General features: G+C 71.1%; 85 protein-coding genes, 1 tRNA gene and 2 pseudogenes (1 of these 88 only partly in view). 45 read left to right on the plus strand and 43 right to left on the minus strand.

Annotated elements, in window-relative coordinates; genetic code table 11:
* Positions 1-131, minus strand: the 5' end (the start) of a protein-coding gene (locus tag ACFPA8_RS09460) for an alcohol dehydrogenase catalytic domain-containing protein (protein ID WP_386445256.1). It extends 955 nt beyond the left edge of the window; only the first 131 of its 1,086 coding nucleotides appear in the window; the start codon lies at positions 129-131; its stop codon lies off the left edge, out of view.
* Positions 132-579: 448 nt separating this feature from the next.
* On the opposite strand from ACFPA8_RS09460, the gene ACFPA8_RS09465 reads away from it, so the two are divergent.
* The 8 genes from ACFPA8_RS09465 (at position 580) to ACFPA8_RS09500 (ending at position 10,196) form a co-directional block, all read left to right on the plus strand.
* Positions 580-1,524, plus strand: a complete 945-nt coding sequence (locus ACFPA8_RS09465; RefSeq protein WP_386445259.1) for a universal stress protein — start codon at positions 580-582, stop codon at positions 1,522-1,524.
* Between the two features lie 23 nt (positions 1,525-1,547).
* Positions 1,548-2,888 carry a nicotinate phosphoribosyltransferase gene (locus tag ACFPA8_RS09470; protein WP_386445262.1) on the plus strand — a complete coding sequence of 447 codons (1,341 nt, stop codon included), beginning with the start codon at positions 1,548-1,550 and terminating at the stop codon, positions 2,886-2,888.
* Positions 2,889-2,982: 94 nt separating this feature from the next.
* On the plus strand, positions 2,983-3,282 hold the full coding sequence (locus ACFPA8_RS09475; RefSeq protein WP_386445265.1) for a DUF1876 domain-containing protein: 300 nt from the start codon (positions 2,983-2,985) through the stop codon (positions 3,280-3,282).
* A gap of 221 nt (positions 3,283-3,503) precedes the next feature.
* Positions 3,504-5,411, plus strand: coding sequence for a methylmalonyl-CoA mutase family protein (locus tag ACFPA8_RS09480; protein WP_386445268.1), 1,908 nt, complete (start codon positions 3,504-3,506; stop codon positions 5,409-5,411).
* Positions 5,411-7,684 (plus strand): methylmalonyl-CoA mutase, encoded by a 2,274-nt coding sequence (gene scpA, locus ACFPA8_RS09485; protein WP_386445270.1) that lies wholly within the window; start codon positions 5,411-5,413, stop codon positions 7,682-7,684. Before ACFPA8_RS09480 ends, scpA begins: the two co-directional genes overlap by 1 nt.
* A gap of 13 nt (positions 7,685-7,697) precedes the next feature.
* Complete coding sequence (gene meaB, locus ACFPA8_RS09490; protein WP_386445273.1) at positions 7,698-8,717, plus strand: methylmalonyl Co-A mutase-associated GTPase MeaB; 1,020 nt, start codon at positions 7,698-7,700, stop codon at positions 8,715-8,717.
* Between the two features lie 222 nt (positions 8,718-8,939).
* The gene (locus ACFPA8_RS09495; RefSeq protein ID WP_386445276.1) at positions 8,940-9,857 is read left to right on the plus strand and encodes a cobalamin-binding protein; all 918 of its coding nucleotides are present in this window, start codon (positions 8,940-8,942) and stop codon (positions 9,855-9,857) included.
* 266 nt (positions 9,858-10,123) lie between these two features.
* Positions 10,124-10,196 (plus strand) — tRNA-Arg (locus tag ACFPA8_RS09500).
* Positions 10,197-10,390: 194 nt separating this feature from the next.
* Here ACFPA8_RS09500 and ACFPA8_RS09505 read toward each other — a convergent pair.
* Together ACFPA8_RS09505 and ACFPA8_RS09510 are read right to left on the minus strand one after the other, a co-directional pair.
* Positions 10,391-11,410: a hypothetical protein gene (locus tag ACFPA8_RS09505; RefSeq protein WP_386445279.1), complete on the minus strand. Its 1,020-nt coding sequence runs from the start codon at positions 11,408-11,410 to the stop codon at positions 10,391-10,393.
* A 262-nt stretch (positions 11,411-11,672) separates the two neighbouring features.
* Positions 11,673-12,941, minus strand: a complete 1,269-nt coding sequence (locus tag ACFPA8_RS09510; protein ID WP_386445282.1) for a PucR family transcriptional regulator — start codon at positions 12,939-12,941, stop codon at positions 11,673-11,675.
* 736 nt (positions 12,942-13,677) lie between these two features.
* Between ACFPA8_RS09510 and ACFPA8_RS09515 the strand changes: the two genes are divergently transcribed.
* From ACFPA8_RS09515 to ACFPA8_RS09525, 3 genes are read left to right on the plus strand one after another with little or no spacing between them, the layout of a single operon-like run.
* Entirely contained in the window at positions 13,678-14,571 is an 894-nt protein-coding gene (locus tag ACFPA8_RS09515; protein WP_386445285.1) for a glycosyltransferase, read from the plus strand.
* Positions 14,568-16,943, plus strand: a complete 2,376-nt coding sequence (locus tag ACFPA8_RS09520) for a glycosyltransferase family 4 protein (protein ID WP_386445288.1) — start codon at positions 14,568-14,570, stop codon at positions 16,941-16,943. Before ACFPA8_RS09515 ends, ACFPA8_RS09520 begins: the two co-directional genes overlap by 4 nt.
* Positions 16,944-16,945: 2 nt before the next feature.
* Positions 16,946-19,654 (plus strand): glycosyltransferase family 4 protein, encoded by a 2,709-nt coding sequence (locus ACFPA8_RS09525; protein ID WP_386445291.1) that lies wholly within the window; start codon positions 16,946-16,948, stop codon positions 19,652-19,654.
* Positions 19,655-19,996: 342 nt separating this feature from the next.
* Here the strand turns inward: ACFPA8_RS09525 and ACFPA8_RS09530 are convergent, their stop codons facing one another.
* Together ACFPA8_RS09530 and ACFPA8_RS09535 are read right to left on the minus strand one after the other, a co-directional pair.
* Positions 19,997-22,369 (minus strand): ArnT family glycosyltransferase, encoded by a 2,373-nt coding sequence (locus tag ACFPA8_RS09530; RefSeq protein ID WP_386445294.1) that lies wholly within the window; start codon positions 22,367-22,369, stop codon positions 19,997-19,999.
* Between the two features lie 327 nt (positions 22,370-22,696).
* The gene (locus ACFPA8_RS09535; protein WP_386445296.1) at positions 22,697-23,263 is read right to left on the minus strand and encodes a hypothetical protein; all 567 of its coding nucleotides are present in this window, start codon (positions 23,261-23,263) and stop codon (positions 22,697-22,699) included.
* A gap of 391 nt (positions 23,264-23,654) precedes the next feature.
* Here ACFPA8_RS09535 and ACFPA8_RS09540 point away from each other — a divergent pair, with 391 nt between their 5' ends.
* Complete coding sequence (locus ACFPA8_RS09540; RefSeq protein ID WP_386445299.1) at positions 23,655-24,770, plus strand: PucR family transcriptional regulator; 1,116 nt, start codon at positions 23,655-23,657, stop codon at positions 24,768-24,770.
* Positions 24,771-24,839: 69 nt separating this feature from the next.
* Here the strand turns inward: ACFPA8_RS09540 and ACFPA8_RS09545 are convergent.
* Together ACFPA8_RS09545 and ACFPA8_RS09550 are read right to left on the minus strand one after the other, a co-directional pair.
* Positions 24,840-25,065 (minus strand): annotated as a pseudogene (locus tag ACFPA8_RS09545) (site-specific integrase); the annotation flags it as partial.
* A gap of 69 nt (positions 25,066-25,134) precedes the next feature.
* The gene (locus tag ACFPA8_RS09550) at positions 25,135-26,118 is read right to left on the minus strand and encodes an alpha/beta hydrolase (protein WP_386445302.1); all 984 of its coding nucleotides are present in this window, start codon (positions 26,116-26,118) and stop codon (positions 25,135-25,137) included.
* 388 nt (positions 26,119-26,506) lie between these two features.
* On the opposite strand from ACFPA8_RS09550, the gene ACFPA8_RS09555 reads away from it, so the two are divergent.
* Entirely contained in the window at positions 26,507-27,547 is a 1,041-nt protein-coding gene (locus ACFPA8_RS09555) for an ArsR/SmtB family transcription factor (RefSeq protein ID WP_386445305.1), read from the plus strand.
* Between the two features lie 490 nt (positions 27,548-28,037).
* Positions 28,038-29,870, plus strand: coding sequence for a GmrSD restriction endonuclease domain-containing protein (locus ACFPA8_RS09560; RefSeq protein WP_386445308.1), 1,833 nt, complete (start codon positions 28,038-28,040; stop codon positions 29,868-29,870).
* A 185-nt stretch (positions 29,871-30,055) separates the two neighbouring features.
* On the opposite strand, the gene ACFPA8_RS09565 is transcribed toward ACFPA8_RS09560, so the two are convergent.
* Positions 30,056-31,042: an alpha/beta fold hydrolase gene (locus ACFPA8_RS09565; RefSeq protein ID WP_386445311.1), complete on the minus strand. Its 987-nt coding sequence runs from the start codon at positions 31,040-31,042 to the stop codon at positions 30,056-30,058.
* Between the two features lie 537 nt (positions 31,043-31,579).
* Positions 31,580-34,027, minus strand: a complete 2,448-nt coding sequence (locus ACFPA8_RS09570; RefSeq protein WP_386445314.1) for a SpoIIE family protein phosphatase — start codon at positions 34,025-34,027, stop codon at positions 31,580-31,582.
* A 425-nt stretch (positions 34,028-34,452) separates the two neighbouring features.
* Here ACFPA8_RS09570 and ACFPA8_RS09575 point away from each other — a divergent pair, with 425 nt between their 5' ends.
* Positions 34,453-34,884 (plus strand): Hsp20/alpha crystallin family protein, encoded by a 432-nt coding sequence (locus ACFPA8_RS09575; RefSeq protein ID WP_386445317.1) that lies wholly within the window; start codon positions 34,453-34,455, stop codon positions 34,882-34,884.
* Between the two features lie 229 nt (positions 34,885-35,113).
* Here ACFPA8_RS09575 and ACFPA8_RS09580 read toward each other — a convergent pair whose 3' ends face one another.
* The 6 genes from ACFPA8_RS09580 to ACFPA8_RS09605 form a co-directional block, all read right to left on the minus strand.
* Positions 35,114-35,998, minus strand: coding sequence for a universal stress protein (locus ACFPA8_RS09580; RefSeq protein ID WP_386445320.1), 885 nt, complete (start codon positions 35,996-35,998; stop codon positions 35,114-35,116).
* 288 nt (positions 35,999-36,286) lie between these two features.
* Complete coding sequence (locus tag ACFPA8_RS09585) at positions 36,287-37,009, minus strand: MBL fold metallo-hydrolase (RefSeq protein ID WP_386445323.1); 723 nt, start codon at positions 37,007-37,009, stop codon at positions 36,287-36,289.
* Positions 37,006-37,446 (minus strand): CBS domain-containing protein, encoded by a 441-nt coding sequence (locus ACFPA8_RS09590; protein ID WP_386445326.1) that lies wholly within the window; start codon positions 37,444-37,446, stop codon positions 37,006-37,008. Before ACFPA8_RS09590 ends, ACFPA8_RS09585 begins: the two co-directional genes overlap by 4 nt.
* 82 nt (positions 37,447-37,528) lie before the next feature.
* On the minus strand, positions 37,529-37,744 hold the full coding sequence (locus ACFPA8_RS09595) for a hypothetical protein (RefSeq protein ID WP_386445329.1): 216 nt from the start codon (positions 37,742-37,744) through the stop codon (positions 37,529-37,531).
* Between the two features lie 265 nt (positions 37,745-38,009).
* Entirely contained in the window at positions 38,010-38,600 is a 591-nt protein-coding gene (locus ACFPA8_RS09600) for a dihydrofolate reductase family protein (protein ID WP_386445331.1), read from the minus strand.
* Positions 38,601-38,698: 98 nt separating this feature from the next.
* Positions 38,699-39,304, minus strand: a complete 606-nt coding sequence (locus ACFPA8_RS09605) for a dihydrofolate reductase family protein (RefSeq protein WP_386445334.1) — start codon at positions 39,302-39,304, stop codon at positions 38,699-38,701.
* 342 nt (positions 39,305-39,646) lie between these two features.
* Between ACFPA8_RS09605 and ACFPA8_RS09610 the strand changes: the two genes are divergently transcribed.
* Positions 39,647-40,327 carry a DUF899 family protein gene (locus ACFPA8_RS09610; RefSeq protein ID WP_386445337.1) on the plus strand — a complete coding sequence of 227 codons (681 nt, stop codon included), beginning with the start codon at positions 39,647-39,649 and terminating at the stop codon, positions 40,325-40,327.
* A gap of 30 nt (positions 40,328-40,357) precedes the next feature.
* Here ACFPA8_RS09610 and ACFPA8_RS09615 read toward each other — a convergent pair whose 3' ends face one another.
* The gene (locus ACFPA8_RS09615; RefSeq protein ID WP_386445340.1) at positions 40,358-41,857 is read right to left on the minus strand and encodes an FG-GAP repeat protein; all 1,500 of its coding nucleotides are present in this window, start codon (positions 41,855-41,857) and stop codon (positions 40,358-40,360) included.
* A 526-nt stretch (positions 41,858-42,383) separates the two neighbouring features.
* Between ACFPA8_RS09615 and ACFPA8_RS09620 the strand changes: the two genes are divergently transcribed.
* Both ACFPA8_RS09620 and ACFPA8_RS09625 read left to right on the plus strand, forming a co-directional pair.
* Complete coding sequence (locus ACFPA8_RS09620; RefSeq protein WP_386445343.1) at positions 42,384-43,226, plus strand: ABC transporter ATP-binding protein; 843 nt, start codon at positions 42,384-42,386, stop codon at positions 43,224-43,226.
* The gene (locus ACFPA8_RS09625; protein ID WP_386445346.1) at positions 43,223-44,830 is read left to right on the plus strand and encodes a transporter; all 1,608 of its coding nucleotides are present in this window, start codon (positions 43,223-43,225) and stop codon (positions 44,828-44,830) included. Before ACFPA8_RS09620 ends, ACFPA8_RS09625 begins: the two co-directional genes overlap by 4 nt.
* 66 nt (positions 44,831-44,896) lie before the next feature.
* On the opposite strand, the gene ACFPA8_RS09630 is transcribed toward ACFPA8_RS09625, so the two are convergent.
* On the minus strand, positions 44,897-45,883 hold the full coding sequence (locus ACFPA8_RS09630) for a cellulose binding domain-containing protein (RefSeq protein ID WP_386445349.1): 987 nt from the start codon (positions 45,881-45,883) through the stop codon (positions 44,897-44,899).
* Between the two features lie 214 nt (positions 45,884-46,097).
* Here ACFPA8_RS09630 and ACFPA8_RS09635 point away from each other — a divergent pair, with 214 nt between their 5' ends.
* The 3 genes and pseudogenes from ACFPA8_RS09635 to ACFPA8_RS09645 all read left to right on the plus strand — a co-directional run bounded on the left by ACFPA8_RS09635 (position 46,098) and on the right by ACFPA8_RS09645 (position 47,815).
* Entirely contained in the window at positions 46,098-46,937 is an 840-nt protein-coding gene (locus ACFPA8_RS09635; RefSeq protein ID WP_386445352.1) for an endonuclease/exonuclease/phosphatase family protein, read from the plus strand.
* Between the two features lie 84 nt (positions 46,938-47,021).
* Positions 47,022-47,111: pseudogene (locus ACFPA8_RS09640) on the plus strand (IS5/IS1182 family transposase); the annotation flags it as partial.
* A 62-nt stretch (positions 47,112-47,173) separates the two neighbouring features.
* Positions 47,174-47,815 (plus strand): hypothetical protein, encoded by a 642-nt coding sequence (locus tag ACFPA8_RS09645; RefSeq protein WP_386445355.1) that lies wholly within the window; start codon positions 47,174-47,176, stop codon positions 47,813-47,815.
* A 54-nt stretch (positions 47,816-47,869) separates the two neighbouring features.
* Here ACFPA8_RS09645 and ACFPA8_RS09650 read toward each other — a convergent pair whose 3' ends face one another.
* From ACFPA8_RS09650 to ACFPA8_RS09710, 13 genes are all read right to left on the minus strand, one after another.
* Positions 47,870-48,637 carry a maleylpyruvate isomerase family mycothiol-dependent enzyme gene (locus tag ACFPA8_RS09650; RefSeq protein WP_386445358.1) on the minus strand — a complete coding sequence of 256 codons (768 nt, stop codon included), beginning with the start codon at positions 48,635-48,637 and terminating at the stop codon, positions 47,870-47,872.
* A gap of 155 nt (positions 48,638-48,792) precedes the next feature.
* Entirely contained in the window at positions 48,793-49,167 is a 375-nt protein-coding gene (locus ACFPA8_RS09655) for a DUF3140 domain-containing protein (RefSeq protein ID WP_386445361.1), read from the minus strand.
* Positions 49,168-49,427: 260 nt separating this feature from the next.
* Complete coding sequence (locus tag ACFPA8_RS09660) at positions 49,428-50,390, minus strand: oxygenase MpaB family protein (RefSeq protein WP_386445364.1); 963 nt, start codon at positions 50,388-50,390, stop codon at positions 49,428-49,430.
* A 22-nt stretch (positions 50,391-50,412) separates the two neighbouring features.
* Positions 50,413-51,300 carry a UbiA family prenyltransferase gene (locus ACFPA8_RS09665; RefSeq protein WP_386445367.1) on the minus strand — a complete coding sequence of 296 codons (888 nt, stop codon included), beginning with the start codon at positions 51,298-51,300 and terminating at the stop codon, positions 50,413-50,415.
* Positions 51,297-52,349 (minus strand): polyprenyl synthetase family protein, encoded by a 1,053-nt coding sequence (locus ACFPA8_RS09670; RefSeq protein WP_386445370.1) that lies wholly within the window; start codon positions 52,347-52,349, stop codon positions 51,297-51,299. The genes ACFPA8_RS09665 and ACFPA8_RS09670 overlap by 4 nt, the downstream gene beginning before the upstream one ends.
* A gap of 218 nt (positions 52,350-52,567) precedes the next feature.
* Positions 52,568-53,818, minus strand: a complete 1,251-nt coding sequence (locus ACFPA8_RS09675; RefSeq protein WP_386445373.1) for a cytochrome P450 family protein — start codon at positions 53,816-53,818, stop codon at positions 52,568-52,570.
* Complete coding sequence (locus tag ACFPA8_RS09680; RefSeq protein WP_386445376.1) at positions 53,815-55,092, minus strand: cytochrome P450 family protein; 1,278 nt, start codon at positions 55,090-55,092, stop codon at positions 53,815-53,817. The genes ACFPA8_RS09675 and ACFPA8_RS09680 overlap by 4 nt, the downstream gene beginning before the upstream one ends.
* A complete protein-coding gene (locus ACFPA8_RS09685) occupies positions 55,089-55,697 on the minus strand; it encodes a GTP-binding protein (protein WP_386445379.1) in 609 nt (202 codons plus the stop codon). Before ACFPA8_RS09685 ends, ACFPA8_RS09680 begins: the two co-directional genes overlap by 4 nt.
* Positions 55,669-55,950: a DUF742 domain-containing protein gene (locus tag ACFPA8_RS09690; protein ID WP_386445382.1), complete on the minus strand. Its 282-nt coding sequence runs from the start codon at positions 55,948-55,950 to the stop codon at positions 55,669-55,671. The genes ACFPA8_RS09685 and ACFPA8_RS09690 overlap by 29 nt, the downstream gene beginning before the upstream one ends.
* 74 nt (positions 55,951-56,024) lie before the next feature.
* Positions 56,025-56,429: a roadblock/LC7 domain-containing protein gene (locus tag ACFPA8_RS09695; RefSeq protein ID WP_386445385.1), complete on the minus strand. Its 405-nt coding sequence runs from the start codon at positions 56,427-56,429 to the stop codon at positions 56,025-56,027.
* Positions 56,429-57,976: an ATP-binding protein gene (locus ACFPA8_RS09700; protein ID WP_386445388.1), complete on the minus strand. Its 1,548-nt coding sequence runs from the start codon at positions 57,974-57,976 to the stop codon at positions 56,429-56,431. Before ACFPA8_RS09700 ends, ACFPA8_RS09695 begins: the two co-directional genes overlap by 1 nt.
* 1,232 nt (positions 57,977-59,208) lie before the next feature.
* Positions 59,209-60,504 (minus strand): CapA family protein, encoded by a 1,296-nt coding sequence (locus ACFPA8_RS09705; protein WP_386445391.1) that lies wholly within the window; start codon positions 60,502-60,504, stop codon positions 59,209-59,211.
* Between the two features lie 287 nt (positions 60,505-60,791).
* Positions 60,792-61,622 (minus strand): SAM-dependent methyltransferase, encoded by an 831-nt coding sequence (locus tag ACFPA8_RS09710; RefSeq protein WP_386445394.1) that lies wholly within the window; start codon positions 61,620-61,622, stop codon positions 60,792-60,794.
* Positions 61,623-61,901: 279 nt separating this feature from the next.
* Here ACFPA8_RS09710 and ACFPA8_RS09715 point away from each other — a divergent pair, with 279 nt between their 5' ends.
* The 3 genes from ACFPA8_RS09715 (at position 61,902) to ACFPA8_RS09725 (ending at position 64,798) form a co-directional block, all read left to right on the plus strand.
* The gene (locus ACFPA8_RS09715) at positions 61,902-63,722 is read left to right on the plus strand and encodes a bifunctional metallophosphatase/5'-nucleotidase (protein ID WP_386445397.1); all 1,821 of its coding nucleotides are present in this window, start codon (positions 61,902-61,904) and stop codon (positions 63,720-63,722) included.
* 259 nt (positions 63,723-63,981) lie between these two features.
* Positions 63,982-64,398 carry a CBS domain-containing protein gene (locus tag ACFPA8_RS09720; protein ID WP_386445400.1) on the plus strand — a complete coding sequence of 139 codons (417 nt, stop codon included), beginning with the start codon at positions 63,982-63,984 and terminating at the stop codon, positions 64,396-64,398.
* Between the two features lie 166 nt (positions 64,399-64,564).
* The gene (locus ACFPA8_RS09725) at positions 64,565-64,798 is read left to right on the plus strand and encodes a hypothetical protein (protein ID WP_386445402.1); all 234 of its coding nucleotides are present in this window, start codon (positions 64,565-64,567) and stop codon (positions 64,796-64,798) included.
* Between the two features lie 149 nt (positions 64,799-64,947).
* Here the strand turns inward: ACFPA8_RS09725 and ACFPA8_RS09730 are convergent, their stop codons facing one another.
* Together ACFPA8_RS09730 and ACFPA8_RS09735 are read right to left on the minus strand one after the other, a co-directional pair.
* Complete coding sequence (locus ACFPA8_RS09730; RefSeq protein WP_386445405.1) at positions 64,948-66,279, minus strand: MFS transporter; 1,332 nt, start codon at positions 66,277-66,279, stop codon at positions 64,948-64,950.
* Between the two features lie 250 nt (positions 66,280-66,529).
* Entirely contained in the window at positions 66,530-67,006 is a 477-nt protein-coding gene (locus ACFPA8_RS09735; protein ID WP_386445408.1) for a phospholipase, read from the minus strand.
* Positions 67,007-68,167: 1,161 nt separating this feature from the next.
* Here ACFPA8_RS09735 and ACFPA8_RS09740 point away from each other — a divergent pair.
* The 7 genes from ACFPA8_RS09740 to ACFPA8_RS09770 all read left to right on the plus strand — a co-directional run bounded on the left by ACFPA8_RS09740 (position 68,168) and on the right by ACFPA8_RS09770 (position 77,062).
* Positions 68,168-68,380: a type A2 lantipeptide gene (locus tag ACFPA8_RS09740; protein WP_386445411.1), complete on the plus strand. Its 213-nt coding sequence runs from the start codon at positions 68,168-68,170 to the stop codon at positions 68,378-68,380.
* A 358-nt stretch (positions 68,381-68,738) separates the two neighbouring features.
* Positions 68,739-69,545, plus strand: coding sequence for an HlyD family efflux transporter periplasmic adaptor subunit (locus tag ACFPA8_RS09745; RefSeq protein WP_386445414.1), 807 nt, complete (start codon positions 68,739-68,741; stop codon positions 69,543-69,545).
* Positions 69,542-71,842, plus strand: coding sequence for an NHLP family bacteriocin export ABC transporter peptidase/permease/ATPase subunit (locus ACFPA8_RS09750; RefSeq protein ID WP_386445417.1), 2,301 nt, complete (start codon positions 69,542-69,544; stop codon positions 71,840-71,842). The genes ACFPA8_RS09745 and ACFPA8_RS09750 overlap by 4 nt, the downstream gene beginning before the upstream one ends.
* A gap of 325 nt (positions 71,843-72,167) precedes the next feature.
* The gene (locus ACFPA8_RS09755) at positions 72,168-75,005 is read left to right on the plus strand and encodes an NHLP bacteriocin export ABC transporter permease/ATPase subunit (protein ID WP_386446281.1); all 2,838 of its coding nucleotides are present in this window, start codon (positions 72,168-72,170) and stop codon (positions 75,003-75,005) included.
* 238 nt (positions 75,006-75,243) lie between these two features.
* Positions 75,244-75,672 carry a hypothetical protein gene (locus tag ACFPA8_RS09760; protein ID WP_386445419.1) on the plus strand — a complete coding sequence of 143 codons (429 nt, stop codon included), beginning with the start codon at positions 75,244-75,246 and terminating at the stop codon, positions 75,670-75,672.
* A gap of 228 nt (positions 75,673-75,900) precedes the next feature.
* The gene (locus ACFPA8_RS09765) at positions 75,901-76,350 is read left to right on the plus strand and encodes an SSI family serine proteinase inhibitor (protein ID WP_386445422.1); all 450 of its coding nucleotides are present in this window, start codon (positions 75,901-75,903) and stop codon (positions 76,348-76,350) included.
* 325 nt (positions 76,351-76,675) lie between these two features.
* A complete protein-coding gene (locus tag ACFPA8_RS09770; protein WP_386445425.1) occupies positions 76,676-77,062 on the plus strand; it encodes a VOC family protein in 387 nt (128 codons plus the stop codon).
* A gap of 6 nt (positions 77,063-77,068) precedes the next feature.
* On the opposite strand, the gene ACFPA8_RS09775 is transcribed toward ACFPA8_RS09770, so the two are convergent.
* On the minus strand, positions 77,069-79,261 hold the full coding sequence (locus ACFPA8_RS09775) for an MFS transporter (protein ID WP_386445428.1): 2,193 nt from the start codon (positions 79,259-79,261) through the stop codon (positions 77,069-77,071).
* Between the two features lie 81 nt (positions 79,262-79,342).
* On the minus strand, positions 79,343-82,597 hold the full coding sequence (locus ACFPA8_RS09780; RefSeq protein WP_386445431.1) for a D-alanyl-D-alanine carboxypeptidase: 3,255 nt from the start codon (positions 82,595-82,597) through the stop codon (positions 79,343-79,345).
* A 229-nt stretch (positions 82,598-82,826) separates the two neighbouring features.
* Between ACFPA8_RS09780 and ACFPA8_RS09785 the strand changes: the two genes are divergently transcribed.
* The 3 genes from ACFPA8_RS09785 to ACFPA8_RS09795 all read left to right on the plus strand — a co-directional run bounded on the left by ACFPA8_RS09785 (position 82,827) and on the right by ACFPA8_RS09795 (position 85,214).
* Positions 82,827-83,621, plus strand: a complete 795-nt coding sequence (locus tag ACFPA8_RS09785; protein ID WP_386445434.1) for a GOLPH3/VPS74 family protein — start codon at positions 82,827-82,829, stop codon at positions 83,619-83,621.
* Positions 83,622-84,009: 388 nt separating this feature from the next.
* Positions 84,010-84,870, plus strand: coding sequence for a helix-turn-helix domain-containing protein (locus ACFPA8_RS09790; RefSeq protein ID WP_386445437.1), 861 nt, complete (start codon positions 84,010-84,012; stop codon positions 84,868-84,870).
* Positions 84,871-85,007: 137 nt separating this feature from the next.
* Complete coding sequence (locus tag ACFPA8_RS09795; protein ID WP_386445440.1) at positions 85,008-85,214, plus strand: DUF397 domain-containing protein; 207 nt, start codon at positions 85,008-85,010, stop codon at positions 85,212-85,214.
* 307 nt (positions 85,215-85,521) lie between these two features.
* Here the strand turns inward: ACFPA8_RS09795 and ACFPA8_RS09800 are convergent, their stop codons facing one another.
* The 6 genes from ACFPA8_RS09800 to ACFPA8_RS09825 form a co-directional block, all read right to left on the minus strand.
* Positions 85,522-86,640 carry an ADP-ribosylglycohydrolase family protein gene (locus ACFPA8_RS09800; RefSeq protein WP_386445442.1) on the minus strand — a complete coding sequence of 373 codons (1,119 nt, stop codon included), beginning with the start codon at positions 86,638-86,640 and terminating at the stop codon, positions 85,522-85,524.
* A 276-nt stretch (positions 86,641-86,916) separates the two neighbouring features.
* Complete coding sequence (locus ACFPA8_RS09805; RefSeq protein WP_386445443.1) at positions 86,917-89,517, minus strand: bifunctional FO biosynthesis protein CofGH; 2,601 nt, start codon at positions 89,515-89,517, stop codon at positions 86,917-86,919.
* Positions 89,518-89,574: 57 nt separating this feature from the next.
* Entirely contained in the window at positions 89,575-90,438 is an 864-nt protein-coding gene (locus ACFPA8_RS09810) for a hypothetical protein (protein WP_386445446.1), read from the minus strand.
* A gap of 98 nt (positions 90,439-90,536) precedes the next feature.
* Complete coding sequence (locus ACFPA8_RS09815; RefSeq protein WP_386445448.1) at positions 90,537-91,394, minus strand: geranyl diphosphate 2-C-methyltransferase; 858 nt, start codon at positions 91,392-91,394, stop codon at positions 90,537-90,539.
* Positions 91,395-91,467: 73 nt separating this feature from the next.
* On the minus strand, positions 91,468-92,751 hold the full coding sequence (locus ACFPA8_RS09820; protein ID WP_386445450.1) for a family 2 encapsulin nanocompartment cargo protein terpene cyclase: 1,284 nt from the start codon (positions 92,749-92,751) through the stop codon (positions 91,468-91,470).
* Positions 92,752-92,950: 199 nt separating this feature from the next.
* The gene (locus tag ACFPA8_RS09825; protein WP_386445453.1) at positions 92,951-94,363 is read right to left on the minus strand and encodes a family 2B encapsulin nanocompartment shell protein; all 1,413 of its coding nucleotides are present in this window, start codon (positions 94,361-94,363) and stop codon (positions 92,951-92,953) included.
* Positions 94,364-94,759: 396 nt separating this feature from the next.
* On the opposite strand from ACFPA8_RS09825, the gene ACFPA8_RS09830 reads away from it, so the two are divergent.
* From ACFPA8_RS09830 to ACFPA8_RS09875, 10 genes are all read left to right on the plus strand, one after another.
* Positions 94,760-96,238, plus strand: coding sequence for a CehA/McbA family metallohydrolase (locus ACFPA8_RS09830; protein ID WP_386446284.1), 1,479 nt, complete (start codon positions 94,760-94,762; stop codon positions 96,236-96,238).
* A gap of 263 nt (positions 96,239-96,501) precedes the next feature.
* A complete protein-coding gene (locus ACFPA8_RS09835) occupies positions 96,502-98,181 on the plus strand; it encodes a sensor histidine kinase (protein ID WP_386445456.1) in 1,680 nt (559 codons plus the stop codon).
* On the plus strand, positions 98,178-98,603 hold the full coding sequence (locus ACFPA8_RS09840; protein ID WP_386445458.1) for a roadblock/LC7 domain-containing protein: 426 nt from the start codon (positions 98,178-98,180) through the stop codon (positions 98,601-98,603). The genes ACFPA8_RS09835 and ACFPA8_RS09840 overlap by 4 nt, the downstream gene beginning before the upstream one ends.
* Positions 98,600-98,968, plus strand: a complete 369-nt coding sequence (locus tag ACFPA8_RS09845) for a DUF742 domain-containing protein (RefSeq protein WP_386445460.1) — start codon at positions 98,600-98,602, stop codon at positions 98,966-98,968. Before ACFPA8_RS09840 ends, ACFPA8_RS09845 begins: the two co-directional genes overlap by 4 nt.
* 73 nt (positions 98,969-99,041) lie before the next feature.
* A complete protein-coding gene (locus tag ACFPA8_RS09850; protein ID WP_386446287.1) occupies positions 99,042-99,704 on the plus strand; it encodes a GTP-binding protein in 663 nt (220 codons plus the stop codon).
* On the plus strand, positions 99,701-101,086 hold the full coding sequence (locus ACFPA8_RS09855; protein ID WP_386445463.1) for a cytochrome P450: 1,386 nt from the start codon (positions 99,701-99,703) through the stop codon (positions 101,084-101,086). The genes ACFPA8_RS09850 and ACFPA8_RS09855 overlap by 4 nt, the downstream gene beginning before the upstream one ends.
* On the plus strand, positions 101,026-102,306 hold the full coding sequence (locus ACFPA8_RS09860; protein WP_386445465.1) for a cytochrome P450 family protein: 1,281 nt from the start codon (positions 101,026-101,028) through the stop codon (positions 102,304-102,306). The genes ACFPA8_RS09855 and ACFPA8_RS09860 overlap by 61 nt, the downstream gene beginning before the upstream one ends.
* Before the next feature lie 315 nt (positions 102,307-102,621).
* A complete protein-coding gene (locus ACFPA8_RS09865; protein WP_386445468.1) occupies positions 102,622-105,573 on the plus strand; it encodes an SARP-family global regulator AfsR in 2,952 nt (983 codons plus the stop codon).
* Positions 105,574-105,791: 218 nt separating this feature from the next.
* Positions 105,792-106,097 carry a hypothetical protein gene (locus ACFPA8_RS09870; protein WP_386445471.1) on the plus strand — a complete coding sequence of 102 codons (306 nt, stop codon included), beginning with the start codon at positions 105,792-105,794 and terminating at the stop codon, positions 106,095-106,097.
* A 201-nt stretch (positions 106,098-106,298) separates the two neighbouring features.
* Complete coding sequence (locus ACFPA8_RS09875; RefSeq protein ID WP_386445473.1) at positions 106,299-106,448, plus strand: hypothetical protein; 150 nt, start codon at positions 106,299-106,301, stop codon at positions 106,446-106,448.
* A 67-nt stretch (positions 106,449-106,515) separates the two neighbouring features.
* On the opposite strand, the gene ACFPA8_RS09880 is transcribed toward ACFPA8_RS09875, so the two are convergent.
* Complete coding sequence (locus ACFPA8_RS09880; RefSeq protein ID WP_386445476.1) at positions 106,516-107,073, minus strand: hypothetical protein; 558 nt, start codon at positions 107,071-107,073, stop codon at positions 106,516-106,518.
* A 325-nt stretch (positions 107,074-107,398) separates the two neighbouring features.
* Here ACFPA8_RS09880 and ACFPA8_RS09885 point away from each other — a divergent pair, with 325 nt between their 5' ends.
* Complete coding sequence (locus tag ACFPA8_RS09885) at positions 107,399-108,187, plus strand: hypothetical protein (protein ID WP_386445479.1); 789 nt, start codon at positions 107,399-107,401, stop codon at positions 108,185-108,187.
* A 46-nt stretch (positions 108,188-108,233) separates the two neighbouring features.
* Here the strand turns inward: ACFPA8_RS09885 and ACFPA8_RS09890 are convergent, their stop codons facing one another.
* Both ACFPA8_RS09890 and ACFPA8_RS09895 read right to left on the minus strand, forming a co-directional pair.
* Positions 108,234-108,617 (minus strand): VOC family protein, encoded by a 384-nt coding sequence (locus ACFPA8_RS09890; protein WP_386445481.1) that lies wholly within the window; start codon positions 108,615-108,617, stop codon positions 108,234-108,236.
* Between the two features lie 27 nt (positions 108,618-108,644).
* The coding region (locus tag ACFPA8_RS09895) for an outer membrane protein assembly factor BamB family protein (RefSeq protein WP_386445484.1) at positions 108,645-110,195 on the minus strand (1,551 nt) is incomplete at its 5' end.

A 110,195-nucleotide genomic window follows, 5' to 3' on the forward strand; every position in this document is an offset into this window, starting at 1 on the left:
ATGTGCAGGTCGGTACCGCAGATGCTGGTGGTCTCCACCCGGACGACGACATCCGCGGGATCCTTCAGGTCGGGCTCGGCGACGTCCTCCCACGCGGACGTGCCGGGGCCATGGAAGACGAACCCCTTCATGGCTCTCTCCTCCCGTAGTGTGCCGCTTGCTGCTTCCCGGTCGACGCTTGCCGGTTGCTGCTTGCCGGTTCGCCGATTGCCGGTTTCCGATTGCCGCTTGCCGGTTCGCCGGTCGCCGTTCCCCCGCCTGCTCGCTGGCCTCACCCACTCCGCCGCTCAGGCCGTGCGCCCGGGCCGTGCACTCCGGCCGACGGTGCACTCGGACGCCCTGGCTCCAGCGTGGACGTGCGAACCCCACGCGTGCATGGGCCACTCGGCCCCCGCCTGCGGCCTGCGGGGCCCGTCCGCCGGAAGCCCCCGCGTACCGGGGACGTTCGGCCCGCCTCCGGGCCCTTGCGGCCCTGGTCGGCGCAGCGCTGCGGCGGCCATGCTGACAGTGAGACATCTGGGGACGCGCAGCGCTTGCCGTGACGCTTGCGACGGCTGCGGGAAGCCGGAGGGAGGCGCGATGTCCGAGTCCGTGACTGTCGGAGTGGACGGCACACGCGAGAGCCACAGCGCCGTCGACTGGGCCGCCCGCGAAGCGCTGGTACGCGGCGTGACGCTGCAGCTGCTCCAGGTCCGGGAGACCGGCGTCTATCCCTACTCCCCCATCGCCGACGACGAGGTCGAGCGCGAGTGGGCGCAGCACCTCGTCAACGAGCTGCTCGACGAACTCCACCGCCGCCACCCGGAGTTGAACGTGACGGTCGAGACGGCCAGCGGGCGGCCCTCCCATGTGCTCGCCGACGTCTCCGCCGAGACCGACCTGCTCGTCCTCGGTTCCAGTGGCCTGAGTTCCCTGCTGGGCTTCATCGTCGGGTCCGCCGCGCTGCCGACCGTCGCACACTCCGCGTGCCCCGTCGTACTGGTACGTGCCCGGCCCGGTGACGACCACGGCGCCGGTGACCACGACGGCAGCCATGGCAGGACTTCCGCAGAAGCCTTCGCCTCGGCGTTCCCTCCGCCGGAGACGGAGGCAGAGACGGGCGAGATCGTGCTGGGCGTGGATCTGCAGCGTCCGTGCGACGAACTCCTCGCCTTCGCCTTCGGGTCCGCTGCCCGGCGCTCCGTCCCCCTGCGGGTGCTGAACGCGTGGAACCTGGGCGGACGCCGCTCCATGCGGCCCACTCCGATACCCCCCGGCATGCACGGCGAACTGCTCACCGCGCAGAACGACGCGCTGGCAGCCGCCCTCCGCCCGTGGACGGAGCGGCATCCCGACATCAAGGTGCACGCCGAGGCCCTGGTCGAGCAGCCCGCACACCTGCTCGTGGAGGCGGCCACACAGGCGTCGATGCTGATCGTCGGACGGCGCAACCGGCGCTCGCGGATCGGTACGCACCTGGGCCCCGTCACGCACGCCGTCATGCACCACGCCCGCGCTCCTCTCGCCATCGTCCCGTACGACTGACCCGCCCCCGGAGGTGCCTGGAGATGTCCGATGCCAGGACCACTGACCTGTACGAGCTGACGATGGCCATGTCGTACGTGCGCGAGGGAATGACCGGGCCCGCCACCTTCAGCCTCTTCGCCCGCGACCTGCCCCCGGAGCGCGGCTTCCTGGTGGCAGCGGGACTCGAATCCGTCCTGGACCACCTCGCCGGCTTCCGCATCGGCCCCGACGACATCGGCGCGTTCGCAGCCGCGCTGGACCGGCCGACCCGCGACCTGGTGCCGCTGCTCGGCACCGCCTTCCGCGGGGAGGTACGGGCGGTCCCGGAGGGCAGCCTGGTCTTCGCGGGCGAACCGCTGCTGGAGGTCACCGCGCCCCTGCCGGTCGCCCAGCTCGTCGAGACGTACGTGCTGAACCTGGTCAGTCACCAGACGGCGGTCGCGTCGAAATCGGCGCGCTGCGTGATCGCCGCAGCCGGACACCCCCTCGTCGACTTCTCCCTCCGCCGTACGCACGGGCCGGCCGCCGGCTACGAGGCCGCCCGGCTGGGGGCTCTCGTGGGCTTCGCCGGGACGAGCAACGTGGCGGCGGCGACCTCGCTCGGTCTGCCCGCCGTCGGCACGATGGCCCACTCGTACATCGAGGCGTTCGGTTCCGAGGAGACGGCCTTCCGTGCCTTCTCCCGTACGCACCCCGGGCCCGTCACCTATCTGGTGGACACCTACGACACGGAGCAGGGCGTGCGTACGGCGGCGCGGGTGCTCAAGTCCCTCGGCCTGGGCCCCGGTTCGGCGATACGGCTGGACAGCGGCGATCTGGGCGCGCTGGCTGTCACGGCGCGCGCCGTCCTGGACGCCGCCGGGCTGCCCGAGGTGCAGATCGTCGCCAGCGGCGGCCTCGACGAGGTGCGTGTGGAGCGTCTCGTACGGGACGGCGCACCCGTCGACGTCTATGCCGTCGGCACGAAGGTCGGCGTCTCCGCGGACGCCCCCTACCTGGACTCGGCCTACAAGATGGTCGCCTACGACGGGCGTCCCGTGATGAAGCTGTCCGCGAAGAAGGCCACCGCCCCGGGCGCCAAACAGATCTTCCGGCGGCACGGCTTCGCCGACACGATCGCGCTCAAGGACGAACCGGCGCCTGCGGGGACACGTCCGCTGCTGCGCCCCGTGATGCGGGACGGAGCGCGCGTCGGTGAGGCGCCCCCGCTGCGCGAGGCCCAGGACCGGTTCGCCGCGGATCTCGCGGAACTGCCGCCGGAGGCACGGCGGATCGACGGTCCCGTGGCGCCGCGGCCCGTGGAGTCGGAGGAGTTGAGGAACCTGAGCGAACGGGTCCGTCACCGCATCGAGAGTGAATACCTGGCGCCGCAGAGCGCCTAGGCAGGCCCGGGGCCGCAAGGCCCGGGGCCCCGGAACCGGCGGGCTCCCGGACCGAGGGCCCGGCGGAACAACGGAATCAGCCGAGGAGGACACCATGGCCACCACCCGGGAGTGGAACGTACGGATATTCATCTTCGAGGAGGAGGGCACCACCACGGCGCGCGCGGTACTGGACACCGGCGAGACGACGCTCACCGGCCGTGGAGTCGCCCGCTGCAACCCCGAGGACGTCGACATCCCCGAGATCGGCGACGAACTCGCGGCGAGCCGGGCGATGGCGGAACTGGGACGGCAGTTGATGAGAGTGGCCGACCGCGACCTGCAGGGAGTGGGCGCGGGCCCGCTGCCCGCGAGGACGCAGGCTTCCTTCGGCTGGCCCGACCCGGACCTCTGAGTCCCGGCCGTCTTCGGCCGAACCCCCTTTTCCCGCCCCGCCGTCAGTGCCCTCCCGGCCGGAGGGCGAAAGGGGCGGGAAAGGGGCCCCTGAATGGGGCCGCGCCCCCTCGCGGGCGGTCCCCGCCGACGCGCCCGCGCGCGTCCCGTTTCACATCCGAGCGTCCAAGGTCACATCCGTACCCGCTCCCGGCTGAGCGGGCGCTCGCCTAGCCTTGCGCCATGACGGTCCTGCCTGACGACGAGTTCTCCCTCGCCGCCGAATTCCCCGACGCGAGCCGCGACGAGTGGCAGCGCCTCGTGGAAGGCGTGCTGCGCAAGACAGGTGCCGCGGAGGTTTCCGGCCCGGCGGTCGAGGACGTACTCGCCACCGCACTGGAGGACGGGCTCACCGCCCGCCCGCTGTACACCGCCTCCGACTTCTCCGGCGACACCGGCTGCCCGGGTGCACCTCCGTTCGTACGCGGTGGCAGGCCGGAGGGCAACGCGCTCACGGGGTGGGACGTACGTCAGCACCACCGGCAGCCGGACGCCCGCCGGTGCAACGAGGAGGTGCTCGCCGACCTCGAGAACGGCGTGACGTCGCTGTGGCTCTCGGCCGGTGCCGCGGGCGTACCCGTCGAGCAGCTGCCGGAGGCCCTCGACGGCGTCCACCTCGACCTGGCCCCGGTCGTTCTCGACGCGGGCGCCGAATTCGACGCGGCAGCACGGGAGTTGCTGCGGCTCTACGAGAAGCGCTCGATCCCGCCCCGCGCCGCGCTCGGCAACCTCGGCGCCGATCCGCTGGCCCTGCTGGCGCGTACCGGCGACGAGTCGGACCTCGACGGGCAGTCCGCACGCGCCGCCCGGCTGGCCGTCACCTGCCACGGCGAGTACCCGGGGCTGCGTGCACTGACCGTCGACGCTCTGCCGTACCACGAGGCGGGCGCCTCCGCCGCACAGGAGCTGGGCGCCTCGATCGCCACCGGTGTGGCCTATCTCCGCGAGATGACCGCCGCCGGACTCACGGCCGAAGCGGCGTGCGGACAGCTGGAGTTCAGGTACGCGGCCACCGCGGACCAGTTCCTGACGATCGCGAAGCTGCGTGCCGCCCGCCGCCTCTGGGCCCGCGTCGCCCAGGTCTGCTCGGCCGGTTCCGGCGGCGGGGACGGCTCCCGCACGGCCGCCCAACGCCAGCACGCCGTGACGTCGCCGGTGATGATGGCCCGCCGCGACCCGTGGGTGAACATGCTGCGTACGACGGTCGCCTGTCTGGCCGCGGGTGTCGGCGGGGCAGACGCCGTGACCGTCCTCCCCTTCGACTCGGCGCTCGGCCTGCCCGACGCCTTCGCGCGGCGCATCGCACGCAACACCTCCTCGATCCTGCTCGAGGAATCACACCTGGCGCAGGTGATCGACCCCGCCGGCGGCTCCTGGTACGTGGAGCGGATGACGGACGAACTCGCCCACGCGGCTTGGGAGTTCTTCCAGGAGATCGAGAACGCCGGCGGCCAGGCCGCCGCTTGGCGGTCCGGTCTGCTCGCAGAGCGGCTCGCCCAGTCGTGGGAGCGGCGCAGTGCCGATCTGGCGCACCGCCGCGAACCGGTCACCGGCGTCAGCGAGTTCCCCCACCTCGCGGAGGAGCCGGTCGAGCGCGCCCCCGCACCCCGGGAACCCGGCGGCGGGCTGCCGAAGGTACGCCGCGACGAGGCCTTCGAGACGCTCCGGGCCCGCTCCGACGCGCACTCGGCCGCCACCGGCGCACGTCCCCGCGTGTTCATCGCCGCACTCGGGCCGGCGGCCGCGCACACGGCACGCGTGGGCTTCGTCTCCAACCTCCTCCAGGCCGGCGGCATCGAGCCCGTGCACGATCCCGAGACGGTCGACGAGGCCTCCGCAGCCGAGGCGTTCAGGCGCAGCGGGGCGAAGGCGGCCTGTCTGTGCTCCAGCGACCGGCTCTACTCCGAGCAGGCCGAAGGTGTGGCCGCCGCACTGGTCTCGGCGGGCGCGGACCCGGTGCTGCTCGCGGGACGGCCGTCCGGACCGGAACGTGAGACGTATCTGCGGGCCGGAGTCGGCGAGTTCGTCTTCTCGGGCGGCGACGCCGTCGCCCTACTCTCCTCCGTCCTCGACCGATTGGGAGTGGCGTGATGCAGGGCGCGGCACAGCAGCCGGGTGCGGGAGACATCGTCCCCGACTTCTCCGGCATCGCTCTGGACGGGCCGGGCGCGGACGCCCCGGCCCGCTCCGGGACAGGTGAACTGCCGTACGAACAGTGGCAGTCGGCCGTCCAGGAGAGCACCGGCAAGAGCGAGAGCGACCTCGTGTGGGAGACCCCCGAGGGCATCGCCGTCAAACCGCTCTACACCCGGCGAGACCTCGCCGGGCTCGACTTCCTTCGGACCTACCCCGGCATCGCGCCGTACCTGCGGGGCCCGTACCCCACGATGTACGTCAACCAGCCGTGGACCATCCGCCAGTACGCGGGCTTCTCCACCGCCGAGGAGTCGAACGCCTTCTACCGGCGCAACCTGGCAGCCGGGCAGAAGGGCCTGTCCGTCGCGTTCGACCTGCCCACCCACCGCGGCTACGACAGCGACCACCCGCGTGTGACCGGCGACGTCGGCATGGCGGGCGTCGCCATCGACTCCATCTACGACATGCGGCAGCTCTTCGACGGCATCCCGCTGGACCGGATGAGCGTGTCGATGACGATGAACGGCGCCGTGCTGCCCGTCCTGGCGCTGTACATCGTGGCCGCCGAGGAACAGGGCGTGCCGCCCGAGAAGCTGGCCGGGACCATCCAGAACGACATCCTCAAGGAGTTCATGGTCCGCAACACCTACATCTATCCGCCGCAGCCCTCCATGCGGATCATCTCCGACATCTTCGCGTACACCTCGCAGAAGATGCCGCGCTACAACTCCATCTCCATCTCCGGCTACCACATCCAGGAGGCCGGAGCCACGGCCGACCTGGAGCTCGCCTACACCCTCGCCGACGGAGTCGAGTACCTGCGGGCCGGCATGGACGCCGGACTGGACGTCGACGCCTTCGCACCGCGTCTGTCGTTCTTCTGGGCGATCGGCATGAACTTCTTCATGGAGATCGCGAAGCTGCGCGCGGGCAGGCTGCTGTGGGCCAAGCTGGTCAGGAAGTTCGGCCCGCAGAATCCCAAGTCGCTCTCGCTGCGCACCCATTGCCAGACGTCCGGATGGTCGCTCACCGCGCAGGACGTCTACAACAACGTCGCCCGCACCTGCGTCGAGGCGATGGCCGCCACCCAGGGCCACACCCAGTCACTGCACACCAACGCACTCGACGAAGCCCTCGCCCTGCCCACGGACTTCTCCGCGCGCATCGCCCGCAACACGCAGCTGCTGCTCCAGCAGGAGTCGGGCACGGGACGCGTCATCGACCCGTGGGGCGGCAGCGCGTACGTCGAACGCCTCACCCACGACCTCGCGCGCCGCGCCTGGCAGCACATCGAGGAGGTCGAGGCGGCGGGCGGCATGGCGAAGGCCATCGACGCCGGCATCCCCAAGCTCCGCGTGGAGGAGGCCGCCGCCCGCACCCAGGCCCGTATCGACTCCGGACGGCAGGCGCTCATCGGCGTCAACAAGTACCGGGTGGAGAGCGACGAGAAGATCGACGTCCTCAAGGTCGACAACTCCTCCGTCCGCGCCCAGCAGGTCGACAAGCTCCGCCGGCTGCGCGAGGAGCGCGACGAGGACGCCTGCCAGGACGCGCTGCGCGCCCTGACCGCGGCGGCGGCCGACGGCCACCGGTCCGGCGGCGGATCCGCCGGACCGGAGAACAACCTCCTCGCGCTCGCGGTGAACGCCGCCCGCGCGAAGGCCACCGTCGGCGAGATCTCGGACGCCCTGGAGAAGGAGTACGGGCGCCACGCGGGGCAGATCCGTACGATCTCCGGCGTGTACCGCGACGAAGCAGGGAGCTCACCGGGCGTGGAACGCACCCGCGCTCTGGTGGAGTTGTTCGAGGAGGCCGAGGGACGGCGTCCGCGGATCCTCGTGGCCAAGATGGGCCAGGACGGGCACGACCGCGGCCAGAAAGTCATCGCCACCGCCTTCGCCGACCTCGGCTTCGACGTCGACGTCGGCGCCCTCTTCCAGACACCCGCCGAAGTGGCGCGCCAGGCCGTCGAGGCCGACGTGCACATCGTCGGCGTGTCCTCGCTGGCCGCCGGACACCTCACGCTCGTACCGGCGCTGCGCGAGCAACTGGCCGAAGCGGGACGGGAGGACATCATGATCGTCGTCGGCGGGGTGATTCCGCCCCAGGACGTGGACGCCCTCCACGAGATGGGCGCCACGGCCGTCTTCCCGCCCGGCACCGTGATCCCCGACGCCGCACACGACCTGCTCGAGAGCCTCGCCGGTTCGCTCGGCCACGAGCTGTGATCCGGTGCGGCCCATGCCACCGAAAGCACCCACGATCGACATCGAGGGCTACACCGAGGGCGTTCTCGACGGCTCACGCGCGCACATCGCACGCGCCATCACGCTCGTGGAGTCCACCAAGGCGGCTCACCGCGCACTCGCACAGCAGCTGCTGACCGGTCTGCTGCCGCATTCCGGAAACGCCGTACGGGTCGGCATCAGCGGCGTGCCCGGCGTCGGCAAGTCCACTTTCATCGACGCGCTGGGCAGCATGCTCACCGGCCTCGGTCACCGCGTCGCCGTCCTCGCCGTCGACCCCTCCTCCAGCCGCACGGGCGGCTCCATCCTGGGCGACAAGACCCGCATGGAACGGCTGGCCGTCGACCCGTCGGCCTTCGTACGGCCCTCACCGACCTCGGGGACGCTGGGCGGCGTGGCGCGGGCGACGCGCGAGACGATGGTCGTCATGGAGGCGGCCGGGTACGACGTGGTGCTCGTGGAGACCGTGGGAGTCGGCCAGTCGGAGACCGCGGTCGCCGGAATGGTCGACTCCTTCCTGCTCCTCACCCTCGCCCGTACCGGCGACCAGCTGCAGGGCATCAAGAAGGGCGTGCTGGAACTCGCGGACGTCGTCGCCGTCAACAAGGCCGACGGCCCGCACGAACGCGACGCCCGCTCCGCCGCCCGGGAACTCTCCGGCGCCCTGCGGATGCTCCAGCCTCCGGAGGCGGCCTGGACCCCGCCCGTACTGACCTGCAGCGCGCGCGAGGGCAAGGGGCTTGACACCGTATGGGAGCGGCTCCGGGCCCACCGCGAACTCCTCGACGCCGACGGCGGGTTGGAGCGGAAACGGCGGGACCAGCAGGTGGACTGGACATGGACCATGGTCCGCGACCAGCTCCTGTCGGACCTGCGCGAGGACCCCGGCGTCCGGGCACTCGCCCCCGAGCTCGAACAGCAGGTGCGGGAGGGGAAGTTGACGGCTTCGCTCGCCGCGGAGCGACTGCTGCGGACCTTCCGGGGGACCCCGGACGACGGCGGTACGCCCGCTTGACGGTGGTCCGGGAGAAGCCGAACAGCCCGTCGACGGCGGCCGGTTCTTCCCCCGGCACCTCGACGACACCGCCTCAGGGACAAGGGCGATCGAGGAGGCGGCCGAGGAAGCGGTCGAGCAGGCGGTCGAAGAGCCGCGCAAGGTCGCCGACTGCACAGGCGGAGACGTAGCCGCGCCACTGCCACCTCACGGGATCGTCGCGGTGAGCAGTACGGTTCCGGCATGCGCATCGTCTCGCTGCTCCCCGCCGCCACGGACATCGTGGCCGAACTCGGCCTGACCGGGGCCCTGGTGGGCCGTACGCACGAGTGCGACTGGCCGCCCGGCGCCGTCGAGGGCACGCCCGTCGTCACATCGGCCGGCTTCGACGCCGACCGCATGAGCAGCAGAGAGATCTCCGAGGCCGTCGGCGGCGCCGAGCACGCGGGCTCCTCCCTCTACGCCCTCGACACGGCGAAGCTGGCCGACCTCGCTCCGGACGTCGTACTGACGCAGGAGCTGTGCGAGGTCTGTGCCGTCTCCTACAGCACCGTCGCCGGCGCGGTCCGTTCCCTGGAGAGCGGGCCGACGGTGCTGAGCCTGGAGCCCCGCACGCTCACGGACGTACTCGACTGCGTGGAGCGCGTGGGTGCCGAGCTCGGAGTGCCGCTGGAAGGCTCGCGCCGCACGGCGGCACTGCGTGCACGGCTGGAACGGGTGAGGAAGTCCGTCGCCGGTCTGCCCCGTCCCAGGGTGGCCGCGATCGAGTGGCTGGACCCGCTCTGGCCCGCCGGCCACTGGGTTCCGGAACAGATCCGGGCGGCGGGCGGCGAGCCGCTGCTGGCCGAGCCCGGGGAGCACACGGAACCGGTCGACTGGGAGACGGTCCGCTCCGCGCAGCCGGAAGTGGTACTGCTCATGCCGTGCGGCCTCAGCCCAGAACGTACAGAGGAAGAACGGGAGTTGCTGACACGTCTGCCCGGCTGGGCGGAGCTGCCGGCGGTCCGTACAGGTCAGGTGTGGGTGCTGGACGGCCCCGCCCACTTCAACCGTCCCGGCCCCCGCGTCGTCCGCGGCGCGGAGATCCTCGCCCACGTCCTGCACGGTGTCACCGCCGGCGACGAGATCAACCCCGCCGAGGCCCGGCGCCTCGCGCCGTGAGCTCCGCGGGACCGGGCGGCGCTCGTTTCCCCACCCGGTGCGCTGCCGCGTACGGCGGCGGGGCCGGGTGGCCCGGCCTCGCCGGGCGCCGGCCCCGCGCGCCCTCGCCTCGCCGGAGCGGTCGGTGACGCCCTGCGCCCACCACCGCTTGCCTCGCCACCCCGCTGCATCAGCTAACCTGTCCTGGGCCGCCCTCATGGGGGCGACCCAGGAGCTTGCCGGTCCGATGCGTTCCCTCGGGGGCCATCGAACGTCCGCCAGGCCCCGCCTCCGTAGCTCAGGGGATAGAGCACCGCTCTCCTAAAGCGGGTGTCGCAGGTTCGAATCCTGCCGGGGGCACGTACAGCATCCACACGGGCGCCCGTGGCCTGATCGCAGGCCACGGGCTTTCGTGTGTGCTTGCGCATGGCGTTGCTGAGCCTTTCTGCCCGTGCACGGCGGTACGGAGTTCACACGCGGCAGACGGCGGGCGGGGGCGGCTGCTCGCCGCCCCCGCCCTGTGCGCCCCAGGTCCGCCCGGTGCTGCCTGAGGGCTATTCCGTCATCATGAAGTCGACCTTGACGGGATCGGCGCCGCCGACGGTGAACCGCATGCTCGGGATCTCACCCGCGCTGAGGCCCTCGGTGTAGATGGGGGCCTCGATCCGCGCCGACTCGCCCTGGCCGAGGTCGAGATCGACCTCGCACTCCGCCGTGTCGGAGACCTGCTTGACCACGCAGGAGTATGGCACCTTCGATCCGTTCTCGCGCTGCACGAGGACCTCCTGGTCCCTGTAGAACTTCACGCCCTTCGGACCCGGCTTGAGAGTGACCGTCAGCTTCCCGACGTGCCCGCTGGTGTCGTTGACGACGTTGACAGCGGGATGCGCGGGCCCGTTGACCTTCGCCGAGTACGGGCTCACGGGCCTCACGACGGGCTTGGCCACCGGGGCCGGAGGCGGCGGCGTGGGCGTGAGCCGGCCGGAGAAGTCCCAGCGGGAGCTTGAGTCGTTGGAGGACGTCAGGCCCAGCCTCGCCCACGACGGCTGCGGGGTGACCGGCGCGAGATGCCTGCTCGGGTCGTTGCGGGGGCTGATGGTCACACCCTTGCCGCCGTCGGTGGCGGGCTCGACGATCCAGTCCTGGACGGTGGAGTCGTCACAGCTTCGGAAACTCGTCGGGAAGGTGTTGTTGTACGGGCTCGGGACGTTGCTCAGGCACCAGTCATGGCCTTGGGCGTCGGTGAGCCTGAGATGGCGGTACTTGCCGCCTTCCTGGGGTTCGAGGGTCCAGTCGAGGTTCGTGTAATGGGGCCAGATCGCCGGGTCTACCGTGTTTGCGGGTTGGCCGGCGCGGAGCACGTTGTCCCAGGCAGCCATCTTCTGGCCGTTCCTCTGGTTGGTGAGCGTGCCGGTCGGCGACGAGGATTCGTCCGCTGCCGCCGGGGTGCTTCCGACCGCCAGTGCTCCGAGCATGCTCGTGGCCACGGTGAGGGTGGCCACTGCCGTACGGGCGAGTCCCGTGGGCCGTGCTGCTCTGTTCTTCGTCCGCCGACGCTGGTCGATGGTTTCCATGTGTCCGCCTTTCCTGGCGAGTTCGGTGTCTTTCACGGCGCGGTGCCGGGGTCCGGCCCCGCGCTCTTCAAGGGGATTCACCTGCGGCGGGCGGCCGATGTGTGACGGCTCGGTTCTTTGGCCAGGTCGGCCTGTGTCCGGGAGGTACGGGAGCGTCGACGCCATGGCGCGCTGAACGCACGGCCGCCGGACCCGGCGCTCTCCTCGCGCCGGGTCCGGCGGCCGTTCTTTCGCCGCGTCTTCTTCGGACGGGCCCCGGGCCTCAGGCGCCGCGCCTCCTGGGAGCCGTCCAGGGAGAATCAGCGCGGCTGAGGATGAGCGCGAACTCCGCACGCATCCGGTCGAAGGGCTTGTACGGGTCGAGTCCCGTGAGCTTCCGGATGGCGCGCAGCCGGTAGGTGCAGGTGTGCCGGTGCACGTACATGCTGCGGGCGGTCGCGGTGACGCAGAGGTTGTGTGCCAGGAAGGCCGCCAGGGTGTCCAGCAGGTGGCGACAGGCGCTGTCGGTCACCAGGGGGCCCAGACAGGCTTTGACGAAGGCGCTCCGGTCCTCGGGGGGCATGTCGAGGGCGGCGACCAGCGGGAGTCCCTGGCGGGTGTCGAAGGGCAGCCCGTAGTGGCGTGCGACGACGGCGGCGAGGGCGGCCCGCCGTGCGGCGCGGGAGGTGTCGCCGTTCTCCACCACGACCAGTGCGTACGTACCCAGGACCTCGGGTGAGCAGGGACGTTCCTGTGTGAAGGCGCAGACATGGGTTCCGGTCACGGTGATCAGCGCGTCGGGGTTCGCCGCGCGGAACCGCCGCAGGGATTCCCGCTCCCCGTCCGCGGCCAGGATCACGGCCAGGCACCACCGTGGTGCCGGGCGCCGGTCGCCGGACGACAGCGGCGGTGGTGCCGAAGGCAAGGGCGGCTGCGGCAGCGGCTGTTCGACGGCGGGGACGGGTGAACGCTCGGGTGAGCGGCCGTGAGTCCGCTCAGCGGCGCGGTCGTGGGCGCGCGGGTCGGCGCGGTCGTGGACCGTGCCGTGGGCCCGTGCCCCGGGGTAAGTCCCGTCGTGGACAAGCTCGTCGGACGTGGACGTCCCCGGCGCCTCACCACCCGTGGCGACCGCGCCTCCGTGCGCCGCGACGCTCGCCGCCGCCGCGGCCTCCATGCCGCGGCGCAGCGCATGTTCCGTGGGCTGCGACGAGTCGGAGGGGGATCTGTCCCGGGTCAGCGCGCGGACGTAAGCCCGGTGCAGCAGCAGGCTCTCCTCCGGTGACAGGCCCGCGGCCCGGTGAACGTCGAAGCGTTCGTCGAACCTTGGGCGCAGGGCCGTCGCCGGTACGCGGCCGCGAGCCACGGTGAGCCACAGCGTCATGTCGTCCACGGCCACCGCGAGGCTCAGCCGGTCCGCGAAGTGCCGCTGGACGAGGGGCTCGGCCAGAAGCCGGCGGGCCAGCGGCTCGGCCCGGCGGTCGCGTCCGTCGTCCACGGCACGGCGCGGCGCGGGCGCGGGGAAACGGGCGGGGAGGCCGGAGATCTCAGGCAAGGAAGGATGGTGCACGAACACTCCTGGCGATGGGTAATGCCTCGGTTCAGCGCGCTCGTTGCGCTGGCGCTGCCGGGCTTTCGCTCAAGCCTGGGAGTGGCGCGTTCTCGCCGACAATCGACAACGTGCATAAAGTCGGCGGCGATTTCCCGGAAGCGGGCGCCATGTTGGACAAAGTCCGCCTTCCGGGTGCGGCGAACCGGGAATCGATGATTGCGGACACAGGGGTCCGGGAATCCTTGGCGGCCACCGTGGTACGGACCGTGCTCCGGCGTTGTCCGCAGGCCAAAGCCCCAACTCACCCTGCAGGGAGACGTTTCCCGGGTCGAACATCACCTTGTGCAGTAGTCCGACCGCCTTACGCGGAAATTGGGGCAGGGGCTTGTACAGGGTGGCCTTGAATACGCCTGCGGCCTTTCGGGGAACTTCGATTCCGGGGTCTTCTGTACGGCAGCGGGGCGACGAATCGCCTCCGCCGGTATCCGATTCGTGCCGGACCGTCAGGTGCTCATTGTGCCGAGCACTTTCCCCGTCCCAGCTGGACAGGTCTTCGGAGCCGTCCCGTCCCGATTACGCCCGTACACACCGCACACCGACACCGCATGCCGACGGCACTCCCGGCACGCTTCGCGTGAGGTCGGCGGAAGTGTCCGCGTACACGGGGCGCGGGCGGCGGACGACCGACCGCCCTGCGGCCGGGGCCGGTTGGGCCGCCTACCAAGGAGCAACGCCCGACATGTCACTGCCGTGTCCCCCCGGCGCGAGCGAGTCCCCTGCCCTGGCGGGCGGGCTCGCCGGCCCGCTCGACCTCGAAGTCATCGTCCCCGCCTACAACGAGGAACACCGCATCGAGGCGACGATACGGGCCCTGACCGGCCACCTTCGGCGGCTTCCGCTGACCGGCCGGGTCCGCGTGGTCGACAACGGCAGTAGCGACCGCACGGCCGAATGCGTCGACCGGCTGGCCGCTTCGGGGCTGCCGGTCATGGTCACCGGCTGTGCGAGTCCCGGCAAGGGAGCGGCGGTGGCACGTGGAGTGCTCACCTCCCGTGCCCGCTGGACGGGCTTCTGCGACGCCGATCTCGCCACTCCTGCCCATGCACTGGACGACGCGCTGACGCTGCTGCGCGAGGGCTGGGAGGTGGTCGTCGGCTCCCGCCGCTGTGCGGGGGCGCGCATGGTCGTGCGCCAGCCGCTGTCCCGGCGGCTGGGCGGCTGCGGATTCCGCTTCCTGGCACGGGGGTTGTCGGGGCCGGTGGCGGACACGCAGTGCGGGTTCAAGTTCTTCGCTACAGCCGCGGCGCTGCCGCTGTTCGCCGACGTGACGTGCACGCGCTTCGCGTTCGACCTCGAGGTGCTGGCCCGTGCGCGTGCGCTGGGGCTGAGCACCGTGGAGTTCCCGGTGGCGTGGAGCGACCGGCAGGGGTCGACGTTCCGGCTGGTGAGCGACGGCTGCCGCGCCGCCGCGGACCTGTGGCGGCTGCGACGCCGCCTCGCCCACCTCTCCGGCGGGCAGCGGCCCGACGCCGCGACGCGGACCGCTGCTGCGGCGGTCCGCGGAACGGACACCGCCGCTACGCGGACCGCTGCTGCGGGGACTGCCGCTACGGAGAAGGGGCGTGCGTCGTGAGCGGGCTGCGGGAGTCCTTCCCGGGAACGGACCGCTGGCGCGGTCGGCACGTGGTGATCGCCAACTGGCGTGACGGCCGCCATCCGCAGGCGGGCGGCGCGGAGTCGTACTGCGAGCGGGTCGCCCGCGAACTCCACGACGCCGGAGTCCTCGTCACCTTCCTCACGGCCAGACCCCGCGGCAGCGCGCGACGTGAACGCACGCCGTACGGCACGGTCGTCCGCGGCGGCGGGCGCTACACGGTCTATCCGTTCGTGCTGCTGTGGCTGCTGCTGCACCGCCGCGGAGTGCACGGCGTCGTCGACTCCCAGAACGGCATCCCCTTCTTCGCGCCCCTGGTGGTGCGGCGCCGCACGCCTGTACTGCTGCTCATCCACCACGTCCACCAGCAGCAGTTCGCGGTGCTCCCCCGCCCCCTCGCCATGCTGGGCAGATGGCTGGAGGCTGCCGGAAGCCGCCTCGTCTACGGGCGGGGGACGGTCTGCGCGGTGTCCCCTTCGTCACGGGCGGAGATCCGCTCGCAGTTGGGCCTGCGCGGCCCGGTGTATCTCGCGCCGCCGGGGCTTACGCCCGCGGCCCCCGGCCCGCGAGCGGCGAGGCCTCGCATCGTGTGTGTGAGCAGGCTGGCCCGTCAGAAGCGGCTCGACCGTCTGATCCGTGCCATGCCGCCGCTGCTGCGGCTTCAGCCCGGTACGGAGCTGCACATCGTCGGGGACGGGGCGGCGCGGTCCGAACTCCAGCGCCTGGTTACCGAGTTCGGCGTGGGGCGGGCGGTGGTCCTCCATGGGCGGCTGCCCGCGCGTGCCCGGGACGCCCTGGTGGCGTCGGCGTGGCTGACGGCGCTCCCCTCGTCGCGCGAAGGCTGGGGCCTGTCGGTCATGGAGGCGGCGGCCCTGGGGGTGCCGGCGGTGGCCTATGACGTACCGGGTCTGCGGGACACCGTACGGCCCGGCCGCACCGGCTGGCTGGCCGAGGAGGATCCGCCCGATGTGCGCGGCGAGGAAGTCGGCAGCGGCGAGGACGGCGCGTGCGGCCGCGAAGCCCCGGGGCAGCTCGTGCGGGCGCTCGATCAGGCACTGCGAACGCTGCGCGACCCGGACCAGTACGCGCTCTTCTCCGGGGCCTGCCGCGAGTGGAGCGCCAGGTTCACCTGGACGGCCACCGCCGCGCACCTGCTGTCCGCGCTGACCGCCGAACGTCTGCGCCTGCGCGGGGACTTCGGCCAACAGCCCGTGAGCGACAGCTGCACCGTGGTGACCTTGCCCCGCGAACTGTTCGACGCGGCGGACCCGAGTGTGCTGCGGCCGACCGATCTGGCGGAGACGGGCGACAGTCGGGCCGCGCTGCTTCTCACCGGCGCCGACGAGCAGGATGCGCGCGCGGCGCTCGTACGGATGGGACTGGACCCGTACGACGACCGGATCGAGGTGCGGCTGGCCCGCCACCGGGATCTGCTGGGCTGGCGCGCGCATCCGTCGGCGGGCGACGGGCGGGGCCGCCGCGGCGCGGACCGCCGGGTCCCGAAGCCCCGGACGCGAGACCACCGCGCCCCGGACTGCACTTCTGCCGACGGCCGGTCCGCCGGGGCCCGTTCGGCGCTGCCGCGCTTGGCGGCCGCCGTGCCGGGGATGCTGCCGCGTCCGGTCGTGGCCGCGCGTCCGGTCGTGGCCGTGGCCGCGTTCGCGGGCGTGCTGTTCGCCCTCGCCGTCGCCGCCGGGGAGCCATACGCGGTGACCGGCGTGCTCCCGGTGGCGGTTCTCTCGTGCCGCCGCGCCGGGGGGCGGGAGCAGGCCGTGTGCCTCATCGCCGCCGTGGCCGCCGCGTACGGCGTGTACGTCGCGGTGGCGGCGGGCGGCAGGACCCGCGAACCGTGGGGGCTGTGGGGCCCGCACCAACCGGCGGGTGTTTTCCCGCAGTTCGTCATCGGCTGCACCGTGATCACGCTGGGGACGTCGACGGTCCTCTGGCTGCTGTGGCGATGCGTACGCCGTCCGGCGACGGAAGCGGCGCTCTTGGCACACCGGCCGGCACCGGATCGCCGGACGCCGTTCCTCATCACCGCGTGGTGCGCGGGGGGACTGGTCCATCTCTGCTACGCCGAGGCCCGCGGCGCCTTCGAAGTACGGCTGTGCCACCCGCAGTTGATCGCCGCGCTGGCCTGTCTGGCCCTGGCCGCGGCGCACGCCGTGCGCGGGATCCACGGCGACGGCCCCTGCGCGACCGACGCGACCACCCCTGCCGCCAGGCCCACCAGGACCACCAGGACCACCAGGACCACCACGACCGGTGGGTCCGGCGGCCAGCTCGCCCGCGCCCGCACCGGTCCCGGTTCACCGGCGCTCTCCAACCGCCGTGAAGAGCAGGCGGGTTGACCATGTCCGCAACGAAGACGACGGGCACCCGCTCCCGTACGATCGCCGCCGGTTCCCCACCGCGGCACCGGACTTCACGTGCGGCCGCCGCACTCACCGGCGCCACCCTGCTTGCCGGTGCCGGGAACTACAGCCTCTCCCTGCTCATGGTCCACATGCTGGCTCCCGCCGAGTACGTCCGCTACTCCACCGCCTCCAACGTTCTGCTCGCCGTAGGGACGTTCGCAGGCGCCACGATGCCCGCTCTGGTGACCCGGGAGCTGGCCGACCGGCCCCCGGGGCCCGTCCAGCGGGCGCGCGGCGTAAGGCTCTGCCTGCGCACGGCCGGGATCTACGCACTGGTCTGCGGCGCCGGGGCCTGCGCCGCGTGTGCCACGTATGCCGGTCCCGCGCTGATGGCCGCGGTCGCCGCCGCCGCCGTGCTGCTGTGGGCCAACGCCACGGGCGCCGGATGTCTGCAAAGCCGCCAGGACTTCGGGCGGTTGGCGGTGCTGTGGCCCGCCGAGGCGGCCGTTCGCGCGGTCGCCTCGCTCTCGTTCCTCCTCGTGGGCCGCAGCAGTGCGGGTGCCGTCGCCGGTATCGCCGCCGGCGCGGCGGCCACCGCCGGTGCGGCCTTCCTGTCCGACCGGCGTCCCCTGCCTGCCCGGCGAACCGCGAGGGCGCACCGGCCGCCCCCGAGAGCGGCAGGCGGCGGCCCGGCGCCCTGGCGGCGGGCCGCGTCCGTCGGCGTCGCTCAGGCCCTGATGTGCCTGCTGCCGTCCCTGGACGTCGTCGTAGCGGCCGCCGTACGTTCCGGCAGCACAGAACTCGCCCCGTACCAAGGGCTGTTGGTGCTGGCCCGTGTCCCGCTGTACGCGGCGACCGCGCTGGCGGCCGTACTGCTCCCGCAGTTGACCGCCTCACCGGTCGTCCCGGCGGCTGAAGCACCCTCCACTCCGCCGACGGCCGCACCGGACGCCGCACCCGCCGCCCGTGGACGCATCGACCACGCTCCCGTACACAGAGCGCTCCGGCTCCACTGGGCGGCGGCCCTCACCGTCACCGTCACCGTCGTCACCTGCCCCCGGCCGCTGCTTGCCCTGGCCGTGCCCCCTTCCTACGCCGGCTCCGCCGCGCTGCTGCTGCCGCTGGCCATCGCGGGCCTGGCCGCCGCCACCCTCACCATGACCGCGACCGTCTTCCTCGCCCGGGGCCCGCTGCGGCAGCAGATGCGGCTGCTCGCCGCCGCCTGCCCGGCCGGTGCCCTGCTGTACGCGGCCACCGCGGGCCATCCCGCTCGCCTCGCCTGGAGCGCCGCCCTGCTCACCACCGCGACGGCCGCCGTCTCGCTCGTCCTGGCCGGACGCCGGATCGCATCGCCGCTGTGGCGGACCGCCGCCGCGTCCTGCGTCACGGCGGCGGCGGTGGCCTGCGTCCTGTACGCGCTGCGCGGGCACACCGCGCTGTGGTGCCTGGCCGTCGTGGTGTTGGCCGCCACCGTTGCGGCCGCCGTACGGGACCGTCAACGCATCCGTACGCAAGGGCCGTTGAGGGTGCTGCACCTCGCCTTCGAGGACCCCAGGCGCCCCGGTGCCGGTGGTGGTTCCGTACGCACGCACGAGATCGACCGCCGCCTCGCCGCCCGGGGCGTGGAGGTGACCGCCGTCTGCGCACCGTGGCCGGGGCCGGGCTGCACCCCCACGGTCCGCGACGGCGTCCGCTACCTGCCGCTGCCCCGGCGGCCCGGTCCCCTCGCCGGCAGCGGGAAGCTGTGCCAACTCGCCTATTTCTGCGCCGTCTTGACGGGCCTGTGGCGGCTGATCCGCCGCATGGACCCCGACCTGGTCGTAGAGGACTTCGCCGCGCCCTTCTCATCGGTGTGCGTCCCATGGCTGACGCGGCGGCCCGTCGTCGGCGTGGTGCAGTGGCTCGCCGCCGCCGAGAAGAGCAAGCAGTACCGGCTGCCCTTCCACCTCGTGGAACGCCTGGGCCTGCGCTCCCACAGCACGCTCGTCGCCGTCAGCGAGGGCCTCGCCGCCGAACTGCGGCGGCGTCGCCCCGGTGCCCAGGTCACCGCGCTGCCCAACGGGATCGACCGCGCGGCGTTCACCGCTCCGGCGGGCGCCGCACGCGAACACGTCTTGTACCTCGGGCGCCTGGAGACCAGCTCCAAGGGGCTCGATCTGCTGCTGCGCGCCTACGCGTCGGCCGCGCCGCGCACCACCTGCGATCTGCTGATCGCGGGCGACGGGCCGGACGCCGGGGCCGCCCGCGCGCTCGCCCGAGTACTCGGCGTGGAGGGGCGGATCCGCTGGCTCGGACGCGTCGAAGGGGAGGCCCGCTATGCGCTCATGGCCGATGCCCGGCTGGTCTGCGTACCCAGCCGCTACGAGACCTTCGGACTCGTGGCCGCGGAGGCTCTCGCCACGCGCACGCCCGTCCTGGCCTTCGACATCCCGAATGTGCGCGATCTCGTCACCGACGCGGTGGGAGTACGCGTACCGCCCGAGGACGTCCGTGCGTACGGCGACGCCCTGGCGGAGCTCGCCGCCGACCCGGCCCGCTGCCGCCGCCTCGGCAGCGCGGGTCCCGCGAGCGTCGTCCACCTGGACTGGGACGCGGTGGCCCGCTCCCAACTCGCCCTCTACGAACGGGCCGTGGGCCGGGAGCGCAGTGAGGACGGGCACTGGCCGGGGCGCGGTGAGGGCACCGGTCGTGGAGCCGTGACGTGACATGCCGCCGGGGCCGCCGGGGGCGCGGCGGCTGCGGGGGAAGGCCGCACGTCGACGCCTTCGCCGGCGCGCCCTCAACGCCGCTGGGCGCTCGGTGAGTTCGGCCCGGAGCCGAACCGAGGCCGAACGCGGAGGGCGGGGAAGCGTATCCGCGTCACGCGTGCTTCCTGTGCTTCCTGGCGGCACACGGAGCGCCTGACCACGTGAACAGCACCCCGCAATGGCACCGGCCCCCGCACCCCAACCGGCGTCCCGGCCTTCCGGCCTCCCGGACAAGGCAGCGCACAGCGGCTCCCGTACGGCCGCCGGCCGCGCAGCCGCCCGCTGCTCAGCAGACGCCGCTCAGCGCCGCTTCCCGCGCGCCTGTGCGTCGGCGGAGCGGCGTACCTCGTAGATCTCCAACGCCTTCGCGGTGGCGCCCGGTTCGCGGTGTACGAGGCGGGCGTAGCGGTCGAGTTCGGCGTACAGGCCCGGGGTGATGGTGGTGTAACCCTGGGCGACCAGCTCCCTTGAGACCACCAGATAGCCGGGACGCAGCCGGACCAGGTCCTCCGGGCCGGTGAAGTCGCGCTGGTGGGCGCGGGGGATGGCCTGGGGCACGGTGTCGTCGGTGGCGGCGATCGTGGCGTCACGGGGAATGTGGCCGTCGACCCAGACGCGGGTGCGCCGGTGGGCGTCGTCGGGAGTGGTGTGGACCCGGGTCCAGGCGCGGGCGTCCAGGGTGAGCGCGAGCGCGGTGAGCAGCAGCGGCAGCGCGGCGACGATGCGGCCCCTCCGGCCACGGCTACGGCGCTCGGTACGGCTGCGGCCTCCGTCACGGTCCCCGCTCCCGCCACGGCTGGGGACACGGCCGTGAGAGGTGCCGCGCAGCGTCCGGACCTGTCGGCACCGCAAGAGGTGCACGGCCAGCCCGACGGCGAGGGCGCTGAGGACGACCGTCGGATAGAACATCTGCTCCTCGGTGGTGCCCCATACGCCGGCATAGGCGTTGGCCGGGTACGAGCAGGCCGCCGCGGCCGTGATCAGCGAGCGTGCCGGAGAGCCGGCGAAGAGTCCGGGATGCCGTCGGCGGCACCACAGCAGCCACCCGGTGGCACACGCGCCGAGCGCGATCAGGCCGTACGGAACGAGATAGAGGTCGAGGTGGGCCAGCAGCCGCCCGCGCAGATCGGTGGTGTTGTGCGGGCTGCCGAATCCGGTGATCTGCCTGACGCCCAACGCCCGGAGGAGTCCGTCGAGTTTCTGCTCCCGCCACGCGGGCCAGCCCCCGGTCGCGGCGGTCGCGGCGACATAGCTCCCGTAGCCCGCGACGGTGACCGCGGCGGCCGTCAGTCTCATCCGCCGCACCGCGCCCGTGGAGAGCAGTCCGAGCGCGGCGACGGGCAGAAAGGTGATCAGGGAGTACCAGTCCTTGGTCGTGACCGCGACGGCGAACGCCAGGCCCGCCCCCACGGCCGTCGCCGTACGGGCTCGACGCCCGTTCGGCGTGCGGGCGAGGATGAGCAGGCCCACGACGGTGGCGGCCATGGCCTGGGCCTCCAGCATGGCGCGGCTGTCGAAGCGGTTGAGGAACGGGTCGAGGGCGAGGAGAAGCCCCACCGCCCAGGCGACGGCGGGGCGCACCGCCCGGCGCAGCAGCATGGTCGCGGCAAGCATCCCCACGGAGCCGAGGACCGCGCTGACCGGCCTGAGGGCGAGTACGTCGGTCATCAAGTCGCCGTGGCTGCCGGTCACTTGGAGTACGGCCGCGAGCAGCGCGAAGAACGCGGGCGGGTGCAGGGCGAAGTAGCCGCCGTGGTAGGCCGGTCCTTCGCCGCGTGCGATGCTGCGGCCGATCTCGACGTAGTAGCACTCGTCCACGTGGAGGTCGTAGGCGCTGTCGACGGCGGTCATCCTCATCACGAGCGCGAAAACGCAGAGGGCGGCGAGCCCGACTGCCGTCCGTGGGGTGCGCGGCAGGGTGACCGGCGTGCGGGCGTCGCCCGGCATCCGCGAGGGCGGGCCCGGCGCATGGAGCCGCTGGTGCTCGGCGGTCAGCGCGGCCAGCAGGTGCGCCGTGTTCGCCGGTCCCGGCTGCGCCGGATACAACCGTCCCCGCCGGCCGAGGCTCGCGCGGAGCGCAACGGAGGAAGAGGCGGGGGATACGGCGGAGGAAGGTACGGGAGGGGGCGAACCGGGAGCGTCGCGGGAAGAGGCGGCGTCGCGGGGGACGGGAGCATCGCGGGAGGAGGGAGGCACGACGACGCACAGCGCTCGCCGTCCGTATACCAGCCGAATCGCTCGCGCCTCAACTCGGCGCAGGAGACCCGCAATCGGGCACAGCACGCCCACACCGCGCAGCAGGCGTGCGCGTCCGCGTCCGGCAGTGGCCCGTCGGCGGGGCGCCGCAGGTACGAGCAGCGCTACCGGAGTCCGGCGCGGCAGCACCAGGGGGCTGAACAACGGCAGCCCGTTCCATACGCCGACAACGGCATCGACGGTGTGACGGTTGCGTACCAGCCACAGCAACACGAACAGCCATACGGTGAGGCGCCCGCCGCCGCGTACGACCGTGCCGTGAACGGTGGTCTCACGACGGGCCGCGCCACGCGGACGGGCCGTCAGATACGTGACGTGCACTCCCGCACGACGGAGTTCACGTGCGGTCTCGGTGCTGTGGAAATCGCTGCGGAAGGTGGCGCCGGTGCTCCCGGTGCCGGTGCCGGTGGGGTTCAACTCGCGCCGGATTAGCCCCGGTCGGTAGGTCTCCCATCGGTCGCACACCACCACATGGCGCCCACGCCAGTGCTTTGCGGCGGGCAAGGCCCTGTCCGGATTCATCGTCGTCCGCCCCTGTTCTGCTCGTCGGCCGGGCTACATCCCACGAGCAGCGGGAGACGCGATCAATGGTGAGACCGCATCCATGGACACAGTGGCCGCACTTCTTCTCCGGGTGTTCTCCAGCGCCTTGCCGAGCCTGTAGCTGCTGAATTCAGCACGAGCGGGCCGCCCCTCTTGAGGATCGGCCCGCTCACATCCTTGCTCTTGCCGCGTTGCTCAGCTTCAGCGAGCAGCGTCGTCTTTCACCATCGTCACCTCGGCTGTGGTCTCCCCGTGGCCGTCCACCTTCCACTTGGTACGCGGCAGTTCGTCGGGCTTGAGGTAATCGGCGGTGTCGACTTCGGTGCGCAGCGTGACCGACTGGCCCGGGTGGAGATTCAGTTTGGCGTCACAATGCATCATCTTCCGGTTCAGCCGGTCGAGTTCGCACATCGCCACCCGCTCCCCATTGTTGTCCCTGAACAGCTCGGTGAACGGCCACGACAAGGCGTCTGAATCCAGCCTCACGTCGATCGGCAGCGAATCGACGGTGCTGCCGCCAAGATTCGTAATCTTGACCGCCGGATATCCGGGCTGTCCGGGAACCGCGGTCCTGAACGGCACCCCCTCGACGGAGATGCTTCCGGCAGAGCCGGCCGGTACGTCCATGGCCTGCGGTCCATCGGCGGCAAAGGCCGTTCCCCCACCGCCCGCCGTGATCGCCGACAAGGCGAGCGCCGCGGTGATTCCGGCTCCGGCGGACTTACGGCGCATCCCATTTCGCCGGCGCCGGCTCTTGGCACTACTCATGCATGTCTCCTTCGGCCCGTGTGATGCGGCGTCGGCAGTCGTTCCGCCGATGTCTCCGACCGCACCTGCATTGAGGATGCGCGCGAAGGATTTCCATCAACCGGAAAGCACGGGCAAGTTGGCCACGCTGTAGAAGCCTTCGGAGAAGGGACCGCCAGAACGCACGAGAAAACCCACGGGACTGCCCGGTGGCGCCGATTTCCACAGCGAGATCATCCAACTTCCGCTGCTTCACTCGATCGGCTCTGACAAGGCCGCACCGGCGTTCATAGAGTCGAGTTCAAGATCGACTCAGCTACGAGACTCCGACGACGAGGCCTGTCTCCACAGCGCGTTCCCCGTGCGGACGCGCGCACCCACCGCCTTGAATCGACCCCGACGAGGAGCCGCGATGGCAGCCTTCCAACCCGTCACCCGTCACCAGAAGTGCTGCGACTCTCCTCCGCGAGCACACGCAGTACGAAGACTTCAGCACGATGCCGCCGGACTGGCCCGGCAGGTGCTCGACGAGCACCATCTACCTGCGTCCGCCGCGCACTTGGCCGTGAGTGACGTAGCGGAGGACGTCGCACTGTGGCTCTCCGTGCTCGCGGGCGACATCACCGGCACCGACGCCGCCCGTCGTTTCCGCCGCCGCGGGCGCAGCCACTGTGGCCGTCGGGTACCGCTGGAGGACGCCGTACTCCTCCAGCATGTCTGCGCACGGCTGATCGACGGCGCCGGCATCGGCGCTCCCCAGGGGGAGTTCACCCGCGTCCTGGCCATGGCCACCACCGCCATCGCCGCCGGCTACCGCGACGTACGCCTCGAATCGTCCGCGCCCGTGGACGAGTTCGAGCAGACGGTGAAGACACTGAGCGGCGTCAGCAGCCACGGCACGGGCACCGTGGAGCTGCCCGCGGACGTCGCGACGCCTCTGCGCTGGTGCCTGGCCACTGTCCGACTCCCCGACGCACGCCCGGCGTTGGGCCGTTTCCGCGCCGCCAATCCGCACGCGCTCGCCGCCGTGGCCGACTCCCGCGTGATCTGCTACTCCCGCGAACGCCCCACCGTCCCGGGAGGTTTCCCCGCACACGGCCTCGCCCGGGTCGACGACGACGCCGCACACGCCGCCCGGCACGCCATGGCCTCCGCCGGACTGGCACACCACTACGGGCTCGACCAGGTCAAGGTCCAGCAGATCCTGCCCATCATCGGCGCGCTGGAGCAGGACCCGGCACGGCGCGAGGCGTTCATCGACGCCTGCCTCGGCCCGCTCCGCACCAGCGACAGACACCGCCACCTCCTCGACACCCTCCGCGCATATCTGGCCCACGGGCTGCGGACCACCCCGGCCGCACGCAGCCTGTACGTACACCGTCACACCTTCACCTACCGGCTGCGCAGCATCCGCAGACTCACGGGCCTGGACCTGGCCCACCCCCTGCACCGGCTGCGCGCCGAACTCGCCCTGCTCCTGCTGTCCGTGCAACGGGGCGCCGAGGCGGGGCGCGGGCTGGGCGGCTAGGGCAGACCCCGGACCGATCGAGGTCCGGGGCCTCCGACATCCAGATCTGACATCAACAGCAGGGGCCGGTCACGACCCTGGACACCGCTTGAGCAGCCGGTCCATGTGACTGATCGCCGCGCGCTGAGCGTCCTGCACGACGTGCGTATTGACGTCCATCGTGATGCTGATCTGAGAGTGCCCCAGGATCTCCTTCACCACGCGAGGAGCGACGCCGGCAACGACGAGCAGCGTCGCGCACCCGGGCGTCGTGCAGCCGGACGACGCGAAGGCCCGCATCCTTGGCGACCCGCGTGCGCGGCCCCGGCTCCCCTCGCCCGGTGTTCCGTCCGGTGCCCGGGCGGTGCCCGGACCGTCCCGCCCCCTACGCCTTGCGCAGCCGCTCGATCATGCCGTCCAGGTCGCGGCTGAACATGTTCCCCCGGAAGATGTGGCCGCCGGGCTCCTCGTGCCATTCGTGCTGGATGCCGGCCTTGCCGAGCAGGTCCCGGAACTCCCGTTGCCCGGCGAGAACTTCCGTCTCGTTGGCCTTGTCGAACCAGTTGACGGGGTCGGGGCTGGTGCCCGCGACCATGAAGACGCGCTTGTCCCGGTACTTCTCCACGTTCTCGCAGGGGTTGTCGGCGGTGACCTTGGCCTCGTCCCACAGCGGCGCCCCGTACATCGTTCCACCGGCCAACTCCACCGCCGCAGAGCTGACGTTGGCCCAGTGCACGACGAGTCCCGCGTCGCGTCGGAGGCTGGGCGGGCCGGAGTGGGCGCTCACCGAGGCGAACCGGTCCCCGTGCTTGAGCGCGTACTTCAGCGCACCGAAGCCGCCCATGGAGAACCCGGCGACAGCGCGGCCGTTCTGCTCCGCGTGCGTACGGAAGTTGGCGTCGATCCACGGGAGAAGCTGGTCGATGTGGAAGGTCTCCCAGTTCCTGGGGCCCGTGTTGGAGTGGGCGGGGTTCGTGTACCAGCCCGCGCGGCCGCCGTCCGGCATCACGACAATGATCGGCTTGCCCGCGGTCAGTTCGCGGATCTTCAGGCCGTCGAACGAGCGGAAGTCGCCCATGCCGCCGTGCAGCAGGTAGAGGACGGGATACGAGCGTCCTGAGGACTCGTAGTCGTCGGGGAGCAGGACGTTGACGGCGGGGTCCCAGCCGATCGCTTCCGTCGCGAAGCGGAAGTACCGCATCCGCGGGTCGCTCTCGTTGCGTTCCACGATTTTCAGGCCGAAGCCGTCCTCGGCGGCGGCGGCCGTCGACCCCGTCGCGAAGACTCCGGCGCCGCCGAGGACGAGGGCGGCGGAGAGACCGCCGCCGGTCCAGAGGAGACGCCGGCGGGACATTTGCTGATCAGTCATCAGGACCTCCTGGGTGAGGGGTTGTTCGGTGGTCGTGTCCGGGATCCGGGAGGCCGGACGTCCGCGGTCTCCCCGGTGGCGACTCGGCGCCGCGCCTCGCCGTGCCGCCACCGCCCCCGGACCCGGCAGGCCGAGGGCGGCGGCGAGAGTGAGAAGGGGGCTTCGCGAGCACGGGAGCCGGTCGCCGCGGCCGGTCGCCGCGGCCGGTCACGGCGGAAGGCACCGTCCGCCGAGGCCACAACACGACGCACCCCGTGGCCCCCTGCGAGGGCCTCGTCGTCATGAGGGCTCAGCGTAGGAACGCGTACGGGCAGGGGCCGGAAGGGAATTCCGGCTCATTCGAAATCCGCAGGCCGTGACGGGCCTCGACGGCACTAATCTCGCTGCCATGGCCGGAGCCCTGCGCATCCACTTCACCGACCGGGACTTCCGGCACGTCCAGTCGGCCAGGTCCGCCGATCCGATCTGGGAGGCGATCCTGGGGCTGCACGTGCTCACCACGCCTCCGGCCCACCTCCCCGCCCGGCTGCGGCCGTGGCGGCGGCGAGCGCGGGAGCGGCTGCGTGGCGAGTCCGGGAGCGAACTGCGTTCGGCCTGCCGTCTGTTGAGCGATCTGGCACCGGCGGACGCCGCGTACTTCCCGGACTTCCTGACTCCCGCAGAGTCGGAGGAGGGGCTGTCGGCGGCGCTGGCCACGCTGCGTGCCACGCCCGGCGCCCGTCTCGCCCGCGAGGTACGCAAAGCCGCCCTGTACCGCCCCCCGTACCGCCCCCTGCCGTCGTGGATCAGACAACTCGCCTCCGGCGACCGGGCGCTGCTCGGCAGCGTCGCCGACGCGGTGCACACCTTCCATTCACGGCTGATCGTGCCGGACTGGAGCGAAGTCGAGGCGACCATCGCCGCGGACCGGGCCTGGCGGCTGGAGGCGCTGGAGGCCGGTATGGAGGGGGTGCTCGGCAGGCTGACGCCGTTCGCCTGGCGGGAGCCGGTGCTGAGCGCGCCGTATCCGGTGGACCAGGACCTGCATCTGAAGGGGCGGGGGATGCGGCTCGTGTTGTCGTTCTTCTGCCACACGAAGCCGATCGCGATCGCGGATCCGAACTTGCCGCCGGTGGTGGTCTGTCCGGTGCGGTTCGGCCCCGGCGGGCCGGAGGGGACGGGCGGCCCGGAGGGGCCTTCCGGCGTCGCCGCGGCCCGGCCCTCGGGGGCGCTCGGGGCGCTGTTGGGCACCGGGCGGGCGCGGGTGCTGGCCGCACTGACGGCGACCTTCACGACGGGCGCGATCGCGGCGCGACTGGGGATGCCCCCATCGACGGTCAGCGGGCATTTGAAGGTGCTGCGGGAGGGCGGGTTGGTACGGAGCGAGCGGGCTGGGGTGCACATGGTGCACCGACTGACGGGGGCGGGGCGGCAGTTGCTGGGGCGGTGAGGCGGGGTGCGCGGCGCGCGCCGACGCGGCGAAAAGGCGGCGTGGGACCCGGCCGGGCGCCGGAGCACTTCCCTTGCCTCCGGATGCGCCTCCCACGGTCGACATGCCGCAAGGCCCTTGCCGGACCAGTTGAAAGAGATCGCCAGGGGGCGAGCGTTCGCGTCGCGTACACCGCCAAGCGCGATGCGGGCTCAGGTGGCGCCGTGAGCGGGCGGACCGAGCACTGGAGAACCGGAAGCAGCTGTACGCCGACTACTCCGCTGCCCTCTCACGCATACGAACGCTCGCCCGAAGCCGAAGCTGTCTCACGGCGACTCGCCCCTTCACATTCGATCGCAACGAGTCAAGATCGTGCGATCGACTTCAGGCTCAAATACAGTTGATCCACAAGGACTTGAGTGACTGTCAACTGAGGACGCCAGTCGGTAACTTGGCGTACGACAGATGATCCGCCGGGGCCAGGTTCCGGCTGTTGTTCTAGGGAGCCCCCGTGGCTGACGAAGCGTTCAGCATCGACAAGCGACCGCTGCGCGATTTACTCCAGCAGGTCGAGACCGGGAAAGCCCAGCTACCCGAGTTCCAGAGGAGTTGGGTATGGCCCTACCCGAATATTTCGAGTCTCCTCGCGTCCATCTCGCTGAGCTACCCGGTCGGCACGATCATGCTACTCAAAGCAGGCGGTGACGTCCGTTTCAAGTATCGCCCAATCGAAGGGGCCACTCCTGCTGGGGAGCCCGACCCTGAGTCTCTCGTTCTCGACGGGCAGCAGCGACTGACCGCCCTGTTCCAGGCGCTGAGGCTGAAGAGTCCTGTGGTCACCCAGGACCTGCGCAAGCGACGGGCGACCGGCTGGTTCTACGTCGATATGCTCAAGGCATTGGACGAGGATGGCGACCGTGACGAGGCTATCCGTTTCCTGCCCGCGTCGCGAAAAGTCCTGAGCTTCCGGGGTGAGATTGTCGAGGACTACTCGACAGCCAAGCACGAACATGAAGCACACATGTTCCCCCTGCATGCAGTCTTCGACGGCGGGGACTGGGGCTACGAGTTCATCGACTACTGGGGCGGCGACAAGGAAAAACTCAAGCTGTGGCGCGATTTCAACGAGACCTTCGTGCGCCCTTTCGACCGCTACCACGTGCCGGTCATCGAGTTGGGGAAGGCCACTCCACGCCAGGCCGTGTGTCAGGTTTTCGAGAAGGTCAACACGGGCGGTGTCACCTTGACCGTGTTCGAACTGCTCACTGCCACCTACGCCGCAGACGAGTTCGACCTGCGCAAACACTGGGAGCAGGAGTGCCGCGCGGCCTGGAAAGCGCCCAGGTATCGGCTGCTGCGTGAAGTCTCCAACACGGACTTTCTCCAAGCGGTGACTCTGCTGGCCACTGCAGACCGGCGCAGGATCGAGCGGGACCGTGGAGTCGAGGAAGAGCGGCTCCCTCGGATCGGCTGCAAGCGCAAGGACATGCTCGCTCTCTCCCTGGACGACTACATTCGCTTTGCCCCTTCTGTTATCGCCGGATTCAAGGCTGCCGCGAAGTTCCTACATCAGCAGTTCCTCTTCGATACGAAATTCCTCCCGTACGGAACTCAATTGATTCCGCTGGCCGCCATCCTGGCCATGGCTGGGGAGGCTGCACAGAGCGCGGGGGCCCAGCAAAAGCTCGCTCGATGGTTCTGGTGCGGAGTGTTCGGGGAGCTCTACGGCGGTTCCACCGAGACCCGCTTCAGCCAAGATCTGCCTGACGTGGTCGGCTGGATCCGGGGTGGCGAACCGGAGCCGCGGACCGTCACCGCCGCGCAGTTCTCGGAGGGGCGCCTCCTCACACTTCGAACCCGTAACAGCGCTGCCTACAAGGGAATTTATGCCCTCTTGCTCAAGGCCGGCGCAGTGGACTGGCGTACGGGAGAGAAAGCGGAGGTCACGAGCTACTTCGACGAGTCCATCGACATCCACCACATCTTCCCCAAGATGTGGTGCGAGAAATTCGGGTACGAAGCAAATCAGTACAACTCGATCGTCAACAAGACCCCGTTGACTGCTCGCACGAACAGGATCATCGGGGGCGCAGCGCCTTCCGAGTACCTGCAGCGGCTGGCCAAGAGCGCAGAGACCGCACCCGAGGGGGTCGCGGCTCGCATCCTGACCCACGCCAGTCGACCGGATCTTATGGCCGCCGACGATTTCGAGGGCTTTTTCAGCGCCCGCAAGAGTGCACTGCTTGCCAGCATTTCAGCGGCGATGGGCAAGGCGATTCTTGACGACGAATCCAGCGATACGGAGATCAGCCTCGACGCAACGGACGACACGGAGGATCTCTGAATCGGAGTGCACGCTGCGCCAGGCCGACCGAAACTCCTGACTTGCGAAACACTGGTTCGGCTCGTCGCCCTGGGGCCGTCGCGTGACAAGGCACACGGTACGGCCGTCTCCGGTCTAGACGGACCGCGTCGGCCTGACCGGCCGACTGCCGGTCGTTCGTCAGGCAGCAGGTATCCGGCCGGTGTTCAGGCGGGCAGGGACGCGAGCCAGCCGGTCAGGATCTGGTTGACCTCGTCGGGGCGTTCCTGCTGGATCCAGTGGCCGCAGCCGTCGAGGAGGTGCGAGGAGACCAACCCCGGCAGGGTGGTGGGGTACGCCTCGATGGCGTCGGCCATCCAGGTCGTGGAGGCGTCCCGAGTGCCGCCGACGAACAGGGACGGCTGGGTGACGGGGGCGCCGTCGAATTCGGCGAGGTCCTCCCAGTCGCGGTCCATGTTCCGGTAGCGGTTGAGCGCCCCGCTCATGCCCGTCCGCTCGAACTCCGCGGCGTAGACGTCGAGGTCGTCCTCGCTGAGCCAGGCCGGCAGCGGACCGGCGGGGAACCGTTCGCGCAGCGTCCCGTCCCGGCTCACGAAGTGCGGGTCAGGGGCATCGGCGGCGGGCATGGTGTCGGCGGAGAAAGCGGCGTAGAAGCCGGAGAGCCAGCCGCGGACGTCCGGTTCGATCTCGGCCTCGGCCCGTCCGGGTTCCTGGAAGTAGCTGACGTAGAACTCCTCGTCGCCGCCCATCCGCGCGAAGATGTCGCTGGGCCGGGGACCGCCGCGCGGGGCGTAGGGCACGCTCAGCAGCGCGACCGCGTGGAAGACGTCGGGCCTGATCAGGGCGGAGTTGGCGGCGATGGCCGAGCCCCAGTCGTGGCCGACGATCGCTGCCGACTCCTCGCCCAGGGCGTGCACCACGGCGACGCCGTCCTCGACCAGCGCGGGCATCCGGTACGCGGCCACGTCGCCGGGCCTGGAGGAACGCCCGTAGCCGCGGACATCGACCGCGACCGCCCGGTACCCGGCCGCAGCCAGCACCGGAAGCTGATGCCGCCAGGAGTACCAGGACTCGGGGAACCCGTGCACCAGCAGCACCAACGGTCCGGTTCCCTGCTCCACCAGGTGGGTCCTGCCGGCGGGTGAGGAGATCAGGCGATGGGTGGCCTGCCTGACCGGGGCGGGTTGAGACATGCGTCCTCCAGGGTTTTCGATCTGCCTGTGCCGAGCCCGGCGGGCGGCGAGGCCGGCGCGGATCTTCGTGCTGCCCGCCGGACTGCTTCGGCGTTCTTTCCGGCGCCGGCGTTCGTCGCCCGTGCCGTGCCGTGCCGTGCCGAAGGAGCCTGACACCGTAGGCGTCCGCATACCGCTGCGATCCGCCCGACTGCCATCCCCCTCGCTCACAACTGCCCATCATGTCGGTCGACTTGATGAGGGGAAACGGCGTGTCGCGTCATCAGGCCGACCTCGGCCTGCGCCTGGCGCCGTGGACGGTGCCGGCGCCCGGCCCGGCGGCGGTTCGGCTCCGGTACCTCCGAACGTCGAACCTCAGTGCCCGCAGGTCTCCAACCGGAGCCCGGCGGGCGCGAGTTCGGCGCGAACTCGTCCTGGTCCTCCGGGTGTTCGGGGGCGAGCGCCGTCACCGGTGCGAGCGCGGCGCAGTGCTCCGCCTACGGCCCGAGGGGCCTCCTCACCAGAGTCTCCGGCACAGCTCCGTGGCGGGGACGGGGTTCAGGCGCGGGCGGGCGACATCGTCGACGGCGAGAAGGCCAGCGGCTGTTCGGCCCAGATGGTCTTGCCGTCGCGTACGTAGCGCGTGCCCCATCGCTGGGCGAGCTGGGCCACCAGGAAGAGCCCACGGCCCCCCTCGTCCGTGACGCGGGCCCGGCGCATGCGGGGGGAGGTGCTGCTGGTGTCGGAGACTTCGCAGATGAGGTCGCGGTCACGGATGAGGCGCAGGGTCATCGGCCCGTCGGCGTAACGGTAGGCGTTGGTGACCAGCTCGCTGACGAGGAGTTCGGTGGTGAAGGCCATCTCGTCCAGCCCCCACTCGGTGAGTTGACGTGCCGTCAGCGTCCGTGCCCGCGCCGCGACGGTGGGCTGTGCCGGCAGCTCCCACGTGGCCACCTTCTCCGCCGTGAGGGCCCGGGTGCGGGCGATGAGCAGTGCGACGTCGTCGGCGGGCTGTTCGGGCAGCAGCGCATCCTCCACCGCAGTGCACGTGTCCTCCAGCGTGCGGCCGGGGACGGCCAGCGCCCCGCGCAGCAGCGCCAGCCCGTCGTCGAGGTCCTGCCGGCGGGCCTCGAGGAGGCCGTCGGTGTACAGGGCCAGCAGGCTGCCTTCGGCCAGCTCCAGCTCGGTGGCCTCGTACGGCAGTCCGCCCAGGCCGAGCGGCGGGCCCGCCGGTACGTCGGGGATGCTCACCTCCCCGTCCGGGGTGACGACCGCGGGCGGCAGATGGCCCGCGCGGGCCAGGGTGCAGAGCCGGGAGACCGGGTCGTAGACCGCGTAGAGGCAGGTCGCGCCGATGAGCTGGGGGGAATGTGCGTCGACGGTCCCCTGCTCGGCGGCCAGGCGGTCGACGAGATCGTCGAGGTGGGCGAGTACCTCGTCAGGGCTGAGGTCGAGGTTGGCCAGAGTGTGCACGGCGGTGCGCAGCCGCCCCATCGTGGCCGCGGCATGGGTGCCGTGTCCGACCACGTCACCGACGACGAGGGCGACGCGGAGCCCGGAGAGCGGGATGACGTCGAACCAGTCGCCGCCGACACCGGCGGTCGGGTCGGCCGGGCGATAGCGGTGGGCGATCTCGGCCGCCGGGTGTCCGGGGACGTCGTGCGGCAGCAGGCTGTGCTGGAGGGTGAGTGCCGCCTGGTGCTGCTGGGTGTAGCGGCGGGCGTTGTCGATGCACAACGCGGCACGGGACGCGATCTCCTCCACGAGCGTGAGATCGTCCGCCTCGAACGGCCCTGGCCGTCGCGACCTCCACAGGCCGAGCGTGCCCAGCACGATCCCGCGCGCGGCCAAGGGCACCACCATCAGCGAGTGGACGCCCAGGCCGAGCGCGCGCTCGGCCGCCCCGGGATCGGCGGCCAGCCACGGAAGGCGGCTGTCCAGATGCGTTTCGAGGACCGGACGCCGCTCCAGCACGCAGCGGATGTGCGGAGAGTCCGGTGGAAGCGAAATCGTGTCCCCCACCGGAGCCATGAACTGCGACATCTCCGGCCGGTCACAGTGGACGGCCATCCTGCGCGCGGGTCCGTACGCCCCCTGGACGGGCTCGTCGCCGCGGATCACGGGCTCCAGCAGATCCACGGAAACACAGTCGGCCAGGTCGGGCACCACCGCTCCGGCCAGTTCACGGGCGGTCTTCGCCACGTTCAGCGTGGTCCCGATGCGGCCGCTGACCTCGTTGAGCAGCGACAGCCGATGACGGGCCCGGTAGCGGTCGGTCACGTCCTCGACCGTCTGCGCCACCCCGAAGACCCGGCCGGCGGGGTCCTGCATCCGGAACGCCGAGACCGACACGATCATCTCCCGGGCGGGGTCCGAGTTGGTGCGGCAGAGCTGCTCGGCGAAGAGCGAGGACCTCCCCGACTCCAGTACCTCCCGCAGTTGCGCGTCCACGGCGTCCGCATCCGGCGGCAACAGGAAGTCGCCGACGCGCCGGCCGCGGTGCTCCTCGGCCGAGACCTCGCTGAACTTCGCGATCGCCCGGTTCACGCGCAGAATGCTCAGGTCCGGGGCGAAGATGGAGAGTCCGATCGGACAGCGGCGGAACAACCCGTACAGCAGCGACCGGTCCGTCTCCCACTGGACGACCTCTTCGGCCGGGGAACCGACGAGGAACCACTCGCAGCTGGAATCTGGTCTGACGACGGCCCTGACGCGGCACCCCATCTCCACGCGACGACCGTCGCGGTGCCGCACGGGAACGACGCCGAACCACCCGCGGTCGCGCGTGCATGCCGCCACCGCCTCCATGACGACTTCGCGATCACCGGGGTCCACCAGGACGTCGTCCGCGGACCGGCCGAGCACCTCTTCAGGGGCGTGGCCGAGCAGTTCCTCGGCCCGCTCGCTCCACCCCACGACCCTTCCGTGATCGTCGAGTACGACCGGGGCCGCGCTGCCCACGGCGAATGGATCTTCTGGCCCCTCACTGAACAGCGAGGCTTCCATCACCACCACCTCGTGCCTTCCCAGTGGGACCACGCGGGCGCCGCTCGGGGGTGACTCCCCACCGTGATCCGATGGCAGCACCTACGATGCTGCACCCAGTATCGGCCCGGGGGGCATTCCTCGCGTTCCGTCGCGCTCCCACGCCGCGCAAGCAGCCGAGAGAGATCATCGCGCGCTCACGGCACGGTCGCGCCATGGACTACTCCAGGTGAGCGGAGATCACGGACCGGTCCGGCCACGGGCCCGGCCCGGTCGTCCCCGTGACCGGGACCGTTCGGCCCTCGTGCCGTACGCAGGACCGGTCCGACCCTGAGGGTGACCGGAGCCATGACTAGCAGAGCAATCACTCGGCAGAGCAATCACTCAGCAGAGCAATGACTGCCATGGCGACGAGGCTCAGCCTGAGGCCCAGGAAAGGAGCGACCATGCCTGCATCGGTGCAACGTCGTCACACCGGAGCCACGCTGCCGGACCTGTTCGACTGGATGATCCCCGACTTCCCGGCCGTCCCCACGCTGCGCTCGGGCGCGCACAGCATCCGCATCGAGGAGGGCATGACGGACGGCGAGTTCACCCTCAACGCCGAGCTGCCCGGCATCGATCCCGAGCAGGACGTGGACATCACCGTCGAGGGCGACATGCTGACGATCCGCGCGGAGCGCAGCGAGAGGACCGAGAGCAAGGGCCACTCGGAGTTCCACTACGGGGCTCTGGCCAGGGCTGTGCGGCTTCCCGCCGGTGCGCGTACGGACGAAGCCAGGGCCGACTACAAGGACGGCATCCTCACGGTGTCGGTGCCGGTGGCCAAACCCGGATCCGAGGCGAGGACCATCTCGGTGCAGCGTCCGTCCGGGTAGTCCCGGATTCTCCAAGGCCGGCCGGTGGTGAACACGCACGGCAGAGCTGCCGGTCGCATGTGGACCGGCCCGCGTGCCGGGCCGGTCCACGCGTGCACCACGGTCGGCTCGGGCGGGCTCCGGCGGGCACAGTCCGCGATCTTCAGCGTGGCCCCCGGCACGGGTACGGATCCGGATCACCGGCGCCCCCTCGCCCCCGCCGACCCGCCGACTCCCCGCCGGCAGTACGTCAGTGCGGTACGACAGCGACGGGGACACGCGCGTGGTGCAGTACCGCGTGTGCCACCGCCCCGATGCGCGTGGAGCCCCGGGGCCGGCGGATGCGGCGGCCGACCACCACGAGCGAGGCGTCCGGGGAGTTCTGCAGCAAGCGCCTGGCAGGACGGCCCTCGACCGCCTGTTCGTGCACGCGAACTCCGGGATATCTCTCCCGCCACGGTCGCAGTGCCATGTGCAGCGCCTCGGTCCGCTCCTCCCCCAGCTCGGCAGGGAGCCTGGACGGCTCCGGCGCCGGCCGCGCGGCGAGCATCGGCACCGGCATCTGCCAGCAGTGCACGATCCGGAGCCCGCAGCCCGCGCGGGCGGCCGTGTCGAAGGCGAAGGAGACGAGCTCGTCGGCCGGCGCGGGGAGATCCACGCCGAGGAGGACATCGCCCGGCGCGGCTCCCGCGGACGGTGCGGAGGGCTCACGCGCCGCAGACCGTACGAGAACGACGGGGCAGAGCGCGTGTGCGACCACGGGGAGAGCGACCGAGCCGACCAGGAACCCGGCCACGGGATCCAGCCCGCGGGAGCCCAGCACCACCAGGTCGGAGCCGGAGCTGAGCTCGCAGAGAAGCTGTGCGGGCCTTCCGGTCAGCACCTTCCGGGTCGTACGCAGGTCCGGGTGCCGTTCGGTCAGCTCCTCGTCGGCCTCACGGGTGATCGTCTCGCCCCGGTCGGCCCCGGAGCCGGCCGGCTCGGGAGGAACCACCGGCCCGGCGGGCGGACCGGAATCGACGACGTGCACCAGATCGAGCGTGGCCTGACGGCTCACGGTCTCGAGGGCCGCCCACCGGCACGCGGCCCGGCTTCGGGCTGATCCGTCGAGGCCGACGACGACGGTCCCGGTCATAGGTCCACCTCCGGCAGGCGGGACAGTGGTTCAGCAGGGGGCAGCAACCACTGAACCACTGTGGGCCCATCTGCCGCTGTCCGCGCGTTCCGCCGGCGCTCGGCGCACCGCACTCCGGCAGCAGGGGCGCACCGCACTCCGGCAGCAGGCGACGGTGGCCCCGCACCCGCTCCCCGGACGCCCGGGGTCCACCCGCTCCGCGTACGCCCGCGGCTCAGGGCCGACAACTCGCGGCGCATGTGCGCAGGTTCGGCACCGGGTGCGGGGCTCCGCCCAGGTTCGGGCCGGTCACCCCACGGCCCGTGGCCGGAGCGTGTAGGTCCGTCCCTCGCGGCCCCATTCGCCCACCTCCGGCGTCAGCCCCGCGTCCATCGCACGGATGCACGGCCGTCCGATATGGGCGTACACGACCCTCCGTACGCCGTGCCTGGCGGCCTCCGCCCCGACGTCGCGCACACTCGCGTGGCCGCCCGCTCCCCCACGGAAATGGATCGGGCGGTTCCACGACGATGCCTCGGCGAGCAGCAGGTCGGCGCCGGCGGCCCAGCGGGGAAACTCCATGAACTCCGGCGCCCACACCGCCAGCAGGCCGTCGCATTCGATCCGGTAGCCGTATGCGGGGTGCGATGTGTGCACGACGGGACAGGCACGTACGACGACTGCGTGTCCCCGGGCTTCGCCGGTGCCCTCGATGCCGCCGGCGCCCCCGGCGCCCAGGGTGACGTCTCCCGCGTGCGGGACGAGGCCGTGTCCGGCTGCCATACGGCGCAGCTCGGAGCGGAGTTCGGCGTGTTCGTCGGTGACGAGCCAGGCGTCCGGACGCACCGGCGGCCCGGCGCCGGGGCCTCCGTCGAAGACGATGCGGTGACGGCCGTGGCGCAGGAGCAGTCCGGCCGGTGCGAAGCGTGGCGAGTTCATCGCACCGACCCCGAGCAGCGTGAGCCGCAGCGGGCTGACCGCCCCTGTGCCGGTGGACCGCCTTCCGGCGGCTTCCGCCGGTGGGCGGCTCATGCCTCCGTGCGGAAGGGGTCGCGGGCCTGGCGTGCTGCGTCGACCACGTCCGCGAGTTCCACCTGCTGGCTGGTGAGGTAACAGAAGAGATCGTCGAAGGAGACCATCCCGACCAGCCGGCCGTCGTCCGTCACCGGAAGGTGGCGGGCGCCGATGGAGCGCATGGCGTGCTGCGCGGCCGGAACGGCCGTGCCGGCATCGACGGTGACCGGGTCGGAGGACATGACCGTCCGCACCGGACGGTCCGGTGCCAGCCCGGAAGCCATCGCCCGTATGACCAGGTCACGGTCGGTGACGAGGCCGACGACGTGGTCGTCCTCCACCACCGGCAGCGCTCCGACCCGGGCGTCGGCCATGTGCCGGGCCGCTTCCTCCAGGGACGCGTCCGGGGCCACGCTGGCCGGCGGTGTGCTCATGGCGTTGCTGATCTGTGTCATGTCTCTGCTCCTCGGGGGCTCGACGTTTCACAGCTTCCGCGCGATTGCTTCCGGGCGCTTCCGGGCGATCTCACTGCCTCTCTCACAGCTTCTGGGCGAGAAGGATCTCGTGTGCCATCCCCGCGCCACGAGCGGCCTCCTTCGCCTGGGAGACGTCCTCGGTCGGGATGCTCTCCAGGCCCTGGGCCAGTGCGCGTATGGCATCCGCGAGTGTCGACACCTGTTCCTCCAGCAGACACAGCCGTTCCTCCTGCTGGGTCTTCGGGGGGCCGGTTTCGTGGGGGCGGTACTCGGTCATCTGGGGCCTCCGTACCTGACGGATCGGATGAGCCGCTCGACGGCCCGGCTGAGCAGACGAGCGTGCGCCTGCACCGTCCGGGGTTTCCGATTTCCGCGCCCGTAGCCTCATGCCGCAAAAGGAGGGCCGAAGGTCCCAGGGCCGGTCCTGTCCTGGGCCGGGCCTGTCCCGCCCCCGGGCCGGGCCTGTCCCGCCCCCGGGAAGCCGTCCAGGACCTTCGAACTCACCTCGTGGTTCACCACCCGAGGTGGGTACGACCGGTCGGTCAGCTGTGCAGTGCGTAGACGAGGTGGACGGCGTTCGGCGAGATGCGCACGTCGCGTTGGACCAGTCGGCGGTGGTGACAGTCGACCAGCAAGGGTGTGCCTGCGCCGAGCACGATCGGGGCGAGATGGATGATCAGCTCGTCGGCCAGCCCTGCGTCGACGCACTGACGGATCACGTCGCCACCGCCCATCACGAAGACGTCCTTGTCTCCCGCGGCGGCTTTGGCCTGGTCCATCACCGATGCCAGCCCGTCGGTGACGAACGTGAAGTCGAGGTCGAGGCGAACCCGTTCCGGCACCGTGTGCGTGGCGACGAAGAACCGCGGCCTGGTGGAGTGCTCCGCTCCGTAGCCCATCTCGTCGCTCCAGCCGTGCGGTCCGTCGACGACGTCGAACAGCCGGCGGCCCATCACCACCGCGCCGGGCGCCTCGGCGATCTCCCGCAGCACGTCCCGGTCGACCTCGTGGTCGCTCTCCACCCAGGCGTGCAGGGGCTCGCCGCCCCGGCCAAGACCTTGCTCGGGGCCGGGATCGGGCCCGGTCACGTACCCGTCGAGTGACATGGTGATATCTGCGACGACCTTCGCCATGGCTGCTCCTCCGTTCGGTTCTCGTTGCGGTACGAGCCAGGACCGCGCCCGTCACGGGAATTCATCGCGCCGCGCAGGTCTCGAAGAGCGGCCGTGCGTCAGGCACGGCGGTAGTGAAGCCCCACGGCGCCGTGTTTCAGGGCCGTGGTCTCGGCCAGGCTCCACCTCGACGCGGGAAGGCCCTCGGGGAACAGACGAAGCCCGCCGCCCAGCAGGACCGGTACGACGGCGAAGCGCAGGTCGTCGACCAGGTCGGCGCGCAGCAGCGCCTGGATGATGCTCGCGCTGTTGAGCACGAGCACGTCTCGGCCCGGTGCGTCCCTGAGAGCGGTGACCTCCGCCTCGAGGTCCTGGGCGATACGCGCGTTGTGCCAGTCCGCCTTCTTCAGCGTGCGCGAGAAGACCACCTTCTCGACGGTGTCGAGCCACTTGCCGAGATCACGGGTACGCGCGTCGGTGGCGGGGTCCCTCGTGATCGACGGCCAGACGGAGAAGAAGCCCTCGTAGTTCGTCCGGCCCAGCAACGCCGTGTCGGCGCCTCGCCAGATCCCTTCGAAGTAGGCACCCGTCTGCTCCTGCGACGCATGTTCGTACAACCACGTGTCGTGCTCCGGACCGTCAGGCCCACTGGTGAATCCGTCCATGGACACGCTCGCCCAGGCGACGATCCTGCGGCGGGCTCCGGAACGCCCGGTGGAAGACATGTCGGTTCTCCGTTCGTCAGTGCGGTTTTCTCAGAGCCCTACGGACTGCGCAGCGGAGCGGAATTCATCGGAAGAACTCAGGGAGAAACCGGGTGTCTGACAGCCGAGTTGGACGGTGACAGCTCCCACGTGCACGTGCGCAGGTCAGGGGTGATCCGCCCGGCCTCGCTCCGGAAGTGGTGTCGCAGGTTCGGATCCTGGACGGGCGAGCATCGCTCCAGCCGTCCTGGAAGTCGCTGCGGCGGCCGGCCGTTTCGCTGCACGACGGGCCCTGCGCGCGTGCCTACGGTGACGGGTCGGCGCAGACGGCGGCGACCACACGCAGTCAGGCCAGGAGTAGCGATGCGTCAAACCAATCTCACCGGGGAGTCGGCCGAGTACGTCAGCGCCCGCGAGGAGCTGCAGCAGGCGGAGATCGAGCTGATGCGCCATCGTGAACGCGTCGCCGAGCAGCGTCGCCGGCTGCCGCAGGGACCTGTCGTCGACGACTACGCCTTCGAGGAGGGCCCCGCCGACCTGCAGGCCGGTGACGCCCCGACGCAGACCGTACGGCTGAGTGAGCTGTTCACCGGGCCCGGGCGTGACCTGGTCGTCTACCACTTCATGTACGGCAAGAAGCAGACCGGACCGTGCCCCATGTGCACGATGTGGCTCGACGGGCTCAACGGAGTGGCCCGCCACATCGCGCAGAACGTCGACCTCGCGGTCGTCGCCGCGGCCGGCCTGCCCGCGCTCCGCGCGCACGCCCGGAACCGGCACTGGACGAATCTCCGTCTGCTCAGCGCCGGGTCCGGGACCTTCAAGTACGACCTGGGCAGCGAGGACGCCGAGGGCGAACAGGACTCGACTGTGTCGGTGTTCACCCGCGACGACGACGGGTCCGTACGCCACTCCTACTCGGTGCACCCCCGGATGTCCGAGGACATCGACCAGCGGGGCATCGACCTGTACAGCCCGGTCTGGCACGTACTCGACCTCACCCGCCGAGGCCGGGGCGACTGGTCCGCCGCGCTCGGCTACTAGGGCACGTCCGACAGCCCCCCTCGGGTCCCGCTACTCGTCGATCGCCGCGCCGAACTGCGCATTCGCCGCCGTCACTCCGAGACGGGCCGCGTCGTAGGTCCATGTGCCCTGGGCGGTCAGCCCCGACGAGGACGCGGGGAGGACCCAGACGTAGCCGTCGTCGGTGTTCTCACCCGGTGCCGCGGCCAGCAGGCCGCACCGGCCGTCCTTGTCGGCGTCGACGAGCCGCACCTGGCCGCCCCAGCGGTCCGACGCCTCCGCCACCCCGGGGATGCCGGAGTGGTTCTGGTCGAAGCTGCGTGCTCCGGTCGCCGTCAGTCCGCCCGGTGCGCCGCGCAGCGCCCAGACAGCACCCGCGTCCGAGGTGGAGCCGATGTCCTCCCCGGGGGCGCCGACGGCGAGGTCGGGGCGGCCGTCGCCGTCGGTGTCGCCGGCGGACATCTCGGCGCCCCACCGGTCGCCGGCCTCTGCCTGTCCGGGGACGCCCGGGGAGTCCTGCGTCCACTTCTGCGCGGGGACCGGGTCGAGGCCGGAGAGGTCGCCCTTGCCCAGGTGGACGGAGACGGATCCGCCGAGGGACGAGCCGGAGCCCGTGTCGCCGACGGCCAGGTCGTCCTGGCCGTCGTGGTTGAAGTCGCCTGCGGTGACCGCGGGACCTCCCTGGAACGTGCCGCCGTCCCCCAACTCCCCGGCACCGGGCGCACCGTGCAGCACCCGGGTGGTGCCGATGCCCGGCTGGTCGCCGGTGGTCACCCCGGACACCGCGAGGTCCGCCCAGGGGTCCTCGTTGAAATTGCCGTGGCTGAGGCTCCGGGGGGCGAAGCCGGTCGCCGCCGGGGCGGCGTCCGGAGCCCGGGCTCCCTCGTCCGCGGGCTTCAGCTGCCGGGCCGCCCCGGGCGGGGCGGTGAAGAACAGCAGCGTGTCGTTCTCCAGGACGGCGATGCTGTCGCGCGGATCGGCGTCCGGGTCCGCAGGGTCCGGGGCGAAGTACCGGGCCGCTTCGACCGCCCGCCCGAACTTCGCGCCGGCCCGCGGCCGTTCGGGGTTCTCCAGCCAGGTGCTGTCGGACCCGTGCAGTCCGGTCGGCGAGCCCCAGAACACGACGGCGCCGCCCGCGTCGGACAGCCCCGCCAGATCCTCGCCGGGGATGCCGACGATCGCGTCGTCGTAGCCGTCGTCGTCCAGGTCGCCGGAGGCCACGGCGCGCCCGTAGCCGTCACCGGCCTCGGCACCGCCGGGGACGCCCGGCGTGTTCTGGCTGAGGACGCTCTTCCTGGTCGTGCTGAGACCGCTCGACGAGCTGTACTGCACGGTGACGTAGCCGGCGCCCGCGGCGCCGCTCACCGTGGCTCCGGGTGCGCCCGTCAGCACGTCGTCGAAACCGTTGCCGTCGTAGTCGCAGTTGCGCTGCTGCCAGCCGATGGACGGGAAGGGCACGGCGGCCTGTGCGGCGGGAGCCGCGGTCAGTGCACCGCCACCGAAGGTGAGGAGGGCGGCGGCTGCGAGGGCCGCACTTCTGAAGTGACGCACGGGAGAACCTCCTTGGTCCTCGACGTTGCCTGCGGCGTCCTGCCCGGCCGCGGTGGAGAGCTGGAGCGCGGGCGAGACACCGCGCCCGCCGCAGCGGGGCGTGGAATCGAGTGCGGCTTCGCCCGTTGTGGAGCACTGTGAGCGCAATGCCCGTATCCCAGTCACCTGGAAGACCTCCGAAGCCCGGCCAGGGTTGTACGTGACGGTCTGCCCGCGAACAGCGACGACTGGGCCGCGGCCCCTGTGCGTCTGCGCGGCGCTTCCGGGCCGTCGGCCGGCGCGCGCAACCGCCCGACCGGCAGGGCGGGCAGCGGAGATCGCCGCGAGGCAGCTTCAGCCCGGTACCGAGTCCGCCGAGAAGGTCACGCTTCCGCAGACGCGTGTGGATACTGAGGTGCCACCGGGGCATCGGGATGCGGCCGGAGCCCCGGGCCGGAAGGGGGGGGAGCCGGTTCCGTGGCCGGACGACGACGAACCGGCGGTCATCCCGGTCGCGCGCCCGCGGAGAACGATGAAAGGCACGGCTGTGACAGTGCAGGAACCACAGCAGCAACTCGACGGCACCAGCCGCCGAAACCCTGCCGCGGCAGTGCGGGTGAGGGGGCTGCGGAAGCAGTTCGGCGAACAGGTCGCCGTCGGCGGCATCGACCTCGACGTTCCGGCGGGGCAGTTCGTCGGCCTGGTCGGTCCGAACGGCGCCGGCAAGACCACCACCCTCTCCATGATCACCGGCTTGCTCCGTCCGGACTCCGGCACCGTCGAGGTGGCCGGGCGCGACGTGTGGCGCGATCCGGTCGACGTCAAGTCCCGCATCGGAGTGCTGCCGGAGGGACTGCGGCTGTTCGAGAGGCTGTCCGGGCGCGAACTCCTCACCCACCTCGGCGCGCTGCGCGGCTTCCCCCGCGAGGAGGCCGACCGGCGCACGACGCAATTGCTCGACACGCTCGACCTCGTCGGCTCGCAGCACAAGCTGGTCGTCGACTACTCCACAGGCATGCGCAAGAAGATCGGTCTCGCCGCCGCGCTGCTGCACAACCCCGAAGTGCTCTTCCTGGACGAGCCGTTCGAAGGCGTCGACCCGGTTTCCGCGGAGACGATCCGCACCGTGCTCGAGCGCTACACCAGCTCCGGTGCGACAGTCGTCTTCTCCAGCCACGTGATGGAGCTCGTGGAGTCGCTGTGCGACTGGGTCGCCGTCATGGCCGTCGGCAGCATCCGCGCGCACGGCCCGCTCGCGGATGTCATAGGCCCGGCGGACTCCCTGCACGAGGCTTTCCTGCAACTCGTCGGGGCGCACGAGCGGGCGGCTGCCCGGGACGGCCTCGACTGGCTGGGCGGCCGTGCCGGGCGGCCGGACGGTGCCGAGTGAGCGCGGCGCCCTCCGTCACCTGGACGTTCACACGGATCAAGCTGTCGCTCCTGCGGAACGGTCTCCGCCAGTCCTCGGGCCGGACTGCCGCCTTCGTCACGTCCATCGTGCTCGTGCTGCTGTTCGGCGCAGGCCAGCTCCTGGGGCTGATCCTGCTGCGGGGCAGCGAGCACGCCGCCGCGGTCGTCGTTCCGCTGGCGGCTCTGCTGGCGCTCGGCTGGGCGGTGGTGCCGCTGTTCTTCCCCGGCAGTGACGAGACACTCGATCCGACCCGGCTGGTCATGCTTCCGCTGCGGGCCCGCCGGCTGATGCCGGCGCTGCTGACCGCCTCCCTCGTCGGAATAGGCCCGCTGTTCACCGTCGTGCTCGCCTTCGGCGCCGTCCTGGCCGTCGCGCACGGCGCCGCGGGGACGGTGACCGCGGTGATCGCCATGCCGCTGCTCGTCCTCGTGTGCGTGGCACTGGCGCGGGCGGCTGCCACTGCCAACGTCCGCCTGCTCACCAGCCGCCGGGGACGGGACCTGGCGCTGCTCAGCGGTCTGGTCATCGCAGTCGGGATTCAGCTTCTCAATCTGGGTGCTCAGCGGCTGGGCGAACAAGGGGGGCTCTCGGCGCTCGAACCGACGGCTGACGTGCTGGCCTGGCTTCCGCCCGCCTCGGCCGTCGCGGCTGTGCAGTCGGCGAGCGAGGGCGCGTACGGGCCTGCCGTCGCTCAAGTCGCCCTGTCCGGTGCCGCGCTGGCTGCGCTGCTGTGGTGGTGGTACAGGAGCCTGGAACGGCTGATGACCTCACCGGACGCCTCGACCGTCCAGTCCACGACGGCGCGGGAGAAGACGCGCGGACGCACCGACGGCAAGGGCCTCGCCGGGCTCCTGCCCCAGAACCGCACGGGTGCGGTGATGCTCCGTACCCTGCGCTACGCCTGGCGGGACCCGAAGACGAGAGTGGGCTGGGCCTCCTCGCTCGGCGTGGGGCTCATGCTGCCGGTGGTGTTCGCGGCTCAGGGCAACGGGAGCGCGTACAACGCCTGCTGGGTGGCCGGGCTGCTCGGGATCCAGATGTACAACCAGTTCGGGCAGGACTACTCGGGCTTCTGGCTGGTGGCCTCGACGATCTCCTCCGCGCGTGACGCGTACGTCGAGATGCGCGGCCGGATGCTCGCCATCGCGCTCGTCGCGGTGCCGTACGTCACGGTGGTCGTGGTGGGCTACTCCGGGGTCCTGGGGAAGTGGCGGATGATTCCCGAAGTGCTGGGCCTGGCCCTGGGGTTGCTCGGAGTTCTGCTGGCCACGGGCGTCTACACCTCGTACCGCTTCCCGTACTCCGTCCCGCAGGACAGCGGCCACAAGAACGTCGTCCCCGGACAGGGCTCCCTCGCCTACCTCAGCATCTTCGGCGGCATGGCCGTCGGCGCCCTGCTGTGCGGACCGCTCGTCGCGCTGACGGTCTGGCTGCACCTCTCCGGAGGCCATGCGTGGCTGTGGGCCGTGCTGCCCGCCGGGCTCCTCTACGGGCTCACCGCGCCCGCCCTCGCCCTCCGGGGCGCGGCGCCGCGGGTGGTGGCCCGGCTCCCGGAGATCCTCACGGCGGTCAGCCGGGGCTGACGGGCCGCACCGAGGGGGCGTACGCCACGCCCGGCATCGCGCGTGCGAAGACGGACGTGCTGCCGGTCAGAGGACGCGGCAGGTCAGACGTGGTGCGGGACTCCCGCTGCCGGTGGCTTCGAAGCCGAACGTGACCTCGCCCGCCGGGGAGATCTCGCCGTTCGTGCTGACGTTGCGTGCGGTGACGGAGTTGCCCGACTGCTGGATCTCGGCGTTCCAGGTTTTCGTGAACCGCTTGTCGTCGTGCCAGGTCCAGGTGACCTCCCAGCCGTGGACGGGACGTCCGGTGGTGTTGGTGACCCGCACCGTGGCGGTGAAGTCCTCCCACTGGCTGCCCACGTGCCAGGAGGCGTCACAGCCGGGGTCGCCACCTCCTCCGCCGGGCCCGCCGGGGGCCGGGGCTGCGGGGGCGGAGGGGGGCCCGGTCTCGTCCGGCCCGGCCCTGTCGTCCTCCGCGCTGTCGGTGGGCTCGTCGTCGCCCGCGCCGTCCCCCGCCTTCGGGGAGGGGGAGGAGCCGGAGTCGGCAGTGGCCTTCTCCTTCTTCTCGGACGGTGCGCCGGTCCCGGGGACCTCGGTCTCCGGGGAAGCGGGCGGTCCGGCGCCGGCGCGGGGAGTCCGGGCACCACTCTGTTCGAACGGCCAGCCGCCCGTCTGGTGGAGGACCACCGTCAGGACGAGGAGCAGCACGCCGGTGAACGCCGCACCCGTCAACAGCAGCCGCCGCGCGGGTATTCGGCGCGGGCCGACGCCTCCGGCCGGCCCGTGCAGCAGGGATGCCCAGCGGGGACGGGCCTCGCCGGGGCCGCTTCCCGCGGCCCCTTCCTGGGCGTCCGGCTCGTCCAGGGCGCCGGGCGCGTCCAGGGCGTGGGGCGCGGGGGTGTTGAGGACGGCGGGCGCCTCGACCATGTGCACCGGAAGGTCGGCGTACGGACGGACGAGCGACGGGGAGCCGGGACCGTCCCCGGAGGCTTCCGCCGCGTCCGGCGCGTCCGCCGTGTCCGGCTCCTCGGCCTGCCGGGAGACGCCGCGGGATTCGGAGTCTTCGGTGCTCAAGGGAACTCCCTCCGGCGACATTCGGAAACCGGTGCGGACCGAGGTGGCGAAGGGGCCCACCGGGGAGGGCAGGCTACCGCCGTGCCCCCGGGAGTCGGCTAGTGCTGTGGCCGGGAGGGTTTGCCGGGACCCGGGCGTCGCAAACCGGTGAACTTTCCCGGTCGGAGCGCTAGGTTGCTCCAGGCACCGAAGTCGACCCGCAGCGGAGGAGATCATGACGTCGGCCCGCAGGATCGCGCTCCTCGCACTGCCCCTTGCCGCACTGGGCGGCGGGCTGCTGGCCGGCGAGGGTGCCGCGTCGCCCACCGGGAACGAGGAGCGGGCAGCAGTCGCCCCGGTGAAGTTCGTCACGGCGAACGTGCCGTTCGGCCTGTCGGCGAAGAAGGCCCGCGCGCAGGTGAAGCACGTGATGTCCGCCCGGCCGGACGTCATGGTGCTCCAGGAGGTTCGCCACCGCGACGTGCAGGCGCTCGTCGACGGGCTGAGCCCCAAGGGGACTTGGAAGGTCTTCCAGCCCGACCGCGCGAAGGGCGCCTCGGCCGTCGCCTGGAACAGGAAGAGATTCGAGCCCGTCGGCCAGGGGTCGCGCGTCGCGTTCCGCAGCAAGGCGTACGACCGCCACCTGCTGTGGGCGGCCCTGAAGGACGTGAGAACCGAGCGCGTGTACACGGCGGTCGGGCTGCACTACCCGCCGAACGCGAGCAAGGACCCGGCCATGCGGGATCTCTACGTCACCATGAACGGCAACTACCGCAAGCTGGTCGGGGAGTTGCGCGGCAAGGGAAGGCACCCCGTCGTCGGCGGCGACTGGAACCACCCTCTGGACGTGCGCCGCGAGCCGTGGAGCCCGGTCCCGGTGAACCGCAGACTGGGCATGACGACCAACTGGCTTCAGGGCACGCCGTGTTCGAGCGGTACCAGCGCCCGTGGCGGACGGATCGACGGTTTCGCCTTCGACAAGTCCTGGACGGTGCTGCGGGACCAGGGCTGTATGAAGCGACTCCACTCCGACCACCGGCCCGTTCACATGAGCGTGGTCTCCAAGGAGAAGTAGAGCGAGGACGGGCGGCCCGGGCGGCCGCGGTCGTCGTGCCCGCCCCGCCGTGGTGGACGACGGTGGCCACCCGCCTGAAGAGCGCAGGCGGTGCTCATTCTGCGCTGGTTCATCAATGGCACTCACCTGTCCCAACTCGCCTGCGACAACGGCCTGTCGATGTACCATTACGTGGTTGATCGGCCGCCTGAAGAACCACCCAAAATCAAGATCACCGAAGGCCGGGGAGAAGAGTCATGCACTTGGCCGGGCGCATTGTCGAACTGGTCAACCTGGGCGATTACTTATCCGACCTGAGCCGCGTATACGATGACCTGGTCGGCGCCCTCAAATACATCGGCGTAATAACAGGGGCGATCTTCAATTCCGTCGCCTTCACTGTCGCAGGCGCCTTCAAGCTACTCGTCGGGGAAAGCGAGCTGACCGAAGAGGCTGCGGCCGGAACCAGGGATACCGCAGCGATTCTGATGGGTGTCATCACGGCATCCACCACTGCTTCGACAGCTTTGTACTCCACAATGAGGCAACACCTCCCGGACAATGCATCCCAGTCGCGGGAGAAAATGCGCAAGCTTCATATCGGACGCGTCTTCTGCTGCGTCACCGTTATGGCCGCAACACTGCTCGGCCTCCTCATGCTCTCCTTCCAGGAGCCCGCGGAAGGCAACTCGCAGAACTCTCTCGGTAACTACATCCTCGCCTTCTGCACCGTCACGCTGTGCGTGATGCTGCTTTACTTCCTGTATTCTTGCCTTGTGGACGCCAGGATTTATCTGGCACAGCGGGAATTCGCAGAGGATGATGCCCCTCGATCATCCGAAGAGGAAGAGGCATCCCCTCAGGTTCCCGATGGACAAACAGTGAGCCCTTCCCGGTAATCCCGGTAATCGATCACGACGTTGTGCGATCGTTCAGAGCCTCCCCCACCGGCCTTACTGGGTCGCCGTGACGATGCACCGGCGCAATTCCCCGACGGCCTCCGGACTCCCCTCCACCGTCACGCCGTTCGACTCGCCCGCAGCGTCGCGGTTCCACACCCAGCGCAGCAGCGCCGAAGGCGGACCGCCGATGGTCACGTCAGCCGGGCCGTCGACGTCGCGCCCGCGCTCGACGGCGAAGAGACCCGGGCCTGTCCGCACCCGCCATGCCGCTCCGTTCGTCCTCAGGACGTACGTACGGCCCGGGGAGCCGGACAGGATGCCGGTGAAGTACTGCCCCCACTCGGCGACCGCGTAAGCCACGAAGACATGGAGCAGTTCGTCGACGCCGTCGACGGCGAGGTCGTCCGGCACCGGCGTGACCGGCTCGCCTGCGGCGAGTTCGGCGTCGATGCGGTGGACGGCCGTCTCCTGCGCCATCCGCCGGATCCAGAAGCCGACGGTCCGGTCCGGGGTGTACCAACTGCCCGCAAAATCACCGGGGTTGCGAGCGGCGAATTCGCCGACGAGCCCCGCGTAGGCACGGTCGAGCAGCACGAACGGCTCCTCGGACGCGAGTTCGCGCGGCGGCCACGGGTCGGGTTCGGCGCCCTCTCGCATGGCGAGGGTCTTGTGCAGATACACCTCGCCCACGTGGCGGGTCAGATCGGTGACGGTCCAGCCGGGACAGCTCGGCACCGCCGCCGTCAGGTCACTGGACGCGACGGCCCTCAGCCGGTCGAAGTCGGACGCGAGGCATTCGAGGAATCTGGAGTTCTCCATGCCGGGAGTTCAGCACACGCTTCCCGGAAAGCGGCGCCCCTTTTCCCATGGGCCGGCCCGGCAGGGGTGGCGTCCCGGCCCGCACCGGCCGCAGAGCGGCAACGGCCGTTGCGGGCCGGGAAGGGCCGCTGCGCGCGGAGAAGGCGGCGGGGGTGTCACCGGCCGCCGCGTGCGCTGCCCGCGCCCGCGGTGACGGGCTTCATCGGGTCGTGCCCCAGCGTCATCAGGCGGTGACGCCAGTTCGGCTGGCCCGTGGTGGGTTCCATGTCGGCACCCCGCTCGGCGGTGACGATGCCCACGACCTTGCGCATGACGCGGACGTCGTCGTCGGTGAGGTCCCTGCGGCGCTTGCCGAGGATCCTCAGCACGTGGCGTCCGTTCTCGGTTCCCGCCTGGTCCGGCAGCTCCTCGGTCTCCTGGCCCGCCGAGCGGGTCCGGAGCCATTCCTCGAGTTCCCGGGACGTCATGTTGACCACGGCATGGAACTCTTCCCAGAGCTCGTCCCGCTCGTGTTCGGAGATCTCCGTCATGGCCGTCTCCTTCCGGCGTGGGCTGCGGCCGCCCCCTTCGGCGGCGCCTCCGACGACGGGTAGCCCGCGCACGGGGACGGAAACAGCGTGGAAGCCGGGCGGGACCGGCCGGCCCCGGTCCGCGTCTCCGTCCCCCGTCCCCCGTCCCCCGTCCCCCGGATCGCCACGTCAACCGGGTCACCCGTCCGAGGCCGCGCCTCTCGCACCCGCCTGCACCGTTGCCGTGCCCCGTACCCCGCCTCACCTCACCTCTCGTCTCCTCACCTGTCGCCGCTTCTCCCCTCCGAATTCCCCTCCGAAGCCGGACTGCCCGCCGCGGCGCGGGGCCCCGTCGCGGCCGACGGCTCTCCAGCGGAGGGGAACGTGCCGAGTCCTGCGACGCTGTAGTCGCCCGAACTCGCCCCCGGGCAGGTCCTGATGAGCGGGTTCTGACGCCCGTAGCGCGGTGTGCGGCGGGGCGGGAACAGCCGCAGGACGTGCGCCCGGACACGCAGAGCGCCGCGCACGAGGGTGCGGAGCGCTGCGGGAGGCCGTCCGTAGCGGAAGGCGCGGAGCAGGGAGTCGTCCATCAGCGCCTTCGCGGCGCGGCGCGTGACGGGGGCGAGCGGCCGCGGGTACCAGGACACCATGAGGGCCAGAGTGGCGTCGGAGACGGCGCGGCTGCCCTCGTCCCAGCCGAAGTGCTCCTCCTCGTAGTCGTCGAGGCAGCGCACGAACTCCTCATACGTTCCGGGGATGTTCCTGATGCCCATGTGCCGCCCGAGCAGCCGGTAGTAGGCCACCGTCGCGCGTCTCTCGTGTTCGCTGAGGGGGCGCCAGCCGTAGCGGTCGAGCCATCGCGCGGGCATCACGACGAAGGTGCTGAGCACGTAGCGCATGTCGTCGTCGGAGATGTCGTAGCTGCGGTGCATCTGGTTGATGCGGCGGATCGCCGTTCTGCCCCGCTCGGCCTCGAAGCCGTGCTCCAGTACGGAGTCCAGGAGCAGCGCGGTGTCGTCGTAACGCTTCTGCGGACGTTCCGTCAGCTCTCCCGTACGGGCGAGGAGACGGCCGATCGTCGGGACGGCGTAGGTGCGGTAGAGCGCCAGTTCCAGTGAACGGGTGTAGTCCCAGGGGAATTCGAGGGTCACCGACTGCCGGTAGATCTCCGCGCAGTCGCGTTCGGCATCCAACTGCCGCATGGAGCCGAGCCGTTCGTAGCGGCGGCGGTGGTGAAGGAGCATGCGTCTTCTCCTTTCGTGTACGTCACAGCAGGACGATGGCGGTGGCGAGCACGAACGTGTACCACCACTCGACGACCCGCTGGGTGCGGTGGTCCTCGGCCGGGCCGCGCAGCAGCACGACGCGGCCGGCCAGCAGCAGGCTCGCACCGCCCAGCACGGCGTCGATCACGACGGTCCACCAGTGGAAGCCGGCGGGGGCGACCATGACGAAGTGGGTGACGGGCAGGAGCGCCACGCAGCACACGCCGAGCACGAGGCGGCAGCGGGTGTCCCCGAGGGCGATCGGCATGGTCCTCCTGGCCAGCAGCCTGTCCCCCTCCACGTCCCGCAGGTCCTGTATCCCGATGATCAGGAACGTCAGGGCGGCCATGGTGACGATCCACTGCCACACGGCAGTGGTGATCGGCGTCACCATCTGCCAGGCGGCGGCGAGTTGGGAGACGACACCGAGCGCGATGAGGAGGTTCTTGCCGAACCAGTGACGGTGCCCTCCCCACGCGTAGTGCAGCATGTACAGCAACTGCCACAGCAACGCCCACAGCAGTACGCCCAGGAGCCAGCCGAGCGCCGGGAAGACGACGCTCACCGCCATCAGGCGCGCCTTCGCTCCGCGGTAACTGCTGTCGCCCGTGACGAGCGGACGGAAGGGCTTGTTGAGCCGGTCCTCCTCGACTCCGGTGATCTGGTTGATGAGGCTCGATCCGTAGATGAACAGCCAGAAGTAGAGCAGCCCGCCGGCGAAGGCGGCGGCCGCCTCGGCAGCGCCGAGGCCGGCGTGCCGGACGGCCGCGACGACGAAGCAGGAGGCGGGCACGACGGTCGACCACAAGTCGTTGCTGACGAAACGCCAGCTGATGAAGACCTCGCGCCACATGCGGCGGGGCAGCTGAACGGCGACGGTCATGGTCATCGGATCTGCTCCCGGCTGCTGAAGTGGTCGGCGAGGGCGGCGAGTCGGCTCCGGTGAGGGCTGTGCGGAAGTGCCTCCAGTGCCTTCCGGCAGCGTTCGAGCCGGCGGTTCGCGGTGTCCTGGGCGGCCTTCAGCGCACCGGTGGTCTCCAGCAGCCGGTGCAGACGTTCCTGGCGCAGCTCCTCCTCGCCCTCCCCCGTCAGCAGCTCCGTGAGCAGCGCCCGCTGGGCGTCGTCGCCGTGGCGGTGGGCGAGGAGCAGGGGCAGGGCGGGCCGTCTGTTGCGCAGGTCGCTGGTGGGCGGTTTGCCTGCTGTCCCCGGCGGGGCGGTGTACGGAAGCAGGTCGTCCTTGATCTGGAAGGCGACGCCCAGCGATTCGCCGAAGTCGGCCAGGGCGGCGACGTGTTCGGGGCTTCCGTCGGCGAGTACGCCCCCGCTCCGGCATGCCGCGCGCAGCAGGGCCGCGGTCTTCAGCCGTACCAGTTCGAGGTAGGTGCCGGTGTCCGGGTGGAGGACGCCGCTGAGGTCGAGCTCCATGGTCGCGCCGCGGGTGATGTCCAGCCCGGCCTCGGCGACGACGGCGGTGACGTCGGTGATCAGGCGGTCGGGGACGCCGCGCAGCCGGCACTCGCCGAGGGTCTGGAAGACGGCGAAGAACAGTGCGTCGGCGGCGACCACGGTCCGGTCGACGCCGTAGCGGCTGTGGTTGGCGGCACGTCCGCGGCGCAGTTCGTCGCCGTCGATGATGTCGTCGTGCATGAGGCTGCCGACGTGCATGAGCTCGAATCCCGCTGCGAGCGGGGCGACTTGGTCGGCACTGCCGCCGAGAGCCAGCGCCGACTCCAGCAGCAGTACGGGGCGCAGCAGCTTGCCCGGCGGCGCCAGGGCCCACCGGTGCTGCTCGGCCAGGGAATCCTCGTTGCGTGAGTCCAGCCAGCTCTCCAGGCTGTGGCGGGCGGTCTGCCGGGACTCCACGACACGTAAGGGGCGCTTCTCGGACGGGATTCGGGAGGGTGCGAAAGGTTCGGGGTTGCCCTGTGCGTCGAGCATGGGTCGTCTCGCCTTCCGTGCAGCGTGGATGGTGCTTCCTGCCAACCGCCTTCGTGCAGAGGGTTCTTGGAGTGAGTGGGGGGTTGTGCGCCCGGCTGGTGGTGCCGGAGCCGGGCGTCAGGCGCGGCCGGGCCGGGGCCGGGGGGCGGCCCCGGACGGCCGGCGGGCGGAGACGTACGTCCGCCGCCGGCCGCCGGGCCGCATGGGCGGGGTGGGCGTCACGCCTCCGGACCGAGCCGCACGGGCAGAGTGGTGACGCTGTTGGAGAACATCGACGGGACGGGGGCGAGGGTCTCCGGGTCGGTGCCCAGGGACAGTTCGGGGTAGCGGGCGAAGAGCTTCGGCAGCGCGATGCCCGCTTCGAGCCGGGCGAGGGGCGCACCGAGGCAGGCGTGCGCACCGTGGCCGAAGGCCAGATGCCGCTCCTGACGGCGGGTGACGTCGAAACTGCCCGCGTCGGGGCCGTGCTGGGCGGTGTCCCTGCCGACCGCGCTGTACGGAGCCATGATCGGGTCGCCTGCCGGGATGACGACGCCGCCGATCTCGATGTCCTCCGTGGGGTAGCGGAAGGGGAAGTTGCCGATGGGGGCGTCCCAGCGCAGCGTCTCCTCGACGACGGCGGGCCAGAGGTCGTCGCGGCTCTGCACGAGGGCGAGCTGGCCGGGGTGGGTCAGCAGGGCACGGACCGCGTTGACGATGAGACTGAGGGTCGTCTCGTGCCCGGCGGCGAGCATCACGAGGAGTGTGCCGACGAGTTCCTCCTGCGTGAGGGCGTCCGGCTCGGCCTCCCGGGCGGTGATGAGCGCGCTGGTGAGGTCGTCGCCCCGCTCCTTGCCGCGCAGTTCGACGACGCGGGCGAGGAGCTGGTACACGGCGATCTGGTTCGCGGCGACCTCTTCGGGGTCGAGGTCGGAGCGGAAGATCTTGTCGACTGCTTCCCGCAGCTCCGGACGCTCGTACTCGGGGATGCCGAACAGGTCGCTGATCACCTGCATCGGCACGGGGTAGGCCAGGTGCTGACGCAGGTCCACCGTCCCGTCGGGCGCGGTGTGGGAGGGCAGTTCGTCCAGGAGGCGGTCGACGATCGCGGTGGTACGGGGACGCAGTTCCTCGACGCGGCGCGCGGTGAAGGTCTGGCTGACGAGCTTGCGCAGCCGCCGGTGCTCCGCCCCGTCGGCGGTGACCATGTTGGTGACCTTGACCATGCCGATGAGCGGCCAGTCGTCGGGGATCTCACCACGCTGCATGGCGCCCCAGTTGTGCCAGTCCTTGGAGATACGGGGGTCCATCACCAGCTGTGTGAGCAGGTCGTGGCGCGCGATGCTCCACGCCGTGACGTCTCCGGGCAGGGAGACGCGGACGACCGGTCCCCGCTCCCGCAGCCGGGCGGCTTCACCGTGATGGTCACGCCCGTGGGGGTCGAGGACGAGGTGCGGGACACCGGACGTGTGTGCCTGGTCGGCGGTCATGCATGGTCTCCAACGGGACGAAGGCGGTCGGACACGGGACTGCTGAAGTGCGGAACAACTGCGAACGAGACGGGCAGCTGGGTGGGGCAGCGGGTCCACGGCGAGGGGTTCCAGGTGACCTCGTCGGGACTGATGGTCAGCCGCAGGCCGGGCAGCAGGTGCAGCGCGGTGTCCACGGCCGTACGGGTGATCACACGGGCCGTGTCCTGCGCGGGGCACATGTGCGGACCCGCCGAATAGGCCATGTGGGCACGGTTGTTGGGCTGCTTCTTGCCGGGCGGAGCGAGGGTGTGGTCCGAATTGGCCGCGGACAGGCCGAGGATGAGGACGTCGCCGTGCCTGATGGGCTGACCGCCGAGGTCGATGTCGCGCAGTGCGTAGCGGGCCGGCATGTGCGTCATGGGCGGTTCGCGCCACAGCACCTCGTCGAGGGCGTCGTCCACGCCGAGCTGGCCACCGCGCAGCCGGTCGTCGAACGACGTGTCGGTGATCATCCGGTAGAGGGTGTGGGCGATCCAGCAGGTCGTGGTCTCGTTGCCCGCGGAGATCATCACCACCATCGACTGGAGGACCTCGGGGTCGTCCTGAAGGTTGGGGTGGTTCATCAGGGCGGTGGTGAGGTCGTCGGTGGGGTTCTGCTGCCGCTCCCGCAGGGTGTCGAAGAGGATCTGCTCGAAGCTCCGGTTGCCGACCTGGGAGTCGGTCTGGCTGCTGAACAGCGCGATGAGAGCGGCGCGCAGTTCGTGACCCTGGCTCATGTCGAGGCCGAAGAGGCTCGCGACGGCCAGCATGGGCACGTACGCGGCGTAGTTGGCGACGAGGTCGGCGTACCCCTGCTGGGAGAACGTCGCGATCAGCTCGCGGCAGATGTACTGCACCTGACGGCGCAGCGCCCGGTGGTTGATGCGGCCGATGCCGTCGTCCAGCGGCTGCCGCAGACGCCGGTGTTCCTGCTGGTCGGCCCCGATGACGTTGGGCCGGTAGCCCATCATCGGCAGCAGCCCCGAGTCGGGCGAGACGATGCCCTCGTTGAGGTCGCGCCAGTTGCGCGCGTCACGCGAGAAGAACGCCTCACGTTCGGTGATGATGCGCAGCTGCTCGACGCCCATCACCAGCCACGCCCGCACTCCGGGCTCCAGCTCCACGGGTGCGACGGGACCGTACTGGAAACGCAGTTGGTCGTAGATGCGGTGCGGGTCCCTGGACTGGGTGATGTTGGTCAGGGATACGAGAGTTCGGGCCGGATGGGTGTCCAGCGTGCCTGGGGTGGTCAAGCGACCTTCTCCTGTGCCTTGAGACGGGCGGCGTACTCGACGAGGGCGATCAGGGCCTGCGTCGAGGAGTCGTGGCTGCGGGCGTCGAGGTGGACCAGCGGGGTCTCGGGCAGCAGGTCCAGGGCGTCCCGCAGGTCCGCGTCGTCGTAGCGGACGGAATCGGGGAAGTAGTTGATGGCGACGGCGAACGGCAGTCCGCGCAGGTCGAGTTGGTCGAGGATCTCGAAGCTGTCCTCCAGCCGGCGGGTGTCGACGAGGACGAGCAGCCCGATCGCCCCGATGACCAGGCCCTCCCACAGGTCCCAGAAGCGACGCTGCCCAGGAGCGCCGAACAGGTAGAGGACCATGCGGGAGTTGAGCGTGATGCGGCCGAAGTCCATCGCCACCGTGGTGGATGTCTTCGTCGTGAGCCCGGAGAGATCGTCGACGCCGCTGCTGGCCTGAGTGATCGTCTCCTCGGTGCGCAGCGGGTCGATCTCGCTGACGCTTCCGACGAGGGTGGTCTTGCCCACCCCGAAGGCGCCGACCACGAGGATCTTCAGCGCCTGGTCGACGGTGGAGGCCAGATAGCGCGGTTCAGGCGCTGAGTTGTCTGCGGAGTCCATCCAACACCTCTTGGAGTATGTGCACGTCGGGAAGCTGCGCCTGGGGCGCCTGGGAACGCGTCGTCACGTAACCGGCGTCGATCAGGTCGCAGGCGAGGATCATCACCACGCTGACCGGCAGGCCCAGGTGGGCAGCGGTCTCCGCGACGGACAACCGGTGCCTGCACAACCGCCAGAGCATCTGCTCCTGCCGGCCGGCGGTGACGGGGAGTTCTGTCTTCTCTGCGTCGACGGTCTCCAGCAATGTCTCCACTGCCAGCCGACGCCGAGGTCGAGCGCGTCCACCTGTGAGGACATAGGGCCGGACAGGTCCTCTTCCCGGCTCGGTCACGGTATTGACTGCCTCCTTGGAGGTGTGGCCTGGTGCTCGCCGAACCGCTGTACCTGGAGCACCATCTGGGAGGCGATCACGCCCGGGTCGACCCTGTTGCTGGTGATCACTGCGAGCCTCGACCCGTCCCCCGCGGCGCGCAGGAACAGGAAACCGCCCTTCCACTCGATCATGTGCTGCTTGGTGCCGCCTTCGCCGAACCGGCCGGCCAGGCTGGTGCCCAGGGACTGCAGCCCGGCAGCCGCCGCGGCGAGCGTGTCGGCGTCGTCGGCATCGAGGCTGCTGGTCCGGGCCCTGACCAGTCCGTCGGCGCTGAGCACCACCGCATGCTGGACACCAGGGACATCAGCCACGTCACTGAGCATCCAGGACTGGTCGTGCGCAGCTGCTTCCTGCCTCATCAGTCGTTCTCCCCCATGGGCGAGTCGGTTTCGTCGGGCGAATCGGTGCGGCCCCCGAGCACGAAGGTGCTCATGAAGGAAGCGGCGGCTTCGGGGTCGTCTTCGGTGGCGGCGCCGTGCTGCTGGGGCTCGGCGACGGCAGCGGGTCGCGAGTGGCGGGGAGAGCGGCGGCGGGGGAGCCCCGACCCGGCCCCCTCCTCGGCGGGCTTGCGGCGCGGGAGTTCGCCGGTGCCGCCGCCGGACGGCGCTGCCGGGGCCTGCTGCGTGACCGCCCGCTCGGGAGCGGGGTGCGGCACAGGGGCGGGAACGGCGGTCCGTGTCTCTTCCCGCTCGTTCGCCAACGGTGTCGCCTCCCGTACCACTCCCTCGGGGAGCGGCATCGTGTCCACCGGGTCGATGGCTTCGAGCAGATCCATGGGGACCAGCACGACGGCCCGGATACCTCCGTACGGCGAACGGCCCAGGCTCACATGGAGCTTGAGCCGGCGGGCGATGTTGCCGACCACGGCCAGTCCGACCTGCGGCGTCTGAAGGTCGCGCAGCGTGATGTCGCGTTCCCCCGCGACCAGTTCGTGGGCCCGCTGGAGCCGGGCCTCCGTCATGCCCGTCCCGCGGTCGTCGATCTGGATGACCGCTCCGGAGGGCACGGCCTCCAGCTGCGCGGTGACCTCCTTCGTGCTGGGGCTGTACGTCGTCGCGTTGCCCAGGAGCTCCGCGACGAGGTGAATCAGCCACTCGGCTGCGAAGTCCTTGACACCCAGGTCGGGTTCGCCGCCGATGACCACACGCTGATAGTCGGTGATCTGACCGCCGGCGGCGCGCACGACGTCGGTGAGGGGGACCGTCTGCTGCCACTGCTGCCCGGTCCAGGAGCCGCCCAGGATGCGCAGGCTCTGCGCGTGGTGGGCGAACGTCGTCGCCAAGTGGTCGATCTCCATGCCGAGTTCGGGCAGTCCGGGTTCCGGACGGCCCATCAGCCCGCTCGTCCTCTCCTGGATCTGCAGCCCGCCGGCCTGGAGACGCTGCGCCAGGAAGACGACGGCGTGCTCACAGGCGTCCTGGACGTCGACCAGCTCCTCGTCGACCTCTTCGAGCGCCCGGTCCAGCAGCTTCGCCGTCTGCGGGCTCAGCCGCGGCAGCGAGATCTCGGGCTTCTTCCGCTCCGTCAGCACGGTGCGCAGGTCGTGGCACCAGATCTCGACCGACTCGTGGAACGCCTCCAGCTGGCTCTGTCTCCACGACTGCCACTGCTCGTTCATGTGGGCGCGTTCGGTGCCGAGCTGGGATTCGGCGGCGCGGCGTATCTGCTCGGCCTGCTCCTGGCTTCCGGCGGCGCGGTCGATGTCCTCCCGGTGCCGGCGCCACAGATGCGGCAGACAGAGCAGAAGCCCCAGCGTGGCCACGGATCCACCGGCCATCACCGCGGGAGACCGCACCCACCAGCAGGCGATCTGAGCGGCGAACGCCGCCCCCGCGAATACCAGCGCAATGGGCCACAGGTTCTGCTTGGCGGGTCCTGGCCGCTCGGCGAATGATTGGGTACTCAAATTTGACCGCAGCTTTCACTTATCGACGACGAGCAATGACGGGCTGACGCTGCGTCAGTGTAGAAGCCCTAACAGTAACTCTGCGCCAAAAAGCGGAAGTTGAGGGTCCCCCATCGAGAGTTGCCTGCACAGGGCAGCGAAGGCCCCCCTTTCCCTTCTGTGCACCCCCTATACCGAAGCGGGCACAACGCAAAGTTCCGGGGATTCACATCAAGTCTGGAATCGCCACCCAGAACGGGCATCACAGGTGTGAGAAAACGGTTTCAAGTGCGCGCGCGGCGGGGACACCGCGGCCTGAATCGAACCATCAATCCCTCTGAGTCACGAGCCGTGGATTCGTATCGGAATTCAGGGTGAACGGCGGCTTGCGGCCCGGCGCCACGGGGCCGCGATCCACGGTCCCGAGCGGCCGCCCCGGCTTTCCGTACCGGCGGGCCGGTATTTCTTGTCCGCCGCACGGGGGCCCGGAAAGCGGCCGCCAGGCGCTCCCGGTCCCGTACGAGCAGGAAGAGGCACAGCAGGGTGTACAGCGAGGGGGAAGTACTTGACCGCCGGATAACCGTGAGCGAAATCCATCACAGTGATGTTCGGCGAGACTCCGAAGAGCGCCGGCGCCCCCAGCGCGGCCGTCCTGCGCGAGAGCAGAAGAAGCGCCGGAACGAGTTCGCAGAGACCGGTGAAACGGCCGTACACGGGCGAGTATCCGTAGAACGCCCACACGACGCTCGTACCGTCGGCGGTGCGATTGGAGATCACCCGGTCCCCGTAGTCGTACTGGCCACCGAGCAGCTTGACGCTGCCCTAGAAGGCGAATACGACGAACAACACGTACCGGATCAGGACAGTCAGACGGTGCAGGAGTTCGTTCGACGGCATATGGCTGGGTTTCCTCTCGATTCCGCGCCGCCCGTCGCCGGCGGACGGTCGCCGCCGGTCCCGGAGCCGCACGCGGCAAAATGCCCCGGCCGCCGGGCCGTACCGGCGGCCCGAAGCAGGAGCCCGGCCCCCTCCTCCGGGAGGACGCCGCGGCGCGGCATGACGAAGACGGGAAGCCGCAACCGCGTCCAACTCGCCGTCGCCGCACACCGATCGGGAGTGCGGGAGCCGTCACGCCCCGCGCCGGGGCCGGTGCACCGCAGGGCGGCCCGGGAAGCACGGGACTGCCGTCGCCCCCGGAGAGACCATGAGGTGACGGCCGAAGTCCCGTATCCCGTGTGCTGCGCCGGCGCCGCTCAGTCGCCCATGCGCAGGCCCTGTTTCGCCGCACCGCGGCTCAGCACGGCCTTCCTGATCTTGCTGTACGCCTCGGCCCGCCCGGCTCCGCCCGCACGGGCCGCCGGGGAACTCAGGTCGACCACGCTGATCCGCGGCGAGGTTTGGACGAAGAAGGGCACGAACTCCGCCTTCTTCACCGTCCATTCGCGGTCACGGGCGGGACGCCCGTCCTCGGCGGCCCGCCGCCCGCCGCCGGGCTTCGCCTCCAGGGGCACCTTCCCCTCCAGGGTCTCCTCCGTCCGCCGGGACTCCCCGCCCCTCGGCGGTACGAAGGTGAAACGCGCTGCCGAACTCATCGCTCCGCGCGGGTCGTTCATCTTCCCGGCGAGCTGGTCGCCCATGCCGTACACGACCCACGTGCCGTTCACCTTCTCGTACGCCTGCGGCACGTGCGCGTGCGTACCGATGATGAGGTCGATGTCCTTGCGGCCCTTGTGGCGGGAGCTGGTCAACTGCTTCGCGAGGGTCTTCTGCTGGTGGTCGGGCGCCTCCTGCCACTCGGTCCCCCAGTGCAGGCTCGCCACCACGACGTCCGCCCCCGCCCGGCGCGCGGCGCGGGCGTCGGCGATGATGCGCGCCGGGTCGATCAGGTTGACCGCCCAGGACTGCTTCTTCGGCACGGGCAGCCCGTTCGTCCCGTAGGTGTAGGCGAGTTGGGCGACAGTCGCGCCGCCCGCCCTCATGAGGGTCGGGCGGCTCTGCTGCTTCCTGGACCGGGCGGAACCGGCGTGCTTCAGGCCCGCCTCGTCCATGCCCCTGATCGTGCGCCGCACGCCCTCGAAACCGTCGTCCATGGTGTGGTTCGACGCCGAGGAGCAGCTGTCGTAGCCGGTGTCTTTGATCGCCCCCGCCACGTCGGGCGGCGTCTTGAAGGCGGGATAGCCGGTGAAGGGCCCGCCGGAGGCCCCGTAGACGGTCTCCATATGGCATATCGCCAGGTCGGCCCGGGAAGCGAGGGGCTTGGCCCCGGAGAGCATCTCGCGGAAGTCGTAGCCGGAGCCTCCCGCGTCCGCACGGGCCTGCCGTATGACCGAGTCGTGGGACAGGATGTCGCCGGTGGCGACAAGGGTGAACGGCTTCTGCCCGGCAGCCCTGGACGGTGCGCTCTGCGCGGCCGCGTCCTGGCTGCCCCGCTCCTTGTGGCGCTGGTCCTGAGGGTGGGGCCGGTGGTCGGTGCTGCCGCAGCCGGCGAGCGTCCCGAGCAGTGTCGTCGCCGCGGCGAGCAGGGCGGCCTTGCGTATGTGCGCGGTCATGGGGGTCTCGCTCTCTCCCGGAGAAAGTCGACAAACCCACGTATATGGCCCGCACATGCACGCCGCCGCAGCTCGGAGCCGAACGGCCCAACCCGCCACCCGCCCGTGTCCCGCGGCTGACGGCGCGTGAAGCGATGGGCATCGCCTCACGGCCGGCGGCTCAGCCGTACCGGCCGAAGAGCACCCCGACGTAGTCGTCCGGCCTCCGCGCGAGCACGCCCGGGGTCAGGTCCCCGCACCCCCTCATCGCCGGCGGCGCGGCCCCTCTGACCGGCGGCCCCCTGCGGTCACGGCTTCCGGCCGACCCCGCCGAACATCGCCACGTCCGGGGCGTCGAGACTGCTGCCCGGCTGCCAGCGCGAGCAGGAGACGACTCCGGGCTCCAGGAGTTCGAGGCCGTCGAAGTAGCGCTCGATCTGTTCCGGCGTGCGCTGGGTGAGTTTCGGGGTGCCGTTGGCGTTCCAGAAGGCGACGGCGTCGTCCACGTCGGGCATGCCGGGGGACGTGACGGTGTGGGAGAGGGCGAGGTGGCTGCCGGAGGGCAGCGCGTCGAGCAGCCGCCGCACGATCCCGTACGACTCCTCGTCGTCCTCGACGAAGATGACCACGCCCAGCAGGATCAGTCCGACGGGCCGGCCGAAGTCCAGTGTCTCCGCTGCCCGTTCGAGAATCGTGTCGACGTCCCGCAGGTCGCAGTCGAGGTAGTGGGTGCTGCCTTCGCGTGTGCCGGTGAGCAGTGCCTGGGCGTGCACGAGGACGATGGGGTCGTTGTCGACGTAGACGACCCGGCTCTCGGGTGCGACGCGCTGGGCGACCTCGTGTGTGTTGTCGGCCGTGGGCAGACCCGTGCCGATGTCGAGGAACTGCCGGATGCCCGCCTCCCGGGCCAGGTACGACACGGCCTCGCCGAGGAAGCGGCGGTCCGCGCGGGCGTATTCGCCGATGCCCGGGTGGAGCCGGCGGATCTGGTCGCCCGTCTCGCGGTCGACTTCGTAGTTGTCCTTGCCGCCCAGCCAGTAGTTCCATACGCGGGCCGTGTGGGGCCTGCTCGTATCGATCCTGAGATGGGCGTTTTCGTCCGCTCCGTGCACGTCCTGGTCCCGTCCGTCACTGCTCACTGTGCCCTCCCGGAAGTACGACCGAGCTCCCCGGCTCGTGGCCCGCACGTGGCCCGCACTGCCAACTGGCCCTCGGCACAACCATCTTGGCACCGTCTCCCGGTCGGGGTTCCGGGGGCTGCGGACACGTGGGACGGACGCGGCCCCCACCCGCCGCCCCCGGAGGTTCTCCTCCGGCTCCCATGCCGCAACATTGTCGTTACCGCAAGACCCCTGCGGGACTACGCGCGTTGACAATAGGCTGCCTGCGGCCCGCTCAGTCCTAGAAGGAGAACCTCGATGTCAGCGATACCTCAACGGAGCAGACGCCGGAATCTGTTGGTGGCCGGCATGGCAGCCGTGGCTGCCGCCGGCGTGCTCGCGGCGGCTCTGCCGGCCGGCGCGGAGACCGGCGGCACACAGGCCGGCCAGGGCAAGGGGCAGGCCGGAGGCCGCACCGTCGACGTGCAGCTGCTCTCCTTCAACGACTTCCACGGCAACCTCGAACCCCCGGCGGGCTCCTCCGGCGAGGTGACACGCGAGAAGGAAGACGGCACGATCGAGAAGATCCCGGCAGGCGGTGCCGAGTACTTCGCGACGTCGCTGCGCAAGGCGCGCAAGGGCCAGGAGTACAGCGTCACCGCGGCCGCCGGCGACCTGATCGGCGCCAGCCCGCTCGTCTCCGGCCTCTTCCACGACGAGCCCACCATCGAGGCGCTCAACAAGGCGAAGCTGGACGTCGCCGGCGTCGGCAACCACGAGTTCGACGAGGGCCGCAAAGAGCTCAAGCGCATGCAGGACGGCGGCTGCCACCCCGAGGACGGCTGCTCCGAGGAGGGCAAGAAGTTCAAGGGCTCCGACTTCCCGTACCTCGCTGCGAACGTGACCGACGAGAAGACGAAGCGCCCCATCCTCAAGCCGTACACGGTGTGGAAGAAGAAGGGCGTCAAGATCGGGTTCATCGGGGTCACGCTGGAGGGCACCCCCGACATCGTCACCGAAGAGGGCGTCAAGGGCCTGAAGTTCCACGACGAGATCAAGACGGTCAACAAGTACGCCAAGGAGCTGGAGAAGAAGGGCGTCAAGTCGGTCGTCGCACTCATCCACGAGGGCGGGACTCCGAAGAAGCCGGAGTACAACTACGACTGCGACAGCCCCGGCCCCGGTGACGGCATCTCCGGACCGATCTCCGACATCGCGAAGGGCATCACCCCGAAGGTCGACGCACTCGTGACGGGCCACACGCACGCGGCGTACGCCTGCACCGTCCCCGACCCCGCGGGCAACCCGCGTACGGTCACCTCGGCCTCCTCGTTCGGCAAGCTCTACACGGACACCACGCTCACCTACGACCGCCGCACCGACGACATCGTGCGCACCGGCGTGAAGTCCGCCAACCACGTCGTGAGCCGCGAGCAGTCCAAGGCCAAGGACATGACGTCGCTCATCAAGCGGTGGAACAAGCTCGCGGAGCCCGTCGCGAACAAGCCGATCGGCTACATCTCCGACGACATCGAGGGACGCGGCGCCACCACACCGGAGTCGCCGCTCGGCGACCTCGTCTCCGACGCGCAACTGGAGGCGATGGCGACGGAGGAGAACGGCGGGGCGCAGCTCGCGCTGATGAACCCCGGCGGCATCCGCTCCGACCTCACCCACGCCGCCTCGGGCAGTGAGGGCGACGGAGTGGTGACGTACGGCGAGGGCTTCACCGTGCAGCCCTTCACCAACATGATGACGTCGGTCGACCTCTCCGGCGAGCAGCTGATCACCGCCCTCCAGCAGCAGGTCACCGGAGCCAACGAGGAGGAGCCCAAGATCCTTCAGGTCTCCGAGGGCTTCACCTACACCCTCGACCTGACCAAGTCCGGCAAGGACCGCATCGTCGAGGACTCGGTGAAGCTGGACGGCAAGGCGATCGACCCGGCCGCGACCTACCGCGTCGCGATGAACGAGTTCCTCGCGGGCGGCGGCGACGGCTTCCCGGTCTTCAAGGAGGCCAAGGACAAGCTCGTGGCCGACTCCGACCTGGAGGCGCTGGAGGCGTACTTCGCGGAGCACTCCTCGGAGTCGGAGCCGCTGGCCCCGCCGAAGGCGGACCGCATCAAGGTCGTCGAGTGACGTCCCGTCCGTGACCCGGGGGACGCGAACGGCGTCCCTCCCGGCCCGGCTGTGCGCGACGGTGCCCTGTCCCAGGAGTTCCACGGGACGGGGCACCGTCGCGTGTGAGGGCGCGTATGAGGCCCGGGCGGCTCCCCTCGGGCGGCGCCAGGTTTGAACGTCCCCGCAGCGTGCTACCCGGCCGCCGCACGGTTCGCGCTTCACAGGAAGCGGGAGCAGGCACTGCGGTGCCGTGGACGTATGCCGTCAGGAGCGATCCATGACTACAGCACGAGACGTGATGAGCCCCGGCGCGGAGTATGTGAAGACGGATCAGACCGCCGCCGACGCCGCTCGGATAATGACGAGGACCGGCCTGGGCGCCCTGCCGATCTGCGGCAAGGACGACAAGCTCAAGGGTGTGGTCACGGACCGGGACATCGTGGTGAAGGTGCTCGGCCAGGGCCGTGATCCCGGAGCCTTCCCCGCCGGCGACCTCAACCAGCAGGAGGCCGTCACGATCGGGGCCGACGACAGCACCGACGAGGTGCTGGCCACCATGGCCCGCCACAAGGTGCGCCGTCTGCCCGTGATCGACGGAAAACGGCTCGTCGGCATGGTCGCGGTCGCGGACGTGGCCCGTTCACTGCCGAACGCTGCGACGGGTGCACTCGTCGAGGCCCTGTCGGCGGACTGACGGCTGCGTCCGCCCGGCGGCGTACGCCGGCTCACAGCCGGAACAGCCGGAACAGCGGGTAGAACTGTGAAGACCTTCGACGACCTGTCATGACCTGCGAAGACCTGCGACCGACACAGTCCGCTTCCACGTCACTCCCTTCCTTCCACGCCACCGAGGAGCCGAGATGGCCGTATGCGAGGTCTGCGGAAACGACTACGAGGAGACCTTCGAAGTCCGCGCGGCCGGAGCCGTGCACGTCTTCGACAGCTTCGAATGCGCCGCACAGAAGATGGCGCCCATCTGCGAGAACTGCGGGTGCCGCATCCTGGGACACGGCCTGCAGGCCGACGGGCGGTACTACTGCTGTGCGAACTGCGCCCGTATGCAGGGCCGGATGGAGCTCGCCGACAGCGTCTGAGAACGGCCGGCAGCCGAACGCCACCGGCTCGGCCGGTGGCGTTCGGCTCGCGCCCTCACGCTCCCCTCACCGGTCCCGCCCGGCGTTCCGGTCGTGGCACCGGAGTACGGGGAGCCCGAGGGCGCCGCAGTCGCGTGCGCCTGCCGGCGTCATCTGACGGAGCGCACCAGCAGCACCGCCGCACCGCCGGCAGCGCTGACAAGGGCTGTGAGCAGATACAGCCCGCCGTAGCCGGAGACGGCCAGGACCGGCACCGCCAGAAGGGGCGCCAGCACCTGCGGAGTCGCCGTGGCGATGGCGAAGATCCCCAGGTCGCGTCCTGTGTCGTCGGCCGAGGGCAGCACGGAGGCGATGACGGCCAGGTCGACGGCGAGGAACGTGCCGAAGCCCGTACCGACCGCGATCGCCGCGCCGACAGTGACCGGCCAGCTCGGCACGAGCGCCAGGCCGAGGGCGCCCAGGCCCATGGCGGCACCACCGGCGGCGACGAACACCCGCCTGCGGCCGACCCTGTCCGACCAGCGTCCCGCGATCAGCGCGGCCGCCATGGCACACAGCACGGTCGCGGCGGTGACCGTCAGCATCGCCTGCTGGGGGTCCTCCACGTGCAGCGCGTCCGTCAGGTAGTAGAGGAGGTACTGGGTGACCAGCGCGAAGCCCAGGACCACGAGGAACCTGCTCACCCACGTCCACAGCAGGTCGCGCGGCACGGCCGACAGGCGGGCCCGCAGCGGACGTCCGGTCTTCGCCGGCGCACTCGCCGCGCCGGTTCCGGCCGGCCCGGCGGAAGGAGCAGAGGCAGCCGGGGCGGGGGCAGCCGGAGCTGAGGCCGCGCCGCGCGTGTCCTCCTCGCGGTGTCCGGCGAGGAACGGGACGACGGCGGCCACGGCGATCACCGCGCAGGCCGCGTACCCGGCGACGAGGCCCGTGACCAGCTGATTGACCAGGACGGTGCCCAGCAGGGCCCCCAGCATCTGCGTCATCCCGGCCCATCCGGCCACGGTGCCCAGCTGCGGTCTCGGCACCCGGTCGGGGATGGTGGCGACCAGACCCGCCTGCACGGCGGAGAGTCCGAGCTGGGCGACGGCCCATCCGCAGACCATCGTCACGGCTCCGGTCGCCGTGGCCAGCAGGAGGAGCCCCACGGCGGCCAGCAGGCTCCCCAGCGCCACCCACGGCCTGCGGCGGCCGAAACGCGAGCGGGTCCTGTCGCTGACGGCTCCGAACGCGGGGACCGCGACCGCTGTGACCGCGGCACCGACCCCGGTGGCCAGACCGAGCAGGGCCTCCTTGCCGTCCGGCGCGAACACCTCGGCCTGACGGGCGAGTTGGACCTGTGCAGGGGTCAGGAAGGCGAGCCACATGCCGGTGCTGGCGAGCGCGTAGCGTGCTGTCCAGCCCTTGGTGACCGGCGGTCCGGTCCCGTCGACGACGGCTCGGCGGACGCCGGGTTCGTACGGGGTCGTCGTCTCCTGGGTCATCTCGTTCTCCGCGGTGCGCGTCCGGCAGGCAAGGGGCAGGGCGGGGACAGCGTCCTGTGCGCCCCTTGCGCGCTGCTTGCGCGGCGGCTGAACGTGTCCCGCCTGTGGCGTCACCGGTGCGGAGGGACGGTGACGCGGGCGCGGGTGAAGCGGGCGCAGAGTTCGCGCGGGGCGCCGTCTCGGGGCGCCCCGCGCGGTCATGTACGTCTGCGGGCGTGGTCGCGCGCTTGGAACTCCGGTCTGTGCCGGATCAGCCGACCGGGCTGCCCTTCTCGAAGCCCAGTACCACCACTGCCTGGTAGTAGGTCCACGCAAGTGCGTTGCAGGAGGCCTGCGTGGCGCCGCTGTAGCCGGCGCAGACGCGCTTCAGGTCCTCGTAGAAGGCGCTGTCGATGCGGGACTTGTTGGCCTCGAAGGTGCCCTGGGCCTTGTAGTTGCGGTAGCCGAAGTCGTGCCGGATGCAGCCGTTCTCGAAGGGGAAGCCGAACGGGTTGTCCGGGGACGAGGAGCAGACGTCCGTCGACCAGTCGAAGTTGTAGGCGGCCCAGGAGCCCTGGTCCCCACGGGCACTGAGGAAGGCGTTCTGACTCGAGGCGCTCGTCTGGGTCCAGCTGGAGAGGACCTGGGGCTTGTCGGCGGGGTCGGCGACGGCGGTCGTCGCGGAGCCGATGACGGCGAGGAGAGACGCGGATGAAACGACCAGACCCGCAGTGAGTCTTCGACGCATTTCATACCTCCGTGGGGGGACGCCGGTCCGGCCGTCGGACCGGGCAATGCATGAGCATGACAGAGCAATCGCTTTCCAAGTAGTCGCGTGCGCCCACGAATTCGAGCCGAAAACCGGCTGCATACGGACAGCCGGGCCCCCTGGGCAACCCGGATCAACGACCCGAGGCCCCGGGACGGATCCCGGGGCCTCGGTCGCCAACGTGGGGGAAGAAGCCCACGACCAGCCTGGCACTTCAATAACGAAACGGCTGACGGATCGTCACGGTTTTTCGATATCCGCGACGTTTGACCGTAAAGCCGATGATCCGCGCACCTCCCCGGCCCTCGGGAGGAACGGCTCGGCGCGGAGCCATTCCCCCTTTGAGGGCCGACGCTCGGCCGCAGGACCGGACCGCCCGACCGCCCGCCCCGCGCGCGACGCGCGCACCTGACGGCCCCTCACCTCCGGGGCGGGGGCCTCCGAAGGCACGGGCAGCACAGCCCCCTGTGCCGTCGTCAGCAACCGCCGCTCTGCACCGAGTTGACGGAACAGGGCGCCGTGCAAAAACCGGCGCGAATTCGGCAAGCATGTCTCACCATTTGAACAAGCCATTTCGCCCGTAGTGCGCCTTAGGCGTCCTTAAGGAAACACCGACTTCAGTGCGGACTCCGCCGGTCACCTCCTGTCACCGAACTCCGACTGCCACTCCGGGACGGAACATGGCCAGGTCAGAAGCCCCGGAGGCCAGTAAGTGCAGTGCTGCGGACCTGATTTCAGCGAACCTGCACAAGTGGTTCGTACGGGAGGCACATGACCCCGGACAGCCGTTCGCACTCCCCCGCGACGCGGTCAGCTTGGTGCGGGAATGTCCAATTGGCCGTACGCACACGCACTTCGAGCTCCGTCACATGGGGCGCGGCAAGTGAAGAGATCGCCACGAATTCGTGGACGGGACTGCACGCCGAAGAAACAACGTGCCCGGATCTGCGCCGAACCAGCGCACGAGCGAGTGGCCCGGCAGCGCCGGCGCGTGCTTTGATCGGCCCAGACGCGGAAGTTGAACGAATGGTTCCCGTTGTCGGGCATCAGACGACCGCTCGTACGGCCGGACGGCTTTATCCCCGAGCCGGCCGATGCTATTGAGAGAACATCCAGAGCAAGCGAAGGGAAGCTCAAGTCATGGACTTCACGCCCCAGGTTGAGACCCGCGAGATTTCCGACAACGACCTGGACAACGTTTCCGGTGGCGTTCTCGGTGCGGTCGTCGGCACCGCCGTCAGCACCGCTGACTCCGTCGCCCCGGTTTCCGAGACCGTCGCCACCGTCAACGGCACCGTCTCCGGCGTCACCGGCATCGACACCTCCCAGGTCACGGGTCTCGCCGGCCTCTGAGGCGACACCTCTCACCGAGCAGCGGAGCAGGCCGTGCTGAGCAGTGCGAAGCTCCGCACGCCCGGTGCATCCGAATACCGGTGGGGTGAACGTGAGCCCCGGAACCATTTCGTTCCGGGGCTCACGGATGCGTCCGGAATCGTCCGCGCCGAAGCAATACCGGTGTTTCCCCGGTCCTTTGTGAGGCGCTGCTGTCAGTCGCTGCCAATTCTTCTGTCAGCCACTGCCGTTGTCCGGGCCCGTCGTTTCACCTGCTCCGGTCACCGGTATCCGCCATTCGTCCCGGCGTCGGCATGGCGTCGCGCCCGAAGGAAGCGTCGTGCCCGAAAGCAACGAACGCAGTTGAGGGAATAGCCCCGTGCAGTTCCGGCAGAAGGCGTTTTCCAAGCTGCAGTCCCCCGAGGAACTCGACCTGCCCGTGCGCTTCGCGCGGCCGCAGGGGTGGCTGGTGCTGCTCGTGACCGTGCTCGTCATGGCCGGTGCGGGCTACTGGGCCCTCACGGGCAAGGTGTCGGGGAAGCTGCACGCACCCGGCATCCTCACCCACGCCCAGGGCAGTTACGTCCTGCAGAGCCCGGTCTCGGGCCAGGTCACCGAAGTCCTCGCCGAGGAGGGCACGATGCTGCGGGCCGGTACGCCCGTGCTGAAGGTCCGCACGGCGCGCGGCTTCCGCGCCGTGCGCACAGTCGCCGCCGGCAGGGTGACGACACTGACGGCGAAGATCGGCACCGTGGTCACGACCGGCAAGGACGTCGCCACAGTCGAGCGGATCCAGTCCACCGACGAACCCCTCGTGGCCATGGTCTACGTGCCGGGCGGCAACGGCGCGTCCGTACGCGTCGGAGCAGAGGTCGACCTGACGGTGCAGTCCGCACCCACCGACAAGTACGGGGTGCTGCGCGGCAAGGTGAAAGCCGTCGGCAGGGCCCCGCAGACGCGGCAGCAGCTCTCCGGGTTCCTCGGCAACGCGCAGCTCGCCGAGGAGTTCTCCAAGGAGGGCCAACCAGTGGCGGTGATGGTTCAGTTGGAGCGCACGGCCGACACCGAGTCGGGTTACCGATGGTCCTCCGAGGAGGGCCCGCCGTACGGGCTGGACTCCATGACCATGGCTGACGGAGCGATACACCAGCCCTCCCAGCGTCCCGTCGACTGGCTGCTCCCGTGACCGCCCAGCAGGAACCGACGACGGCCGGGCAGCCCGGGCTCCCGCCACCGGGCCGGGGCAAGCACCGCCCCAGCGCCAGGGGCGGCGGCAGGCGCCGTACGGGCACGGCTGCGCAAGCCGGTCCCGCCCCCGTGCCGAAGCCCGAGTACAAGGCCATCCGCAGCCCCACCGTGCTCCAGATGGAGGCCGTGGAGTGCGGCGCCGCCGCGCTGGCCATGGTGCTCGGCCACTTCGGCCGTCACGTCCCTCTCGAAGAACTGCGCATCGCCTGCGGTGTCTCCCGCGACGGTTCGCGGGCCAGCAACCTGCTGAAGGCGGCCCGCAGTTACGGCCTGCAGGCCAAGGGCATGCAGATGGAGCCCGCCGCGCTCGCAGCGGTCGCCGCACCGGCAGTGCTGTTCTGGGAGTTCAACCATTACGTCGTCTACGACGGCATGGGCAGACGCTTCGGCCGGCGCGGCGTGTTCATCAACGACCCCGACAAGGGGCGCCGGTTCGTGGCTCTGGAGGAGTTCGACACCAGCTTCACTGGCGTCGTACTCACCTTCGAGCCCGGTGAGGACTTCCGTCCCGGCGGCAGGCGGCCCGGATTCCTGAGCGCCATGCCGGCCCGGCTGCGGGGCACGACGGGCACGATGCTCGCCGCGTTGCTGGCGTCCCTCCTGCTCGTGGCCGTCGGGGCGGCGGTGCCCGCACTGAGCCGCACGTACATCGACATGTTCCTGATAGGGAACGAGACTTCGCTGCTGAGCGTGCTGTTCGCCTCGATGGGCGCGATGGTGCTGCTGACCGCCGTGCTGACGGGCCTCCAGCAGGCGAACCTGCTGCGCGGACGCATCATCTCCTCCACGCTCAGCAGTGCCCGCTTCTTCCGCCATCTGCTCAGACTGCCGGTCACGTTCTTCGCGCAGCGCAGCCCCGCGGACCTCGTACAGCGTCTGCAGTCCAACGACACCGTCGCGGAGACCCTGGCCCGGGACCTGGCCGCCGCAGGCGTGGACGCCGTGGTCGTGGTGCTCTACGCGGTGCTGCTGTGGACGTACGATCCCCAGCTCACCATGATCGGCGTGCTGATCGCCCTGCTGAACGTCGTGGCGATGCGTGTGGTGATCCGGCTGCGCGCGACAGGCACGCAGAAGCTGCGCGCCGACACCGCCCGGCTGACCAACACCTCGTACACCGGCCTCCAGTTGATCGAGACGATGAAGGCCACCGGCGGCGAGAACGGCTACTTCCGCCGCTGGGCCGGACAGCACGCCACCACGCTGGAGGAGCAGCAGAAGCTGGGCGTGCCGAGCGCGGCCCTGGCCGTCGTCGCACCCACGCTCGCGACGCTCAACAGCGCGATGATCCTGCTGATCGGCGGCATGCGGGCGGTGGAGGGCCACATCTCGATCGGCCTGCTCGTGGCGTTCCAGGCGCTGGTGACGCGCTTCACCGCCCCCATCACCCGCCTCAACGGCGTCGCGGGACGCATCCAGGACTTCGCCGCCGACGTGGCGAGGCTGAAGGACGTGGAGAACTTCCCGGTGGACTCGCTCTATTCGCGGCGGGCTCCGGCGGCGAGCACCCGCCGTCTCAAGGGCCATGTGTCGCTGGAGAACATCACCTTCGGCTACAGCCCCCTCGACAAGCCGCTGCTGACGGAGTTCTCACTGTCGGTCGGGCCGGGCCGCCAGGTCGCGCTCGTCGGTGGTTCGGGCAGCGGCAAATCGACTGTCTCGCGGCTCATTTCGGGCCTCTACAGCCCGTGGGAAGGCATCATCCGCATCGACGGGCAGCCGCTGGAGGACATCTCGCGCAGCGCCCTGGCCGCTTCCGTCTCCTTCGTGGACCAGGACGTCTTCCTCTTCGAGGGCACCGTCCGCGACAACGTCGCGCTGTGGGACCCGTCGATCCCCGACGAGGCGGTCACCGCCGCCCTTCAGGACGCCGCCGTCCTCGACGACTTCGCACGCCGGCCCGGCGGCATCCACAGCCGCGTCGAGCAGGACGGCCGGAACCTCTCCGGAGGACAGCGCCAACGTCTGGAGATCGCACGGGCGTTGGTGCGCAGGCCCAGCATCCTCGTCCTCGACGAGGTGACCAGCGCGCTCGACGCCCAGACGGAACAGGTCATCATCGACAACCTCCGGCGCCGCGGCTGCGCCTGCGTCGTCATCGCACACAGGCTGAGCACCGTCCGGGACAGCGACGAGATCGTCGTACTCGACCACGGAACGGTCGTCGAACGCGGGCGGCACGAGGAGCTGGTGGCAGCCGGGGGTCAGTACGCCGAGCTGGTCAAGGAGCACTGAGGTGGCATCCGCGTACGGCTCCGGGGAGCACGGCACCACCGGCCACGGCACCACCGGCTACGGCTCCGGTTCGTACGACAGCGGGACGTACGACACCGGGACGCACCGCGACGGCACGTACGGCAACGGCACACGCGAGGCGGGGACCCACGTCGACGAGCCGTACGCGGACGGCTCCCTCGACGGTGCCGCCCCCGGGACCACCGCACCCGTCGCACCCGTCGCACCCGTTGTCGCCGCCGGACCGGCCGCAGCCCCCGACCCCGCAGCCCCCGACCCCGCAGCCCCCGACCCCGCGGCGTCCGACCCCGGGGCGTCCGACCCCGTGACCGACGCCTTCGGCGCGCTCGGCGAGCAGATCGACAGCGCCGGCAGACGCAGCATGCCCCTCGAAGGCCCGCACGTGCTCTGGCTCGTGACGGCCGGAGCGATGGACCTGTTCGCCGTCGACGCGGCCGCACAGGGGCACTGGCACTTCCTCGGCCGGCTGGAGGCGGGCACCCTCCTGCTCGGCCCCGTCGAAGGCCCGGAGCACACCCTCGTCGGCAGGCCGCTGCGCGAATGCGTCCTGCGCCGCATCGAGTTGAGAGAACTGTTCACACCCGAGCACGGCGCGTACGGCGAGGGCGCCGCCCACCCCGCGCAGACAGCCGCATGGAACACCTGGGAGGCAGCGTCCCCCACGCCCCTCGACACCGCCTTCGCTCTGGGCATCGGCCGCAGCCTCCGCGTGCTCCACGAGGCTCCCCTGGACGGCGAGGTGACGCCGGACACGGGCCACCCGGGCGTCGCTCAGGGCGCGGACGACGACGAGATCCAGTGGATGCAGGTGGGCCCGCGAAGCGTGCAGTACGGCGCCGTCTTCAGCCCGGAGGCCGCGTCCCAGCTGCTGGTCGACGGGGCCACCTGGCAGCGCATGGTGGACCAGCAGTTCCGGCTGCTGTCCGCCCTCGACCGCTGGATCGAGCGGCTGGAGCGCGCCCACGAGGACCGTACGGCCGCGGGCATCGAGGCCGGCGAGGCCGTACGCGCCCAGGCCGACCAGGCGTTGCTGGCCTCCATCAACACGACCGGGAAGGGCGCGTCCGAGGCGTCCCGCGCCACGGACGACGCTACTCTCGCGGTCTCCCGGCTCGCCGCCGAAGCGGCCGGGATCACGCTCACCGCGCCCGAGGAGAGCAGCTCGCTGGGCGACCGCACGAACCCCGTCGAGCGCATCGCGCTCAGCTCCCGCGTCCGCACCCGCGTCGTCAAGCTGGACGGCCGCTGGTGGCGGCAGAACGCCGGGCCCCTGGTGGGCCACCGCGCCGGGAGCGGCGCGCCGGTGGCGCTGCTGTGGCGCCGCGGCCGGTACGAGGCCGTGGACGCCGCCGGCAGACGCACCAGGATCGGCAAGTCCTCGGCGGACCAATTCGAGCCGCGTGCGGTGATGTTCTACCGGCCGCTGCCCGAAGAGCCCCTCAGTGCCTGGCAGTTGCTCCGCTTCACGCTGCGCGGCACCCGCATGGACGTACGGAACCTGGCTCTGGGCGGCCTGGTCGCCGTCGGGCTGGGCGCGCTGGTGCCCATCGCGACGGGTCAGGTCCTCGGTGAGTTCGTGCCCAACGCGGAGACGTCCCTCATCACCCAGGTCTCGCTGGCGATCGTGCTCAGCAGCCTCGTCTCCGCGGCGTTCATGCTGCTGCAGAACATCTCGATCCTGCGCATGGAGGGCCGCGTCGAAGCCGCCCTGCAGCCCGCCGTGTGGGACCGGCTGCTGCGGCTGCCGACGAAGTTCTTCGCCGAACGCTCCACCGGCGAACTGGCCAGTGCGGCCATGGGCATCAGCACCATGCGGCGCATCATGTCCGGTGTCGGGCCGATCGCCGTGCAGGCATGCACGGTCGGCGTGATGAACCTCGTGCTGCTGCTCTTCTACAGCGTCCCGCTGACGCTGATGGCGGTGGCCCTGCTGATCGTCATCGCGGGCGCGTTCATCGGCATGGGCGTCTGGCAGCTGCGGTGGCAGAGCCGGCTCGTCGACCTCAACAACAAGCTCAACAACAAGGCGTTCCAGACGCTGCGCGGTCTGCCGAAGCTGCGGGTCGCGGCAGCGGAGAGCTTCGCGTACGCCGCCTGGGCGCGGGAGTTCGCACGCAGCAGGGAGCTCCAGCAGCGCGTCGGCCGGATCAAGAACTGGACGACGGTGCTCAACTCCGTCTACCTGCCGCTGTGTTCGCTCATCATGTTCATGCTGCTGGCGGGCCCGGCACGCGGCAGTCTCTCCGCCGCCGGCTTCCTCACCTTCAACACCGCCGTGACGATGCTGCTGACGTCGGTGACGCAGCTGACCAACTCGCTGATCTCCGCCGCCTCCGCGCTGCCGATGTTCGAGAAGGTCAAACCGGTGCTGCACGAACCCACCGAGGTGCGCGGCGGGAGCGCCCAGCCCGGCCCGCTCTCCGGTGCCGTCGAGGCCAGGCAGCTCTCGTTCCGCTACAGCGACGACGGACCGCTGACGCTGGACGGCATCTCCTTCCGCGTGGAGCCCGGCGAGTTCGTCGCGGTCGTCGGCGCCAGCGGCTGCGGCAAGTCGACGCTGCTGCGGCTCCTCATCGGCTTCGACAAGCCCGTCTCCGGCAGCGTCCTCTACGACGGGCAGGACCTCTCCGCCCTCGACCAGTCGGCCGTCCGGCGCCAGTGCGGTGTCGTACTGCAGAACGCGCAGCCGTTCGTCGGCTCGATCCTCGACTCCATCTGCGGAGCGGAGATCTACTCCCACGAGGAGGCGTGGGAGGCCGCCGAAATGGCCGGGCTGGCCGAGGACATCAAGCGCATGCCGATGGGCATGCACACCGTCCTCTCCGACGGTGGAGCCGCCATCTCCGGCGGGCAGCGGCAGCGTCTGATGATCGCCCAGGCACTCATCCGGCGGCCGCGCATCCTCTACTTCGACGAGGCGACCAGCGCGCTCGACAACGAGACGCAGCGCATCGTCAGCGAGAGCACCCGCAAGCTGCGCGCCACGCGCATCGTCATCGCGCACCGGCTGTCGACCGTCATGGACGCCGACAGGGTGCTCGTCATGTCGCGGGGTCGCGTCGTGCAGCACGGCACGCCTGCTGAGCTTCTGGCCGACACCGCAGGGCAGTTCCACGAGCTGGTCCGGCGCCAGATCCACTGACCCGGCCCGCCCGCCGGCGGACGTACGGACCGATTCCGGAACGCCGGGAGGCCCCTCCACGGCGGACCCGGGCGCCCTCCCCGCCCACGTGCTCCGGTGCCCCGCAGTGTCCCCCGGGTCGAACAGCGGGACCGTGCGGGGCAGGGTGTGACCGGCGCGTGATCGAACGCGGACTCTCGTCGCGGTGAAGCGACCGCCCGGACGGTGTCCCGCCGTCGCCGGCCGCTGTTGCCCGAACATGGGAAACACGTCATTCATCCTCGTCCGCAGCGCACAGCGCGACGAACTCACAGGTCCCGCGACGCAGTTCGCCGAGCTGACGGGCGCCTACTGGCTGGAGCCGATCTACGCCCGGCTCGCGAGCGAATGGAGCCGCCAGGGCAGGACGGTCCCCGGCTCGCATTCGGGGCGGCTGCGGCTGCTGACCGACGGGGCCGAGCCGACAGCACCGGCCGACCCCCCGGAGGCGGCACGGCCCGGAGACGCACCGGGGAGCGACTCGTCCCAGCAACCCGTGGCCATGGGGCTGACGCTCGATCCGACCCCGCCGGCCGGGGTCACCGTGCTGCCGGGGCGGGCAGCACGGACCGGCAGCGCCGACGGTGCGGACAGGAGTGGTGAGGCCGGACGGACCGGCCCGCGGACCGACGCCGGCGAGCCCGCCTGAACCGCCGCGTGGACCGCCGCGTGGACCGGTGCACGAATCACCGCACGAGCCGCCGGTGAGCGGGCCCTCCGTCTGCGGTGAGAGGTAGCTCGTTCGAGTCAATGTGCCCTTCGGTGCGCGACGCGTCCCCCCTGTACGGCGTTGGCGGGCCAAAAGACTGCCGTCACAGGCCCCGCTCGCACCTCGTCCGTGCCCGTCCCGCCCGTTACCGCGTCCAGGGAGTCTCCGATGCACATCCGCCGCTTCGCCGTCACCGCAACCGCTGTCGCCGCCGCCCTGACCTTCACCCCGCAGGCGCTCGCCCAGAACGGCCGGACCGCAGAACACCGCCCCGCCGACCATCTCGTCGTCACCGTCTCCGACTCCGGCCGTGCCTCCACCGACGGCACCTTCGACCTCTACTGCCACCCCACAGCGGGCGACCACCCCCGCGCCGAAGCGGCGTGCGACGGACTGGACGAGCTGACGACCTGGGGCAAGGACCCCTTCGCCCCCGTCGGCAGCGGCACGCGCTGCACCATGCAGTACGGCGGCCCCGTCAGCGCCCACATCCGCGGCTGGTGGGCGGGGAAGCGTGTGAACGCCCACTTCAACCGCGAGAACGGCTGCGAGATGAAGCGCTGGGACACGCTCGTACCGCTGCTGCCCCGCACGAACATCCAGGCGCAGCAGATGTGAACGGCCGCGTGAACACGGGAGTCGGGCACTTCGCCGCCTGACGCCCCTCCCCGCCGCCCCTCCCCGCCTCTCGCTGCCCCACCTTTCGCTGCCCCTCCCCCGGAGCCGGGCGTGCCGGCCTGTCGCCGCACGCCCGGCTTCTCCCTGTGCGGGCACGAACGCCCGGGCCCCGGTCCGATGTCCGACCCGGTCCACGGGCCTACGTCCAAAGACGGCGGCTCGCCAGGGAATTCAACGCCGCGCGGCCTCGGTTGGCGTGCAATAGGACAAGGCGCCGCGCCCGGCCCGGGCAGCGGCCCCCGCCCGCACTCCCCGAGGAGACAACATGGCCGTACAGCTCAACCACACCATCGTCGCCGCCACCGACAAGAAGGCCTCCGCGGACTTCATCGCCTCGCTGCTGGGGCTCGAAGTGCAGCCGCAGTACGGGCCGTTCCTGCCCGTCGTCACGGCGAACGGCGTCGCTCTCGACTACATGGACGCCGGCGACGAGCCCATCACGCCGCAGCACTACGCCTTCCTGGTCTCCGAGGACGAGTTCGACGCGATCTTCGGCCGCATCAGGGAGGCGGGACTCGCCTACTACGCGGACCCGGCGCGCCGGCGCGTCAACGAGATCAACCACAACGACGGCGGCCGCGGGGTCTACTGGGCCGACCCCGACGGGCACTTCATGGAGATCATCACCCGTCCGTACGGCAGCGGCAGCTGAGAGAGGTCACTCCGGGGAGACCTCCCGGCCCCTTCCCCTTCCCGCGCCCGTCTCGGCTTCCGCGCCCGTTCCGGCTTCCGCGCCGCCCGTCTCGGCTTCCGCGCCGGTTCCCGCGCCGCCTCCGGGCCCCGCTCCGGCCTCCGTCCCCGCCGTGGTGCCGCCTTCGTCGCCCTCCCCGCCGGCGCGCGGCCCGTGCGGCAGGCTGTCGGGGCACGTCGTGCCCCGCGGCAGCCGGTAGGGCGCCGCCAGGCGGTACGTGCCGGGGCGGGGCGCCTCCAGCAGGGTCCAGGTGTCCATGACGGGTTCCTCGTCGCCGGGCGCCGGGGCCCCGCCGACGGTCGGAGGGGCCTTGCGCAGACAGCCGTAGCGGTTCGGTCCGCCATCCTCCGGGGCGTCGATGCGGGTGCCCGAAGCGTCGACCAGGCCGAGCCACGGCGACCAGGGAATCCGCACGAGCACGGCGCCGCGCTCCCGGACCCGCACCTCGACCTCGCCCGCTCCGGCGTGCTCCACGCTCGCCGGGTGCTCGGCGAGCGGCAGCGCGTCGGCGACGCGGAACAGCCGCCAGTTCTCGTCGCTCCAGACCTCCCGCAGGTAGGGCTGCCCGGCGCGGACGATCTCGGCCTCCTCTATGGCGGCACCGTCCGGCGGCGAAGAGGTGGGCAGCACCACGTAGTGCACCGCCCAGCGGCGCAGCCACTCGTGGTAACTGTCCGGCGTGAGGCCGCCGTTCTCGTAGAAGAGCGGATTGCGGTCGGTGTCCGCCTGCCTGTTCCAGCCGCGGGCCAGATTGACGTGCGGGGCGAGGGCGGACGCCTCGCGGTGACTGCGTACGGGAACGACCTCGACCCGGCCGCGCTCGGCGCCCACGCTCTTCAGCTGCCGTACCAGCGGGGTGAGTTCGCGGCTCCACGCGTCGTCGGGAGTGGTCGCGAAAACGTCGTACGCCGGCTTGGCGAGCTGCCAGCACACGGCCACGACCAGCGTGACCGCCATCGCCACGCCCCGCCGCGAACGCCAGTCGGAGACCACCAGCGGCGCCGCGGCCAGCAGCACCACCACGCCGAAGAGCAGGCTGAGGCGTTCGACGTTCGAGCCGACCTGTGACGGGATCAGCCAGGTCAGCACGACTCCGACCGAGTACACCAGCGCGCCGAGCCGCACCGTGCGCCACGTCCGCGGTACGAGCAGCAGCACCGGCACCGCGCCCAGCAGCGGGAAGAGAGCCGACCACCACGGAATCGGCTGCAAGCCCTCGAACGGGAAGAAGACCGCGGAGACGGCGACCACGAGAGGCGGTGTCACCGCGATCGCGTACGCGGCCTGCCTGCGGCGGTCCAGGAACAGCGCCGCGGCGACCACTTCGAGGAAGAGTCCGGCGACCGGACTGCCCGTCGTCGCCAGCGCGGCCAGCAGCGCCGCCGCGGCCCCCCTCGCGTACCGCCCCCTGCCCGAGCTCCGCCACCAGCGCCGCGGCCACGCCCACACGACGGCCACCGCGCCCAGGGCGAACAGGATGCCGAGGCCGAAGGTGACGCGCCCTGAGGCCGCGTTGCAGGTGAAGGAGAAGGCACCCCACAGGGCGGGCACGAGCGGCCTGTCGAGGACGCGCCGCAGGATCAGCGCCAGCAGCCCGGAGGAGAGGATCCCCGCCAGCATCAGTGTGCTGCGGACTCCGATCGCCGCCATCAGATACGGCGAGAGCACGCTGTACGAGAAGGGGTGCAGCCCCCCGTACCAGGCCAGGTTGTACGCCGAGTCAGGATGCCGCTGTACGAACTCGGCCCAGGCGTCCTGCGCGGCGAGGTCGCCGCCGCCGCTGGCCAGGAGCCACAGCCATATCAGGTGCAGGGCGGTGGCGAGGAGCACGGGCGAGAGCACCGGATGACGGAGCAGTCCGGCTGCGGCACTCGTGAGGCGGCGGTGCAGGGGGCGGTGCAGTGGGCGGTGGCCCGGCTGCGGGGGCGCTCCGGTACGGGAGCCGCGGCCGCCGTCGATCCCGTGGCCGTCGGCCGCGGTGCCCGGACGCCCGCCGGCCGGACGCCCGCCGCCCACCGCCTCGGGCCCTGTCCTGGGCCGGGGTACGGAGCCGGTACCGGCGGCAGTACGCGAGGCGGCACCGCCCCTGGGCACGGTCACGTCCCCAGGGGGTGTCTCACCCTCGCCATCCGGCATCTGCGACTCCCGCACAGCGGTCACTGCGCTCTCCCCCGTACTGCTCGGCCCCGGTCCGCGACGGCGGACCGGGTACTCACCGCGTCCGGGCTCCTGCCACCCGGTTCACAGGATCCTGGTCAACTTCGCTCCGAAGCCAGGCTCCGACATGTCCTCCTTCAGCGCCAGCGGCACCCGCACCTGGCCCGGCCCGTCGCCCACGGTCAGCGTGCCCGCCCTGTCGCCCCGGCTTCCCTCGTGCGGCAGCGGCTTCCCGCCGTCCGTCATCGCGAGCTTCACCTTCAGCCCCGACCAGCCGACGGCCGTGACGTCCCTCGTCGCCACGACCGGTGTCCTGCCGCCGAGTTGGTCGTCCACATAGCCGACGACCTCGCCCTTGCGCACCACCTTCTGGGCGCGCAGCGCGTCCTGGGCGGTGTCGATGAGCTTCTTGCTCTCGGCGAGCACGGTGTCGAGTATCGACGGCCTGTACTGCCCGAGAACGGCACCGACGATCAGCTGCTTCGTACCGCCGATCTCCTTCTCCGCCGCGAAGAGGAGGTTGCCGCCCGCCTTCGTGGTGGTTCCCGTCTTGATGCCGACCACGCCGTCGAGCGGCACGAGCTTGTTCCAGTTGCCGTGCTGCTCCCGGTTGGCGTCCGTGTAGCCGGGAAGCCGCACGGTCTCGCGGAACAGGTCGATACCCATCGCCTTCTTGGCCAGCTTGACCTGGTCCTCGGCGGTGCTCACGGTCGAGGAGGTCAGACCGCTGGGGTCGGTGTAGTGGGTGTTCTTCATCCCCAGGTCCTCGGCGGCCGCGTTCATCTTCTTCGCGAACGCCTTCTCCGAACCGGCGTCCCAACGGGCCAGCAGCCGCGCCACGTTGTTCGCGGATGCGATCATGAGCGCCTCGACGGCCTCCCGCTCCGAGATCTTGTCGCCCTCCTCGACCTCGACGGTCGACTCGTTCTGCGCGCTGAGCCCCGCCTCCTCCTCGGCCTTCTTGTCGACGGGGATGGACGCGCCGTCCGAACCCTTCTTGACCGGGTGGTCACGGAGGATGACGTACGCCGTCATCACCTTGGCGACACTCGCGATCGGCACCGCCTTCTGCTTGCCGGACGAGCCGAACGAACCGAGCCCCTGCACGTCGAGCGTGGCCTGCCCCTCGGAAGGCCACGGCACGGACGGCTTCGGTCCCTGGAAGCTGTGGGTCGGCGAGGCGGTGAGCGACAACTGCGCTTCAGGCAGAGGGCGTACGGCCTGCGCGACGGCGAAGAGGACGACCAGCAGCAGCACCAGCGGCGTCCAGATCTTGACCCGGCGCGCCGCGGTGCGCAGGGGAGTCTCCGGCGGCGGCGGGGTGTTGGTGAGCTGCGCGAGCAGATCCAGCGGTGCCTGGTCCGGCCGCACCTCCTGCCGCGTCCGCTCGGCTTCGCTCAGTCCCGGTGCGGTCGCCTCGGCCGGGAGCTCACCCGACGCGGGGGCGGGCGCGGGGCGGCCCAGCGGCTTCGGCGGGGCGGCGGGGTCGTCGGGCTTCCGGGCGGGCCGCGGCGGTGCGTCGGCGGACCTGAGAGGGACGAACTGGCTCGTTCGCTCCGAGTCCGACTCGTCCTGCGAGCCCCTGTCCGGGCCGGTGTCCGGGCCGGTCTTCGGGCCGGTGTCCGAGCCGGTCTTCGGGCCGGTGTCCGAGCCGGTCTTCGGGCCGGTCTCCGGGCCGGTCTCCGGCTCGGTGCCGGTCTTCTGCCCGGTACCCGGCTCCGCCTTCGCGTCCGGACCGGTCTTCGGCTCGGGACCGGTCTTCGGCTCCTCCTTCTGCACCGGGAGTCGACCCGTGACGGCGAGCCGCGGATCGACGGGCCTCACCAGCTGCGTAGTCGCATCCACCTCGCGGGGCTCGGGCAGCGGCTCCGTCTTCGCGTCGGGCTGCTCCGAGTCGGGCTCCGGGTCGGTCTTCGCGTCGGGCCGGTCCGCGGGCGGAGCCCCGTCCGGCTCGCCGGGCTCGACGGTGCGGAAGACAGCCGTCGGCTGGTCCACGTGCGAGGGCTTCTCCGCGGAACCGCCTGCCGCGGGCGTACGGAAGACCGCTGTCGGCTCGTCCACGCGGGATGCGGCCGGCTCCGCCTCCGCGGGTTCGCCGGACGGTTTCCCGGCCGGACCGGCCGGCTCCCCGGAGTCTTCACTGCCGCGAACGCCGGGTACGTGACCGGCCGACACCTCACCGGTGGGTACGTCACTGTCCGCCGTCTCGGCGTCCGGCACCTCGGCGTCCGGCACCTCGGCGTCCGGCACCTCGACGTCGGAGGTCTCGGCGTCGGTCTCCGTGCCGCCGGACGTGTCGGTCTCGTCGCCACCGGGAGCCTCGCCCTCGGAGTGCGCCGCGTCGCTGGAGGTACCGGCCACGGGGCCGGACTTGTCCGCTTCGCCCGCGTCCGGGGCATCCTTCTCTTCGCTGGATCTGCCGGGACCGAAGAAGGCGGAGGTCATGCGCTCCGCCCGCCTGGCCGCCGCCTCGCTGTCCTCCGCGTCCGCCGAACGCCCGGAGTCCGCCTCCACGGTCCTGAACATCGCCGTCGGCTGGTCGACCTCGTCCTCGGCCCGGGCGGCGCCCGTGGAGGCGCTCACAGCGCCCTCCCCGGCGTCGGCGGAGTCCGCAGCGGCCCGCCCCTCGGCGGATTGGCTTGTTTTCTTCTCCCCAGCGGGCGAGTTGTCGCGCTCATCGCCCGCCGCTCCGTCCGGCTCGTCACCCGTACCGGCGACCCACGCCGCTACGGCTGCTTTCAGCCGTTCGTCGCTGCGCCCGTGACCTCCGCCCCGACCTGCCCCTTCGCCGGAACCCTCAGCCGCGCCGTTCCCGTCGCCGGACGTGCCGGCTTCCGCTCCGCTCCCGGAGCCGGCGGCCTCCTCCACGGAGGTCCCGGAGGCCGTCGCGGCGGCTTGCGGAGCCTTCTCGTCCGCCTCTGCGGGCGGGGTGGCGGCCGCGGCTTCCTCCACGGCGGACGCGGACTCGCCGGCGACGGGCGCGGCGTCCGACGGCTCCGCCGCGGCCTCGTCGGCCTGTGCCGGTGCCGCGTCCTGAGCACCCTTCCCACGTGCGGCTTCCGCGCTCTTCGCCGGCTTCGAACTCTTGGGCGCAGCCGCGGACTTCGCGCTCTTCGCGGACTTGGAGCCCTTCGCCGGCTTCGCCTTCTTCTGCGGCTTGGGCTTCGCGGACTTCGCAGTCTTCGACGGCGCGGCCCCGGCCTGTGCCTGACTCCCGCTCCTGGGGGGCGTCTTGGTGCCGGACTTCTTCCCGCGCGAGGACGCAACCGGGCGCCCCTCGTCCGTCGTCTCCCCCGACGACTTCCCGCGCTCCACCTTGTCGGGGGACTCGCCCGCCACCGATGCCTCCTGATGCTGAGTGCTCGCCGCTCGCCGTACCAGTTAACAGTGTCCTGCGCGCCCCGCCGCCACATTCCGCTGGGGCAGTCCGACAGGGGCTTGGATCGGTCTTTCCACCGTGCAGACGAGAACGACATACCTACTGGTTCCCGTACATAACACCCACGCACTCTCGACAGACCATTGTGAGAGGAGTCACCCTGTCTGACATCCACGCGGGGAGGCATGGATGGGCAGGAGCCGCAGAACTATTCCGGAGGAGCTTCTGCTGCTGGCCTTGGACCCGGCCACGGGCACCACGGCACAGCCGCAGTCGCTTGACCTCGGCCTGGCCGGGGCCCAGCTCGTCGAGCTGGCTCTCGCAGGACGTATAGCCCCGGACGGGGACCGCATCGCCGTGGTGCTGCCACGGCCGACCGGAGATCCGACACTGGACTCCGCGCTCGAGTTGCTGCGCAGGCGCGGCAGCCCGGTGCGTGCTGTCCATTGGATCGGTGGACCCCGATTGGGGCTCCGCCAAACCTATCTCACACACCTGGAGCGCTGCGGCATGGTGCATGCCGTATCAAGCCAGATGTGCGGGGTGTTGCCGACGACGCGCTACCAGGCGACGGAGACGGCGATCAGCAGGGAGATCAGAGCCCGGCTGGACGCGGCGATCCGTACCGGCGTGCCGCCGGACCCCCGGACAGCGGCGCTCGCCGCGCTGGCCCACGCGGTCGGCCTCGGGAAGCACCTCTATCCCGGCAACGAGGGGCGCTCCAGCCGCTCCCGGCTGCGGGACCTCATCAGGCACGACCCGATGGGCGGTCTCGTGGCGCACGCCGTGATGGACGTGCAGAACGGCGCAGGGGCGCAGCCCCGGCGTGCGGCGGGCAACAGCGCTCCGACGGGTCAGCCGGCACCTCCGGGTGCGGGCGGACGGCCGGCAGCAGCACGCGCAGGCGTACCTTCCGGTACTCCGTCGCGGCAGCTGGCGGATCAGGCACGCCACACGGTGGGCGGGATGGTCCGGGCGGGCTGAGTCAGGGCGCGGAAGCGCACAGCCGCTGCACAACAGCACAACCAGGCGCCACGAAGCACATCAGCGCGTGCGGGGTGGTGGCCCGGCCGTAGAGACATCGCGGCCGGGCCACCACCCCGTGCGCATGTGCGGAAACAACCCGCCGGGGCCGAAGTCCGGGACCGGACCGACGAGTTCGGGCGGGAGGCCGGGGCCGCGGCTGCCGCCCCGGCGGGGAAACCGGCCACCCGGGATGCTCAACTGTGTTGCGGGTACCGGTCCGTGGCCGTAAACGTCCCGCGTGCGTGCTCGGCCCGGCACCCTCTGTTGCCATTCTCCAGCGAGATCGCTCACGGTAGTGGCAACCTGCTTGACAAGTAGTCGTACTTTACGCGGAGGTGCAGTACCCGTGGCGTCCAACGTCAATCCCACCGTCCGACGCCGCCGACTGGGCCAGGAGTTGCGTCGCCTCCGCGAGGTCAAGGGCCTGACGGCCGAGGAGGTCGCCGAGCGGCTGCTGGTCTCCCAGTCCAAGATCAGCCGCCTCGAGAACGGCCGGCGCAGCATCAGCCAGCGCGACGTGCGCGACCTGTGCGGGGTCTACGAGGTGGAGGACAACCGCATAGTCGAATCGCTCATGCAGATGGCCAAGGAGTCCCGGCAGCAGGGCTGGTGGCACGCTTTCGGGGACATCCCCTACAGCGTGTACATCGGCCTGGAGACGGACGCCGCGTCCCTGCGGGTGTACGAACCGCAGGTCGTGCCGGGCCTGTTGCAGACCCAGGCATACGCGCAGGCCGTCTGCGAGGGGGCATCGCCCGAGGCGACGCCCGCGGAGATCGAGAAGCGCGTGCAGGTGCGGATGCGGCGCCAGGACCGCATCAACGACGTACGTCACCCGCTGCGGCTGTGGGCGGTGCTGGACGAATCGGCCCTGCGCCGCGCCGTCGGCGGGGCCCAGACGATGGTGGAGCAGCTGGAGCGGCTGAACGAGGTCTCCCAACTGCCCCATGTCACCGTGCAGGTGATGCCGTTCTCGATGGGCGCGCACCCGGGAGTCAACGGGCAGTACGCGATCCTCGAGTTCCCGGAGGCCTCGGACTCCTCGGTCGTGTACCTGGAAGGGGTCACCAGTGACCTCTACCTGGAGAAGGCGCACGATGTGCAGAGTTACAGCGTCATGTACGAGCATTTGCGAGCCGAGGCCCTCAACCCGGACCAGACGCGCGAGTTCATCGAGAATGTGGCAAAGGACTATGCCCGGGCCTGAGCGCGGGGAGCGTACACGTCTGCGATAGGGGTGTGAAGGCCTGCTTGGAATATGCCATCCGGTCGAGTGAACGGTTCCTTCGCTTCGGGAAATCGAGGCGTACGGTCGGTGTCACGAGTCGAACAACCGGAGCAGACATGGCAATTCAGCAGGGAAACACCCCTCGATGGATCAAATCGAGCTACTCGGCCAACGGTGCGTGCATCGAGGTCAAGTCGCCCACACCGAGCGCGGTGGCGGTGCGTGACTCGAAGGCCCCCGAGGGTCCGGCGTTGAGCTTCCCCCCGGGACCGTGGGCCGGCTTCGTCGCCCAGGTGCGCGGCGATTCGGGCCGTCTCAGCTGAACCGTTGCCGCGCGAGTCGTGCGTGCGGGCTCCCCGCGGAGTCCGGGTTCACACGCACCGGGCCCGGTCGGCACACCGAGCCTGATCCCGCGAGGAGGCGCCCGGAACGCCCACTCGCAAGCGCCGTCGGCTCATCGACGCCCTGACAGCGGCGTCACCTGGAGCAGAGCCCTCTCGACCGGTCCGCCGTCCCTGCCGAGAGGGCTCTTCCACGTCCTGCTGCCGCCTTCGCGGAGCGCTCGTGCGGACGCCGCAGCGCCGAGGAGCCGCAAGCCGCAAGCCGCAAGCCGCAAGCCGCAGAGGACTGTCACACACGTGGATAGCGTTCGAGCCATGCCGGGGATGCCTGCCCCGGGGCGTGCAGCGCCGGGCCCTGCGTCATCTCCATGGCGAAGTCGTCGGCGAGTTCCAGCACCGTCGCACGCCCCTCCAACTCCGCGACCCAGCCCGGCGGCAGGGCCGTCTCGCCGTGGATGGTGCCGAGCAGGTTGCCGCACACGGAGCCCGTCGAGTCGCTGTCTCCTCCGTGGTTGACGGCGAGGAGCAGGCCGTGGCGCAGGTCTTCGGCGACGAGCGCGCAGTAGACGCCGATCGAGAGCGCCTCCTCGGCGGTCCACCCCTCCCCCAGCGACTCCACACGTTCCGCCGACGGCATGCCCTGCCGTACGGCGCCGACTGCCCGCTTCAGCGCCTGCGTGGTCTCGTCGTGGCCCGGCCGGGCGGCGAGCTGGACCAGGGCCTTCTGCACCGCGTTGTCGAGGCTGTCGCCCCGCGCCGTCGCATGGACGATCGCGGCGAACGCACCCGCCGCCAGATAGCCGGTGGGGTGCCCGTGCGTCTGTACCGCGCACTCCACGGCCAGCTGGAAGACGAGCTGCGGTTCCCAGCCCACCAGCAGCCCGAAGGGCGCGGAGCGCATGACCGTGCCGCAGCCCTTCGAATCCGGGTTCTTCGGCGCGTCGAGGGTGCCCATGCGTTCGTCGGCCAGCCCCGTGAGGCAGGCGTTCCCGGGTGCGCGCCGCGCGTAGAGCCACTCCTCCCGCGCGAGCCAGCCGTCCTCCTTCTTCCGCAGGTCCGGGCCCCAGTCCCGCTGGGTGGCGGCCCATCTGCGGTAGGCGGCGTGCACGTCGGTCGGCGGGTGCCAGGCGCCCGTGTCACGGCGTACGTGCGCCCGGATCAGGCCGTCGACGGTGAAGAGCGTCATCTGGGTGTCGTCCGTGATGGCGCCCCGCCGGCCGTAGGCGGGGACGTAGTCCGTCACGCCCGCCGCACCGTGCTTCTGCCGGATGTCGCTCAGGGAGTCGAATTCGACGCCCGCGCCCAGCGCGTCCCCGATCGCCCCGCCCAGCAGACAGCCGCGCACCCGGCTGCGGAAGCTCTGCTGCTCGGTGCGGCCCCATACGGCATCACCGCCTGAAGCGGCCACGTCTCTCTCCCCTGTGTGACGGCTGTCCGGTGCAGGCAGGGGAAGGAGCGCCCCACCGCGTCTGCACTCTAGGCCCTGTCCGACACATCTCGCCTTGCTCGTGACGACTGGCACGCACATCCTCCCCGGCTTCGCGGGAGGTGCCCCCAGCGTTGCCGCACCGACCGAGCAGCCCGACTACGAAGGCGATCCTCCGACTTGCTGCACGCACCATCCGCCGCGAGCACCGCCTGCGGCGGACGGCGCCATTCGTCGGACAGGCCCTGGAACGCCGGTTCAGGTTTCCAGCACCGGTAGCAGCTCCGGCAGGTGTCCGTCCGAGTCCATCGCGGTCCGCAGACGCTCTTCGGGGACCTCTCCGTACAGCGTCGTACGGGCGCGGGCCGGGCGTCCTGCCGATTCCGCGATGGCGACCAGGTCCCTGATCGAGCGGTGCGAACCGTAGGACGACCCGGCCATCCGCGAGATCGTCTCCTCCATCAGCGTGCCGCCGAGGTCGTTCGCACCGGAGCGCAGCATCTCCGCCGCGCCCTCCGCGCCGAGCTTGACCCAGCTGGTCTGGATGTTGGTGATGTACGGGTGCAGCAGCAGCCGCGCCATCGCGGTGACGGCCCGGTTGTCGCGGGTGGTGGGGCCGGGGCGGGCGATGCCGGCCAGGTAGACGGGGGCGTTGGTGTGGATGAAGGGGAGGGTGACGAACTCGGTGAATCCCTCCACGCCCTTCTCCAGCGCCGACCGCTGGATGTCCGCGAGCTTCCGCAGGTGTCCCAGCCAGTGGCGGGGCTGGTCCACATGCCCGTACATCATCGTGGAGGACGAGCGGATGCCCGCTTCGTGGGCGGTCTCGACGACTTCGACCCAGGTGGCGGCCGGCAGTTTCCCCTTGGTGAGGATCCAGCGGACCTCGTCGTCGAGGATCTCCGCGGCGGTGCCGGGGATCGAGCCGAGTCCGGCGTCCCGGGCCTCGGTGAGCCAGTCCCGGATGGAGAGGCCGGTACGGCTGGCGCCGTTGACCACCTCCATCGGGGAGAAGGCGTGCACGTGCATGCCGGGTACGCGTTCCCGCACGGCGCGGGCGATGTCGAAGTAGGCGCTGCCCGGCAGGTCCGGGTGGATGCCGCCCTGCATGCACACCTCGACGGCGCCCACGTCCCATGCCTGCTGCGCGCGGTCGGCGACCTGGTCGAGGGAGAGCGTGTAGGCGTCGGCGTCGGTGCGGCGCTGCGCGAAGGCGCAGAACCGGCAGCCCGTGTAACAGACGTTGGTGAAGTTGATGTTGCGCGTGACGATGTACGTCACTTCCTCCCCCACGACGTCACGCCGCAGCTGGTCGGCGATGCCGCACAGCGCGTCCAGCGCGGGGCCGTCCGCGTGCAGCAGCGCGAGCGCCTCGTCGTCGGTGAGGCGGGTGGGGTCGTCGGCGGCGCGTGAGAGGGCCCCGCGGACGTCGGTGTCGATCCGCTGCGGTGCCATTCCGGGCTGCGCCGCCTCACGCAGGCTCTCCCAGTCGCCGTACACCTCGTCGAAGTCTTCGCGGCGGTCGGAGGTCCGTCCGTCGGTGTCGATGGTGCGGTGCAGGTCCGTACGTCCGGACGGGGCGAGGAACCCTTCGTCGGGCTCCTGCCAGGGGCGGCCCACCACTGGGGCGTCCTCCTGGGCGAGTCCCGTCTCCGCCTCGGCCAGGGCCTCGACGTGGGGCAGCAGCCGGGGGTCGAGCCAGGGTTCCCCTCGCTTGATGAACTCCGGGTAGACGGGCAGGCGTTCACGCAGCGTGTACCCGGACGCGGCGGTGCGCCGGGCCAGTTCGTCGATCTGCGGCCAGGGACGCTCGGGGTTGACGTGGTCCTTGGTGAGCGGGGAGACGCCGCCCCAGTCGTCGATGCCGGCGTCGATGAGCAGCGCGTACTCCCCGTCGACCAGGTTCGGCGGCGCCTGGATGCGGACCGAGGGGCCCATGATGTGCCGGGCGACGGCGATGGCGGCGGCCAGCTCCTCCAGTTCGGCGTCCGGCATTCCGCGCATCGCTGTGTCGGGCTTGGCGCGGAAGTTCTGCATGATGAGTTCCTGGATTCCCTGGTACGCCCGCTGGATACGGCGCAGCGCGAAGAGGGACTCGGCGCGCTCCTCGTACGTCTCACCGATGCCGATCAACAGCCCAGTGGTGAAGGGCACGTTGGACCGTCCCGCGTCCTCCAGCACACGCAGCCGCACGGCGGGTTCCTTGTCGGGGGACCCGTGGTGCGGGCCGCCGGGTTCGCTCCACAGCCGCTCCGCGGTGGTCTCCAGCATCATGCCCATGGACGGCGAGACCGGCTTCAGCCGCTGGAAGTCGGACCACGACAGCACACCCGGGTTGAGGTGCGGCAGCAGGCCCGTCTCCTCCAGTACGCGGACGGCCATGGCCCGCACGTAGGAGAGGGTGTCCTCGTAGCCGTGCGACTCCAGCCACTCGCGCGCCTCGGGCCAGCGGTCCTCCGGCTTGTCGCCGAGCGTGAACAGGGCTTCCTTGCAGCCTGATCCGGCACCGCGGCGCGCGATGTCCAGCACCTCGTCGGGCGAGAGGAACATCCCGTGGCCGTCGCGGCGCAGCTTGCCGGGGACGGTGACGAAAGTGCAGTAGTGGCACTTGTCCCGGCACAGTCGCGTGAGCGGGATGAAGACGCCGCGCGAGTACGTGATCACTCCGGGACGTCCGGCGGCCTCCAGTCCGGCGTCGCGCACCCGGGCGGCCGACTTGGCGAGTTCCGAGAGGTCCTGCCCCCGCGCCTGCAACAGCACGGCCGCTTCCGCGGCGTCGAGCGTCACCCCGTCGCGGGCGCGGCGGAGGGCACGCCGCATGGCGTTGGCGGTGGGGGCTGCCTGCGCGCTCGAAGTCATGGACCGAGCATACGAGCGGGTCCGATCGCGGCTCCTGACCGGCTGCTGCGGGCAATCTCACACCGGGCGGCGCGCAGCGGATGCGGCAGCCGCCTGTCGCCGCTCGTGCAGTCCTGTCATGCTTGCCCGCGCTACGACAACCACGGGGGAAAACATGCGTGTTGGAACATCCGCGCTGCTGCTGTGCGCCTTGCTGGCAGGCTCGGCGGGGACCGCGTACGCCGCGTCGGACACGGCTCCGGCGGCGAGGGCCGGCAAGTACGTGCAGCAGGCTGAGCGGTCCGCCACTTCGGACCGTACGGCGGCGGACGGCCGGTCCGGCGACGGAACCCGGTCCGTGGCCGCGCCGGGGCGCGCGTCCGGCGGGGTCAGCAGCGGAGGAAGCAGGAGCGGCGGGGTCAGCAGCGGAGGGAGCAGGAGCGGCGGCGTCAGCTCCAGTTCCAGTTCGAGCTCCAGCTCCACCTCCAGCAGCGGGGGCCTCAGTTCGAGCACCACCTCCAGCACCGGCTCCAGCACCGGCAGCACGGGCGGGACGGTCAGCAGCAGCGGAGGCGTCAGCAAGACCTCCGGCGGCAGCAGCACGGACGGGTCGGTCAGCAGCACCGGGGGCATCAGCAAGACCTCCGGCGGCAGCAGCAGCGCAAGCACGAGCACCGTCGGCCACAACTCCTCCTCCGGGACCAGGAGTTCGAGCAGCGGCAAGAACTGGTGGTGGATGTGGCTGATCGTGCCGCTGATCCTGCTCGTGATCGTGGTCGCTGCGATTCTCGTGGCGAAGGCGACGCGGCGCTGACGGGCCCGTCCCGACGCGAGAAGTCCGCTGCCGTGGCGGGACCGGCCGGTGTCCGGCCTGCCGGCCCGCCGAAGCACCTCGGAGCCGCGGGACTTCGTGATCGAGGCGGTCGGCCTCGCCCTGCCCACGGAGCGCGCCGTCGTCAGACCGTGCGGACCGGCGTGCTTGTCGTCCCCCCGGGGGCCGGGCGAGGCGCTGGGCCGGGGCGGCCCGGTGGCCGCGCGGTTCAGACCTTGTCCGCCGCGATCAGCAGATACTGGAAGCTGCCGTCCTTGTAGGCCTCCAGGAAGGCCTTCTCGATGCCGGTGGCCAGCGGTGACTCGGCGCGCAGTTCCCAGTAGGGGATGGTGGCCGCCGTGAGGTCGACGACGCTGACGGGGACGAGACGGTTGGCGGCCATTTCCTTGAAGTACCTGCTGCGGGGATGAATGCTGCAGATGTAGTGGGCGTTGATCTCACTCACGGCCCGGGACGGCAGGCCGTAGGCGTCGTTGTAGCAGCCGGTGATGGTGACGTAGCGGCCTCCGTGCCTGAGGAGCCTGGCGTACTCGGGGAACAACAAGGACAGGTCCACGTACATGGTGCTCTCGTTGTTCCAGATCGCCTGGAAGCTGTCGCTCCCGAAGCCGGTGTGGAGCATGTTCCTGAGGTGGAAGCGGACCTTGTCCTCCACACCGCGTTCCTCGGCCTGGCCGTTGGCGAAGGCCACCTGGGTCTCGGAGATGGAGACGCCGTCCACGCGGCAGCCGAAGCGGCTGTGGGCGACGAAGCTGCTGCCGCCGCGGCCCGAACCGGAGTCCAGAAGGCGGTCCTCGGGAGTGATGTCGCCGAGGTGGGTCATCAGCAGCTCGGCCTGTGCGCATTCCAGGCGGTGGAGCTCGGCCGTGAGGCGTTCCTGGCGGGTCTCCTCGGGGCCCTCCAGGACGGACCGGTCGGCCTCGCCGATGCCGTAGTGGTGGTGGTAGATGCCGTCGACCTCGCCCAGGCGGAGGTTGACGGGATTCTTCTCCTCGTTCCAGTAGTTCGCGACGGACTTCTGGTAGAGGCTGCGCAGGGGGTGGGTGACAGTGTCCTGGACGGTCATGGGCTTCTCCCTTTCACGGTGACGTTGCGGGTTCCGCTGCTGGGTTCCGTTACTTGTTCCGTTACGTGTTCAGTTACGTGTTCAACTCCGGTTTCTGGTAACGGGCGCTGGTGGCGTGCCACTCCTTGCTGCCGCCCATCCACGCCCACAGACCCGCCAGGTAGCGGCGCAGCTGGGGTGAGCCGGCCGCTGCGAGGACGGCGCAGTCGGCCTCGACGGTGTGCATGAGTTCGTCGTGGACGGCCGCCGTGCGGTCGACGGCCTCCTGGAGTGAGCAGCCGTCCTCGGCGGCGATGAGATTGGGCAGGTTGGTGTCGGCGGGATCCTCCTTGGCCATCGAATAGACGTCGTTGAGCAGGACGTTGGCCATGCCCGCGTAGAGGTAGGTGCGGCGCACGGTGGGGTCGGCGAACTCGTGGGCGGGCAGTTCGTAGCCACCGACCGGGTCGATCAGCACCATGCAGGGGTAGAAGGCGTTCTCGTAACGGTGCAGGAGGTACTCCCACACGGCGGGTCTGCGCCCGTTGCTGCGCCATTCGGCTTCCTGCCCGTACCCCACGAACATGACGGCGAGTTCGTGGCGCAGACGTGCCATCTGGGTGGTGCTCGCGATCCGGGACAGATGGCCGAGGCTGGACCGGAAGGCGCGCAGGACGGGCTGCCGGCTGACGAGTTCCTCGAACTGGGCGAGGTAGCGGGCCGGGAGGCGGACGGGGTCGATCACCGCGTGGGTCATCGCGAGGCGCGAACCCAGGAGTTCCGGTTCGGTGTCTTCCCCCTCGTCGACCCAGTGGTCGTCCACGGACCATTCCGCGAGCCCGCAGCGGGCCGCGGCCAGCAGCCTGCCGGGGTCGTCGCAGTCGGGATGCGCGAGCATGAACAGGCGCCCGAACTGGTGCGAACGCAGGCGTTCCAGGCGGCCGGTGAAGATGCCGATCTCCGCTGCCCATTCGACGAGGCGGTTGTTGACCTCCTCCCCGAGCGCGGGGTCGTCACGCACCGCGTCGGGGCAGTACAGGGGCGGGATCCGCACCTCCGAGTCCCGGCCGGACGGCGGGTCCTGCGCAACGGGAGGCCGGACGTCGTCCTTCCGAGCGGACTCGCGGGCCGCCTGCCGCGCGGACTGCTCCGTCGGCGAAGCCGTGGACGGGGTGCGGGGGCGGAAGGCGCGGACGGCGGCCGTGCCGGGGCCGGCGGGACCGGCCAGCAGGCGCTCGATCGCCGCGTTCGAGGTCGGGCCGGGCAGCGCCTGCACAGTCGCATCGGGGACCGGGGCTCCGGGGAGGACCGGTGGCCGGGCGGCCGGCGGCCCGCTCCACGTCCACGGAGGTACGCCGGCGCCACTGATTCGCTTCATGCCAGAAGTGCCTTTCGGATGGGGCGGGTCGGTGCCTGGCGGCGGCCGGGCATGCGGGTGTGCCGGGCACGCCCGCATGGGGCGTCCTACGTGAGTGAGGGGCGCGCGCTGCCGCGAACGGCGTGCGGTGCCCCGCACGGCGTGCGTCCTGCCGCGCTGCGCCGCGCCGGCGGGGCGGACGGGTGCTTCTGGTCTCCGGTCAGCCCCAGCGGCCGACTTCGACGTTCTCCAGGATGCCGAGAGCGTCGGGGACCAGGATCGCTGCCGAGTAGTAGGCGGTGACGAGGTAGGAGATGATCGCCTGCTCGTCGATGCCCATGAACCGCACCGACAGGCTCGGCTCGATCTCGTCCGGGATTCCCGACTGCCGCAGCCCGATCACGCCCTGGTCGTCCTCACCCGTGCGCATGCACATGATCGAGGTCGTACGGGCGTCGCTGACCGGGATCTTCCCGCACGGATAGATCGGCACGCCACGCCAGGAAGGTACGCGGTGGCCGCCGTTGTCCACCGACTCCAGGGACAGCCCGCGCTTGTTGCACTCGCGGCCGAAGGCGGCGATGGCCCGGGGGTGGGCGAGGAAGAACTTGTTGCCGCGCCTACGTGAAAGCAGTTCGTCCATGTCGTCGGGGCTCGGCACCCCGTCGTGGGGCTGGAGCCGCTGACCGAAGTCGCAGTTGCTGAGCAGCCCGAACTCCGGGTTGTTGACGAGTTCGTGCTCCTGCCGCTCGCGCAGCGCCTCCAGCGTGAGGCGGAGCTGCTGCTCGGTCTGGTTCATCGGCTCGTTGTAGAGGTCCGCGACGCGGCTGTGGACCTTCAGGACCGTCTGCGCGACGGAGAGTTCGTACTCGCGCGGCTCGGGTTCGTAGTCGACGAAGGTGTGCGGGATGACGGGCTCGCCCGAGTGCCCGGCCGAGAGGTCGATCGCCGCCTCGCCGTACTTGTTGGTGCGCTGCTTCGGGAGCGCCGCGAACGATTCCAGATGGCTGCGGAGCGACCGGGCGCGTTCGGCGAGGTTGTCGATCTCCGCCTTCGGCAGGACCAGCACCGTGCAGGCGGTGTTGGCCCGGTAAGTGCACTCCCAGGTCGGCTCCGTGCCGGTCAGGCACTGCTCCCCGAAGTAGGCGCCGTCGGCGAGGAATCCCAGCACGACGTCTCCGCCGTAGGGTCCGGCGCCGATCTTGTCGACGCGGCCGTGCGCCAGCAGGAAGACGCGGTTCTTCGCGTCGCCGGCACGGGCCAGCACGGTGCCCGGCTCGTAGTCGATCTGCTCGCAGCGGCCGGCCAGGTCGCTCAGCACCGCCCCGTCGCCGTACCCGCTGAGGGCCGGCAGCTCCCCCAGCTCGGCAGGGATGACCGAGACCTCCCCACCGGTCTGCACGAACGTCACCCGCCCGTCACCCACGGCATAGCTCAGCCGCCGGTTCACCCGGTAGGTACCGCCCTTCACATCCACCCACGGCAGCATCCGCAGCAGCCACCGGGAGGAGGTCTCCTGCATCTGCGGAACGGACTTCGCGGTCGTCGACAGGTTCCGCGCTGCGGACGTCGCCAGACTCTGCTGCGCGGACGCCTGTGTTTGCGACGCTTCCTGGCCGGCTTCAACAGTCATCAGTGGTCCTCAGCCCTCCTGTAGGTGCTGACCACTCTCCTTTTTGATGACTTCCCCTGTCATCACACGAAAGTAGGCGAATGGCCTCTCCACGTCCGGGGTAGCGGGGCTGCCGTGTCGTTTCTTCGCACACAGATCCCCATGCGTTCGACCGCCGGTACGGTGCGCGGCCCCGGTGCGGGTGGAGGCGTCGACGGCGGGACGGGGACTCCGGGGAGGGCGAAGTGCACGCCGCCGCCGAGACGTTGTCCACAGGGGTTCCCCCGCTCGCCTCCGGCGCGTAGAACGGTGACTCGTGGCGCTCGGGTGGCGCCGCGTGACCGCCGTGGCGCAGTCGGAGACGTTTTCAGTGGGGGGCCGGGCATGACCCGTGTGGACAGGCGTGACGTACTCAGAATGTCGGCCGGTGCGTCGGCGGCCGGTGTGCTCACACTGAACAGTGTGAACTTCGCGCATGCCGCCGACGGTTCGGAGAACTCCCGGACAGTGCGCGGCCATCTCGAGACCGGCGCACCCGACTTCGTGTACCTGCCCGTCGAAGTGCCTTCCGGCGTCCGCGAGATCGAAGTCTCGTACTCCTACGACAAGCCGCAGGTGCCCGAGGGCACCCAGGGCAACGCCCTGGACATCGGCGTCTTCGACGAACGGGGCACGGCGCTCGGCGGCCGGGGGTTCCGCGGCTGGTCGGGCGGCGCGCGCGACCGGTTCGCCATCAGCGCGGAGAAGGCGACGCCCGGCTATCTGGCGGGCCCCGTGCGTCCGGGCACCTGGCACGTCGTGCTCGGCCCGTACACCGTCGCGCCGCAGGGCATGTCGTACGAGGTCACCGTCACCCTCCGGCACGGCGAGCAGGGTGAGACCCCACGGCCGGTCCATCCCCCGGAGCGGGCCAGGGGCCGCGGCAGGGCCTGGTACCGAGGCGACTGCCATCTCCACACCGTGCATTCCGACGGCAAGCGCACCCCGGCGGAGACCGCTGCGGCAGCCCGTGAGGCCGGGCTGGACTTCATCACCACCACCGAGCACAACACGACGTCCGGTCACGGCGCCTGGGAGGGCCTGTGGGACGACGAGTTCCTGATCCTCTGCGGCGAGGAGATCACCACCCGCAACGGCCACTTCCTCGCCCTGGGCACCGACGCGGGCACGTTCGTCGACTGGCGCTACCGGGCGCGTGACGACGTCTTCTCCCGCTACGCCCGCCGCATCCACCGCGCCGGGGGCCTCGTCGTACCTGCGCATCCCCACTGCCCGTTCGTGGGCTGCCAGTGGAAGTTCGGGTACGAGGACGCCGACGCCGTCGAGGTGTGGAACGGACCGTGGACGACGGACGACGAACTGGCCGTCGCCGCCTGGGACAACATGCTCACGGCCCCGCCCGCGTCCGGCCGGGACCGATGGCTCCCCGCGCTCGGCAACAGCGACGCCCATGCCGAGCCCCAGAAGGTGGGTCTGCCGCAGACGGTGGTCCACGCGGAGGAGCTGTCGCGGCACGCCCTGCTGGAGGCCGTACGTGCGGGCCGCAGTTATCTCGCCGAGTCCTCGGAGATCTCGCTGACGTTCGAGGCGAACGGCCCTCGCGGTGAACACGCCGGCATAGGCGGACGGTTGGCGGTACGGCAGGACGCGGAGGTCACGGTGCGGCTGACGGTGACGGGGGCACCCGCGGGTGCCACTGCCCGCTTCATGACGGACCAGGGCGAGATGTTCTCGGCTGCCGTCTCCGGCGAGCCGCTGGAGTGGCGTACGACGGCCTCGCTGGCGGCGTACGTACGGGCGGAGGTCCGCCACCTCCCGCCTGTGGGATCGCCGCCGGAGCTGCCCGGTGCGATGGCGGCGATGACGAACCCCGTGTGGCTCGGCGGACGCGGCTGACGTACCGTCAGAGGTTGCGTCCGCAGCTCGCGGCACGTCCGGCGCCCCGTGGCGCCCGGACGGCGAACTGTGCACCGTAGCCGAAGAGTTCGACGCCCTCGGTGTGTACGACGTGCCCGAGAAGGGTGTGCGTGCCACCTATGTATCCTGCGGCACCATGTGGGTTCGCCCGGGTGAGGGATCTCCCCGACGGCCACGGCTGTCGCGCCTGCCCCGCCTGCGTCAACTCTCCGTGCAAGCAACCCAGTCGACCAAGGACACCGATGACCGAGACACCGGTGGCGCTGATCGTCTTCCTCACCGTGGGGACCGTCGCCGCCGTCGTTCTGGCCCTGCTGTTCGCCTTCGCCCGTAAGGACCTGAGCCGTCTGCGACGGCACTCCGGGGCCGTCGAGACACAACTCCACGGTGCCACACGGCAGAACGCCGACCTCGGCGCCCGGCTTCGCGCGGTGGAGGAGGAGTTGAGGCACCTCTCGCACACCCGGATACCCGACCTCGCGTCCTCCCTGCGGCACAGAAACGTCCCCGTCAGGGGCCCGCTCGGCTCCGGGACGCTGACTCCGGAGCTCGACCGGTCGATAAGCGCCGTGCTCACCCAGGTCGGCGAAGAGGTCGTCAGAGAACGGCAGCGTGTGGACTTCGCCGCGCAGGCCGCCATGCGAGGGTCGACGACCACCATCCAGGCCCTGCTCTACCAGCTCCAGTCCCTCCTGCAGCGGATGCAGGAGAAGTACGACGACCCGCTCGTGGCCGAGGACCTGCTGAGCGCGGACTTCCTCAACGAACAGGCGCTGCGCCGCATCCAGTCGACGGCAGTGGTCTGCGGCGCGTGGCCGGGACTGACCAGGGAGAACTCGCACCTCGCGGACATCGTCGTCGGCGCCATGTCACGGCTCAGCGGCTACGAACGCGTCCAGATCACCAACCAGTTGCGCGATCCGGTCGGTGTCGTGGCACGCGCGGTCGAACCGGTCGCGGTCACGCTGACCGAGCTGATGGCCAACTCGCTCCACTACTCGCACCCCGACCTTCCCGTGGTCGTCACACTCCAGCAGGGCAACTCGGGCGTCTCCGTGATCATCGACGACGCGGGCGTGGGCATGCACTCCGACGAACTGGAGCGCGCCAGGCGGATGATCTCCGGCGAGGAGACCGTTCTGATGACCGACCTCGGCGACCCGCCGCGCATCGGCTTCGCGGCCATCGGGCAGCTCGTGCAGCAGTACGGGTTCTCCGTGCATCTGGAGGCCTCCCCGTACGGGGGCGTCCGGTCGATCGTGCACATCCCGGGCGAGCCGCTGCTCACCCTGCTCGACGAGGACGAGAAGCCGACGTCCGCGATGGCGCCGGCACCGCCGGAGGGAACTCCCGCCCTGCCGGGCCGCACCGGCACGGAGAGCAGGCCGATCACCGCGGCTTCCGCCCTCCTCGACGGGCCGGACGCCGCGAGCGGGCAGGAAGAACTGCCGCGCCGCCGCAGGCGCCGCCCCGTGAGCGCAGACGGCACTCCGCAGGTCCCGGACGCTCCGGCCCGTACCGACGAGGCCCGTCCGGAGACGCACAGCGCCTCCGCCGGCGCGTCGTCGGCGGGGACGGCACACTCCGCACCCGCCCGGCCCGGACCGCTCACGACTCCGGAGGAGAGCGCCGACATCTGGGCCGCGTTCCAGCAGGGCACAGCCTCCGGCAGGGCCGCCGCCGGTACCGGAGCCGGTGCCGGTTCCGAGCCCGGTGCCGGAGCCACTGCCGGAGCCGATGCCGCTGCCGATGCCGGTACGGCAACGGGCCACGAGCCCGGCCCCGCCGGGGCCCGCTCCGCATCCGGCAGCGACGAGACCCGTACCGACGAACCCGGCAGCAGGGAAACACCGGACGCCGGGACTCCCGACGACTCCGGCCACACCGAGCACCGCACCTCCGAAGGGAATCCGCCCGCATGACCACCCCCGAGCGCCGCTCCGTCCGCGAGGACACCTCTTGGGTGCTGGCCCCCCTCCTCGAACTCCCGCACGTGGTCCACGCCGCCGTCATCTCCGGCGACGGCCTCATCGAAGGCCGCTCGCCCGGCCTGGAGCGGGACGCGGCCGAGGGCGTCGCCGCGATGCTGTCCGCGCTGCAGGGTGCGGCGCGGACGACGACCGCGGCATTCTCCGGGGAACCGGAGGTGAAGCTCCGGCAGACCGTGATCGAGTCCGATCTCGGCTGGGTGTTCGCGATACCCGCGGGCCAGAACACCTGCCTGGCGGTGTTCGCCGAGCGCGAGGTCAACATGGGTGTCGTCACGCATCACATGCAGGTCCAGGTGGCCACTCTGGGAGAGAAAGCCATGGGCAGCCCACCGCGGCAAGGCACCTCGGCATGACTCCACCGCCCCGTGACCACAGACGTCTCGTTCCCGCCTACCTGGCCACCACCGGACGCGGTCGGCCCAGCCGCAACACGCTGGACCGTCTCACCGTGCTGCTCGCTCCGGCCGACCCCGCCACGTGGGATCTGCGCCCGCAACAGCGGCGGCTGCTGCAACTGCTGCAGCCGGGACCGCTCTCGCTGGCGGAGACCGCCGCGCATCTGCGGCTGCCTCTGAGCGTGGTCAGGGTCATGGTGGCCGACCTCGTCGACGCGGGCCTGCTGGCGGCCCGCGCCCCAATACCCGACGCCGAACTGCCCGAGCGGCAGATTCTGGAGAAGGTTCTCGATGGACTCCGCACTCTCAAGTCCTCCCGCTGACGCCTCGGACAGCCCTGGCAGCGGCGACGCCGACGTACCCGCCGACAGGGCGGCCCGCTCCGCCGCGGGTCCGGTGGCCGGCGACCCGGCTGCCGACGCCGCACCGGCCGCACCGGCCGCCCGTGCCGGCGACGAACCCGGCACCGTGCCGCACGCCGGTGTCTACCTCAGCAGCAACAGGTCCCAGACGCTGGTGAAACTGCTGATCGCCGGGCCCTTCGGGGTGGGCAAGACGACCTTCATCCGTTCCCTGTCCGAGACGGAGCCGCTGCACACCGAAGAGGTCATGACCCGCACGAGCGCAGCGGTCGACGACCTCTCCGGCGTCCGCGAGAAGTCCACGACGACCGTCGCCATCGACTTCGGACGCCTGACACTCCCCGACGACTTCGTGCTGTACATGTTCGGCACCCCGGGCCAGCGGCGCTTCAAGCCGCTGTGGCAGGACATCGCCCGCGGCGCGATGGGGGCGCTGGTGCTGGCCGACACCCGCCGCCTGTCGGACTCCTTCGAGGTGATGGACATGATCGAAGAGGCCGGTCTGCAGTACGCGGTCGCCGTCAACACCTTCCCCGACTCCCCCGCGCACCACCCCGCCAAGCTCCGCGAGCACCTCGACCTGCTCCCCGACACGCCGCTCGTGCTGTGTGACGCACGCGACCGCGACCAGGCCACCGATGCGCTGATCGCCCTGGTCGGCCACGTACTCGCTCTCACGTCCCAGGAGACAGCGTGACCTCTCCCCGCACGCCCGGCCCACGCTCCTCCGGCTCCCTTGCCTCCGGAGAGGGTGCGTCCGGCGCGGCCCGCCGCGTCATGCCCCCTCCGGTCACTCCGCCCGGCAGTGAGGTCACTCAGCTGTACGGTCCGGACTTCGCCGCCGACCCGTACGGAACGTACGAGCGGCTGCGGGAGTACGGCGCGCTCGCACCGGTCGAGATCTCCCCCGGAGTCGGAGCGATGCTGGTGACGGACTACCGGGCGGCTCTGGATCTGCTGCACGATTCCGAGACCTGGTCGAAGGACTCGCGCACCTGGCAGCAGTCCGCCCCCGAGGACTCCCCGGTGATGCCGATGCTCGTCTGGCGGCCCAACCTCTTCTTCAGCGACGGTGAGACGCACGAGCGCTACCGCCGGGCCATCACCGACAGCTTCGACCGCATCCCGCCGCACGAACTCCGTACGGCGGTGATCGAGCTGGCGGACTCCCTCATCGCGCAGTTCGGCGAGAAGGGCGAGGCCGACTTGATGACGGAGTACGCGCGGGTGCTGCCGCTGATGCTCTTCAACCGTCTCTTCGGGCTGCCCGACTCCTACAGCGAGCAGCTGATCACCGCGCTCGCGGGCGTGTGGGAAGGGCGCACGCCCGAGGAGGCATCGGCTGCCGGCGCCGCGTTCGAGGGCTACATCGGCGAGCTGATGGCTGCGAAGAAGCAGGTCCGCGGCGAGGACCTGACCTCCTGGTTCATGGACCATCCCGCCGGGCTCAGCGACGAGGAGGTCATGCACCATACGGTGATCACCATGGGGGCGGGGCACGAGCCGACGGCCAATCTGATCGCCAACGCGCTCGCCAGGATGCTCACCGACGACCGTTACTACAGCACGCTGTCCGGCGGCGCTCTCACCCCGCTCGACGCCATTCACGACGTCCTGCAGAACGAGCCGCCCATCGCGAACTACTCGGCGCACTTCCCCAAGCGGGACGTCTACTTCCACGGCACGTGGATCCGCAGGGGCCAGCTCGTGATGGTCTCGTACGCGGCGGCCAACACCCAGCACGGCAGGGCCGAGGCAGGTGCGTCCGGCGGCGCGACCGGTTCCGGCGGCGGTGCGCACCTGGCCTGGGCGGCCGGCCCGCACTCGTGTCCCGTTCAGCAGCCGGCGGTGCTGATAGCGACCACGGCGATCGAGCGCCTGACAGCATGGCTCTCCGATATCGAACTCACTGTCAGACACGACCAACTCACCTACCGGAACGGGCCGTTCCATCGTGCTCTCACGCGCCTTCCCGCGCGGTTCACGCCGATCAGCCCCGACCAGCCAGGAGCGACACCATGGGAGAGCAGGGAAAGCAGACCCCGCGAGAAACACAGGCGCACGAGCCCCGCTCGTTAGAGGGACCCGCCGTCATCGACCCCGCCGGCAGGGACATCCACGCTGAGGCGGAACGTCACCGCGCCTTCGGACCCGCCGTCCTGGTGGAGCTCCCCGCCGGCATCCGCGCCTGGTCGGTCAGCAGCATGGAGCTGCTCAAACAGCTGCTGACCGATCCCCGTGTCTCCAAGGACCCCCGGCAGCACTGGCCCGCCTGGCAGCGCGGCGAGTTCCACGACACGTGGATCCAGTCCTGGGTCGGGGTGACCAACATGTTCACCTCCTACGGCACGGACCACCGCCGGCTCCGCAAGCTCGTCGCCCCCGCCTTCACCGGGCGGCGTACCGAGGCGATGCGGCCCCGCGTCGAGAGGATCACCCGGCAGCTGCTCGACGCGATGGCGCTCGTGCCCGAGGGCGAACCGGTCGACCTGCGGACCGCCTACGCCCATCCGCTGCCGATCGGGGTGATCTGCGAGCTGTTCGGCGTCCCGGAGGAGCAGCGCGCGGAGGTCGCCCGGATCGTCGAGCGCGTGATGGACACGTCGGCCTCTCCTGAGGAGGCGGCCCGTACGGCGCAGGACATGCAGAGCGCGTTCGGGGCGCTCATCGCCCTCAAACGCGAAGAGCCCGGTGAGGACCTGACGAGCGTGCTCGTCTCCGCCCGCGACGACGACGGCTCCCGCCTCTCCGAGGTCGAACTCCTCGACACCCTGCTGCTGGTGATCGGCGCCGGACACGAGACCACCGTGAATCTCATAGGCAACGCGGTGCACGCGCTGCTCACCCACCCCGACCAGCTGCGTCTGGTCCGGGAGGGCGAGGCCACGTGGCACGACGTCATCGAGGAGACGCTGCGCTGGGCGCCCAGCATCGCCAACCTGCCGCTTCGTTACGCCGTGGAGGACATCGGACTGCCGGACGGGCCCACGATCCGTCAGGGGGAACCGATCCTCGCCACGTACGCCGCCGCCGGCCGCGATCCGGAGCGGCACGGCCCGACGGCGGCGGAGTTCGATCTGTCCCGCGCCGACAGGGAACACCTCGCGTTCGGGCACGGTGTGCACTTCTGCCTCGGCGCACCCCTGGCCCGCCTGGAAGCGCGTACGGCGCTGCCCGCTCTGTTCGAGCGCTTCCCCGGACTGCGACTGGCCGTCCCCGCCGAGGAGTTGGAGCCGGTGGGGTCGTTCATCGCGCACGGCTACCGCACGCTGCCCGTCCTGCTCGACGGCCCGGGGTGATGTGACGGGCGGCGTGTGTACGAGGTGTGCAGGGAAGCGCTTACCGGCCCGTGACGGGTGCCTGCCGTACTCGGGGTGCGGACGACCGGGCCCGAGCCGCGAGCGAGCGCGTACGCAGCTCATACGCCTCGCGGGCCGCGGCCCCGAGTCCCGCGGTGTCCTCCGGGCCGCGCACCCCGCCGGCAGAGCAACCGCCCGTGTTCGGCACGAAGTTCGAAGGACTCGTAGAGGACCTGGTGCCGTGCTGACGCGGAGGTCACAGGCAAGGCAGACTGACCCCTGCGGTAGTGCAAAACGGAGCGCAGGGGGGCAACCATGGGCGCCGATGGAAAAGTCGGCCACGGGACGGAGCAGCAGGAGCACCTGCTGCACTTCGCCGTGCTCGGTCCCGTCCGCGCACACCGCGGCGTTCAGGAACTGGCCATGGGTTCGCCGCAGCAACGCGCCCTGCTCGCCGCGCTCCTGCTCCGCAAGGGCCACACCGCGACCGCCGAGGAACTCATCGACGGCCTGTGGGGCGAGGCCCCGCCCGACCAGGCGAAAGCGGCGCTGCGCACGTACGCCTCCCGCATCCGGAAGGCGCTGGGGACCGACGCCCAGCTCCTGATGAGCGAGTCGGGCGGCTACGCGATCCGCACGGACCGGGCCCACTCCGACGTCACCCTCGACCTCGACACGGCCTCGGCGTACGCCGCCGACGCGGACAAGTCCCTTGCGGGCGGCGACCGTTCACGGGCGCGCGAGAAGTACGCGGCGGCGCTGGAGCAGTGGAGCGGCGAACCGCTCGCCCACGTACCCGGGCCTTACGCGGAACGGCAGCGCGACCGTCTCAACGAGTGGCACCTCTCCCTGCTGGAGCACCGCCTCGATCTCGACCTGCAACTCGGTGACCACGCCTCCGCCGTCTCGGAACTGACCGCGCTGACCGCCGCCCACCCCCTGCGTGAACGCCTCCGCGAGCTGCTGATGCTCGCCCTCTACCGCAGCGGGCGGCAGGCCGAGGCGCTGGCCGTGTACGCCGACACCCGGCGTCTGCTGGCCGACGAGCTGGGCGTCGACCCGCGTCCCGAACTCGCCGACCTCCACCAGCGCATCCTCGGAGCGGACGACAGCCTCGCCCTGGAGCCCGACGAACCGTCCGGACCCGGCGGGCAGCCCGCTCAGCCGGCTCAGCTCCCCGCCACGGTGGCCGACTTCACCGGACGGGACGCCTTCGTCGCCGAACTGCGCGACCAGCTCGCTCTGGCCGAGGGCACGGTGATGGCCGTCTCCGCCGTCGCGGGCATCGGCGGCGTCGGCAAGACGACCCTTGCCGTCCACGTCGCGCACGCCGCCGCCGAGCACTTCCCCGACGGACAGTTGTACGTGGACCTTCAGGGAGCGGGACCGGCCGCCACTGAACCGGCCGCGGTGCTGGGGGCGTTCCTGCGCTCGCTCGGCGTGGACGACAGGAGCATCCCGGACGGCGTGGAGGAGCGTTCCGCGCTGTTCCGCTCGCTGCTCTCCGGGCGCCGCGTGCTCACCCTCCTCGACAACGCCCGCGACGCCGCGCAGGTCCGCCCGCTGCTCGCCGGCGCGAAGGGCTGCGCCGCGCTGGTCACCAGCAGGAACCGCATGGTCGACCTGGCCGGCGCGCACCTGGTGGACCTCGACGTGATGAGCCCCGAGGAGGCGATGACGCTCTTCACGCGCATCGTCGGCGAGGAACGCGTCTCCGCCGAACGCCAGGCCGCGATGGACGTCGTCGCGGCCTGCGGATTCCTGCCGCTCGCCATCCGCATCGCCGCGGCGCGCCTCGCCACCCGCCGTACGTGGACGGTCTCCGCGCTCGCCTCGAAGCTCGCGGACGAGCGCAGACGGCTGGACGAACTCCAGGCCGGCGATCAGGCGGTCAAGGCGACCTTCGAACTCGGGTACGGCCAGCTGGACGCCGAACCGGCCCGCGCCTTCCGGCTGTTGGGTCTCGCCGAAGGCCCGGACATCTCCCTGCACGCGGCGGCGGCACTCCTCGACCGCCCGGCCGAGGAGACGGAGAACCTCCTGGAATCACTGGTCGACGCCTCCCTCCTGGAGTCGGCCGCACCCGGCAGGTATCGCTTCCACGACCTGGTACGGCTCTTCGCACGCGCCTGCGCCGAACGCGACGAGCAGCCGCCCTCCGAGCGGGAGGCGGCCCTGAACCGGCTGCTCGACTTCTACCTCGCGACGGCCTCGAAGGTGTTCTCCCTCGAGAAGCCCGGCGAGCGGGGCGCGGAGCATCTCATCAAGCCGTCCACCACCGGCATGCTCTTCCAGGACCGGGACGTGGCTCTGAACTGGCTCTTCTCGGAGGCCGACTGCGTGCTCGCCTGCGTCGAACAGGCAGCGGGGCGAGGCATGCTCCGGCACGCCGCAGACCTGCTCATCGCGATCAAGGACTGTGCGGACTCGGGTGTCCACTCCCTGCGTTACGAGCGGGCCGCCACGACCGTACGGGATGCCGCGCGGGCCGCGGGCGATGCCTTGGCAGAGGGCCGCACCCAGACCATGCTGACGCACGTCCACGTCGTCGCCGGCCGCTTCGACCAGGCCGACGAGGAGGCGGAGCGCGCCCTGCTGCTCACCCGGGAGTCGGGCGACCCGCTGGCGGGCTGCTGGGCCCTCAACGACCGCGGCATCATCGCCAATTGCCAGAGCCGCTTCACCGATGCGGAGGAGCACTTGCTGCAGGCGATCGAGGCGTGCCGCAAGGACGGGAACCGCCCGAGCGAGGCCAGCGCCCTCTCCAACCTCTCGCAGGTCAATCTGGCTCTCGGCCGTACGGACACAGCGATCCAGCTCGCCCGGCAGGCGTTCACGATCTACGACAGCCTGAACCACAGGATGCGCACGGCGAACGCGATGTACGTCCTGGGGCGGGCTCTCACACAGAGCCAGCGTGTCCCGGAAGGGCTCGAGCAACTGAAGCGCGCCGCGGCGCTGTTCCACGAGACGCGTCAGCCGTTGTGGGAGGGGGTGTCCCACTTCCGCATGGCCGAAGCCCACCTGGCCGACCGTCGTCCCGCTCAAGCCGCGGGTCACGCGGAGCAGGCCCTCGCCCTGCGCGGGATCGGCGGTGAGTGGATGCGCGGCAGGATGCTCACCGTGCTGGGCCGTGCGCTGGTGGCGCTCGGCCAGCGGGACCGGGCACGGGTGTGCTGGAAGGACGCTCTGGCGATCTTCGATGAGATGGGCGCCTCCGACGCCGGTGAAGTGCGCGCCCTGCTCACCCCCGCCCAGGCTGCATAAACGTCCTCCGGGGAATGCGCTCATCACTCGTTCATCGATCGTTTATCGCGGCTCGGCATTCTTCTTACGTCGATCCGTCGCGTCGGGGGGGCAGGCGGATCACGGGGGAGGCCGCGACCTGGCTAAGGTGAGCGGCCCTGGTCCGCCCGGCGACCCGCGGGGGAGTCGCTGGGCGGACACGCAGCACGAAAAGGCCACCAAGCCAGGAGAGTTCGGGCATGAGCGAGACAACCCAGTCCACAGTCAGGGACCTCGAAGAAGAGATCGCGACCACCGGCACCGAGGAGAACCACTCACCCATCCTTCCGGCGCAGAAGTCCGGGGACGACGGGGATCTCAGCACGACCGAGAACCACTCGCCCATTCTTCCGGCGCAGAAGTCGGGGGACGACGGGGGCCTGAGCACGACCGAGAACCACTCGCCCATCGCGCCGCCCAGGGACAAGGCCGAACCGGCCGAAGACGGTGTGACCACGCTGGAGAACCACTCGCCCATCGCCCCGCCCAAGGGCGACGGCAGGTAGACCTTTCACCACGGGGGACACAGGAGGGCTTGGCGTCAGCGGCGGGGAGGGGGTGCCGCTGCCGCCAAGCCCTGCTGCTTGAGCGGAAGTTCAGGGGGAATCCTGACGGTGTGCCATTGGCAGGGATCCGCCCGGGCGATCCGTGGCCTGCCGTGCGCCGATTCGACGTCACTCACGACCACGGTCTTCTAAGGAGAGAGAATGCCCAAGATTCTCAAAGCGCTCATGGTCTGCTCGTTACTGATAGCCGGCGCGGTCGCACCAGCGGCTGCCGCAGAGCTGTCCCAGTCGCAGGCAGTGACCGCTCACGGAGTTCACACCAACGGCACCACCGAAGGGCACACGCCCTGACACGCACGCACACCGTGAAGGGGGCGGGCCGACACCGGCCCGCCCCCTTCACGTCTGCCGCCCGCGCTCAGCGCACGGACACGACCTTGCAGGCGGAGACGCCGTCGATCCGTTCCGGATGATCCATCCGCACGTCCACCGGCTTCTCCTGGTTGGCCTCCACGGTGACCTCAGTCGTCCCGGAGTCGACGAACTCGGCAACCGAGTCGTCGAACTGCACCTTGATCTCGTAGGTCTCGCTGCTCCTGTTCGGGTTGCGGACGCTCACCACGGCCTTGGCGGCCGTCCCGGAGTCCGCGGCGCACTGCGTGATCGTCGCCGAGGGGGCCTTGTCCCGCCTGGAGCTGTTGTACCGCGATCCGCTGGTACCGGTGGAGCTGTTGTACCGCGATCCGCTCGTGCCGGTGGAGCTGTACCCCGAGTCGTAGTCGCTGTCGTCGTCGTCATAGGTGCTGCTGCTGTTGTGGCTGCTGGAGCTCGAACTGGAGCAGCCGCCGCCCTTGCCGCCGCTGCTGCTCCGGCTGCCACCGCCCTTGCCGCCGCCCGACGAGCGGGCCGGGCTGAAGCCGCTGAGCGCGACGAGCACGACCGCCACGGCGGCTATGAGCTTGAGATGACGCGACATGGTTGAGACCCCCGAATTTGTCATGGCTCTTGGGGTGGACACCCCTGCACGGGGACGTGCCCGGCAGCCGTGAAGTTCCTCCAACTGCCCTCTTTTTACGGAACCTTGTGAGAGCCCGCGCGGTTCCGGTCCGGCGGCGGCTCCGGGTACCTCCTCCCGGCACGGGACACCTCGACGAGGGAGACCGGGCGGGCCGGAAGGTGCCGTGAAGTGGCGGGGACGTCCGGGCGGGCGTAACTTCTCGAATAGGACTACGCACCCTTCGGTGCCGGGCCCCCGGCTCCCGTCGGGCAGGGCCAGGGCGCCGGGAAGCGAGGCGAAGGCGATGGTCCGGAACCTGTTCGGTCTCCTGCTCGCACTCGCGGGAGCGGCCGCGGCAGCATGGAGTCCCTTCCGTGCCTGGTACCAGAGCCGTGACGGACGCTACTTCCGCCTGCAGGAGCTCTTCTCCGGCACCGGCATCACAGACACCCGCGCGGACCTGTGGACCGGCCTCTTCCTGCCGATGGCAGCCGCAGCCGTGCTCACCCTGATCGCCGCACTGCTGCGCTCCCGCCTCCTCGTCGCGCTGACGGGCCTGCTCGTGCTCGGCTTCACGGCGCTGTGGATGGTCCGCCAGGGCCAGGCCGCCGGAAGCCTCACCGCGGGCGGGGACGGCCTCGGCGAGGGCGTGGGCCTCGCGGCGGGCGGCGGGCTGCTGCTCCTCGTCGGGGCGCTCGTGATGCGGGGCCGCCACGGCGGAACCAGACGCCGCGGCGCACACGCGCGCATCGACGACGGGGACCGCCCCGAGCCGTACGACGACCACGCGCCCTCCGAATCGCCGAACCCCTACGGCCCGTTCGGGACGACGCACGGACCGCACGGCGCGTACCAGGCGGACGACCTGTACGGCCTGCCGCCGGGACGCCACGACGACGCCACACCTGCGGAGGAATGGGACCCGTGGTCGCGCCCGGCCCCGCAGCAGCCACCACCCGACCAGCCGTACCCACCTCAGGGGCCGCAGCAGCAGGGGCCTCAGCCTCCCCCCGGCCCGCCGCCGGGAGCGGGACCGTCCGGCACCCAGCACATCCCGCGCCGCCCCGACCAGCGCGGCGACGGCCCGTACTGACGAACGGCGGCCCCCAGGGGAATCGCCCGCTCCCCCGCCGGAACGCTCAGTGGCCGGGCAGGAAGAAGCAGAACGGATGCCCGGCCGGGTCGAACACGACCCGTACGCCCTCCTGCGGCTGGTACTCCGCGACGGCCGCGCCCCCGGCGACGGCGTACGCGCTCGCCTCGTCGAGATCGTCGACCTCGATGTCCAGGTGCATCATCATCTGCTGGTCGTCGCGTCCGGCCGGCCACACCGGCCTGACGTGCTCGTCCTCCCGCTGGAAGGACAGGCCCGCCCCGCCGCCGGGCGCCTCCAGCATCACCCAGTCCGGCTCGTCCCACTTGACGCGCCAGCCCAGCAGCCGGTGGTAGAACTCCGCCAGTTCACGCGGCTCGGGTGCTCCGAGCACGACAGCCGAGAGCCTCGTCCGCGGTCGTCCGGTCACGGCGCCTCCTGGTCGACGGATCGGTGGTCAGCCCTGACGGGCCTGCCCGGTGCCCTTCGCGGCGTCCAGGGCGTACACGCAACGGTCCTTGCTGCACGCGTAGATCACGCCGCGGTCGGCGACGGGCGAGCCGGTGATCTCACCGCCGGTCGCCAGCTTCCAGCGGAGCTGGCCGCCGACGGCGTCGAGCGTGTAGAGGCAGTGGTCGGCCGATCCGAAGTGCACCCGTCCCTCGGCGACCACGGGCGCGCCGACCACGTCGCCGCCCGCCGCGAACCGCCACCGCGGCGTGCCGCTGACGGCGTCCAGGGTGTACAGCGCACCGCCGCTGCCCAGGTGCACCAGTCCGTCGGCGACGACGACGGGCTCCGTCGAATGCCGGGCCTCCGTCGCGATGCGCCACCTGTCCTGGCCGCCGGCCGCGTCCAGGGCGTAGACGGTGCCCAGGTAGTCGGCGAGGTAGACGCCGCCGCCGGTGACCGCGGGCCCGGGGGCCAGGGCCGGCGGGCCGAGGAAGACGGCGGGGGCCTCGAAGCGCCAGCGCTCCGCGCCCGTCGCCCCGTCCAGCGCGTAGACGCGGGAACCGGCGCACATGTAGAGCACGCCGTCCTCCCCGGGCGTCAGCCGCAGGGGCACTCCCCCGGTGGCGGTGGCGTCGCCCACGGGGTACGACCAGCGCTCACGGCCCGTGCGGGCCTCCAGGGCGTACAGACGGCCGTCGCCCCACGTGTAGACCGTCCCCCCGTGTATCACCGGGCCGCCCTCACGGGTCTCGAAGTCGGCCTGCGCACCGCCGAGTTCCCACAGCTTCTCGCCGCTCGCGGCGTCCCACGCCTGTACGCCGCCGCCGCGGGTGCCGGTGACGAGGGTGCCGCTGCCGCCGGACGTGTCCGCCTGGAGCGAGTAGATCCAGCCGTCGGCGGGGACGCGCCAGCCCTCGGAGCCGTCGCGGGCGTCCAGGGCGTAGAGACTCGGACCGTCGGACGCGTGGACCCTGCCGCCCGAGACCGTCATGGACCAGGCGACCTCGCGGGTCTTGAACTGCCGCCGCCCGCTGGTGACATCGAGCGCGTGCACCTCGAACGACGTGACGTAGAGCAGGTCGTCGGCGACGACCGGCGTCCCCCACACGTCGTTGGACATGCGGAACCGCCACGGACGCCAGCGCTGCGGCGCACCCTGCCCGGCGTCGCCCGGGCCGCCCGGCGACGCGGGCACCATCGGCGGCGGTGGCGCCGTCGGCGGAAGGCCCGGCCCGGCCTGGTCCGGTGCGAGGGGCGGCACTGCCGCGGCACCCGGCCCTTGGGAAGGCTGCGCGCCGTTGGGCGGCCGGACCCATCCGGTGGCGGGTCCGGCGTCCTGGTCCGCCCGTACGTCCTCCGAACGGCGCGGGCCCGGTCCGATCGGGACCTGTGAGCCGGGCAGCCGCACGGGCGCACCGTCGGCGCCGGCGTCCTGCGGCACGGCGGGAGGTGCGGCGGGCGGCGGCATCGGGGAGGCCCCGGGCGCCTGGCCGGGCTGCGGCGGTGCCGCGGGCGGCGACGTCACGGATCCCACGGCGGAAGGACCTCCGGGACC

The sequence above is a fragment of the Streptomyces ovatisporus genome, assembly GCF_042653885.1.
In the GTDB taxonomy this organism is placed as follows: Bacteria; Actinomycetota; Actinomycetes; order Streptomycetales; family Streptomycetaceae; genus Streptomyces; species Streptomyces ovatisporus.

Coding starts and splice junctions, on each gene's coding strand:
- ACFPA8_RS09725 (WP_386445402.1), top strand. CDS start 64,565: ATGGCCGTATGCGAGGTCTGCGGAAACGACTACGAGGAGACCTTCGAA.
- ACFPA8_RS09875 (WP_386445473.1), top strand. CDS start 106,299: ATGCCCAAGATTCTCAAAGCGCTCATGGTCTGCTCGTTACTGATAGCC.
- ACFPA8_RS09860 (WP_386445465.1), top strand. CDS start 101,026: ATGGGAGAGCAGGGAAAGCAGACCCCGCGAGAAACACAGGCGCACGAG.
- ACFPA8_RS09650 (WP_386445358.1), bottom strand. CDS start 48,637: ATGGAGAACTCCAGATTCCTCGAATGCCTCGCGTCCGACTTCGACCGG.
- ACFPA8_RS09660 (WP_386445364.1), bottom strand. CDS start 50,390: ATGCTCCTTCACCACCGCCGCCGCTACGAACGGCTCGGCTCCATGCGG.
- ACFPA8_RS09820 (WP_386445450.1), bottom strand. CDS start 92,751: ATGAAGCGAATCAGTGGCGCCGGCGTACCTCCGTGGACGTGGAGCGGG.
- ACFPA8_RS09645 (WP_386445355.1), top strand. CDS start 47,174: ATGCACTTGGCCGGGCGCATTGTCGAACTGGTCAACCTGGGCGATTAC.
- ACFPA8_RS09740 (WP_386445411.1), top strand. CDS start 68,168: ATGGACTTCACGCCCCAGGTTGAGACCCGCGAGATTTCCGACAACGAC.
- ACFPA8_RS09735 (WP_386445408.1), bottom strand. CDS start 67,006: ATGCGTCGAAGACTCACTGCGGGTCTGGTCGTTTCATCCGCGTCTCTC.
- ACFPA8_RS09570 (WP_386445314.1), bottom strand. CDS start 34,027: ATGGAAGCCTCGCTGTTCAGTGAGGGGCCAGAAGATCCATTCGCCGTG.
- ACFPA8_RS09730 (WP_386445405.1), bottom strand. CDS start 66,279: ATGACCCAGGAGACGACGACCCCGTACGAACCCGGCGTCCGCCGAGCC.
- ACFPA8_RS09695 (WP_386445385.1), bottom strand. CDS start 56,429: ATGAGGCAGGAAGCAGCTGCGCACGACCAGTCCTGGATGCTCAGTGAC.
- ACFPA8_RS09515 (WP_386445285.1), top strand. CDS start 13,678: ATGTCACTGCCGTGTCCCCCCGGCGCGAGCGAGTCCCCTGCCCTGGCG.
- ACFPA8_RS09635 (WP_386445352.1), top strand. CDS start 46,098: ATGACGTCGGCCCGCAGGATCGCGCTCCTCGCACTGCCCCTTGCCGCA.
- ACFPA8_RS09845 (WP_386445460.1), top strand. CDS start 98,600: ATGACTCCACCGCCCCGTGACCACAGACGTCTCGTTCCCGCCTACCTG.
- ACFPA8_RS09565 (WP_386445311.1), bottom strand. CDS start 31,042: ATGTCTCAACCCGCCCCGGTCAGGCAGGCCACCCATCGCCTGATCTCC.
- ACFPA8_RS09705 (WP_386445391.1), bottom strand. CDS start 60,504: ATGACCGCGCACATACGCAAGGCCGCCCTGCTCGCCGCGGCGACGACA.
- ACFPA8_RS09785 (WP_386445434.1), top strand. CDS start 82,827: ATGGGCAGGAGCCGCAGAACTATTCCGGAGGAGCTTCTGCTGCTGGCC.
- ACFPA8_RS09475 (WP_386445265.1), top strand. CDS start 2,983: ATGGCCACCACCCGGGAGTGGAACGTACGGATATTCATCTTCGAGGAG.
- scpA (WP_386445270.1), top strand. CDS start 5,411: ATGCAGGGCGCGGCACAGCAGCCGGGTGCGGGAGACATCGTCCCCGAC.
- ACFPA8_RS09495 (WP_386445276.1), top strand. CDS start 8,940: ATGCGCATCGTCTCGCTGCTCCCCGCCGCCACGGACATCGTGGCCGAA.
- ACFPA8_RS09585 (WP_386445323.1), bottom strand. CDS start 37,009: ATGAGCCGCCCACCGGCGGAAGCCGCCGGAAGGCGGTCCACCGGCACA.
- ACFPA8_RS09580 (WP_386445320.1), bottom strand. CDS start 35,998: ATGACCGGGACCGTCGTCGTCGGCCTCGACGGATCAGCCCGAAGCCGG.
- ACFPA8_RS09770 (WP_386445425.1), top strand. CDS start 76,676: ATGGCCGTACAGCTCAACCACACCATCGTCGCCGCCACCGACAAGAAG.
- ACFPA8_RS09830 (WP_386446284.1), top strand. CDS start 94,760: ATGTCGGCCGGTGCGTCGGCGGCCGGTGTGCTCACACTGAACAGTGTG.
- ACFPA8_RS09600 (WP_386445331.1), bottom strand. CDS start 38,600: ATGGCGAAGGTCGTCGCAGATATCACCATGTCACTCGACGGGTACGTG.
- ACFPA8_RS09465 (WP_386445259.1), top strand. CDS start 580: ATGTCCGAGTCCGTGACTGTCGGAGTGGACGGCACACGCGAGAGCCAC.
- ACFPA8_RS09765 (WP_386445422.1), top strand. CDS start 75,901: ATGCACATCCGCCGCTTCGCCGTCACCGCAACCGCTGTCGCCGCCGCC.
- ACFPA8_RS09865 (WP_386445468.1), top strand. CDS start 102,622: ATGGGCGCCGATGGAAAAGTCGGCCACGGGACGGAGCAGCAGGAGCAC.
- ACFPA8_RS09720 (WP_386445400.1), top strand. CDS start 63,982: ATGACTACAGCACGAGACGTGATGAGCCCCGGCGCGGAGTATGTGAAG.
- ACFPA8_RS09575 (WP_386445317.1), top strand. CDS start 34,453: ATGCCTGCATCGGTGCAACGTCGTCACACCGGAGCCACGCTGCCGGAC.
- ACFPA8_RS09675 (WP_386445373.1), bottom strand. CDS start 53,818: ATGACCGCCGACCAGGCACACACGTCCGGTGTCCCGCACCTCGTCCTC.
- ACFPA8_RS09540 (WP_386445299.1), top strand. CDS start 23,655: ATGGCAGCCTTCCAACCCGTCACCCGTCACCAGAAGTGCTGCGACTCT.
- ACFPA8_RS09590 (WP_386445326.1), bottom strand. CDS start 37,446: ATGACACAGATCAGCAACGCCATGAGCACACCGCCGGCCAGCGTGGCC.
- ACFPA8_RS09840 (WP_386445458.1), top strand. CDS start 98,178: ATGACCACCCCCGAGCGCCGCTCCGTCCGCGAGGACACCTCTTGGGTG.
- ACFPA8_RS09655 (WP_386445361.1), bottom strand. CDS start 49,167: ATGACGGAGATCTCCGAACACGAGCGGGACGAGCTCTGGGAAGAGTTC.
- ACFPA8_RS09505 (WP_386445279.1), bottom strand. CDS start 11,410: ATGGAAACCATCGACCAGCGTCGGCGGACGAAGAACAGAGCAGCACGG.
- ACFPA8_RS09880 (WP_386445476.1), bottom strand. CDS start 107,073: ATGTCGCGTCATCTCAAGCTCATAGCCGCCGTGGCGGTCGTGCTCGTC.
- ACFPA8_RS09760 (WP_386445419.1), top strand. CDS start 75,244: ATGGGAAACACGTCATTCATCCTCGTCCGCAGCGCACAGCGCGACGAA.
- ACFPA8_RS09835 (WP_386445456.1), top strand. CDS start 96,502: ATGACCGAGACACCGGTGGCGCTGATCGTCTTCCTCACCGTGGGGACC.
- ACFPA8_RS09665 (WP_386445367.1), bottom strand. CDS start 51,300: ATGACCATGACCGTCGCCGTTCAGCTGCCCCGCCGCATGTGGCGCGAG.
- ACFPA8_RS09885 (WP_386445479.1), top strand. CDS start 107,399: ATGGTCCGGAACCTGTTCGGTCTCCTGCTCGCACTCGCGGGAGCGGCC.
- ACFPA8_RS09480 (WP_386445268.1), top strand. CDS start 3,504: ATGACGGTCCTGCCTGACGACGAGTTCTCCCTCGCCGCCGAATTCCCC.
- ACFPA8_RS09555 (WP_386445305.1), top strand. CDS start 26,507: ATGGCCGGAGCCCTGCGCATCCACTTCACCGACCGGGACTTCCGGCAC.
- ACFPA8_RS09595 (WP_386445329.1), bottom strand. CDS start 37,744: ATGACCGAGTACCGCCCCCACGAAACCGGCCCCCCGAAGACCCAGCAG.
- ACFPA8_RS09605 (WP_386445334.1), bottom strand. CDS start 39,304: ATGTCTTCCACCGGGCGTTCCGGAGCCCGCCGCAGGATCGTCGCCTGG.
- ACFPA8_RS09685 (WP_386445379.1), bottom strand. CDS start 55,697: ATGGACTCCGCAGACAACTCAGCGCCTGAACCGCGCTATCTGGCCTCC.
- ACFPA8_RS09535 (WP_386445296.1), bottom strand. CDS start 23,263: ATGAGTAGTGCCAAGAGCCGGCGCCGGCGAAATGGGATGCGCCGTAAG.
- ACFPA8_RS09795 (WP_386445440.1), top strand. CDS start 85,008: ATGGCAATTCAGCAGGGAAACACCCCTCGATGGATCAAATCGAGCTAC.
- ACFPA8_RS09670 (WP_386445370.1), bottom strand. CDS start 52,349: ATGCTCGACGCACAGGGCAACCCCGAACCTTTCGCACCCTCCCGAATC.
- ACFPA8_RS09525 (WP_386445291.1), top strand. CDS start 16,946: ATGTCCGCAACGAAGACGACGGGCACCCGCTCCCGTACGATCGCCGCC.
- ACFPA8_RS09870 (WP_386445471.1), top strand. CDS start 105,792: ATGAGCGAGACAACCCAGTCCACAGTCAGGGACCTCGAAGAAGAGATC.
- meaB (WP_386445273.1), top strand. CDS start 7,698: ATGCCACCGAAAGCACCCACGATCGACATCGAGGGCTACACCGAGGGC.
- ACFPA8_RS09550 (WP_386445302.1), bottom strand. CDS start 26,118: ATGACTGATCAGCAAATGTCCCGCCGGCGTCTCCTCTGGACCGGCGGC.
- ACFPA8_RS09825 (WP_386445453.1), bottom strand. CDS start 94,363: ATGACTGTTGAAGCCGGCCAGGAAGCGTCGCAAACACAGGCGTCCGCG.
- ACFPA8_RS09715 (WP_386445397.1), top strand. CDS start 61,902: ATGTCAGCGATACCTCAACGGAGCAGACGCCGGAATCTGTTGGTGGCC.
- ACFPA8_RS09815 (WP_386445448.1), bottom strand. CDS start 91,394: ATGACCGTCCAGGACACTGTCACCCACCCCCTGCGCAGCCTCTACCAG.
- ACFPA8_RS09470 (WP_386445262.1), top strand. CDS start 1,548: ATGTCCGATGCCAGGACCACTGACCTGTACGAGCTGACGATGGCCATG.
- ACFPA8_RS09805 (WP_386445443.1), bottom strand. CDS start 89,517: ATGACTTCGAGCGCGCAGGCAGCCCCCACCGCCAACGCCATGCGGCGT.
- ACFPA8_RS09610 (WP_386445337.1), top strand. CDS start 39,647: ATGCGTCAAACCAATCTCACCGGGGAGTCGGCCGAGTACGTCAGCGCC.